This is a genomic window from Haloplanus vescus, from assembly GCF_900107665.1.
In the GTDB taxonomy this organism is placed as follows: domain Archaea; phylum Halobacteriota; class Halobacteria; order Halobacteriales; family Haloferacaceae; genus Haloplanus; species Haloplanus vescus.
This window is the reverse complement of the sequence record NZ_FNQT01000001.1, coordinates 45,742-156,177: the sequence shown is the minus strand read 5'-3', so window position 1 is coordinate 156,177 and position 110,436 is coordinate 45,742. Positions and strand designations below refer to the sequence as shown.

The following is a 110,436-nucleotide window of genomic DNA, read 5'->3' as shown; positions in this document are numbered from 1 at the left end:
GGACGGCTCTTCAGGAGGAGGTACTCCCGGTGGCCGCGGGTGTCGCGGAAGAGGATGGCTCCAGCGCTAGTCGCTTCGACCGTCATTACCGGCAGTAAACGGTCACAACGTATAAAGATTACAAGGAAGCGGGCGCGGCCGGACGGATGTGTTTTTGGGCATCGAGCGCGCAGAGGAGGGTAACGATGGCCTTCGTCACCAAACTCAGCTTCCAGAGCGGCGACCGGGACGCCCTCGAGTCCCTCGTGGGCGACATCAAGGACATGGTCGAACGCAAGGGCGCCGAATGCAAGGGACCCCACTCTTCCCAGCCCCAACGACTCACCGTTCCACAGTACCGCTCGCTCGCCCCCGGCGACCAGTTCCAGCCGTGGGATTACACCACCTACACGCGGCACATGGAGATTCACGGGAACGACGAGGTGGCGGGCCGGGTCGGCCACATGGAGTTCCCGGACCACGTCCACGTCGAAATCGAAGTCGACCGTAAGAAACCGCTCGGCCACCGACAGGAGTAGGGCCGCGCCGACGAGAATCGCTGCTACTCGCTTCTATCGAGGACGTCCAGCAGTTCTGCCTGCCCCGTCGCATCCGCGTCATCGAACTCGGTGACGCGAATCTTGACGAGCTGGTCGGTCAGTCCCGACTGCGCGTCGGGCAGCGTGATGACCGTGTCGCCGATGCGGACTCGCGCCACGCCCTCCGCGTAGCCCGTGACGAAGGCCGTGAGTTCGTCGCCAGCGTCGTAGGTGGGCTTGTTCGTCCGGAAGGTGAGTCCGGCGAAGAGTTTGCGGAAGTTCATACGCGAGCCACCTCCTCACTCTGCCGGTCCGGGACGTATTCGAGGCCGTAGCCGGTCCACGCCGCGAGCAGGAAGACGGCGACGAGGAACCAGCCGTGGAAGACGTACGGCCAGACGGCGGCGGGGTTGGCGAGCATCGCCTCGGTGAACCAGTCGAACTGCTGAGGGAGCTGGACCATGGCGGCGTAGCCCGCGAGCACGCCCCCGCCCCACGGGAAGATGTACCCGAGCGCGGAGGTGTTTGCGTCGAGGATGTTCGCGCGGCGGTAGCCGTTGATGTTGAACCGCTCACCGAGGGTGCGGATGAACGGTGCGATGGCGATTTCGGCCGCGGTGTTGATGGTGATGGTCGCGTTGACGAGGGCGGTGCCGATGACCATCGTCGTCTCCGCGCGGCGGACAGTCGTCGCGACGTTTGCCAAGAGCCACTCCTCGATGGCGGCGAAGCCACCGCCGGCGCGCATGACCTCCGCGGCGCCGACGATGAGCAAGACGAGGACGATGAGCGGGAAGAAGCCGAGCGCCCCGGTGTAGAGGCTCCCGCCGACCGTGCTGGTGGCGTCGGGCGCCACCTCGACGAGCGCGCCGAAGACGGGCAGGCCGTTGAGCGCCGCCGCGATGCCCGACTCGGACGTCGAGCGGAAGACGAGCATCGCCGACGCCGGGGCGAGACCGAGGACGAGGTTGAGCGCGATGGAGACCATCAGCCCCCACGAAATCGCCTCGATGATGTGTCGGCCCTGCACCGCGGTGCCGATGACGACCACGATGGAGAGCAGGTGCGCGAGGCCGAGGGGGCCGACGCCCGAGGTGGCCTGCGCGCCCACGTCGAGTGGTTCGCCCGCCATCGCCTGTCCGGCGACGACGTAGCTCGCGAGCGCGAAGATAGCGGCCACAAGGGCGTACTTGAACCGCGAGGCGACGACGCCGCCGATGTCGGCGTCCTGCGTCACGGCGCTGACGATGGTGGTGTCGGAGACGGGCGCGAGGTTGTCCCCGAAGACGGCGCCGGAGAGGATGGCGCCGAACAGGAGAACGGGGTCGGCGCCGAGGAGGACGCCCGCCGGGAAGACGAGGCTCGTGAAGGCGACGGCGGTGCCGTAGCCGGTGCCGATGCCCGTCGCGAGGAGGGCGGCGAAGATGAAGGTCAGTGCGGGGAAGAGCGCGGCGCCCACGTCGGCGGCGGCGGCAGCCCACACGAGGCCGTCGACGAAGCCACCGGCCTGAATCGTGTCGGCGAACATCCCGGCCCAGAGCCATGCCACGACTGCCGTGGCCGCCACCCGTTGGGTCATCCCGTCGAAGATGACGTCGGCGTAGGTCTTCCAGTTGCCCTTTACGAACAGCATGCCGACGATGAGGCCGACGAGCATGCCGATGACGAGACCGGACGTGTCGCCGATGCCGAGGAGGCCACTCTGGACGATGGCCCACACGATGAATATCGCGAGGGGCAGCGCACTCAGGCCTCGCCCACCGTAAAACTCGACACGCGACGTGTCGGCCGGTTCGTCGGGGAGGTCGTGTTCACTCATTTTCAGTCCCGTATCCCGTCCGAACCGAGTAAAAGGAACCGGAATATGCGGGCGACAACTTATGCCGACCGCGACGCGTGTCCGGAGCATGAGCGTCGCCGACGACTTGCTCGACCTTCGCCGTGACCTCCACCGCCACCCCGAACCCGCGTGGCGCGAGTTCTACACCACCGCACGCCTCGTCGACGAACTGGAAAAACGGCCGCTCGACGCCCTCTACGTCGGTCCCGAGGTGCTCGCCGACGAGCGACGGGGCGTCCCCGACGAGGACGAACTCGACGCGTGGCTGGCTCGCGCCCGCGACGCCGGGGCGCGCGAGGACGTACTCGACCGCCTCACGGGCGGCTACACCGGCCTCGTCGCCGTCCTCGAACAGGGCCCGGGACCGACCGTGGGCGTCCGCGTCGACATCGACGCCCTCCCCATCACGGAGGCCGACGACCCGTCACACCGCCCCGCCGCCGACGGCTTCCGCTCCGAGAACGAGGGGTTCATGCACGCCTGCGGGCACGACGCCCACGCCACCGTCGGCATCGGCGTCATCGACGCCATCCTCGAAAGCGACTTCTCGGGCACGCTCAAGGTGTTCTTCCAGCCCAGCGAGGAGACCGTCTCCGGCGGCGAACCCATGGCGAAAGGTGGCCACTTAGACGACGTAGACTACCTCCTCGCACTCCACGTCGGTCTCGACCACCCGACCGGCGAAGTCGTCGCCGGCGTCGACGGCTTCCTCGCGGTGCGCCACTTCCGGGCCGAGTTCTCGGGCGCGTCCGCCCACGCGGGCGGCCATCCGGAACGCGGCCGCAACGCCGTGCAGGCGATGGCGGCGGCGATTCAGAACCTCTACTCGATTCCCCGCAACCACGACGGCGCGACGCGCGTCAACGCCGGTCTCGTCGGCGGCGGCACCGCCTCGAATATCGTCCCCGAGGAGGCGTTCATCGAGGGCGAGGTGCGCGGCGAGACGACCGACCTCATGGAGTACATGGACGACCATGCCCAGCGAATCCTCCGGACCGCCGCGGACATGCACGACTGCGAGGTGTCGGTGACCGGCGGGGGGCGAGCGCCGAGCGGTGAGAGCGACGACGAACTCGCCGCAGTCGTCGGCGCCGTCGCCGAAGCGACGCCCGGCGTCGACAGCGTCCTCGACACCGACAGCCTCGGCGGAAGCGAGGACGCCACCTACCTGATGCGACACGTCCAAGAGCGGGGCGGCCTCGCCTCGTTCGTCTGCATCGGCACCGACCACCCCGGCGGCCACCACACCCCGACCTTCGACGTGGACGAGGAGACCATCCGCATCGCCATCGACGTGTTCGGAGAGACTATCGAGCGGTTGGGCCGAGAGGCAGTCTGAGACGGCAGACTCGGCTGTCTCGGTCGGAATCGTCGCGTCAGGCCGACGCGGACGGCGTCCCGGACTCGGCCATCTGCCAGACGGTGAGAGCGCCGACGACGCCGAGACCGGCCGCGAACACGAACAGGACGGCGTAGGTTCCGGTGATGCTGACCAATTCGCCGGCCACGACGGGCGCGACGAACGACCCCAGCCACCCGGCCACACTCGCGAGTGAGACGGCCGTCCCAGCGGCGGTAGGGTCGACGAACTCCTGAATGGACTGGTACATCAAGCCGATTTGGAGCTGGATGAACGCCCCCGCGAGGACGAGCATCGCGACCAACACCGCAATCGTCGCGCTGTAAAACATGGCGACGGCCAGCGCAGTCGCGCCGACGAACGAGGCGGCGAAGACGGGGCGCCGTCGCTGGGTGAACACCGTATCCGAGAGCCAGCCACCCGTGGGGCGGGCGAGAATCCCGACGGCGGGGAACAGGGCGACGAACGCGCCGCTCTCGGCCAGCGAGACGCCGAACCGGCGGGTGATGTACGTCGGCATCCACGAGTTGAACACCATGTACAGCGAGTAGCCGAGAATCGTGACAGCGACGACGGCCCACACGTTCCGGTTTCGCAACACCCGGCCGAACTCGGCGCGCGTCATGGGGTCCGTGGCCGTCTGGAAGCGCGAGACGCGGCCGACCACGACGTAGAACACGAGCGAGGTCAGCAACACCGCACCGCCGAACAGCGGAAACACGCCCGGCCAGCCGACGATGTCGGCGAGGCGCGGCGCCCCGAGCTGGCCGAGGGCGTACCCCGCCGGATACCCCGAGATGATGACCGACGTCGCCGTCGCGCGCCGGTCGGGAGGGAACGTGCTCGAAGCTACGTCGATACTGACCACCCACAGGACGAACATGCCGACGCCGGCGAGTAATCGGGTGGCGATGAGGAGGGAGACACGTCCGCCACTCGCGGCGAACCAGTCGCCGACGCTCCCGGCGAGGAGGATGGACGCCGCGGCCGGGACGGCCGCGCGGCTTTCGATACGGTCGAGATAGATGCCGACGGGAATGCCGATGACCGTCGCGGCGACCTGCGGCGTCGAGACGAGTGCGGCAGCGGTCGCCTCGGTGACGGCGAGGTCGGCCATCACGAGAGTCAGGACGCTGGCGGGGGTTATCAGGTAGGCACCGACGAACAGGAGCACCAGCCACCCGGTCGCGATGGTTACGACCTGCCACGTCGAACCGCCGAAGGGGGGTCGGCCGATGCTGAGGTTCAACACCTGCCCTTCCCAGATATCGGGAATAATTCTACCGGAACTGCAGGCGCCCGTGGCGGCGGCAATCAGTACTTCGGCTCGGCGCCGGTCGTCTCGTACACTCGCTCCATGACCGCGTCACGGTCGGCCTGCCACGAGTCGAGTGCCGACGGGTGGTCGGGGTAGGCGTCGTACTGGTCCATCAGTTCCTCGGCCAGTTGCTTCGTCCGGTAGAAGTCGAGGATGGTGCTCCAGTAGCCGAAGCTCTTGACCGCACTCTTCACCTTCAGCGCGAGGCCCATCGAGGTGGACCCGGAGTAGAGCGCTTCGGCGAGTTTCTCGCCGGGGAGCGCCGCCAAGAGTCCCATCAGGTCGTCGACGTCGACGGCCGTCGAGAGCACGTTGTACACGTCGAGGCCGGCGTAGCGCCCGCCGAAGTGGTCCATCACGCGCTCGTTGTACTCCCAGAGCGCGGCTTCGGTGGGGTCGTCGATGGCGTCGATGATGGCTTCGGCGGCGTAGGTACCGGCGTAGGCCGCGCCAGCGATGCCGCCGCCGGTGGTCGGGTTGACGTGCCCGGCGGCGTCGCCGACGGCGACGAATCCCGGCGCCACCGCGGAGTCGTAGGGGCGGCGAGTGGGGAGGGCGGCGCCGAGTTTGTCCTGCACCTCCGCGCCCGCGAACTCCGGTCGCTGTTCGAGGTCGCGACGGAGGTCTTGGACCAGTTTCATGGGTTCCTCGGTCATCTGGAAGCCGAGGCCGGCGTTGATGGTCGTCTCCGTCCGCGGGAAGTACCAGAGGTAGCCCGCGGCGCGTTCGGTGGGCTTGAACACGAGGGCGTCGTCCCACTCGACCGGGTCGGGCACCTCGACGATTTCGCGGTACGCCGAGCAGAACTGCGAGTACGAGACGTTGGTGTCGAAGGTGGTGTCGTCGAACTCCGTCTTGTCCTGCAGAATCGAGAGCGCGCCCGCCGCGTCCATGGTCACCTGCGCTTCGTAGGTGACGGGGTCGCCCTTCCGCGTCGCGCGGACGCCGGTCACTCGGTCGCCCTCTTGTCTCACGTCCTGCACGACGGTGTCGTAGTGGAAGTCGGCGCCCGCCTCGGACGCGCCGTCGATGATGCGTCGACCGTACTCCAGGCGGTCGATGACGGCGAGTTCGCCCGGGATGGGGATGTTCAGCACCGTGTCGTGCTGGGGGAGTTCGAAGCGGCCGTGGTCGACGCCCGTGTTCGTGAAGGCGTCCTGAATCTTCGACTTGGGGATGGCCTCGGGGAAGGCGTCGGCGCCTTTCAGTGCGTCGCCACACGCGATGTGACCGGCCTCCGCCTCGTCTTTCCGCTCGACGACGACGACGTCGAGGCCGGCGCGAGCGAGGGCCGCCGCCGCGTAACAGCCGGCGGTGCCCGCCCCGACGACGACGACGTCGTACTCGTGGGTGGTCATTGGTGCTGTGTCGCGCCCGCGGTGGGAAAACTCTTTATTCCCGTTTCGTCGGCGGCGAGTCGACGGAATACGGGGTTACGCCGTCGCCGCGTCGACCGCTCTGTCTATCGCCGCCCGCGCCGTGGCGACGAGTTCGTCCACGTCGTCGCTCTCGGCGTAGAGGCGGACGTACGCCTCGGTGCCGCTGGGTCGGACGAGGAGCCACGACCCGTCGGGGCGTTCGAGGCGGACGCCGTACTCGGTGTCGACGCTCGCCTCGGGGAACGTCTCGGGGAGTGTCGTCGCCAGTCGCTCCATGACTGCCGCCTTGGCGTCGTCGGGGCAGGCGACGCTCACCTTTCGATAGGGTCGTTCCGTGACGGGCGCGCGGAGGGCGTCCAAGCCCTCGCCGGCGACGTGGCGGGCGAACACCGCCGCGCTGGCGACGGCGTCTATCCACCCGCCGAACGCAGGGTGGACGTGCTTCCACGGTTCTGCCGCGAAGACGACGGTGCCCCCGTCGTCGCGGACGCGCGCGATGCCCTCGTGGAGGGCGCCGAGACGGACGCGTTCGACCCGCCCGCCCGCCGCCCGGACGCGTTCGTCGATGCGCGCCGAGGCGTTGGGCGTCGTCACCACCACCGGGTCGGCGGCGTCGCTCGCGCGGACGAATCGCTCGGCAAGGATAGCGAGGACGGTGTCCTCGTGGACGATGTCGCCCTCGCCGTCGACGACGACGATGCGGTCGGCGTCGCCGTCGTGACCGACCCCGAGTTCGGCGTCGCCGTCGGCGACGTAGCGGCGGAGCCCCGTCAGCGACTCGGGCGTCGGCTTGCTCTCGCGGCCGGGGAAGTGGCCGTCGACGTTCGCGTGGAGCGTCTCGACCGCTGCGCCGAGGGCGCGGAGGACCGCCGGGGTGGCGAGCGCGCCCATCCCGTTCCCGCAGTCGACGACGACCGACAGGCCGTCCAGCGGCGCGCCGAATTCACGGGCGTAGTCGACGACGGCCGCACGGTAGTCGTCGATGACGGCCGTTTCGCGAGCCTCTCCCCACGCGTCCCACACGACCGGCGGATCGTCTGCCGCCAGTCGACGCTCGATGGCTTCCTCGCGTTCCCGGTCGAACTCGACGCCGTCGACGAAGCACTTGATGCCGTTGTCGCCCGGCGGGTTGTGCGAGGCGGTGAGCATCACACCGTACCGGCCGCGAGAGGCGAAGGCCAGCGCTGGCGTCGGCACCACGCCGACTCGGTGGACCGTCGCGCCGCCCGAGAGCGCGCCGGCCTCGACGGCGGCAGCGAGCGCCTCACCCGTGGTCCGCCCGTCGCGACCGACGACCACCTCGGGGGCCTGCCCCGTCTCGTCGTGGGCGTGACGGGCGACCGCTCGCCCGACTGCCGTCGCGAGGGCGGGCGTCACGTCGGTCTGCACGCCGCCGCGGATGCCCGCGGTTCCGAAGTGTTCCATACCCGCCCTGTGTCCGCCTTCGGTTTGTATCGCTCGGTGGCGGTATCGAAAGGTTGACCGGGGGTCCGACGGATGCACCGGTATGTCCGCGGCCGACTCGTCCGAGGGTGCCGTCGACCGCGTCGTCGTCGCCCTCCTCGCTATCACCGTCCTCGCTCTCGCCGCGCGCTTTGTCAGCTTGGGTGCCCGCCCGTTCCACTGGGACGAAGCCCGCGTCGGCTACTGGAGCCTCCGATACCTCGACAGCGGTGCCTACGAGTACCGCCCCGTCGCCGGCGGCCCCTTCCTCTACATCGTCGAACGGTACGTGTTCGGCCTCGTCGGCGCCACCGACGCCACGGCCCGCGCCGTCGTCGCCGCCGTCGGCGGCCTGTCACCGCTCGTCGCCCTCCTCTTTCGCACCCGCCTGCGCGACTCCGAAACCGTCGCGCTCGGGGGCTTGCTCGCCGCCAGTCCCGTCCTCCTCTACTACGGGCGCTTCCTCCGGGGCGACCTCCCCCTCGCGGTGTTCTCGCTCGTCGTCGTCGGCTGTGCGATTCGACTCGTCGACGACCCACCGGAGCGAGCGCGGCGCTACCGCTATCTCGGCGCGGCAGCGCTCGGCCTCGCCGTCGCATCGTCCGCGTTCGTCGTCGCGACGCTGCTCTGCGTGCTGGTCGCCGCGATGCTGACGGTCGACCAGCGCCGCCTCGTCGGGGAAGGCGAGGGAACCGGCGACCGAATCGACGCCCTGCTGGGTCGCCTCCGCGGCTCGACACGCGACGCACTCGGCGCGCTGGGTGTCTTCCTCGCCGTCCACCTGTTCTTCTACGCCCCGCGCGTGAACGGGTCGATTCGCCCGACGCTCGGCACCGTCGAAGCGGCCTTCGTCGGCGCCGCGCGGTCGTTCGTCGGCGTGCGCGTCCTCGGGCGGCGACAGGGCGGCGAACACCAACTCCTCCCCTATCTGAGCGCGCACGTCGAGACGCTGCTCGCGGCGTCGGCTGTCGTCCTCGCACTCGCCGCCGTGGGTTTCCTCGTCGACCGGTACGGGACGGGCGAGACTCGTCCCGTCGTCGCCTTCCACGCCTACTGGGCCGGGGCGTCGCTGCTCGTCTTCCCCGTCGTCACCGAGGAGAGCGCAGCGTGGCTGACCGTCCACACCGTCGCCCCCGCCGTCGTCCCCGCGGCGGCGGCAGTCGGCCTCCTCGCGCGCTACGGGTCGCGGGGGCTCGCTCGGGAGGACGCCGTGCCCGTCGCCGTCGCGGCCCTCGTCGGCCTCGCACTCGCGGCCCAACTCGGTGCCGGCGTCGCGGCGACAGCCTACGGCCCGACGACGAGCGAGAATCCACTGGCCCACCACGCCCAACCGGCCGACGACCTCGACCCGTTCGTCTCCGACGTGAGCGCGGCCATCGAGGGCAACGACGGCGTCGACGTCCTCTTCTACGGGCCGACGTTCGTCCCGGCGTACGACGACGAACCCGCACGCCCGCCCGTGAGCGACACGTGGGGGAACCGACTCCCGCTCCCGTGGTATCTCGAACGGATGGGCGCCGAGACGGACGGCGTCCGTGACCTGCGGGGACTCGAGTCGCTTGACGAGCGACCACCGGTCGTCGTCGCACCCGCGAGCGAACAGTCCACGCTGTCGGCACGGCTCACGGACTACGAGTCGAGCACGTACCGACTGTCGCTCTGGAACCGAGAAGTCGCGGTGTTCGTCCGCCGCTAGCGGAAGCCCATCGCTTCGATTTGCTCTTGATACCGGTTTCGGATGGTGACTTCGGTCACCTGCGCCACGTCGGCCACCTCGCGCTGAGTCTTCTTCTCGTTACAGAGCAGGGAGGCCGCGTAGATGGCCGCGGCGGCGAAGCCAGTCGGGGACTTCCCCGAGAGCAGGCCCTGTTCGGCCGATACGTCGATTATCTCCGTCGCCTTCGCCTGCACTTCCTCGCTGAGTTCGAGCGCCGAAGCGAACCGCGGGACGAACTGCTTGGGGTCGACCGGCTTGAGTTCGAGCCCGAGTTCCTGCGAGATATAGCGGTATGTGCGCCCAATCTCCTTCTGCGGAACGCGTGAGACTTCGGCCACCTCGTCGAGTGAGCGGGGAATGCCCTCCTGTCGACAGGCGGCGTAGAGCGCGGCGGTGGCGACGCCCTCAATGGAGCGCCCGCGAATCAGGTCCTCGTTGAGCGCGCGCCGATAGATGACGGAGGCTACCTCCCGAACGGAGCGCGGCACGCCCAGCGCGGAGGCCATCCGGTCGATTTCGGAGAGCGCGAACTGCAGGTTGCGCTCGCCCGCGTCCTTGGTTCGAATCCGTTCCTGCCACTTTCGCAGGCGGTGCATCTGCGAGCGCTTCTCGGAGGAGAGCGACCGCCCATAGGCGTCCTTGTCCTTCCAGTCGATGGTCGTCGTCAGCCCGCGGTCGTGCATCGTTTCGGTAATCGGTGCACCGACGCGGGACTTGCTCTGTCGCTCGGAGTGATTGAACGCCCGCCACTCCGGACCGCGGTCGATCTGTTGATCGTCGATCACCAGCCCGCAGTCGTCACAGACGAGCTCGCCCTGGTCCGCGTCCGTAACGATGTTGTCGGAGTTACACTCGGGGCAGGCAACGGACTCGTCCGTGTCCTGTTCCGTCTCTTGGCTCCGCTGACGTTGGCGGCTGGGACGTTCCATTATAAGTGTCGTGGCGAACCTGTTATTTAAGCCTTTTGCCGGTCTGTCTCGCGGCAGGGTCGACACCGTCGCTGTCCCGGAGTTTGGCGGGGAAGTCGTGACTGGGGTGCGATAGCCGCGCCGTCGCTCCCGGTCGGCGGACCGAACGCGTCGACTGGGTCGCTCGCACAAAGGTATTAGTTCCAACCGCGTCTCGCGTGACGTATGCAAAACGCCGCCGAGTCACTCGTCGAGCGCTATCAGACGATTGCACCCAACGGCCTCCGGATGGCGGTGTGGTATGGCGGCGACGAGCGTGAACTCGTCTACACCCGGGACGACGTTCGCGAGATGTACTCGCCCGAGGAGTTCGACGAGAAGGTGAAACAGCTCGTCGTCGCGGGGCTGGGTAGTGGCGGCAACGACCAGTTTCGAATGCTCGGCGAGATGGACGCCGTCGTCCGGCACTTCGACCAGGCCGTCGTCGTCCACTTCCCGATAGACGAATTCACCGGCCTCGCCCTGACCTTCGACGGCGACGCGGTCCCCTCCATCGATTCGCTCGTCGACATCGGCCTTGACGCACTCGATGATTTCTCGACGAATCAGTAGGACTGCCAGCCCGCCGACCGCCCGCCGAGGCCACGGAGTCGGAGTTCACAGCCGTCGTCGGTCTCTCGGGTCTCGATGACGCCGTCGATCAACTGGCTCAGCATGTTGAGTTCGCGGTCCGTCGGGTAATCGACGACGAACACGCCGAGTGCGCCCGCGCTCTCTATCTGTCCGCTCAACACGTGGACCATCCGGTAGACTCGCTGGAGGTTGTGATACATGAGGAACGTCGACAGCGAGTGGACGCCGAACCGCATCGGGTCGCCGGACTGGTGGTAGTCCTGGAACAGTCCGGAGAGTTCGATGCTGAGACCCGTCATGTCCCGCGAGGAGGAGAGATACGAGGTCGTATCCGTCTCGCGCACCTGTCCGATGCCGCGCTCTTTCGTTACGCAGTCGACGACGTGGAGTCGGTCGGCGGGCCGGTCGCCGTTCCAGTCCCGAAACAGTTGGAGCAGCTTCCCGGCCCCCATCTTCGTCGTCACCATGACGGCGCCCTCGTCGCCGTCGTCACCGAGGAGGTCTATCATGAGTTCACGCTTGCGCGTGAGTGGCGGCCCGGCGACAAGAATCGATGTTCCCGGGGGGAACTCGTCGACCGGGACGACACCGGGTGTCGAGTATGCCATCAGTAGGACCCATTTCGAGGCCATATCTTTATTATTGGGGGCCAAATTGCACGGGGAGCGGAATCACGGCACACCGAGTCGTCGTCGGTGTGATACGGGCGCACGTTTAAGTGAGCGCCTCGCATACCGCCGACGAACGATGTCTGAGGACGCGGCGTCGAAAACCGACGGACCGTTCGGGAGCCTCGGGCGACGGCTCGTCCGGACGTACGAGATGCTCCGCGGGTCGACACTCGACGTGCGTCCCTTCCGCCCCGGAGAGGACGGCCCACTCTCTCACTTCGACTGCCCGCCGGGCCACGAGGAGCTCGACCGCTACTGGGTGAACGCCCCGTACGCGTACGTCGTCATCACGCGCGACACGGAGGAGAGCAAGAACGTCTATCACGCGGTCGAACCCGACCTCACGGACTTCGAGTCGCGGCTGCGCGACAGAGTGACGACCGACATCCGCGACCCGTTGCTCTACCGCGACGACACCGAGAACGCCGACGAGGAAGTGCTCGCGAGAGAGTTGGAGTCGCTGCTGGAGGAGTACGGCGTCGACGTGCACATGCACACCTTCTACAAGCTCCTCTACTACCTCGTTCGCGGGTTTCGGGGGTTCGGGCGCATCGACCCGCTGATGCACGACCCGCACATCGAGGACGTCTCGTGTGACGGCTACGGGCTCCCCATCTTCGTCTATCACGACCAGTACACCGACATCGAGACGAACATCGTCTTCGAGGAGTCGGAGGAACTCGACAACTACGTGGTGCAGTTGGCCCAGCAGTCGGGACGCCACATCAGCGTCGGGGACCCCATCGTGGGGACGACGCTCCCCGACGGCTCGCGAATCGAACTGGCGCTTGGCGAGGAGGTGACGCCGCGCGGGTCGGCGTTCACCATCCGCCAGTACGCCGACGAACCGTTCACGCCAATCGACCTCATCAACTACGGCACCTTCAACATCCAGCAGATGGCGTACCTGTGGCTCGCCATCGAGCACAACAAGTCGCTCATCTTCGCGGGCGGGACGGCCTCCGGGAAGACCACGTCGATGAACGCGGTGTCGATGTTCATCCCCCCGCGCTCGAAGGTGCTCTCCATCGAGGACACCCGCGAACTGTCGCTGTATCACGACAACTGGCTGTCGAGTGTCACACGCGAACGACTCCACGAGGGCGCGGACATCGACATGTACGACCTGCTTCGCTCGGCGCTTCGCCACCGCCCCGAGTACATCATCGTCGGCGAGGTGCGCGGCGACGAAGCGGTGACGCTCTTCCAGGCGATGAACACCGGGCACACGACGTTCTCGACGATGCACGCCGACAGCATCGAGACGGTCATCAACCGGCTGGAGAACGAACCCATCAACGTGCCGCGGGCGATGATTCAGTCACTCGACCTGCTCTCGGTGCAGCGTCTCACGCGCCTCGACGGCGAACGCGTCCGCCGGACCAACGCCATCAGCGAAATCGGCGGCATCGACCAGCGGACGGGCGAACTCGACTACTCCAACGCCTTCACCTGGGACGCCGACAACGACACGTTCCAGCGACAGGACAGCGCGCTCCTCGACGAGATTCAGGACGACCGCGGGTGGACGCGCAGTGAACTGCTCGAAGAGATGCAGAACCGACGCCAGTTCCTGCGCGTCCTCCAAGACCGCGGCATCACGGACTACCGGCAGTTCACGGCGCTGGTCAACGAGTACTACGACGACGCCGAACGCGTCCTCGAACGCATCGAAACCATCGAGGGCGGGACCGGACCGTGATTGGCGAACTCCTCCCGCTCGTCCTGGTCGTCGTCCTCGCGCTTCCCATCCTCCTATCGCCGGTCAGCGAGCGCGTGAGCCTGCTAGTCTCGCGGCTGGCCGTCCCCATCTTCGGCGACTACGTCGAACGCAGTTCGCGCCGCGACTGGCAGCAGGAACGCCTGCGCTCGACACACGTCGGCACCACGCACCGCGTGTTCGCCTCGCGCACGCTGTTTCTCAGCGGCCTCGCCGGCGCGGCCGGCGGCATCCTCGGCGTGTACGTCGCGACGTGGCTGGTCGACCTGTTTTCCATCAGCCGCGAGGCGATTTTCGCCGCCGTCCCGCCGGCGCTCTCCTTTCTGGCTGGCCTCACGCGCCTGCAAGACCTGACGCTGCTCGGTCTGTTCGTCCTCTTTCTCTTCTTCGGCGTGACGGTCGGCTCGGTGCTCGGCGCGCTTACCTACTGGGCGCGGTGGGCGTACCTCGACCAGCTGTCGAACGCCCGCGCCAGCGAAATCGAGGCGACGCTCCCGCGGACCATCGCATTCGTCTACGCCCTCTCTCGGAGCGGGATGCCGTTCCCGAAGGTGTTGCAGACGCTGTCGCGAAACGAGGACATCTACGGCGAGGCCGCCCGAGAGATGGGCGTCGCGGTGCGAGACATGAACACGTTCTCGACGGACATCTTGACGGCGATTCGCCGGACCGCCGACCGGACGCCGAGCGAGGGCTTGGCGGAGTTCTCCGACAACCTGGCGAGCGTGCTCGGGAGCGGGCGCAACCTCTCGGAGTTCCTCCGCGGGCAGTACGAGCGCTACCAGGAGGAAGCCGAGGCCCAACAGGAGCAGTATCTCGAACTCGTCTCGACGCTCGCCGAGATATACGTCACCGTCCTCGTCGCCGGGCCGCTCTTTTTCATCACCGTCCTCGTCGTCATCGGCCTGGTCATCGAGGACACGATTACCCTCGTCCGGTTCATCGGCTACGCGGGAATCCCGCTCGCGAGCGCGGGCTTCGTCGTCTACATCGACAGCCTGACCCAGCGCGACACGATGACGGACGTGAGCCGGGACGTGGCGTCGTCGATGGGCAGGGGAAGTGGCGCCCTGACGGCCTCGGACGGCGGCGTGGCGCTGGAGGGCGAGAACGCCGAACGACTCGCCGCGTACGACCAGTTGCGCGCGCTGCGCCAGTGGCTGAACCAACCGCTGCGGACCGTCCTCGAACAGCCGTGGGTGAGTTTCGTCGTGACCGCGCCCCTCGGCGTCGTCTGGGTGTTCTACCGCGCCACCCCGATTCCGCTCGGTCCGTCGGCGCTCCAGACGCTCGACGGCCCGGTCATCGAAGCCACCCTCTTCGCGATGGGCGTGTTCGCGCTCTTCCACGAGGTCCACAAGCGTCGGATTCGCGCCATCGAGCGCGCCGTCCCGGACTTCCTCGACCGCCTCGCGAGCGTCAACGAGGCGGGGATGAGCATCGTCGAGAGCCTGCGGCGCATCGCCGACACCGACCTCGGCGGACTGGAGGAGGAAGTCGACCGCACCTGGCAAGACGTTCGCTGGGGGGCCGACGTGAGCACCGCACTCCACCGGTTCGCCGCCCGGACGCGCGTCCGGATGGTCGCCCAGTCCGTCACGCTCATCACGAACGCCATGAGCGCGAGCGGTGACCTCGGTCCCGTGCTTCGCATCGCTGCCAACGAGGCCCAAGAGACCCAGCGACTCCGCCGCGAGCGACAACAGGAGATGCTCACCTACATCCTCGTCATCTACATCTCCGTGCTCGTCTTCCTCGGCATCATCGTCGCGCTGACCGTCGCGTTCATCCCCGCCGTCCAGCAGACGGCGGGCGGGGCGACCGGCGCAGTCGGTGGGAGTGCACCCGGCACGGGAACCGGCGGTAGCGGCGTCACCAGCGCGTTCAGTGGGTCGTCAGTGAACGCCGACGCGTACAACCTCCTCTTCTTCCACATGTCGGCGATTCAGGCCGTCTGTTCCGGCCTCGTTGCAGGGAAACTCGCCGAAGGCGGGGTCGCCGACGGCGTCAAACACGCCGCCGGGTTGCTCGCGCTGACGTTCGTCGTCTTCGCGTTCCTCCTCTGACCCCAGCAGTATATGCCCGTCCCGGCCCCACGGCCGGTATGACGCGACCGGACCCGCAGGCCACCTACGACCGCATCGCGGACCACTTCGCCGCGACCCGGGAGTATCCGTGGCCCGAGATAGAGGAATTCGTCGACGACGCTCCGACCGCCGACGTGGCGCTCGACGTGGGGTGTGGGAACGGGCGCCACGCCGAAGTGCTCGCCCAGAACGCTGACCGCGTCGTCGCCCTCGACGTGAGTCGCGGCCTCCTCCAGACGGCGCGCCGCCGTCAAGCGGCCAGCGGCTTCGACGCCCACCTCGTGCAGGGTAACGCCGCCGCGCTCCCGCTTCGGGACGGCGCCGTCTCGATCGCGGTGTACGTGGCGACGCTTCACCACCTCCGGCCGCGGGCGACCCGCGTCGACTCGCTAGACGAACTCGCGCGCGTCCTCGCCCCCGGCGGGCGAGCACTCATCGGCGTCTGGAGTACCGCCCACGACCGCTTCGACGCCGACGAGGGGTTCGACACCACCATCGACTGGACGCTCCCCGGCGGCGAGGCGGTGCCGCGATACTACCACGTCTACGACCCCGACGAGTTCGACCGTGACCTCGCGGCGAGTGCGCTCTCCGTCCACGAGCGGTTCGAATCCAGCGGGAACTGCTACGCGGTGGTCGGCGCGTGACGACTGGGCCGCCCGCACGCACAGACGTGCAGGACTTAACCCCCGGGCGGGAGTACAGGGACGTATGACCGACAGCGACACCGACTACGACGTAGCCATCGTCGGCGGCGGGCCCGCGGGCCTGACGGCCGCGCTCTACACCACCCGCCTCGGTCTCGACACACTCATCGTGAACCGCGGTGGCGGCCGCGCCGCGATGATGCAGGACACGCACAACGTCATCGGCGTCACCGAAGACACCTCAGGCGTCGAGTTCCTCCAGACCGCCCGCGAACAGGTCGAAGCCTACGGCGCCACCTACCGCCGCGGGTTCGTGAGCGACGTGGCGGACGTCGGCGACGCCTTCGCCCTCGACGTCGACGACGGCGAGGACACCGTCACCGTGCGTCAGGTCGTCCTCGCCACTGGATTCAGCGACGCGAAACCCGACCCGCCGCTCCCGCCGACGGGGCGTGGCCTCCACTACTGTCTCCACTGTGACGCCTACATGTTCGTCGACGAGTCCGTCTACGTGATGGGCCACGGCGACAGCGCCGCCTACGTCGCCATGATCATGCTCAACTTCACCGACGAGGTGGACCTGCTCACCCGCGGCGATGACCCGACGTGGAGCGAGGACACCGACCAGATGCTGCGAGCCCACCCCATCGACGTGATTCACGAGGAGATTTCGGGCATGACCCGGGGCGACGACGGCTGGCTGGAGAGTTTCGAGTTCGAGGACGGCACCGTCCGCGAGTACCGCGGTGGCTTCCCGATGTACGGCTCGGACTACAACAACGACCTCGCCGCTGCCCTCGGCTGTGACCTGACCGACGACGGCACCGTCGCCGTCGACGACCACGGGCGCACGAGCGTCGACGGCGTCTACGCCGTCGGTGACCTCGTCCCCGGCCACAACCAGATTCCGGTCGCGATGGGACAGGGAGCGAAAGCCGGCATCGCCATCCACATGGACCTCCGCCCGTTCCCCCGGAGCGTCGAGGACATCGACCGCGAGGGCCCGGTCGACGCCGACGAGGTGCCCGCCATCTCCGAGTCGCTCCGGGAGACGGCGCGCGCGTTCCGCGAGGGTGCCGTCGAATCGGCGGCCGACGACTAAGCGTAACTGCCTTATTCCACCATCCTGAATCGACGAGTGCGCGCCGGTGGTCTAGTGGTAGGACCTGAGCCTTCCAAGCTCATGGCCCGGGTTCAAATCCCGGCCGGCGCATTTTCCGAGTGAAGCGAGGAAAATCGCCCAGAGGGATTTGAATCAGGGAGTGAAGCGAACGGCGTGAGCGAAACGACCGTGGTTCAAATCCCGGCCGGCGCACTCACTTGGTTCGGGTGCCGACCGTAGTCCCCCTCGCTCACACTGTTCGCTCGCGGGACTCCCGGCCGGCGCATTCTGCGAGGAAGGGGATACCGGAGGATTGCACCGCCGAACGAACCGTCAAGACCAGCGAAGACGGCGACAGCGGAAACGACGACGCCTGAAAGCACTCGACCAGGGGTGTCAACACCGACATCGCTATTGAACGTACTGAGCGTACAAAACTCAGAAATCGACAGCCAGAAGTCGATTAGGCCACTCTTTTATCGGTTGAGCTTTGTTGCCAGTGAACGATGCCAGTGACAGACGAACTCCGAACAACAGAGTCGGTTCGAACCCGGTCGAGCGTCGCCGGGCAAACGGCCGTGGTGACCGGGGGGTCGAGCGGTATCGGTCGCGCCATCGCCGAGACGTTCGTCGCGGACGGCGCCGACGTGGTCATCTGTTCGCGCACGCAGGCCGACGTCGACGCCGTCGCCGAGGAGCTGAACGCGGCCGACCGACCGGGGTCGGTGCTCCCTGTCGAATGCGACGTGACAGATCGTGACTCCGTCGACGCGCTGGCCGAGGCAACGGTCGAGGAGTTCGGCGGTGTGGATATCTTAGTGAACAACGCGGGCGGTACCGGAGAGGGTGGTCCACTCCACGAAGTTGCCCCCGACGACTGGGACAGTGTCATCGAAGTGAACCTCACCGGGACGTACAACGTCACCCACGCGTTCGCCGACTCGCTCCGCGAGAACGGCGGCGCGGTCGTCAACACGGCCAGCATGGCCGGGCGCTACGGAGTCGCCGAAATGGGACCATATAGCGCTGCAAAGGCCGGCGTCAGCGCGCTTACGCGAACGCTCGCCGTCGAGTGGAGCGTCGATGATGTTCGAGTGAACGCGGTCGAACCTGGCTTCATCGCGACGCCGGCCGTTCGCGAGTGGTTCGGTCTCGACGAGATACCCGCACGTAGCGACGTCGACCGTGAGATCGGAAGTCCGCACGAGGTCGCGGACGCGGTGCGATTCCTTGCGAGCGACGCCGCCTCGTTTATCACGGGACAGACCATCTCGCCGACCGGACCGCCGAATACGTTCGAGCCACCGACAGGGTAACCCAATCAGATTGTCGCCCCGGCGCTATCAGTCGTCGCCGGGAATCTCGGCATCGCTAAGCGAGGCGTCGGGTTCGAAGACGATACTCGGGTCCAGATCGTCGAGCGGTTCGCCCGTTCGGACTCGGTTGGGCCAGTCGTGGTTGGCGAGCGCACCGGTCCCGATAGTGATCAGGTCGGAGCCGTCTGCCACCGCCGCTCGCGCATTCTCCGGCTCTCCGAGACTGCCGTTGGCAATCACGGCGACATCGTCCGCAGCGTGCTCGATAGCTAGTTCCGCAAGCGTGTGATCGGTTTCTGGCACCTCTGCAGCGGTTGCGTCGCCGCCGGTAACGTGGACGTAGTCGGCGCCAGCATCGGAGAGCGCGCCGAACAGTGCGGCGGCGGTCGCCTCGCCGTCGGGCCAGACTCGCTCCTCGTCAGTGACTGCCCCTTGGGAGGCACGGACGCCGACGACGAAGCTGTCAGGCGTGGCGTCGTCGATGGCGGCGGTGACCTCGGCGGGGAAGCGCGCGCGGTTAGCCGGCGAGCCACCGTACTCGTCGTCGCGGTCGTTGACCAGTGGGTCGACGAACTCGTGGAGGAGATAGCCGTTGGCCGCGTGGACCTCGATGCCGTCGAACCCGGCCTCGACCGCGCGCTCTGCGGCGGCGACGAAACTCTCTCTCACTTCGCTGAGCTCCTCGCCATCGAGCGGGTCCGCCTCGGGGAACTCTCCGGACCCGCCGTACAGCTCCGACATCTCGCCTGGTGGGCGGTACGACGAGGGGGCGACGGAGTCGTACCCATAGCGGTTGCCCTGTGCCTGTGCCCCAGCGTGCATCAACTGTGCGAAGATCGGACTGCCTGCCTCGTGAACGGCGTCGACCACCTGCTCCCACGCTGCCGCCTGTTCGTCGGTCGCGAGACCGGGCTGATTGGGGTAGCCTTGACTGTGGGCGGTGTCCGGGTGGAGACCCTCGGTGACGAGAAACGAGAAGCCACCGCGAGCGAAGGAGGCGTAGTAGCGGGCCATGCGGTCGGTCGCGTGTCCCTCGTCGGTCGCACTCGTGCGCGTCATCGGCGCGAGGCCGACGCGGTTGTCGAGAGTGTGCCCGTTCAGTTCGAATTCATCAAAGAGGGGGTCGTCGGTCATCGGAAGTTCGTACGACAGTCGGAGATATAAACTGACGGCGGATGTGCGCACCAGATCGCACAACAGGTGCGGTAGCACACCTCGTTGTCCGTGTGGTGTGCTGAACCCGGTGCGTTGTGTCCGCTCCTGTCGCTGTGCGTTTGAAGCTTGATTCGAACGATGATCTCGTCGTCGGATACGTAACCGACAAATCTCGATAGTGGTGAGTGATCGCCGTCTGTCTTAGTGAACATTGCCCACGATTTTACGCCCTGACGGAACGGCGTGCAAGACGTAGAGCACGTGTTCAGCAGTCTTGAGTCAGAGTATGAACGTGATAATCGCGAGCACGACGAAGATGATGACGAGCCACTTGGCGATATCCATACTTAGCCCGGCAACGCCACGGGCGCCCAAGACTCCCGCGACCACTGCGAGGATCAGGAAAAGGATTGCTAACTCGATGAGGCCCCCTCCGAACTGGAGGGGTACGAACAGATTTTCATCGAGGATTGTTCGAAGTAATATCACATCTAAATTTAATGTCTCTATTCACATAAAGGAGGGCCATCAGGAAACTGCGCTCGAGTACGGGTTGTTCGAGACAAACAGCCCACAGACGACTACTGTGAGCGAGAGTCCGTGTCGGGCAATCCGCTGAGGCTCGACATCGGCGATGCGCCGGCCATAATCGCGCTAGCGGACAGAATCGCGGCGGAGAGCACTACGAAATCCCCGGCCGGGGAATATCCGGCTAAGCCGGCACCGATCTGCACGATAAACACGGTGAAGAAGAAGCTGAGGATAGCGAACACGAGCATGACGATTGCGGCAATGATGCTACTGACTAACATCCCGAACGAATCGAGGAGTCCCATCTATTGAATCACGTCACACGTAACAACCACTTCATCCGGATATAGGTGTGCCACCTCGATACGCATACGTTCACGTTTTGGCAGGTTCAGTTAGGTAGCGTCGACTGTCTGCTCGAATTTCTGTATGGCGTCGTCGCTCCCCGCGACGAACACCTCGTCCGTTTGGCGAACCGTCGTCTCCTCGTCGGTGAGGATGTCGCCCGCTCGTGCGATACCGACCACCGTCCAGTCGCGAGTCAGGTCCTGACGAATCGTCGCCAACTGTTCACCCACGAACGACTCACCCGACGTGCGGACGAGCCGAATCTGATTCACGGGAGACATCACACGCTCGCCGTGGGCCTCGGCGGCGACCAATCTGGCACACACGCGCTGCACCGAGAGCGTGTAATCCGCGCCGGCCCGGACGGCGGCGCTCGCCTTCTCCGCAGCAGTGACTCGAGCCAGAATCTCGACATCCGACGACAGCGCTCGTGCCATCGCAACGGTCAGGAGGGACGTCGCATCGTCGCCGACGGTTACGATAAGTGCAGTCGCCGTCTCGATGCCCGCCTCGCGGAGCGTCTCCGGTTCGGTTGCGTCGCCGACGACATCGGGGGTCGCGTCCGGGTCCTGATCGATGGTGGTGACGGTCGTCGCCGCGGGGAGGGTCTCCTCGGCGGCGGACCCACCCTCCCCGACACCGGCGATGACGACGTCAGGCTGTGTCGTCCCACTCGGGTGCTGCACTCCGGCGACCTCTCTGGAGAGGTCCGCAATCTCCGATATCGGCCCGGCTACGAGGAGCACGGTGTTCGGTGTCAGTCGGTCCCCCGGTTCGGGGGATACACGTAGTTCTCCATCGAACCAACCGGCGACGAGCGTGAGAGCCGGGTGGTCGGCCATCGGGGAGTCGCTGACCCGGACGCCGTGTAACGGACTGTCGCGGCGAATCAGTACCTCGCGGATGCCTATTTCGTCGCTCTCGGCGTCCGACTCGACCGCGATGGGTGTGGTCGCCATCTCAGCCAACTGGTGCCCGATGAGAGCGTTAGGAGCGACGCATCTATCCACGCCAATCTCCATGAGCGCTGCCTTCCGCCGGGTAGAGGCGGTAAAGCTGACGACATCGAGGGCTTCGTTCGCTTCCAACGACGTGAGGACGATACTCGCGGTTTGGTCTCCCGCGTCGGTAATAAGCACCTTCGCACGCTCTATCGTGGCCCGACCGAGGTCCTCCCGGTCCTCGGGGTCGCCGTGGATGACTTGATACCCGTCGTCAGAGAGTCGCTTCGCCTCGGCCTCTTCCGACTCTATGAGGACGTACTGAACGCCGAGCTCTTCGAGTTCGTCGAGCATGACCTCCGTGTTGCGCTGGTACTCCGCGAGGACGATGTGGTCGTTCTTGGCGGACAGTCGGTCGTCGAGATCGAGCGGTGCGCGCTCGAACAGGGGAATGACGAGGACCCGTAACGTCACGAAGCCGATGCCGACCCCCGTGACCTGCATCGTGATCATCATGAGGTTCATGACGGGCGTCGACCACGGAGAATCGGACCCGTACCCGGTCGTCGTCATCGTCTCGACGACGATCTGGGCCGAGTGGAACACCGACTGCTGAGTCCCCTCGAAGTAGCGCATCCCCGCGTTGTACAGGAGCGTATAAGAGAGGATGACCGTGACGAGACCGACGACGTAGACGAGAAGGAGTCGCTGTCGGCGGGTGAAGCGCTTTGGGGGGAGTTTATCCACTAATTCATAGGGTCGCATGAACCGTTCGTCAGCTTGTCGAGAGCGATACTAAAAGGTAGACGGACAATGGCCACAACTCGTCTGCGTCATCGCCGCAGTCGACAGTGTCCGGACGAATCTGGTCGCACAGAGTGTGTTTCCCGTCGCTGCCGGGGTCGCCGCTGGGACCCTGATCGCGGTTGTCCTCCGGGAGATGGCGCCGTCGAGCCACGGCCACGGCTACGCAGATGCCGCGACCACAGCGTTCCTCGTCGGGAGCGTCCTGTCCGTGGTCGGTGATGCCGTCATCACGGTCTGAGACACGAATTTCCAGCGGAACTTCCAGAACGCCAGTTCGAGCCAACCCTATCGAGAGTCGACGGTGCGGACCGTTTACTCGGTCAGCGTCTCATCGGTGACCTCGGCGTCTGGGGCGTTCCGTACGACGCTCTGGAGTCCCTTCCGGGCGTTGTGTTTGCGAGTGTAGCTTTCGCCGCTGGTGGCGATAATATTCCCATTCCGATGTCGGAGCCGCCAGCGCCATTCGCCTCCTCGGTCGCGAAACACTTCGAATCGAGCAAGCGTCGCGGACGCATCGGCGGCACCAACGGGGAGTGTCGTTTCGGCGTCGTCCTCGGACGGTTTCTCGGTGGCGCCATCGCCCTCGACCGCCGGTTGCGACCACTCCATTTCGAGTTCGAGACTCAGGTCGCCTCCGTCGGTTTCGAATTCGATTTCGAGCGTGAGTTCGTCGGGGATATCGACGACGATGCTCTCGTCTTCGTCGCTGAGTTGCAGTGAGCCGGTAGTGATGCCATCGACGATGCCACAGAGGACAGCAGCGATATCTGCTCTCGAGGCTGCTATCTCGGATTCGTATTCTTCGGACACACACCGAGCCACGTCCACTACTGTGTTAAACTACCTCAATGGCAAATTCGTCGAACTGCAAGCGGGGACCAGTCCTTCGGGGCAGAGATGGTAACCACAGACAACGGTACGGTCGCTCCGGTGACCAGTCCGTGTCATCGGGGTTATCGTAACTGTCCATAGCGTCTCGCTGGACCGTGCCGGCGAGGCTCCCGATAATCTATCAGACGATTGTTCACACTCTGAGCGTTGAGCCTGCCGGAGCCACTCTCAGTAATTGTCACAGTAGACTAATGTGTGTGACTCTCGCACATCCGGACATGACAGAGAGACCCGAGCCGTCGGCGTGGCTCGCCGGGCAACCCGGATTGACCGCGCTCGCGCTGCTCAGCAGTCTCATCGCGTTGCTCGTCTTCCTGCCGTATCTCCAGTTCATCCTGTTCGGCGTGGTTCTCGCATACATCATGTTTCCCGTCCAGCAGTGGGCCGAGCGGTATGTTAGGTCCACTATCGCAGCACTCGCTGTCGTGATGGCGACGTTACTTCTCATACTCATTCCGCTCATCTATCTCTTTACCATCGCCGTCCAGCAGTCATTCAGAGTCGTGAACGCCGTCAGGAACGGCCAACTCGACATCGCGGCGGTCGAGGCACTACTCGAGACCGCTGGATACTCCGTCGACCTCGTCGCGCTGTACGAAGCGAATCAGGGTCGGATCGCGATGAGCCTCCGGCAGATCACGTCAGGGGCGATCGATCTCGTCGGGAGTTTGCCAGCGCTGGCTATCGGACTGACGATCACGCTGTTCGTTCTCTTCGCCCTGTTGCGCGACGGGGAACAGTTCGTGGCGTGGCTCCAGTCGGTGCTGCCGATCGACGAGGCGGTCCTGGACGAACTCCGTAGCGGACTGGACCAACTCATGTGGGCCTCGATCGTCGGGAACGTCGCCGTCGCGGCCATTCAGGCAGTCCTACTCGGCGTCGGGCTAGCGATTGCCGGTCTCCCCGCTGTGATTTTTCTCACCGTCGCGACGTTCGTGTTGACACTGCTCCCGCTCGTCGGCGCGTTCGGAATCTGGATTCCAGCTGCAGTCTATCTCGTCGCCGTCGGGCGTCCGATTGCCGGTGCGGCGATGGCCGTGTTCGGACTGTTCGTCACCCTATCGGATACGTACCTCCGGCCGGCGCTGATCGGTCGTACCGGTGCGTTCAACTCCGCCACCATCGTCATCGGCATCTTCGGCGGCCTCGTCGTGTTCGGTGCCGTCGGTCTGTTCATCGGTCCCGTCGTCCTCGGTGGAGCGAAACTCGTCCTCGATTGCTTTACTCGGGCGCACACCGACAGTTCGACTGCCTGAGCGAGGTTCCACGGGAGCGTGAGCGCGACGACGCCTGCAACTGCCACCAGTGGGTGGCGGAGTCGACGGTCCATAGCGCGGTCCAAAACAGCCTCGACAGTTATCTATTCGGGCGAAGCCTCTCGCACCGACCATAGGACTATCCGGCTGGAGAGACCATCTTTTCAGATGGGTGACGACAAGAGTGGCCGTGAGAAGCAAGCGCGTGACGCTGACAGACGCCAGCGAGAGCGCGACGTGGCCGACGAACTGGAGCGTGGGGACGAACCGGAGCCACCGGTCGATTCGACAGTCCTCGACGAGCTCGAATCGGAGCTCGACTCACTCGACTTCCCGGCGACGGGGGCGGATATCGTTTCGGTGGTCGGCAACCGAAATATCGAATCAAACGAGGCTAGCTACGCTGTCGAGGAACTCGTGCCCGCGATAGAGTCGGAGGCGTTCGACTCTCCGGCCGCCGTCCGAGTGCGAATCCAGCGACCCACCGTCGCTGCGGCGATGAAACGGGTCCTCGAAGCCGCCGACACGCTCCCGAACACAGACCTCAGCGAGTCACAGCGTGACGCCTACGAGAAGACGTTCCGAGAGCTCAAGGCAATCGACCCCGACGACGACGACGAGGGGATTCCGGCCGTCGCCGACTGGATCGTCGAGCGCATCCGCGAGAAGGAAACACTCCCAGGGTCCCGTGCGGTGCGCCGGCACGCGGCGACGTTCTGCCGGCAGAACGGGTACGAAATTCGGGACGACGAGTGGCTTGGGATATAACCGGCCGGCTATCGAGCAGTCCCGAGCGTCGCTAGCTGCGTCGGGGAACCGAGACGCTCGATATGTATTCTCCAATCCCAAACGACTAACAACACGGAGTCGGCACGGGAAAATATCGAAGGCTCGGTGTCGCTCGTCTCTCACACCGAGACGCTGGACGCTCGATGAGGCCACCTCGGCTGAGGGCGTGTCTCGTTGCTCGCGGCCGTCAGCGACGTATCGCTGAGCCGCGGGCCCCGTGCGAGCCATACGCGGGAGCAACCAACTCGGCAGTCCTTGCCGAGATGACTCCCCGGCCCGAACTTGCTTTTGCTCTTTCCACCTTCGACTGAGACTGCGACGAATAGTAATTCTCGGCCGACATGTTTCTTCAATTTGCGGAGTAGCAGACCACCTCGCCACGATATGCGAGTTTTAGGCCATGCGAAAAATTGTATAAATCTTGATAAGTTATAAGAGGGTGGACGCCGTTGGATATACTGTGATGAACACGCAGAAGTCCGTTCGGCAGGAGGCAGGCACGGTGGGCGAGAACCCGGTTCGACTTGACGAGGAGAAGACCGAGCAGATTATCGAGGCACTGAACACGGACCTCGCGGACGCGTACGTCCTCTATCACCAGCTCCACAAGCACCACTGGAACGTCGAGGGTGCGGAGTTCCGCGACATCCACGTCTTCCTGCAGGAGGCCTACGAGGCCGTCGAGGCGGCGGCGGACGAAATCGCAGAGCGCCTGCAGGCAATCGGCGGCGTCCCGCACGCGAGCATGCCGGCGCTCACCGAGGCGTCGACAGTCGAACCCGAAGACGAGGACGTGTACGACGTCCGCACGTCGCTCGCGAACGACCTCGAGATGTACGGCGACATCATCGAGAGCTACCGCGAGCACATCGAACTCGCCGAGGGACTCGGCGACCACGCCACCGCGCACATGCTCCGCGAGCAACTCATCGGTGTCGAGGAACACGCCCACCACCTCGAACACTACCTCGAAGACGACACGCTGGTCACCGACGCGGCGTAACTACCGTCAGTCGGATTCGAGCCACAGTTCGGTCGGTGCGGCGTCGGCGTCTTCGAGCAACGTTTCGGTGAGTCGGTCGATGACGACTGGGCTCACCGTCCCCGCGAGCGCTAGCGCCTCGTCTTCGTAGTTTTCTAGTTCGAGCACGTCACGGAAAAACCGGGTGAGTGTGACGTACGTCTGGTGCAGGTCACGCGCCGTGTCTTCTCCCTCGGCGGTCAGGGTCGCACCCTCGTAGGGTTCGTGGTCGACGATGCCGCGCTCGTCGAGTCGCTGTAACATCTCGGTCGTGGCCGCGGGCGACCGCTCGACGGCGTCGGCGACATCGCTGGGCGGCACGGGGTCGTCGTGGCCGCCGGTCAGGCGATACAGGGCGAGCAGGTAGCGGGTAGTCTCACTCATTGTAGCGGAGAGTCGTGGTATCAGCGTTGCTGGAGGGTGGACGGGTCATTCGGACACCTCGTCGGTCGCTGTCTCGGCGTCCGTTCGCTCGTCGGGTGCGCCGAACAGGCCGACGTAGACGCCGGCCCAAGCGCGGGCGCGGCGTCGACAAGGGAAGGGCCACACGGTGTCAGACCCTCCGAACGAGGTGGTCGCGGACGGTACGCTGGCAGGTCGCGCAGGCGTCGTCGAGGCGGGCGACGGTCGCCAACAGCGGGTGGTCGACCGGGAAGTCCGAGTACAGGTACGAGACGACCTGCCAGTGGCCGACCCCGGGCTCGGACCCTCGGCTCGTCGTCTCACGGAGGAACTGCTGGCGGCGACGCGCGACGGTCGAACACCGGTCGCGGTGGGCGTCGAGCGTCTCGTGCCGGTCGGCGAGCGCCTCGAACTCGAGGTTCAGGAGCGGCGTCTCGTCCGCGTCGGCAATCCAGCCGGTGATGTCGTCGATATCCTCGCGAGCGTCGTCGAGGTGGGCCAGCTCGCGGCCGAGCGCGCGGTCGAGGAGGTCGTTTTCGGCTTTCCGCGTCGCCACCTCGGAGAGGATGGCGCGCTTGAGCGTGGGCGAGAACGACGAGTCGGTCGTCGGCGCGAGGGCGACGGCGATGGTGTCGGAGAGTTCGGCGCGGATGGTCTCGAGGAGCGGTTCGGCGTCGTCGGCGTCGGCGACGCTGTGTGGTCGGACCGTCTCCGCGAAGGCCGTCCGGACTTGCCGACAGGCGTCACCGCTCGCCTGCCGTCGCGTGCCCGCCACAGCCGCGACGCCGACGGAGGTCGACGACGGCTCGGGGGAGAGCCCCTGCACGCGCTCGGCGAACGTTTCGAACGCGTCGCGTCGCCGCTCGACGGCCGCGCGCTCGGCGCGGACACGCTCTATCGCCTGCGCGACGTGTGTCGTCACCGTCATCAGGCGCTCGCTCCGATTGGGACGTTCACGAGGGCAGTCGGGTCGGCGGTGCGAGCGAGTACGACTGTCACCTCCCAGTCGTCGCCGTCGTCGACGACGCGGAGCGAGGCGGGCGGCCAGTCGGGGCGGCGTCGGTACAGGTCGAGGACGAGTGGGAGGACGGGCAGTCGGCCGCGGCGCGGCGTGAGCGCGTAGTCGGACAGCCGAACGACGACGGAGCGCGTCCCCGCCTCGTCGTCGACGGACCACGGCGACTGCGTGTAGTGACCGAGGAGGCCGTGGTCGCGGAGTGACGCGAGCGTCGCGGAGACGGGGCGCTCGGTCACGTCGTCCTGCCGGAGTCGCGTCGCGGCGGCGACGAGGACGTCTATCTGTGCCGCCGGGGAGAGTCGGGCGTCGAGTTCGGCCGCGAGGTGTTCGAGCAGTCGCAGGCAGAACGCGTCCGGGTCCACAACTGTCTCGGCGAGGTCGAAGTACGTGTCCATGACGGCCGCCTCCACGGCGTCGTGGCCGGCGTCGGACACCGCCTCGAAGACAGCGGCGGCGACGCGGTGACAGAACGCCACGAGCGTCTGGCGAGACTCACGGCGTCGGTCGAGGACGGGTTCCGAGAGCGACCACGGCTCGTCGGTCGCTGGTTCGTCGCCCTCGCAACCGGCCTCCTCGCAGACGATGACGTCGTAGTACGGGAAGCGGTCGTCGTACCGGCGGAGCGTCGCGCGGTACTGCTCGACCGCGCGGGCGGCCGCACAGGCCGTCGTTCGGTCGCCGAACCGCATCCCCACGGCGGGCACCGGTCGCTCGCCCAGCCGCCCGCAGGTGAGGTAGTACGACCCCTCGGGGTCGCTGAGGCGTTCGATGTACGCTCGGAGGTCCGCGAGCGTCGCCGTACTCATGCGCCACCTCCGACGATGGACGCGACGCGTCGGCGGTCGAACAGCCACTCGTCGTCCGGAATCTCGGGGTAGGGCGCGCCGTCCTCGTATTCGGGCCACTCGCCGAACTGCTCGGGGTAGAGCTGCTTGGCCCCCATCTCGAGTTGGAAGAGGTTCATCAGCGGCCCCTGGTAGCGCATGCCGCCGGGGTAGACGCGGTCGTTCTGGACCGCCGTCAGCTGACTGCCCACCTCGTGGGTGGCGAGGGAATCCCGGACCGACGCCATGCTGTAGTTCGGGGTGAGGCCCCAGAGGTGGAGGAACACGTCGGGGTCGGCCTCGAGCATCGTCTCGTAGTCGACGGTGCCCCAGAGGCCGTCCCACTCGCCGTCGCCGAAGGCGTCGACGGCGCCGAGCGGTCGGGTGTCGGCCAGCCAGTAGCCGGGGGCGTTCAGGTGGTACGTGTAGAAGGACTGGCCGTCGTTGGCGAGGGTCGCTCGGACGGCGGTCGGGCGCTCCGACTCGGGCGGCAAGTTCGACTGGATGGTCGAGAGCAAGTCAGCGTGAACGGCCGCGAGCGCCTCGTATCGCGCCTGCTCTCGGAACACGGCCGCGACCTTGCCGAACAGGTCCCACAGGGGGTAGTACTCGTAGCCGTCGTAGCCCTCGGGCGGCGTGGCTCGCGTTCCGCTGTAGAAGTTGCCGACCCACGGCCCGACCTGTGACGCGATTTCGTCGACGTCGGAGCGGTCCCACCCCGTCTGTGCCGACGCCCACGCCGGGTCCGCGAGGTGGACGTCGCTCCCGAGGCTGTACAGCTGCTCTTTCACCAGCCCGTCGGTGAGGGGGTCCTGCAGGCCCTCCCACTCGAAGGAGACACCGTCGAGGCGGCGGTAGTAGTGATTCATCGTCGTGCCGGACATCTCGGGGACGTAGACGGCGTTGACGGCGTCGCCGTGGCCGAGCGCGACGGCCATGTCCGCATACTGCGGGAAGACGGTGAACACCGTCTCCGGGACGGCGTCGAACTCGACGCGCCCGGCGGGCGACAACTGGACGCTGTGCGTGGCGGTGGTCGTCGTCTCCGCCGTTGACGACTGCTGCCCGGTACAGCCGGCGACGGCCCCGGTGATAGCGGCACCGACGGCAGCAATCGTCCGTCGGCGCGTCGTCCGTTCGCCGTCCGTATCAGTACCGCTCATATTTTTAGGCTAGCCTAAAAGAATAAAGCGCTTTCGGCCTATCGGTCGAAGCGCCCACGCCAGCTCCGATAGCCGATGATGGAGCCCGCGGCGACGACGCCCCCGGTCAGCAGCGGCACCGCGCCGAACGTGGCCGGTGCTGTCCCCGAACCCGGCGTCTCGGTGGTGGCCTGCGACGCCGACTCGGCGTCGGCCGTCTCGTTGGCGAATCGGACCGACTGGTCGGTCGAACCGGTCGTCGAGCCGACGTCGTACGTCGCGGATATCGTCGCGGGACCGGTCGGGCGCTCGTTCAGTTCGACCGTCGCCGTCTCGGTGGTCCCCGGTTCGACCGACTGGATGACCGTCGTCGGGAGGGCCGTGCCCACCGCGGCGCCCGAGACGACGACGTTCTCGATGGGAGCGTTCCCGTGATTGGCGACGTGATACCGCAGGTCGGTCGACCCGTTCTCGGTGACGGTCGTCGCGTGGACGACGGCCTCGCCGTTCAGCGACTGGACCGTGACGGACTCGTTCGTCGAGACCGACCCGTCGGCGTGGGTGAGCGTCGCGTCGAGCGAGTGCGTTCCCGCCTCGGGCGGCGTGACATCGAACGTGAACGTCGTCGAGTTGTGTGCGCCGAGTTCGGGCTGAATCCGCGTCTGGTTCTCCCCGAGTCCGGACAGTCGGAGCGAGAGGTCGGTCACCTGCTCGTCGTCACCGTTGGAGACGGTGACAGTCACGGTGGATTCAGAGCCGGCGACCAGGTCCTCGGTGTCGACGTTCAACTGTGGCGGCGTCTCCGTCTCCGTCGAGGGCTCTGAGACGGTCACGTACGTCGGATGCATGGTCGTCACCACGCCGAGTCGGTTGCCGTCGGCGTCGTACTGCATCCCCCGGACGTGGACGAGGAGTTTCGTCCGACCCGCGGTGTCGAACGTCGCGCTGAGCGGAACGTCGATGGTGTCACCGGCCCCGAGCGTCCCGAGTGAATCCGCCTCGGAGTACTGCGTCCCGCTCGCGTCTTCGAGCGTCACTTCGGTTACCTCGAACGTCCCGCTCCCCTCGCCCGAGAGGCGGACCGTCGGCGTGACGGTAATCGAATCCCCCGTCTCGGGTTCGTCGTCGGAGACGCTTACCGACGACACCGTGACCGCGGGCGGCGACGCTTCGACGACGCTCATTCCCCCGCCCACGACGAGCGCACACGCGAACAACACTGTGAGAACCGTTCGATTACGATGGAGTTTGTCTGGCAGCATCAGTTTTAGGCTAGCCTAAAGATTATAAATATCTGCTGATTTTTAGGTTAGCCTAAAACTTTGAAACAGTTGAACGTTGTTCGGCAGCCGATTCAGTCCGTCGGCTGTTCGAGGGTCGGCTGTCGTGCCGGCTCCTCGTCTGTCTCGTCGTGACGGGCGCGAAGCGGCGTGATTCGCGGCCCTCGCTCCGCCCACGTCACGTCTGCGTCGACGGCGAACACGTCCGCGAGAAGGTCCTGCGTGACGACCGACTCGGGCGACCCGCGGGCACGGATTTCGCCGTCTCTGAGCGCCACAACGTGGTCTGCCAGCCGCGCCGCCTGTTCGAGGTCGTGGAGGACGACGACGACCGTCACGTCGCTCTCGTCGCGCAGCGTCTCGATTATCTCCAGCACTTCCAGTTGGTGGTGGAGGTCGAGAAACGTCGTCGGTTCGTCGAGGAGGAGCACGTCCGTCTCCTGGGCGAGCGCCATCGCAATCCACGCCAACTGCTTCTGTCCGCCGCTGAGACTGCCCACCTCTCGGTCCCGGAGGTGGGCACACCCCGCAAGGTCGAGGGCGCGTTCGACCGCCCGCTGGTCGTCGTCGTTCGGAGGGTCGAAGAAGCCACGATGGGGGTAGCGGCCGTGGTACACGAGGTCCTCGACGGTGATCGACTCCGGCGACGTGCGCTCCTGTGAGAGGAGTCCGAGTCGCTGGGCGAGGGCCTTGGCGTCGTAGTCGCTCACCTCGCGCCCGTCGAGGAGCACCGACCCGGACCGGGGCGCGAGTTGGTCCGCGAGTCCCTTCAGGAGCGTGCTCTTCCCGGAGCCGTTCGGGCCGACGAGCGCGGTGACCGAGCCCGGGTCGACGGCGAGTGACTCCCCGTCGATGATACGGGTGTCGCCGTAGCCGAGCGTCAGTTGCTCGCCCGCGAGCATCGCGTCGTCGCGGGCGTCCGAGACGGCCGAGCGAAGCTGTGAGTCGTTCCCTGTCATCAAACGTCACCGAGGTTGTCCTGCCGGCGCATCAGATAGAGGAAGTACGGCCCGCCGACGAGGCCGGTCACGATACCGACCGGTATCTGCGAGCTGGCTCCCGTGAGCAGTTGCATGCCGAGGCGCGCGCCCACGTCGGCGACGACCATCAGCGCGGGGCCGGCGAACAGACAGCCGACGACCAGTCGCTTGTAGTCGCTGCCGACGACGGTGCGGACCATGTGCGGGACGATGAGGCCGACGAAGCCGACGATGCCCGCGACGGCAATGCTCGCCGCGGCGGCGAGGACGGCCACCCCGGAGAGGGCGAAGCGCACCGTCTCGACGCGCATCCCCAGCGACTTCGCCGTCCGCTCGCCGAGCAAGAGGACGTTCAACTGTCGCGAACTGACGAGCGCGAGGCCCATCGCGAGAACAGTCCACGGGAGCGCCAACCGGACCTGCTCCCAGTCGGTGCCCGTCAGCGACCCCGTCGTCCACGCGATGGCCGACTGGACGACGCCGATGTCGTCCGCGAAGAAGAACATAGCCGTCTGCAGGCTGTTGAACACGGTGCCGACGATGACGCCCGCGAGGACGAGGCGGACCGGCGACGTACCGTTCTGCCACGCGATGACGTAGACGATGAGGAAGGCGACCGAGCCGCCCACAGCGGCGATTATCGGCAGGAACGTCGACAGCCCCGAGAAGAGGACCAGCGTGAGCAGAATCATCAGTCCCGCGCCCGAGGAGACACCGAGGATGAACGGGCTGGCGAGCTCGTTGCGCGTGACCGCCTGGAAGATGGAACCGGAGACGGCGAGATTCATCCCCACGAGGACGGCTACGAACACGCGCGGCAGTCGGATGTTCCAGACGATGAGGCTCTGGTTGCCCATCTCGGGGAGTTGTCCCCCGAGCAGGAAGGCGCGCCACGCCTGCGGGTCGAAGAGGACCGTCGGGTCGAGGACGGCCTGCCACGCCTCCGCGATAGACATCGAGTACGCGCCGAAACTCACCTGAATCAACCCGCCGGCGACGATGACGGCGAGACTCCCGAGACAGAGCGCGACCAGCGAGGAGTCGAACCACGCCACCGAGCGAGTCGGCGCGGCCGTCCCCTCGCTCACCGACTCACTCGCCACGGAACGACACCCCCGTGCGAGCGGTGGCAGTCGGTCGACGATACGACTCGGTCGAGGTGTGTACTGTGTGTGTCATGCGTCGAACGACCCCGTGACGATGTCCGCGACGCGCTCCCGGTCGAACAGGTCGCTCTCGAAATCGTACAGGTGCCGGGCCGTGCGTTCAGTGAGGACGAGGTTCGTAATCGGCCCCTGATACAGGCTGCCGGCGCGGTAGACGTCGCCGTTCTCGACGGCGGTGAGTTGGCTCGCCGTGTCGTGGGCGTCGAGGAAGGAGACGACCGTGTCTTGGAACTCGCCCGTAGACATCGACTCGTAGCCGCGGAGCAACAGCACCTCGGGGTCGACTTCGAGGACGGTTTCGAGGTCGATTTCCGCACGACTGCCGTGGAAGTCCTTCACGTCCGTCGTCGCGAGGGCGTCGTCGACGCCGAGGTCACGCAGGTGTTTGAAGCCCGTCCCGCCGCCGATGACGTAGGGGTAGAACGACTCTGGCTGGTTGCCGACGCCCCACAGGACGGCGACTTCGGGGCTCTCGGACGGGATGGCGTCCGCGAGGTTGGTCTGGAACGACTCGTGGACGCCCTCGAACGCCTCGTAGCGGTCGGTGCGCTGGAACACCTGGGCGAGCTTTTCGAACGCCTCGAAGAGGGTGTAGTACCGGTAGTCCTCGTGCCACGGATAATGCTGGGCGTAGATGCAGTTGCCGAACATCGGGGCGACGTTGCGCTCGATTTCGTCCACGTCGGAGCGGTCCCAGCCACCGAAGCGATTCATGAGGAAGTTCGGGTCCATGACGTGGACGTCCGCCCCGAGCGCGTAGAATCGCTCCTTGCTCACGCCGTCCTGATAGAGCGCCACCATCCCGCTCTTGTCGACGGAGACGCCCGGAATCGAGTCGTAATACTGGGTGTGATAGCGGTCCGTGAGCCAGACTGCCTTCGGCGGTTCGAGGCCGAGGGCGATGCCCATGTCCGCCCAACTGCCGTTGTTCGCCACCCACGTCTCGGGCACCTCGTCGAAGGACACCGACCCCATCGGTTCGATAGACACGGAGTGCGACGACCCCGCGTCGCCGTCCGAGGACGCAGTCGTCGCCGCACCCGCACACCCCGCGAGCGCACCCCCCGAAGCGACGGCGCCACCGTACGTCAGAAACTCGCGCCGCGTCGGGAGTCGCCGCCCAGTCGTCTCTCTCGTCATAGTGTTTAGGCCAGCCTAAATAGTTAAATGGATTTCGAATTTTAGGCAGACCTAATAACACGCGCTTAGCCACCGCCGTCAAGTGGCTGCCGGCCGTCGACGACGACGAATGGTACCGGACGCGCGTGACCCTGACGGTCCGCCGAGGCCCGGATGACGGACCGTCTCGACGGGCGAGTGGCCCGCCGGAGCGTCCTCGCAACGCTCGCGGGGGCACTCGCTGGCTGTTCGAGCGACGACGACCCGCCGTCGGCGACGCCCGCGACGACGACCAGCGACGAGACGGCGTCGACGACGCCCACGTCTGCCGACACGCCCTCGTTCGTCGGCGGCGAGCGCGCGGCGTGGGAACGCGCCGCCGATCGTCGAATCGACGACCACCGCCGGGCCGACCTCGCTATCACCGTCTATCGAGACGGGTCGCCCGTGCCCGACGCGACTGTCGACCTCGTGCTCCGTGACCACGAGTTCGACTTCTCGACGGCCTACAACGTGCGCCGACACTTCGACGTGCCGTCGGGCCACCCCTACCGGACGTACGTCGGCGACCTGTTCAACGAGGTGGTCTTCGAGAACGCACACAAGTGGCGACGCTGGGTCCAACCCGGAACCCACGAACGCGCCGACACCATCGTCGAGTTCCTGCGCGACCGTGGGCTGAGAATCTCGGGCGCGCCCGTCATCTGGCAACACCCGGAAGCGGACGTGCTCCCCGACGACGTCTGGGCGGCGGTCGAGGCCGACGACGAGGCCCGACTCCGCGAACTCGTCCGCGACCACGTCCGGACAGTTCTGGGCCACTACGTCGACGACCACGGCGTCACGGAGTGGGTGTTCCTCAACGAACAGCTCGACCACAACGTCATCACGGACGCACTCTCGGACGCCGATCCGTGGGAGTCGCCGCCGCTCCGCGACTGGTTCGCCGTCGCGGGCGAGGTGGCGCCCGAGGCGACGCTCTCGGTCAACGAGTACGACATCCTCGCGCTCGACCGACCGCAGCACCGCGACCACTACGCCAGTCTCGTCGAGTACCTCCTCGCCGACGACGCTCCGCTCGACGAAATCGCGTTTCAGGGACACACGAGAGGCGAGAGCGAGCGAATCAGCGCCGACGAGCAGTGGCGACGGCTGGAGCGGTTCGCCGGCCTCGGCGATATCGACCTCGTCGTCTCGGAGTTCGACACGCCGGGCTTCGACTCCGATACGGCCGCCGGGGCCTACCTCTACCGTTTTCTCAAGATACTCTACAGCCATCCCGACGCCGCCGGCTTCCGACTCTGGGGGTTCTGGGACGAACAGCACTGGCGCAAGGACGCGCCGCTGTTCTACCCCGACTGGACGCCCAAACCCGGCTATCACGCCTACGTCACCCTCGTCTTCGACCAGTGGTTCACCGACGAGACGGGGACGACCGACGGCGACGGCGAGTATCGCACCCGCGCCGACCTCGGCACGTACGATATCACCGTCACCGTCGACGGCGACCAACGGCACGTCACGCGGTCGCTCACCGACGCCGATGGCGAGACGACGTGGACGATTCGGCTGTGACGTGCCGACAGACTCAACTTGCCGGCCGCGTGCGCTGCGATATGGTCCCCACGCGCCGACACCTCCTCCAGACCGCCGGGGCGACGGCACTCGCCGCCCTCGCTGGATGTGCGTCCGACAGCGATGAGTCCGCGACGGAGTACGCTCTCCACGTCGAATCGGTGGACGTCTCGCCCGTCGACCACGCCCTCTACACCCCCGACGACGACGCCCTGTTCGGCGACCCGGCCCGCACCGCTCTCGACGCCGTCCTCCCCACGGGGCGACACACGACCTACGGCTACCGCCCGCTCCCCGACGAGGCGTTCGTGACTCACGAGGGGTCGTACTACCAGATCGAACACGTCGTCACCGGGCGGCAAGCGATGCAGCGACGGGTCGTCCGCCTCGAACCACTCCCGGACGACGCACCCGACGACGCCGTCCTCGTCGACGACCTCGACCGACCGAGCGCGCGGACGGTGAAAATCCTGCACAGCTACGAACAGACGAACGGCGAGACGAGCACCGCCGACCTGCTCCGCGGCGACGCGTACGTCCTGCGCCGTCCGGCGGAACGCGAGAGCCGGGTGGGGACCGGTGAGTTGGACGGCCGAGTCGTGACGATGACCGATGACGGTGGGTGGCCGTATCGCGTCCGCGTCGCCCGAGAGCGCGTCGTCGAGACGGCACACACCGCCCTCGCCGTCGAGGTGGCGAGCGACCGCGAGGCGTTCCGGGACGTGGTGTTCGGCGCTCGCATCGACACCGTCCTGGAAGCCGGCGACCTCTCCGCGCCCGCGAGGGACGTGCTCGACGAGGCCATCGCGCGCGACGTATACACCGAGACGACGCCGCTTTCGGACGCCTTCGACGCCACCCTCGACGCCCTCGGCGTCGGCAACGTCGACGACGGCGTCAACGGGAAGTTGCTGTGGGACGCCGACGCGCTCTATCGGTACGGGCTCTACGTCTCGCCCGCCGAGTGAGCTCTCACGCCGAGACCCGCCGCTGAAGCCGTCGGCCGGCATACTCGACGCCGCCGGCGGCGAGGGCGATTCCCAAGAAGACGAACCACGCGCCGAAGTAGAGCGCGTGCGGGCTCTCGACGCCCGCCTGCAGTTCGGCCCGTGCGTCGAGCAAGACGAACGCCGCCAGTAGCGTTGCCGGCGCGAACAGGCGGTGGCGCGCGAGCAGGTAGAGCGGCACCGCGGCGAGGAGCCACTGTCCGACGAGGCCAAAGGGGTAGAGGAGCCAGTCGAACCCGCCGGTGAGCGTCACGCCGAGTCGGTGGGCGAACCACACCATCACGGCGGCGTGGAGCAGTCCGCCGACGGCGGCGACGGCCCGCGCCCGTCGCGGCGAGAGCGGGAGCGACGGCCACGACACCGACACCGGGGGGAGGCGATCCCACTCCGTCCGGGCGGCGTATTCGAGAGCGCCGAGAAACAGGAAGCCGACCGTCCACACCGTCGCGTCGGTCATATAATGGACTGCGTACAGACCGTTCTCGACGACGGTGATGCCCGTCGGTTCCGCGAGGCGTTCGAACTCGGCCACGTCGTGAAAGCTCGGTCCGGGCGGCGTGAGTTCTCGCCAGAGGACGTACCCAGTCGTCACCGCGAGGGCTGCGAGTGGCGTGAGGAGACGGGCGCGGAGCGCGAGCCACGCCGGCACCGCGGCGACGACGACGAGGCCACCGTATCGCCAGCCAGCACCGAGCACCGAGTAGTTCGACGGACCGACGTCGTAGCCGAGGTGGAGAGCGACCAACAGGACGAGGGTGGCGTGGAGGGCACCGACCGCGAGGCTCGCGGCTGCGAGGCGTCTGGAGGGCATACCAGCCGTTGCGTGCGCCGGCGGTATCTGTGTTGTCCCCGCTGACAGGACGACGCGCGACGGCTCGTCACACGAGCGGCGGCGCTACCGGCGTCGAGATACGTGGCGAGAATGGCGTTACTTCAGGACGTACTGGCAGGCGTCGTCCCGGCCGTTTTCGCAAAGTCGTTCGAGCGTGTTGCAGGCTCGTTCGTTTCCGCTTCCACACTCCTCTCGTAGGAGTACCATGTCTTCTTCTTTCATGCTTCTTCGTACCATGTTAACGGATACCAACCATATATACTTGTCGGTGTGAGGATCAGAATCACGGCTGGAACGACAGCGACACCGCTCGGCAGGAAAGTGACGGTATGAATGCGGACAACGGGATTGCCCGGCGTTCCGCTCCGGGGAGTCCCGGTCGCCTCCTCCACCCCGCGATCCGTCGAGCGACTGGCGTCCGGCGGTGGGCTGCTCGCTTCCGCGCCTGACCCAATGCCACCGACGAACCGCGACGGAGCGCCCCTGCGGACGCACGCCGCGGACCGCTGTCCCCGAAGGACGAGGCTTCCACGTTGGCTCCCGAGGCCCGAACCGGTCTGACCGGACGCCCCCGGGTTCGGTCCCCGCTCAAGACCGTAGTGCGGGAAGTACGAGCAGGGCCTAACTGCCCGACCTAGTCCACTTCTCCGTATGCCACTCCCTCTTAAGGGCCTTTCGACTCCCCGTCACACGACGGCCCGCGCGTAGACGGCCGCAGCGGCGGGAATCACCGCCGTCGCGACGACGACGTACCACCGGTGGTCCGTCATCCACGACGACGGGAGACCGAAGATGGGGTCGAGGGGCGCGGCGAACGCCCACGAGAGGGCGACGACGAGAGCGACGACCCCGAGTGGGAGCGCGATGCCCGCCGCAGTTGTCGGGTCCGCCTGTCCGCGCGCCCCGGCGAGGAAGACGACGGTGCCGACGAGGGCGAAGGCGAGGACGGCGCCGACGCCGAGCGGCCCACCGGTGTAGTAGGCGGCGAGTTCGGTCCCCCAGCTCGGAAAGAGGGCGAAGGGGAGCGCGAGGACGGCGACGACGGCGAGACAGCCGGCGATACCGACGGCGGGGGCGGCCTGCTCGATGCGCATACGCGACTCTGGCCGCGCCGACGTGTTAAATCGCTCGCGTCGTGGCGAGGGGTTACGAACGGGCTGTATCTGTCGCCGAGCGTCGTCAGAGGCAAGGAATTTAGTCGCGCACCGCCCAGAATGGGCAACGTGACCGAGATACATGACAACCAGCGCGTCGCGATACTCGCGGACGCGCAGAACCTCTATCACTCCGCGCAGAGCCTCTACTCCAGGAATATCGACTACTCCTCGCTCCTCTCGAAGGGCGTCTCCGACCGCGAACTCGTGCGGGCCATTGCCTACGTCATCCGCGCCGATTCGCCCGAGGAGGAGCGCTTCTTCGAGGCGCTTCAGGACATCGGCTTCGAGACCAAAATCAAGGACATCAAGACGTTCGGCGACGGAAGCAAGAAAGCCGACTGGGACGTGGGCATCAGTCTCGACGCCGTGACCCTCGCCAACCACGTCGACGTGGTGGTGCTCTGTACCGGTGACGGCGACTTCTCGCGGCTCTGCTCGCATCTCCGTCACGAGGGCGTCCGCGTCGAAGTGATGGCCTTCGGCTCCTCCACCGCCGACGAACTCGTCGACGCCGCCGACTCCTTCCTCGATTTGGCCGAACGCGAAGAGACGTTCCTGCTGTAGTCGCCGCCCGCGTTACTGCCGCCGCACCTCGACGATAGCGACGCACTCAACCCGGAGCGTCTCGTCGCCGAGGAGGCGCGCCACCGTCTGGAACGCGTAGGTGCCGTCTTCGAGCGACTCCACGATGTACGTGGTATCGGCCGGTTGCGGCGTGGGATGGGTCTGGAACGTGAGCGACCAGGTGTACCGCTCGCCGGGCCGAATCGTCTCCCGCGACTCGGTTGACGATTCCGAGGCAACGGGGCTCCAGCCAGCCGTCGTCCGCCGGTGGATACGCCAGTCGTCGGGCGTGACCTCGACCGGGTGGTCCGGATGCTGGTCGTGGAGGACGAATTCGAGTGACTCCACCACCGAGTCGTCCGGGTCGGGTTCGAAGACGGGTATCGAGGCGTTGAGGTAGACCCGACTCTCCAATCGGTCCTCGGTGGGCCAACAGACCGTCCGGTCCGGGTCCGACGCGAACGACGGACACTCGTGTCGGTCGCTCGCGGTGGTGGTCGAAGTCGAAGTCGCAGTCGTCGATTCCGACGGGGGAGTTTCGGGCGGCGCGACGCCGGCACAGCCGGCCGTGGCGGCCACGCCGAGCGTCGCGAGAAGCGTGCGGCGTTTCATACCCTCACGATTGCGCGGGGGCGGCATATGGCTCCCGAAGGGTCAGACAGTCGTGTGTGTCTACGCGTCGTCACCGAGCACGCGTTCCTCCACCGAGCGGGCGTTGCGCCGGTAGAACGCGGTTGCGTAGGTGTATCGGAAGGCGAAAAACAGCGTCGTCGCCACCGCGGAGACGAGGGCGAGCGCGGCGATTTCCGGCGTCGAGAGACCGAGCCCCCCGCTGGGCGTCGCGAGGATATCACCGGGCGACATCCCAGCACCCGACCCCCCGCCCATACCGCCGCTCATCCCGCCACCGATGGGGCCGGGCGTGGAGCCACCGGACGGCCCATTCATCAGGACGCGGTAGGCCGCGGCACCCAGCATCGGCAGAGAGGCGAGAAAGCCCAGTGCGAGCGTGACGAGCGTGTATCCGAGCGTGTCGAACACGTTGCTCCGCACGAACGAGACGCTCTGGGTCACGCTCTCGACGGCGTCGGCGTCGTCGACGACGACGATGACGGGGTAGAACTGGATGGCGAACAGGACGGCGATGTAGATGCCGACGAGTAGGAGAATGACGGCACCCCCGACCAGCGCGGCCGCCCCGCCGGCCCCGGAGATGACGGTGAGGACCAGCGCGAGCACGACGAAGACGACGCCGAACGCGACTTGGATGCCGAACTCGAGGAGGGTGGCGAGGAGGAGGTCGAGATACCGTGCCCGACCCGTCGCGGCGAGCGCGTCGAACGACGTGTCGCCGTCGAGGGCGTCGCGTGCCATCCCGACGACGCCCGCAACGACGAACGGCGTCACGACGAACGTCACCATCTGGAGGAGCAGCGGTGCGAACGGGACGCCGGCCAACTGGAGCGCACGCTGTGGGAGGAGCAGGGCGGCGTAGACGAGGCCACCGAGGAAGAGGACGGGATTCCGCGAGAGTGCGTCGACTGCCGTCCGGAGGGGCGTGACCACGGACATGCCCATGTCCGGGCGTAGCCAGCACATAAAGGTGGCGTGTCGACCGAAGGTATATGCCGGCGCTCGACCAGATATCGCCATGCGCGTCAGCGTTATCGGCGGTGGATCGGTCGACGAATCGACGGCGAACCTGGCCCGCGAGGTGGGCCGACGACTCGCCGCTCGCGACCACGTCGTGGTGTGTGGCGGCCTCGGCGGCGTCATGGCCGCGGCCTGTGAGGGTGCGAGCGCCGCCGGCGGCCGGAGCATTGGCATCCTCCCGACGACGGACCGGAGCGACGCCAACGACCACGTGGACACCGTCATCGCGACGGGACTGGGCCACGCGCGGAACCCGCTGGTCGTGATGAACGGCGACGCGGTCATCGCCGTCGACGGCGGGTCGGGGACGCTCTCGGAGCTCGGGTTCGCGGGCGTCTTCGACCGGCCTATCGCCGGCTTACAGACCCACGACGCTCCCGGCGTCGAACCCGTCGAGACGCCCGCCGAAGCCGTCGACTACGTGGAGTCGGCCGGCCAGCACTGATACTGATTTTGGAAGTCAGTACCGGTAGTTCGCCGGGTCGTCTCGGCGAACCACCGGAAAACAGTCACAAATCCGTACGAACGTCGACTGGCACCTTCAGGTCGAGCACCGGGCTATCGTCGGCCATGTCGACGCCGCGGACGTAGAGCCGTCCGGCGTCCGTGTCCACCTCGTCAACGCCACAGGTCGTGACACAGATCGGATTCGGGCGCGCGGGCGACCGAGACGTGAACACGCCGCGGGACTCGTCGCGGTCCAGCGTCAGCACGGAGCGGTCCGCCCGGTCGGCCCACCAGACGACGACCACGCGGTCACCGTCGAAGCCGTCGAGCCCCGCCCGGTACGCCGGGTCGAGTTCGACGACGCCCGTCGCCGCCTCGTGAATCCCCTGTTTCGGCGCCTCACCCGTCGTTTCGAAGGGCGTGTGGACCGTCCCGATGGGCTTGCAGTCCATGTGTATCCCTTCGACCAATCGGGCAAAAACACACCGCCGTCAGGGGTCGGCGTCCACCGACGAGGCCTCGACGCGCGCGACCGATCGGTGCTCGTCGTCGGCCGCGTCGTCGGCGAGTGTCACATCGCCAAAGACGATGCGCGTGCCGCCGTCGCGACCGGTTTCGATGCCGGTCGTCCAGCCGTGGGCCTGCGCGATGGCGTCGACGATGGTCAGTCCCAGTCCCGTCCCGCCACCCGTCGTGTACTCGTCGTCGAAGACGTGCTCACGGTGTTCCGGCGGGATGCCCACGCCATCGTCCTCGACGTAGAACCCGTCGTCGTGTCGGCCGAGGGTCACGGTAAGAGACGCCGAGGAGTCCGTCGAACCATGTTCAACGCTATTCCGAAACAGGTTCTCGAACACGTTCTGGAGTCGCGTGCGGTCCGCGTACACCGCGATGGTGGGCGCGATGTCGAGCGTGAGCGTGGCGTCGCCCGTGTCCGTGGTACGCCACGCGCTCTCGGCGACATCGACCAGCGAGACGCGCTGCCGGTCGTCGATGGTCCGCCCTTCGCGGGCGAGCGTGAGGAGGTCTTCGATGATTCGCTCGGCCCGGTCGAGGGCGTCGAGCGCCGTCTCCAGGTCCGACTCCTCACCCCCCATGCGCGCGAGCTCGATTCGACCGTAGGCGACGTTGAGCGGATTCCGGAGGTCGTGCGAGAGCGTGCTCGCGAAGCGTTCGAGCTGGGCCGTCTGCTGTTCGAGGTCACGGACGTGACGCTGGCGGTCAGTGATGTCCCGAATCAGGAGGACGTAGCCACGGACCGCGCCGCCGGCCTGGAGCGTCGACACGGTGAGCGTGTACTCGCGCGGCGTCCCGTCGTCGTCGCGGGTGAACGTCGAGACGAACGGGTGGTCGTCGGTCGCCGTCCCGCCGTCGGGCCGTGTCTCCGCGTCGGCGACGAGCGTCGGCAGCACCGATTCGAGCGACTCGCCCCGCCCGCTGACCAGTTCGGGGAACGTCGTCGCCGCGGTTTCGTTGTAATCGAGGAGTCGGTGCTCGTCGTCGACGACGATGACTCGCTCGTCGAGCGCGTCGAACGCCGCCTCGCGTGCGAGCGGCACCACGTCGAACAACTGGTGGCGGAGGACGGCCCAGCCAGCGAACGACGCCATCCACCCCGACCCGATGACGAACGCGCCGTTCAGCGGGCCGACGAGGACGCCGCCGAGCCACAGCGCCGTGACGGCGAACGGCGGAATGAAGCCGACAAAGAGGACGACCGTCTGCGTCCATCGGCCCTCACGGCGCGCGAGGAAGCGATAGCCGAGGATGCCGATGGCCGCGTAGTAGCCGATGAACACCGGCATCGTGAGCACGGTAAAGAACGAGGTCGGCGCGCCCGACAGGTGCGGAATCGTCGTCCCAACGACTTCGTAGCCGGTTCGCGCGACGCCGTGAATGGGATTGGTCACTTCCAGGCCGAACACGACGGCGACGTAGACGGCTGCCGACGCCAACAGGCGCCGTGAGACCACGCGGCGGTTGGTTGCGAAAGATATCGCGAACAGCGCGAATGCGACAGGGATCGCCGACCCCAGCCCGGTGTGGATGGTGTACATCAACACCGCGAGTTCTCGCGTCGGCGCGAGCAGTTCCGCGGCGACGAACACGCCGACCAGTGGGTGAATCGCGACAGTCAGGACGAACAGCTGCCCGGATATGTCGAGATCTTTGGACCACACCCACGCGGACACGGCAATAACGAAGCCGCTCGCTAGCAATACCCCCCCCACGTACAGCATCTCGGCGTTCATCCCCCTACCCGTGCGTACAGTGTGTCGGTCTCCGATATATATCTTGCCGGTAACAGAACCGATGGGCAGAAAAATGTCAGATAGTCAGGGATTTCACCACGTGCCGTGGAACGTGTCGAACGAGAGCGAATCGAGGGGTTCGTCGCCGACGGCGATGCGGTACTCGCCGGGCGTCAGCATCGGCTTGTGGAACTGCGGGCCGTCGTCGGTCGTGATGCGCGGACAGCCGGTGTTGACGAAAGCGTCCATGTCGAAGTTGCGCAGGCGGTCCGGCGTCACCTCGTCCATCGTGATGAGGTAGGCGTCGTCGTTGTCCGCAACTATCTGTTCGGCCATGTCCCAGCGCCCTTGTCCGATCTTCGTACAGAAGATGACGCCCCACTTCTCGGCGTCCATCGCCCGGTGGACCGCGCCGTAGCGCTGCTTCATGAACTTGTCCGTGTCAGCGACGGTGACGACGTTGTTGACGGGGTCCGCGATGACGACTTTCTTGTCCGGATGCTCCATCGCCAGTCCGAGCGGGTGGAACTTCCCGCCGCCGACGTAGAGCACTTGGTCCGCGTCGATGTCCGCAGAGGCGTAGTTACAGCCGAGCACCTGTCCCTCGTGGGTGAGGCGGTCGTCGCCCCGCCGCGTGTGGACGGTGTAGCCCTCGTCTTCCAACCACTCGCGCATCTCGTCGAAGAGATTCATGTGCTGGGCGGTGGTGACGAGGCCCACGTCTTCCTCGGGGAGTTCGTCGAGGGCGTCTTCCATCATCGGGAAGGGGTCGACGTTCGAGAACAGCGGGACGTAGATGATCTTGTCCGACTCCTTCATCGGCGAGTGGCCGAAGTGGACGAACACGTCCGTCCGGCGCATCAGATAGGTGTCGAGGTCACAGGCGCCGTAACAGGGCTGGCCGGAGAGCATGTACGTCACGTCGTCGTCGGTCCGCGCCCGCAGGTCGTCGGCGACTGCGGGCCCGCGCCGTTTCAGCCCCTCCGGGAACTGGAGGCCGACCTTCGTCGCGTTCCGCTCTTCGACCGCCTCGACGATGCGGTCGAGTTCGTAGTCCCACTCCCGGTCGTGTTTGAGCGACATCCCCGTATTCCGGAGGTCGCCGTCGGAGGACACGTCCTGACTCATTACCCCGTATTGCCGGCGTGGCCGTTTAACGTCCGCGCTTCGGGTCAGCCGTCGCTGTGGACGGTAGCGACAGAGAGTTTTGCGAGGGAAGAGCGCTCCGAGAGCGGTCTTCCGCATTTTCCGGTGTGAGCCGGGCAATGCGAGGGATGCGATTTGAACGCATGGACCTCTACAGGAGCGGATCTTGAGTCCGCCGCCGTTTCCAGGCTTGGCTACCCTCGCACGCGGTCTGCCAGTTCGCCATCACCCGAGTTTAACGCACCGGTTTCCGTCCGCGAGCTCCCGTCGCTCACTGCGCCTCGTCGACGAGCTGGAGCAACTCCTCGAACTCCGCGGGGTCGAGTGACTCCAACTCGTCGTGCGACGCCTCGTGGAGCCGCGAGAACTCGTCTTGGAGGCGCTGGTATCGCTCGTCGGCTTCGAGTTCGTCCGCGGCGTGACGCGAGTGGAGGGCGGCGAGTTTCGACCCGAGACTGAACAGCGCCTGCAACTCGCGGGCGTAGGTGGCACGCGTCGAGAGGTCCTCGACGGCGCCGACGAGTTCGTCGCGGTCGACTGGCTTCGTGAGGTACATGTCGAAGTCCATGTCGACGATGTCGAGGTCCGGGTCGACGGCCGTCATCATCGCGATGCGGGCCTCGCCGTCCTGTTCGCGCAGCTCGGACAGCGCCTCGTCGCCAGAGACGGTCGGCATGCGGCGGTCGAGCAACACCACGTCGACGTGCGGGCCGAACGCCTCGACGGCCTCGTCGCCGTCGTGCGCGAGAACCACGTCCCAGTCGGATTCGAGATAGAGGGCGACCGTCTCCGCGAAGGCTTCGTCGTCGTCCGCGACCAAGACGACTCCGTCGCGTTCGGTCGCGGTGCGGTCGTCGGACGCGCCGCCGACGCGGCGGGGAGCCGACGCCGCCGAATCCGCGTCGGCAGAACTGTGTCCCATCATTGATCTTTCGACGAAAGTGAGACGGATAAATAGCGAGCCTAACGCGCCGATTCGTCGGTCGGTGGCTGCAAGAATATCAGATCGAACACCGTCCCGCAGTCGCCGTCGGCGTCGCGGATGTCGACCGCGCCGCCGTAGGTGTCCATCATCTCCTTGACGAGATACAGGCCGAAGCCGTTGCCGGGCGCTTTCAGTTCGGAGACGCCCTTCTCGAGGACGGCCGCTTTCTGGTCGTCGGGGATGCCCGGACCGTTGTCGGCGACGTGGACGACCAGCGCCGACCGCTCCTCGACAGCCGTCTCCTCGTCGAGTTGCCGAACGGGGCGGTTCACGACTGGCTCACCGCTCTCGGCGCCGACAGGCACCTCGCGGGTCGTCGTCGACGTCCAGATTCCGACGCGGGGCGTCTCGGCATCGTTGTGGACGACGGCGTTCGAAATGACGTTCTCGAACACCTCGCCGAGGAGCGTGTCGGCGAGGACCGCCTCGCTCTCGTCGGGCAGGTCGTGCACGTCGAACTCGGCGTCGTACGACTGGCGAGCGAGCGCTATCTTCGCTTCGAGTTCCGGCCGAACCGCGAGCGCTTCCGTGTCGTGGTCCTCGGCGTCGAGGATGGCGTTCATGAACGACCGCATGGTGTCGATGAGGTCGGAGAGGTCGTCGACCCGCGTGCTGATGGTGTCGAGATGCGTCTGGGCGTCGGCATCGTCCGCGAACCGCGATTCGAGCAGTTCGGTGCGGGCGTTGATGAGGTTCAGGCCGTTCAGGATGTTGTGGCGGATGATGCGGTTCATGAACTCAAGGCGTTCGCGCTGGCGCTGGAGGGCGCGTTCGCGCTCTCGTTGCTCGGTCAGGTCCTCGACGATTTTCGTGTAGCCGATGTGCTCGCCGTCGTCGTCGTGGCGGGCGGCGATAGTCACGTCGGCCCAGAACCGGTCGCCGTCCCGGCGAACCCGCCACCCCTCGTGGCGGGCCTGTCCCGTCTCCCGCGCTTCCGCGAGCAGTCGTGACGGCAGGCCGTCCGCCACGTCGGCGTCGGGGTAGAACGTCTGGAAGTGCTCGCCGACGATTTCGTCGTGGGTGTAGCCCTTAATCTGTCTCGCGCCGTCGTTCCACGAGGTGACGTGTCCGTCGGCGTCGAGCGTGAAGATGGCGTAGTTGTCGACCGTCTCGACGATGTCCTCGAACTTCGACGCCTGGTCGTGGAGGCGCTTGCGTCGCTCCTCGCGCCGGTGTTCCTGTTCGAGTTCGTACCCCATCCAGTTGCTCATCAGTTCGACCATCGTCAGTTCCCAGTCGTCGAAGGCCGTCGCCGCGTCGCGATTGAGGAAGCAGAGCGACCCGTATATCTCGCCGTCGACGTAGACGGGTGTCCCGACGTACGTCTCGAACCCGCGGTCCGTCCCGTACGCCTTCTCGTCGACGTCGAAGGGGCGCGTCCCGAACTGGAGCGTCTTCGCCTGCTGGAGCATCCGCTCGCAGTGTGTCTCCGCGAGCGGAACGACGTCGCCCGTTTCGAGGTCGGCCTGCTCCGCGCGGAGCGTCTCGACTTCGTACGTGCCGGCGTCGGAGTCGACGCGAGCGAACGACCCGTAGTCGGCGTCGAACAGGTCGCGACCCACGTCGAGGAGGCCCTCGATCTGCTCGTGATACGAGCGCGAGGCGTCGGAGATGATGTCGCACATCTCGCGCAGACTCGCCTCGCGGCGGTCGAGTTCGCGTTCCCGTCGCTTGACGGGCGTGATGTCCGTGTAGTGTTCGACCCGCCCCCCCTCGTAGAGACCGCTATCGATTGGCTTGCTCCAGTGTTTGAGCCAACGCTCCGCACGGTCGAGGGTCGCGAGGACGTGACACTCGAACTCCTCGACGCCCGCGTTGCGGTCGAGGGCATCGAGGACGCGAGCGCGAAACGTCTCGGGGTCTTCGACGGCGTCGGCGAAGTCCTCTTCGGCGATGGTTCGCGCGTCGCGGTCCGCGATGGAGTCACGGTCGAGGCCGAAGTACGTCGCCGTCGCCTCGCTCGTCCAGACGATACTGTGCTCCGCGTCCGAGACGACCGTAGCGACTTCCGCGCTGTCGAGGGCGTCGTCGGTGAGGGTTCGGTACTCCTCGCGACTCCGTTCCAAGTCGTCCCGCGCCTTCTGTTGGGCGGCGTTGTAGGTGCCGACGCCGAAGGCGGTTACCGACCCGAAGAGGACGCCGTCGAGGGCCAGTATCCACGGCTTGAGTTCGTGCATCGCCCACAGCTGGAGCGAGATGACGAGCACGTAGAGCGCGCCGATACCCAGCGCGACGCCGAGGTTCCACTTCGTGACCGTCCACTTGTACTCCGGTTCCCAGTCCCGTTGCGAGAGCCACAGTCCGCCGTAGACGAGGCCCAGAGAGAGGACAATGAGCACGGAGTTTTCCAGCAGCGAGGTGGCGATGTCCCACGAGAGGTTGGCCGTGTCGTCCCAGATATCGTAGAGTGGCACCAGCAAGAGCAGGAAGCCGAGTAGCGAAACCCCGGTCCACGACCGGTCGAGTAACGTTGGAGACCACTGCGTCTGGTGCGCGCCCATACTAGCTCTCGACTCCGAGCCCTCTTCAATGGCGAAACTAACCACGTCGGTCGTGGTCGATAGTTCTGGGACTGCCTCCCGTCGTCGTGCCACGAGCAAGCGCCGAGGACGACGTCGAAGCCCGAATTCACGAGGTGCAGGCGCTCGCGTACGTTTATTAGGTAGGACCACAAGTTGTCAATCGGAAATGTCATCCGAATATACTGTTTCGGGGGTGGTGCGTGAGCCGACGGGGCGGCCGGCGGGGGGCGTGAACGTCCTCGTCGTGGACGTCGACTTGGGGGTCGACGATCCACTCGGTGTCGTCACCGCGGGACTCGACGGGCGGTTCGAACTGTCCGTGGACGCCGACGACATCGACGGCCCGTTCGAGGGGGAACCGGACCTCCGACTGTACGTGTTCGACGACGGCAAGCGACTGGTCGACCGTTCAATCGAGGCGAACGGCGGCGACGTGGAGGTGACCGTCGCCCGTGCCGACGCGGAGATGCCGACGATGGACGAAGTGATGTCGTCGATGGCAGAGATGCACCACGGCGTCGGGGGACAGCGAGGCATGACGAACACGCCACGGGCACCGTCACATCCGGGGCAGGGACGGTTCGGTCGACTCTTCCCGTACCTCGATGCGGCGAACCACGACGTGGCGTTCCTGCGGGAGCTGGGACTGCCGGGTGAAGCACTCGACGAAAGGAGCGCCGACCGCACCGTCGACAACGCCGAGCTACCGGCCGGCTTCGTCTTTTTCGGCCAGTTCATCGACCACGACATCACGCTCGATCCACTGTCGAGTCTCAGCCGACAGGCGGACCCGGACGCGATTCGGAACTTCCGAACGCCGCGACTCGACCTCGATTCCGTCTACGGGAGCGGGCCGGAGGTGAGTCGGTTCCTCTACGAATCGCCGTTCGCCGGCGGGACGCGGGACCGATTCTTGCTCGCGGCCGACCGTCCGGACCTCCCCCGAAATCGAGAGGGGACGGCACTCGTCGGCGACCCGCGGAACGACGAGAATCTGCTCCTCTCACAGTTCCAGTACGCGATGTTGAACTTCCACAACGCCATCTTCGAGTGGCTTCCCGAGGACACCGACAACCACTTCGAGCGTGCCCAGCAGTTCGCGCGGTGGCACTACCAGTGGCTCGTCCTCGAGGAGTTCCTCCCCGCCATCTGTGACGAGGACGTCGTCGACGCGGTGCGAGACGAGCGCCGGTACTACACGGTCGGCCGCGAGGACCAGTCGTACATGCCACTGGAGTTCGCGGGCGCGGCGTACCGCTTCGGACACAGCCAAGTGCGGTCGCGCTACCGCGTCAACGACGGGCGCGAGGGGAAACTGTTCGGCCACGGTCCCGACGCACTAAGTCCGGGGTTCCAGCCCACCCCCGAATCCAGTGCCGTCGACTGGCCGCACCTGTTCGAGATGGGGGAGGCGACGGACGCTCAGCGCGCTCGGAAGATCGACCCACTCCTCTCGCCAGACTTGCTCGACCTTCCCTTCATGACCGCCGACGAACCGTGGCGTCGCTCGCTCGCCTCTCGGAATCTCGTCCGGGGGCGGCGACTCGGCCTCCCGTCGGGGCAGGCCGTCGCCCGAGCGATGGGACTCGACCCGCTGTCGAACGCCGAACTCGGATTCGACGCGGTGCTGGACGAATACGGTCAGCCCAGCGACACCGAGATGCCGCTCTGGTACTACGTGCTCGCAGAGGCCAGCGAGCAGGCGAACGGCGAGCACCTCGGGGTGGTCGGGAGCCGCATCGTGGCCGAAGTCATCGTGGGCCTGATCGAATCCGATCCGCGGTCGTTCCTGACGGTGCAGCCGACGTGGACGCCGACGCTTCCGACGCCGTGTTCGGGCGCCGGCGACGACTTCACTACCGCGGACCTGCTGGCGTTTGCCGTCGGCGAGTGACACTGGCACGCGTGCGACACCGCAGCGGCGCCTGGGATGGGCGGAGAGCCGAGGGCTTATACTCGCCGTGTCCCAAGGAGGGCCATCATGTTCGACGACACGAGTCGACGTTCGTTCCTTCAGTTCGCCGGTGTCGGGGCGGCCGCTTCGATGGCCGGGTGTAGTTCGCTGGGCAATCACGAGGGCGGAAACGCGGAGCCAGCGACGGTCACGCTCGGCATCCAGCCCAGTCAGGAGTCGCTGCAGGAACTCCAGTCCGACATCCAGTCGCAGGTGCAGTCCGGCGAACTCAGCCGGATGGAGGCCCAGCAGCGATTCAGTCAGCGGCGGATGGAACTCACGCGCGAGGCGGTCGGCAGCTTCCGGAATCGGACCGGCAACGTCTCCGTGAGCGTCAACGACGCCGTCGAAGACGTTGGCGCCCTGCGCGTCTCGGGCGACCCGGCAGCGCTGATAGAGACGCTCTCGTTCGAAGAAGTGAGCGGCATGTTCCCCGCCTCGGTGTTCGACCAGGCCCAATCGCAGTCCGGAACGGGCACTCAGTCGTCCGCCACGCAGACGCCGACCGAGTAGTTACGACACCGACCCCACGTCGGCGACGGCCGTTTCGATACCCGCTCCCCACGCCAAGAGCGACTCGTCGGCGCCGAACGGCGCGACCACCTGTAGGCCAAGCGGGAGGCCGTCGACCTCTCCGGCGGGGACGGTGAGTGCCGGCACGCCCGCGTTGGTCCACGGCAGATTCATGATAGGGTCGCCAGTGTCGTCGATGCCCGAGGGCGCCGGGCCCGGCGCGCCGGGCGAGAGCAAGAGGTCCACGTCGCTCGACGCGACGACCTCCCCGATGCGACGGCGTACGTCGAATCGTGCGGCCCGGGCGTCGGAGAGTTCGTCCACGCCGACCTGCCGCCCCTCCTCGATCAACTCGACCGTCTCCGGCGCGTAGCGGTCGCCGTACTCCGTGTGCCACTCGGCGTGGGTGAGGGCGAATTCGGCGGCCGAAAGCGCCTGATGGCTCTCGTTGATGGCCTCGATATCGTCGAACACGTCGACGCGGCGAACGTCGTAGCCCGCGTCGTCGAGGGCGGCCGCGGCGGCGTCGATGCCTGCCCGCCCCGCCTCGGTCGCCTGTTCCAGATACGCGCCCTCGACGACGCCGAGCACCGGTTGCTCGCCGGGGTCGACGGGCGACCAGCCGTCACAGAGCACGCTGGCGGCGTGGGCCGCCCCCGCAACGTCGGCGGTGAAGGTTCCGAGATGGTCGACCGAGGGGGCGAACGGAATCACGCCGTCGAGTGGGATGCGCCCGTAACTCGGCTTGAAGCCGACGATGCCACAGAACGCCGCCGGGCGGACGACCGAGCCGATGGTCTGGCTCCCGATGGCGAGGGGCACGCTGCCGGCGGCGACGGCGGCCGCCGACCCGCTGGAGGAGCCACCGGGCGTGTGGTCGAGGTCACACGGGTTGCACGTCGCCGGCGGGTCGAAGTAGGCAAACTCCGTCGTGCGGGCCTTCCCGAGGTGGAGTGCCCCGGCCTCGCGGAGTCGGCTGACGACCGTCGCCTCCGGGCCGGTTATCGCCGACGGCGGTACCGACGACCCGGCTTCGGTCGTGTGGCCGTCGACGTGGATGATGTCCTTGATGGCGACGGGGACGCCGAACAGCGGCGGCCGGCTGGCGGGGTCGGCCTCGCGGGCGGCGAGGGCTGTCGCCTCGCGGCGCAGTCGCTCGCGGCGTCCGGGTTCGGAACGGAGTGCGTCGACGTCGGCCTCCGTCGCGTCGAGTCGGTCACAGAGGTCGTCGACGAGCGTGACGGGGCGACGGTCGCCGCGTCGGAGCGACCGAACGAGCGGCGCCAGCCGCTGGGGGTCGTAGTGCATACCCACCCACCGGGGGCGCCCGGCGTATAGTCCTTCGGGAGGTCGCTACTGCGTCGCCGGGCCCACGTCCGCTGGCGAGTCGGCGCCGGCCGCCGGGACGAGCGCACGGTACGCCCCCCACAGGCCGAGGATGGCCAGGCCGGCGAGCACGAGGCCAGTACGAATCACCGGGTCGACGCCCGGCTGGGCGACCACTTCGCCCGCCTCGTTCGTGACCGGCGCGGCGCCGTAGGGCGTCCCGTTCGCGATTTCGAGCGCACCGAGGACGACGACCCCCGTCAGTACGAGCGTGCTACTTACCGCCATCGCAACTGTGTCGAGTGTGTCGGTCATATCGGTGTCACCTCGTTAGCCGAGCAGGTACCGCAACCGCGGGTGGTTCTCGACCAGTGCCAGTCGTTCGAGCAGTTCGTCCAGCCCGTAGTACCGGCCGGCGCCGAAGACGACGAGGGTGCCGAACAGCAGCAACCCCATCAGGTCGCCGTTGACCAGGCCGTGGCCGAAGTCGGCGTTGCCGACCCAGAAGAACGCCATGAAGACGGCGCCGCCGGCGGCCGCCAGTCGGACAAGGGCGCCGACTATCAGCGCGAGTCCGATGAGCGTCTCCGCGAGTGGCACGGCGATCTCGATGACGCCCGGAATCGCCGTCCCCATCCACACCGCGAGCGGTCCGAGGGCGGTGTCCCCCATGCCCCGAAGGTACGCCGGGCCGTCGGCGAACTGCAGTCCCGCTGTCAGCAGTTTCGTCAGGCCGGCGTGGAGGAACCACCACCCGACGACGACGCGGAGGACTGCAATCCAGACTGGCGCGGCCGGGCCGGCACGCCCGAGGTCTAACTCCCCTGCCAACGGGTTGGAAACGTCGTAGGCCATCGTAGACACCTCACAGGTAGACCGATGGACTCCGACGCCATGTACACCCGTGCCGATTCCACGCGATTGAGAATCGGCGATGGGGTTGTGGGTTCGAAACGCCAAGTTCGTGATGGACGATGCTTTCGACTCCGAACTTCGGTCGTGCTGATACGTCGGGTTCCGAACCACAATCGAGTTGAACCGTCAAGCCGTAGTCACAAGCCATGGCTTCGAGACACCGCACCGCGTGGAGGTGGGTCGCGTGACCGTCACCGAGACGCTGGTCGAGGGACTGCGTCTCGCGGGCGAGATGGGCTGGGAGACGTGGTGGGCGCTCGTCCTCGGGTTCACCATCGCGGGCGCGGTGGAGACGTTCGTGAGCGAGGAGCGCATGTCCGCGGTGCTGGGCGGGGACGGGTGGCGAGCGCTCGGCCTCGGAACCGCCTTCGGTGCCGCGTCCTCCTCGTGTTCGTTCGGCGCCGTCGCGACGACGAAGTCGCTGTTCAAGAAGGGCGCGTCGCCCGTCGCCGCCCTCGCGGCCTTCCAGTTCGCCTCCACCAACCTCGTCATCGAACTCGGACTCGTGATGTGGATTCTGCTCGGCTGGCAGTTCGTCGTCGCGGACTACGTCGCGGGGTTGCTCCTCATCGGCCTCCTCGCTGGGATTTTCAAGTACGTCGTCCCCGAGGCGTGGTTCGAGACGGCCCGCGAGCACCTCCGGTCGTCGGAGGGGGTGCGCGACCCCTCCTGTGGGATGGAGGTAGACCCCACCGCTGACGACGTGGTGACGCTCGACACCGACGGCGGCACCGAGTACTTCTGCTCGGCGTCGTGTAAGTCGGCGTACGTCGAGTCACAGCAACAGTCGGACGCGACGTGGCGCGACCGCTTGCTGACCCGGGACGGGTGGCGTCTCGCCTCGAAGAACGCCCTCGGGGAGTGGGGGATGCTCTGGACGGATATCGTCGCTGGCTTCCTCATTGCTGGACTCATCGGCGCCTTCGTCCCCCGGGCGTGGTGGACGACGCTGTTCGGCGTCGGTGCCGAGGGGACGCTGGGTTGGGTGGTCGCGAGCGCCGTCATCGGCGTCGTCGTCGGCGTCGTGACCTTCGTCTGCTCGGTGGGGAACGTCCCCTTCGCCGTCATCCTCTGGTCGAACGGCATCGCCTTCGGCGGCGTCATGAGCTTCATCTTCGCGGACCTCATCGTCCCGACCATCGACGACGCCTACCGCCGGTACTACGGGCTTCGGATGGCACTCACGCTCTTCGTCAGCATCTTCGTCACCGCCGTCGTCGCCGGCGTCGCCATCCACTACCTCTGGTCGGGATTGGGCCTCATTCCGGCCAGCGGCGAGGTGGGCGGCACCGCGCCGGGCGGCTACACGACCTACCTCAACGCCGCCTTCACCCTCGTCTTCCTCGGGCAGGTGTACGTCGGGTACGTGAGCGACGCGGAGGGCGGCGAGACGGCGGAGTCCCACGCCAGCTAGCGGCTCCGACTGACGGGGAACGCCACGCGGTCGGGGGAGTCGTTGAACCGGTCGAGGATGGCGCGGTAGAGCGCGTTCCGCGTCCGCGTCCCGCGCCGCGGGTGGACGAGATAGCGCAGGCGAAGTTCCACCCACGACTCCTGCTGGACGACGTTGACCGTCGGTCCCTCGTTCACGTCGAGTTCGACCGGCGTCTCTTCGAGTCGCTCGCGGTAGGCGTCGATGCCCGCGGCCATCTCGTCGCCGAGGTAGTCCTCGGCCACCTCGACCATCACGCCGGTGGCGAACTCGATGTCGGTTTCGTAGGCCACCTGCACGGAGAGTTCGTTCCAGACGTAGGGGACACCCTCGCCGTAGAAGTTGACGACGTGGGAGGTGAGCACGACGCTGTTGGGGACGGTGACGATGCGGCCCGAGGGCTGGTTGGTCGAGACGAGTTCGCCGTCTATCTCCCACACCTCCGTCACGAAGAGGTCGATGGAGGCCACGTCGCCGCGGGTGTCCTCGATGGCGATGCGGTCCCCGACGGCGTAGGGTCGCTTGACGACGATGTAGAACCAGCCGATGAGCGACGCGAGCGCACCCTGTAGGGCGAAGGTGATGGCGAAGCCGACGACGCCGAACGAGAGCAGGACGCTCACCCACGCGCGAGTGACGACGCCGAAGCAGGCTATCAGCCCCAGCGCACCGAAGGCGAGACGGAGGACGTTCCGCACGTCGTGCCGGCGGCGCTTGCTCGCGGTGTGCGAGACGAGAAAGCCCACGACCAGTCGATAACTGCCGTACGCCGCCAGCACGACGGCGACCAGAGACACCACCAACAGCGCCGCGGGGGCGAGCGAGGTGCCGAACAGCGCCTCGCCGAACCCGTATCGGCGCACGAGGCGTCCCCCGGCGTAGAGAGCCACGGCGAGAGCGAGCGCAACCGACCCGACGTGTCGCATACCCACACACCGACGGGGAGGGTCGAAAAACCCCGGGTCCGCGGCGCCCGAGCAGCGACCACGCTGTCGGCGCACAGCAACGCGGCGGAAGACACATGGCGGAGAGTGTGCACGTCCCACTATGGTCGACCGCCCCTCCCTCCAGGCGATGCTAATCGGCGTCGGCGTCGTACTCCTCCTCGTCTCCTTCGCCCCGAGTGCCGGCGCCCCCGACACGGCGTACGCTCACCACGTCGCCCCCGCCGAGGACGGCACGCTGTCGTTCGGCCTCGAATACACGGATAGCGACGTGCGCGACTACGAGAACCTCTCGGCACGCGGGCAGACGGTGTTCGACCACGCCCGCACGGAGTCACCGTACGTCGTCGAGAACGAATCCGCGACCGCACCCGATTTCGACTATACCAGCGACCACGTCGCCGTCGGCGAGGGACTCTACCCGATACGCTACGACGGCGAGGTGTACGGTCTGCGCACCGAGCGAGGGAGTGATGGCTTCAACGCCGGCGCGTGGCTGCTCACGGTGACGACGCGCGTCGGCGGGGGGGCGCTCGTCGTCGCCGGCCTCGCGCTCGCTGGGATTCGCTGGTACTGCAACCGGTCAGTCGCCGGCGGCGAGTCCTGACTCGGCTCGCTCGCTCATTTCGCGGCGGTGCAGCCACAGCGCAGCGACGATGGCGACCACCGCAGCCACGGTGGCGATGCCGAACGCGACGCGGTAGCCGGTGACGGTGTAGACCCGAGCGCCGTTGATGACATCGCCCGTCCAGTAGGCGTCGAGGACGGCGCCCATGACCGTCGGTAGGATGGCGGCGCCGAAGTAGCCGAGGCTGTTGATGACGCCGGTGATGGTGCCGGCGACGGCGGGCGCGTGGCGCTCCTTGCCGATGGTGAACACGAGTGCGACGCCGCCGTTGGCGATGAGCGCGCAGAACAGCGCCAGTCCCACGACGGGGAGCGGCGGCACGAGGGTGAGCGTGGCGTACGCGAGCGTAAACAGGACGGCGGTGGCGACGACGAGTTCGGTCCGTCGGCCGGTCCGGTCGGAGAGCGTCCCGAAGGCTGGCGAGCCGAGGACGAACCCGACGTTGCCGAGGAGGACGTACGTCGACGCCTGAGCGACCGAGACGCCGTAGGTGTCGGCGACGAAGGGGACACCCCACAGGCCGAGGACGGTGAAGTTGACGCCGAGGACGATAAAGAGCAAGAGCCCCATCAGCCACGTTTCGACCTCCACGAGGACGGAGCGGGTGTTGGCGACGATGTCCGAGAGCGACGCCGGGCCGCCACCGCCGTTCGAGGGGACGATGTCGGCGTCCTGTTCCGGGCTGTCACGGACTATGCCGGCGACGGCGACGGCGAGGACGGCGGTGGTCGCGCCGGTGACGAGAATCGCGAATCGCCACCCGACGTGCTCGATGGCGATGGCCAGCGGCGTCGTCGCGAGGATGCCGCCCATGCCCGCCGCGGAGACGGTGTAGCCCGTCATCGTCGCGTACTCGTCGGGCCGGAACCAGTTGGCACAGAAACGCAGCGTGGCGATGTAGAGGACGCTCCCGCCGAAGCCGACGACGGCGCGCGAGAGGAAGGCGGCCACGAGCGTCTCGCTCCGGGCGAACCACGCCACGCCCACGCTCAATACGACGAGGCCGACGGCGCCCACTCGGCGCGAACCGTAGCGGTCGACCACCAGTCCCGCCGGGAGTTGGAGCGGGGCGTAGATGTAGAAAAACGACGCGTGGAGGAGGCCCAACTCCGAGCCGGTGGCGTCGAAGGTTCGAGCGAGCGAATCGGCGAGCACCGCCGTCGCCGTCCGGTGGAAGTTGACGAACAGGAACCCGGTCGCAAGCAGCGCCCAGAAGCCGGCGCGTCGCTGACGGACGGAGAGAGACATGGGGTACCGTCCGGGAAGCAGCGTCAATAGGATATTGGTTGCGCCTCACGACATCGGCGACGGAAAAACGCGGCAGGGGTGTGGGGAGTAGAGCGGCCGGGGCAGGGTCGCTCTGAAATCGCTGGATTGTCGCACGTCGTGCCGGTCACGAAGGGGGCGCCGACTCCGCAACCCGCATCCTATCACGACAGCCGGACGACATTAAAACGGGAGCCTAATTACAGCCCCGACGGGCGAGCGTCGCTACCCATTGCGAGTCGACCGTGCCTCGCGGACCGACGCGCCGTCGCGGAGCTTGTCCGGGCAGTGCGGGCAGACGCGCGGCGCCGCCTCGCTCGGCGGCGTGAAGACTTTCGCGTACTGTGCCGTGACGAACGATTCGCAGTTCTGGCAGGTCGGCATCGTCACGCCACCTCCCCGACGCGACGCGTGCGCAGTCGACCGTCGGTCGTGTCATGACACCGTCCAACCGAATCGCCGGTCAGTTGCATGCGTTGACGCATACCATACCAACGTGTGGGCGACCAGATAAGAGGGGAGCCTACATAGCGTCACTCAGCTACCCACCCGAGATACGCCATCGCCTCTTCGTCGGTCACCTGCCCGAAGGTGCGGTAGTGGGCGCCGACGGCGTTGAACGGTTGGGGTTCCGCGACGGCGACGACAGCGTCGGCCGCCGATTCGAGGTCACGCAGGGAGTCGGGCGGGCCGAGCGGTACCGCGAGCACGACCCGTTCCGCACCGGCGTTCCGGACCTGTCGGAGGCAGGCGCGGGCCGTCGCCCCCGTCGCCACGCCGTCGTCGACGACGACCACCGTCTTGCCGGCCATCTCGGGCGGGTCGCGGGCACCGCGATAGCGGTCGATTTTCTCCCGGGCCGTCTCGGCGGCCCGCGTTCGTTCTTGGTCGAGATACGACTCGTCGATATCGTGTCGGTCGATGATATCGTCGTTGAGCCACACGCTACCGTCGCTGGCGGCGGCGCCGATGGCGAACTCGGCGTTGCCCGGCATCCCCAGCTTCTTCGCGGCGACGATGTCCAGCGGTGCGTCGAGTCGGTCCGCCACGGGGCGAGCGACCGGGAGTCCGCCCCGCGGAATCGCGAGGACGAGGTCGGCCCCGATGTCGCGGTCCGCGAGCGTCGCCGCGAGTCGCTCGCCGGCCTCGGCTCGGTCCTCGAACATGGCCGAGAACGGGTCGCGCCGACGCAAAAAGTCGTTGCCTATCGGCCGTACACACCGCGAAAAGAACGATTTCACCGAGACTACGGCGGCGATTCGACCGTCAGCATGGGGCGGTGGACCGTCCGAATCGTCCGTTCGGTCGTACTCCCGAGCAGATATCGCTCCAGTCCGCTCCGACCGTGGGTCCCCATGACGACGAGGTCGACGTCGTGTGTCTCGGCGTAGTCGCCGATTTCCTCGGGCGCCGACCCCTCGACGACGACAGTTTCGGCGTGGAGACCGGCGTCCCGCACCGTCTCCGCGGCCGCCTCGACGACGTCTTCGCCTTCCTGCCAGAGTTCGTCGATGATGGTTTCGGGGACGCGACCGCCCATCATGCCCCGGTCCGGGTGTTCCACGGCGTGTACCAAGTGAACCGTGGCGTCGTCACCGCCCGCGATGCTACAGGCGTGTTCGACAGCGGCGTCACTCGGCTCACTTCCGTCGACGGGAACGAGTATCGACTCGTACATCTTCTGAGTCCTCCCTCCGGGAGAGTATAATAGTGCTACCTAATTATCACTTCGTGCGATAATCGGCGGTGATTGGCCGTCGAGAGCGGGCGAACGGGTGGCGAAGTCGAATGGCTGACAACACTTATGCCCGCACGAATCGTTGGTCTGAACGACTCGTCGTAAGTGGCTGCACCTCACTCGACGACCGTCGAGTGACGTTGCGAGGTCCCCCCACCGCGCATCGCCGCGGGCTCGCGTCCACGACACGCGAGACACCACCGATGTCCCCGAACCAAACACCCACCGACACGTCCGCGGACCGACACTCGTCGCAGACGGACACCGTCCTCGTCGCCGACGACGACGACGCGTTTCGCGAGACGCTGACGCTGTGGCTGGCGGATAGCCCGTGGCAGACGCGAACGGCGTCGAGCGGTTCCGAGGCGCTCTCGAAACTCGACGACAGCGTCGACGCGATGGTGCTCGACCGCCGAATGCCCGACCTCTCCGGCCCGGAGGTCATCGACCGCCTCGACGACACGCCCTTCGAGGGACCGGTCGTCGTCCTCAGCGCCTTCGAACCCGACGACCACTTGGACGACAGCGACGCGGCCGCGTATCTGACGAAACCCGTCGATAGCGACGACCTCGTCGAGACGCTGTCCGAAGTCCAGTAACTACTCGCGGAGGCTCGGACCGGGTGGCTGGGTGCGTTTGTGCGCCGACGACTGCCACCGGTCGACGAGGCGGTCGACTATCTCCCGGTCGATTCCCGTGGCTCGCGCGACCTGTGCCGGTGATTGGTCAGCGTCGACGACCCGGCGCAACACCGTGTCTATCGTCTCGTACTCCGCGCCGAGTTCCGACTCGTCGGTCTGTCCCTCCCAGAGCGCCGCCGTCGGCGTCTTCTCGACGAAGCGCTCGTCGACGCCGACGTGCCGGGCGACTTGGGGAACGTCCGACTTGTACAGGTCTTTCATCGGCTGGACGTCCACGGCGTCGTCGCCGTACTTCGTGACGTAGCCGAGCAAGCGCTCCGAGCGATTGCCCGCGCCGAGCACCAGCTGGTCGTGTTCGTTGGCCACCGCGTATTCGAGCACCATGCGCGTCCGCGCCCGGACGTTCCCGAGCGTGGGCGTCGCTGGCTCGAAGGGGAGTTGTGCCTCGGTGGCGTCGACGATTGGCTGGATGGACACGTCCTCGAACGCGACGCCGAGGTCACGGCAGAGCGCCCGCGCATCGGCCATGTTCGCCTCGCTATTCGGGCGGCCCGGCATGACGAGTCCCGTCACTGACTCCGGGCCGACGGCCCGCGCCGCGAGCGTCGTCGCGACGGCGGAGTCGAGGCCGCCGCTGACGCCGACGACGTAGCCCTCGGCGCCGGCGTCGGCCAGTTGCTCGGCGAGAAACGACTCCATGCGCTCGACCGCTCGCGCCACGTCGACCATACCGGGGCATCCGCCGCCGGCCTGAAATCGACACCGGTGATTAGGAGTCAGGTCGAAGGGGGTGGCGCTCCGAGGACCCGTATGAACGTCGGCTTGTTCGCGCCACACGAGCAGTACGCACCGGGTCGGCTGGCGGCGCTTGCGGCCCACGCCGACGCCGTCGGCTTCGACACCGTCTGGACGAGCGACCACTTCCACCCGTGGTGGCACTCGGGCGCCTCGTGTGGCGCGGCGTGGCCGTGGCTCGGCGCGGCGCTCGAACGCACCGAGAGCGTCCGGATGGGGACGGGCGTGACGGCACCCATCGCGCGGTATCACCCCGGACTGCTCGCACAGGGGGTCGCCACGCTGGAGTCGATGTACCCCGGTCGCACCCACCTCACGTTCGGGACGGGCGAGGCGCTCAACGAACGACCGCTCGGCTTCGAGTGGCCGTCGTATCCGGAGCGCCGGAAGCGCCTCGTCGACGCCTGCGAAATCGTCGACCGCCTCTGGGAGGGCGGCTTCCACGACTACGACGGCCACCACTGGACGCTCGACGGCGCGAAACTGTACACGCGCCCGGAGCCGCGACCGCCGCTGTACGTCGCCGGCAACGGTCCGCAGACGGCGACGGTGGCGGGGCGGTACGCCGACGGCTTCCTGACGCTCGTCGATATCGACACCTACCGAGAGACGCTGGTGCCGGCGCTCCGCGAGGGGGCCGACGCCGCCGGCCGCGACGCCGACGACATCGACCGCATCAAGCAGGCCACCGTCGCCTACGCCGACACCGAGGACGCCGCGCTGGACGCGGCGCAGTTCTGGACGGGGACCCTCGCCATCGACTTCGACGACGACGTGTCCGACCCGCGGGAAATCGAGCGCCGGGCGCGGGACCTGCCGCGCGAACGCTGGCGCGACTGGGGCCTCGTCACGACCGACCTCGACGAGGTTCGGGACCTGATCGCGCGCCACGAGGCGGCGGGCTTCGACGAGGTGGAACTGCTCGTCTCGACGCCGGACATGGAGCGGTTCGTCGACGAGATGGGGGCGTCGGTGCTGCCCGCGTTCGACTAACTGGTCGCGACGGGCAGGTCGAGTTCGAAGACGGTGCCGCGTGGCTCGTTGTCCCGTACCCGAACCTCGCCGCCGTAGTTCTCGACGGCGTCCTTGACGAGATAGAGGCCGAAGCCGCTCCCGCTACTCTCCGTGCCGTGTTCGCCCTGTTCGAAGATGTCCTCGCGCTGACTCGGCTGGATTCCGGGGCCGTTGTCCGCGACGGTCACCCGAACCACGCCGTCGACAAGTTCGGCGTCGACGGTGACCTCGGGCGTCTCGGCGTCGTTGTGTTCGACGGCGTTCCGGAACAGGTTGGCGAACACGTGGTCGAGCAAGTCATCGGCTTGGACGGCAACCTCGGGAATCGACGAGCGCTCGACCACCGCGTCGGGGTGTTCCTCGCGGATGTCTTCGAGTTCGGCGTCGATGACGGGACAGAGCGCCGTCGCTTCGAGCGTGTGGTCGTCGGCGAGGAGCGCCTGCATGTACGTCCGCATCGTCCGGATGAACTCGTGCATGTCGTCGACGCGGTCCAGCGATACCTCGACGTGGTCGGCGTGCGTGGGGTTCTCGAAGGCGACGTTGCGGTCGATGAGCCGAAGTCGCGCCTCGATGAGCGAGAGGTCGCCCAGCAGGTCGTGCCGGAGCGTCCGATTGACGAACTCGAGGATGTCCCGCTCCTCGCGCAGTCGCGTCTCGCGCTCGATGCGCCGGACCGCCTCGTTGAGGTGCGTCCCGAACAGCTCCGCGGTGGCCACGTCGTGGCCGTCGAAGTCGTCGCCCCAGAGTCCAATCCATCCGCGCTCGCCGATGGGAACCCGCTCGGCTGGCTGGGCGCTGGGCGGCGCTTCGGCGGTGTCGACGACCACCGTCTCGTCGACGACGACCCGGACGGGCGTCGCGCCGAAGATGTCGGTGAGTCTGGCGTCGGTTATCTCGTAGACATCCTCGTGTGTCGTCGCGCTCTCCAGGTCGTTGGCGAGTCGATAGAGCAGTTCGAGCGACTCCCGTTGGGTGCGTTCCTCGTCCGCCGCCGACCGGTACGCGGTCGCCTGCGTCGAGGCGACGCTGACGCCGAAGGAGGTGACGGCGCCGATGATGACGCCGTTCATCGCGAGGACGTAGGGCTTGAGCGCGCCCATCACCTGCAACTGGAGTCCGGCGGCCCACGCGATGAGGGCGCCGAAGGCGACAGTCGCGAGGACGGTCCGACGCGCTACCCTCGTGACGTGGTCGGTCGCCCAGTCGCTTCGGACGAGCCACACCCCGCCGACGACCAACCCTCCGGCGAGGGCGAGAAAGAGCGCGTTCTCCGCAATCGTGGTCAGAATCCCCCACGAGAGGTTCGTGGCGTCGTCCCAGATGTCGAACAGTGGAACACCGAGCAACAGACAGCCGAGAAGGCTGATGCTCCCGCCAGCGAGAAGTCGTCGAGACCGGATACCTGCCGGTCCGTTCATTACGTGAAACTCGATGCTAGCGACCAAAAAAGCCTGCCCTAACCGCCCATCAGAGGCGCCGACTGGCGGCTGTGGCGACTGGTCGCCGCGTCCCCGCCGAAGACGATAGGCCAGCGAACCAAGAGGTCGGCGAGTATCAATCTAGACGCGGGTGGGGAGGACTCCACTCGCAGCACTCGTGCGGGCGCCCCGCGGACGCCTGCCCCCCGTCGTCGACCCCCCCTATTCGCCGCGCCGGTTCGGCGCGGCGGCCCCCCTTTCGAACTGCCCGCGAGACGCAGTGACGGTGCTCGACACGCCAGCAGCGCGACGAGTGATTTTTATCACTCTGACTGGAATAAGGAGGGTAGTCGATAGCGCAGTGACCCGTATCGGACGACGTAGACGGGTCGTGCGGCGCCATCGATGCAGTGGCCCGCGACGGGGGGTATCAGCAATATGTCAGGAATTCACGACAGCAGAGACGAAGTGTTCGAACGCGTCGACGACGCTTTCTTCGCACTCGACGACGCGTGGCGATTTACGTATTTGAACGACCGGGCGGAGGAGGTGCTGGACGTCGACCAGAGCGTCGTCGGCGAGAGCGTCTGGGACGAGTTCGAGGCGGCCGTCGACACCACGTTCCAGTACGAGTACGAACGGGCGATGGAGACCCAGGAGTCGGTGTCGTTCGAGGAGTACTACCCGCCGCTAGACAGTTGGTTCGAGGTGACGGCCTACCCCTCCGAGACGGGGCTGTCCGTCTACTTCCGCGACGTGACGGAGCGACGCGAGCGCGAACGCGAACTCGAACGCTACGAGACCATCGTCGAGACGGTCCACGAGGGCATCTACGTCGTCGACGAGGACGGCACGTTCGCGATGGTCAACGAGGCGTATGCCGAGATGCTCGGCTACGACCGGACGGAACTCCTCGACGCGTCGGTGTCGACCGTCGTCAGCGAGGAGACGGTACAACGGGCGGCGGCGCTCTACGACGAACTCGTCGAGACGGAGCGAGAGACGGCGACGATGACGGCGACGCTCACCCGGAAAGACGGGGGGACGCTGGTCGCCGAGGCGACGTTCTCGCTCCTGCCGACGGGCGAACGCGTCGGCATCGTTCGCGACATCACGGAAGAGCAGGCGCGCGAACAGAAACTCGAACTGTTCGAGCGCATCGTCGAGACGGTCGAAGACGGCGTCTACGCCATCAGCGACGACGACCGCTTCATCGTCGTCAACGAGGCGCTCTGTGAGATGACGGGCTACGACCGCGAGGAACTCCTCGGGAAGAAGCCATCGCACATCAGAGACGAGTGGATCGGCGAACGGGCCGAGGAACTCGTCGCCGAAGTGCTCGACGGCGAACGCGAAGAGGGCGCCATCGAGTTCGACCTCAATACCAAAGGCGGCGAGCACCTCTCGGTCGAGGCCCGCGTGACGCCGTTCTCTATCACGCAGGGTACCGGGCGCTGTGGCGTCGTCCGCGATATCTCAGAGCGGAAGGAGCGAGAGCGCGAACTGCGTGACCGCATCCGGCAACAGCAGGTCGTGACGGAGCTCGGCAAGCAGGCGCTCGAGACCCAGGACATCGACCACCTGATGGACGAGGCGGCGAGGCTGGTCGCGGAGACGCTCGACACCGACTACGCGAAGGTGCTCGAACTGACGGATGCGGGCGACGAACTCCTGCTTCGGCAGGGCGTCGGCTGGGACGAGGGCATCGTCGGCGAGGCGACCGTCTCGGCGGTCGACCGGGACTCACAGGCGGCGCACACTCTCGACGCTACTCACCCAATCGTCGTCGACGACCTCACGACCGAGACGCGATTCAGCGGCCCCGACCTCCTGACCGACCACGACGTGCGGAGCGGTATCAGCACCATCGTCGGTCCAACCGGCGACCCGTGGGGCGTCCTCGGAACCCACGACACGGCACGCCGGGAGTTCTCCCAGCACGAGGTCAGCTTCGTCCAGTCGGTCGCGAACATCCTCGGCGCGGCCATCGACCGCCATCAGGGACAGGAGGAACTTCGCCGCCAGCACGAGCGACTGTCGGCTATCAGCGACATCGACTCGCTCGTGCATGGCCTCTCGGAGTCGATGTTCGGTCTGTCGACACAGGAGGACATTCGAGAGCTAATCTGTGAGCGCCTCGCGGACTCGGACTCCTACGAGTTCGCGTGGATAGGCACCGTCGAGGACGGCGACGTCGTCGTCGACGCCGAAGCGGGCGTCGAGGACTATCTCGACGACGTGACGCTCTCGATGGACGACCCGCCCGGGGAGCAGGGACCGGCCGTCCGTGCACACGCGACCGGGGAGATGCACGCCGTCCCAGACGTGGAGACCGACCCGAGATACGAGGAGTGGCGCGAGCACGCCCGCGAGTACGGCTACCGCGCGGCGGCGTCGATTCCGCTCCTTGACGACGGTGAGATGTGCGGCTCCCTGAACCTCTACTCGGCACGAAGCGAGGCGTTCAGCGACGAAGAACGCGAAGCCCTCCAGCGACTCGGCTCCATCATCGCCTACGCCTTCTCGTCGGTCGAGCGGGACCGGGAACTCCAGCGCGAGCGCAACCGACTGGAGTTTATGAATCGCCTGCTCCGACACAACCTGCTCAACAGCCTCAACGTGGTCGAGGCGCGTCTGGAGATGCTCGACGGCCGCGTCGACTTCGAAGTGGCGACCCACCTCGACACCGCGCTCGGGCGTACCCGCGAGATGATAGACTTCGTCGAGACGATTCGAAAGATTACGAAGGTCATCGGCGAGAACGATGGCGTCGACCAGGAACTCGGACCCATCGACATCCAGGAGGCCGTCGAGACGCGCGTCGAGCACGCGAGCGACCGCCACCCCGAAGCCGAGTTCGACGTGGCCGACCTTCCGTCCGTCGACGTAGTGGCCGACGACCTGCTCAGCGAAGTCCTCGACAACGTCCTCGTCAATGCGGCCCAGCACAACCCACACTCCGACCCGACTGTCTGGGTTGACGTGACCGCCACCGACGACGAGGTGGTGGTGTCGGTGGCCGACGACGGCCCGGGCATCCCCGACGAACAGAAGGCGGACATCTTCCGGCGCGAGGCGAAGACGTTCGACGACCCGGGCTCCGGGTTCGGCCTCTATCTCGTCAGGGAGATTATGGACTCCTACGGCGGCGAGATTACGGTCGAGGACAACGACCCCGAGGGCGCGCGCTTCCGCCTGACATTCCAGCGTGCCTGAGACGCTCGGCGACCCTGACGACCCGGGCCGACGTGTCTCTGCGTCGGCGCGCGAGCCACCTACTGCTGCAGGGTCAGGAACGCCGAATCGAAGTCGTCGAGGTCCGAGAACCGGTCGTCGATGCGCGCCCGAATCTGGGTGGCGTCGCGCCGGAGTTCGGTGAGGGCCTCGTTGGACCCGTCGGCATCGCTCTGTTCGAGGGCGACGATTTTCGACGTGAGCGCGAAGTGTCGCTGGAGGTCGTCGTCGAGTTGCGACCGAATCTGGAGTTCCTGAACCGTCTCGCGGACCGTCGCCTCCGAGACGGGTTTCGTGACGTACTCGTCACAGGGTAGGTCCGCGAGTTCGCGGCCGGGTTCGACGGCGGTGAGCATCGCCTTCTGGTCGTCGATGTCGCGTTTCGACATGGTTCGGAGCACCTCGATGCCCGACAGGTCGGGGATTCGTCGGTCGAGCAACACGACGTCGACCGACTGGTCGTACCACGCGAGGCCGTCGGCGCCGGTGTAGGCCGTTCGCACCTCGTATTCGGGTTCGAGCCACAGGCGGTACGTGTCCGCGAGGTCTCTGTCGTCCTCTACGACGAGTATGGTCGGCGAGTCGCTGTGCTGTGTCTGGTCCATTGTGGTGGTGGGGGGACGGGGTCGGCGTTCGTCGTCACGGTGGGCTTCGTACCCATCTGTTCGCACAGGGACAGTTGAATGGGCGGCCAAGTATCCAAGCGAGAGCGAGCGAGGCGGCCGGTTAGGGCGGCCGGTTATTCGTCCGGACACGAACAGACGAGCATGTACGAGGACCGGACCACGGCGGGACGGGCGCTCGTCGACCGACTGGCCGAGCGGTCGCTGCGTCCTGACGTCGTCTTCGCCCTCCCGACGGCGGGACGACCGGTCGCACGACCGATTGCCGACCAGTTCGATGCGACTCTCGGCGTGATGGCCGCGGCGCCGATTCGCTCGCGCGACGACCCGTCCCTCCCCGTCGGCGCCGTGACCGACACGGGGCACGCGTGGGTCGACGACCGACTGGTCGAGGCGTTCGGCGTCGACGACGACCGACTCGACGCCGAGACGCAGCGAGCGTTTCGCGAGGCACGAACCGAACGCGACGGCGTCGAGTCGACCCCGACGCCGGCGGGGACCGTCGCTCTCGTCGCGGACGGCCTCGTAAACGGGATGGCAATGAAAGCCTGCGCGTCCGCACTGGGTCGCGTCGATGGCTGTGACGTGGTCAGTGCGGCCCCCGTCGGACTGCCGGAGACGGTCGCCGAGCTACACGCGCTAGCCGACGACGTCGTGGTCGCCCAGCGAACGCGCCGCGAGAACCTCCTCGAACCGATGTACGCAGCGTCGGACGCTGAATGAGTCACGGGCTTCGAACTGGCGGCCCAGACCGTTCCATGGTAACACTTCCGAGCGTTTTTTCAGCGCGAGCGCCGAGACTCGACCCGAGATGCACGGGACGCGCGACGACACCGTGAGGGGATGATGCTCGGTCACGCTCTCGCGCTCCTCGGCGGCCTCGCAATCCTCCTGTTCGGCGCCGACCGCGTCGTCTCCTCGGTCGTCGCCATCGCCGAGGCCTTCGGCGTCCCCACACTCCTCGTCGGCGGAACGCTCGTCGCCATCGGCAGCTCGATTCCGGAGGTGACGACTGCCGTCTACGCCGGAATCTACGGCGCAGGCGACTTCGTCGTCGGCCACATCATCGGCTCCGCCACCTCCCAGATCACCCTCGGCGTCGGCGTGGTCGCCCTCCTCTCGCCGCTCCGACTGTCCCGCGAGAAGGTGACGGTGTACGGCGTGGGGATGATCGCCGCGATGGCGCTCATGCTCCTCGGTCTCCGGTCGGGGACGCTCACCCGAGTCGAGGGCGCGGGCCTCGTCGCCGCGTATCTCGTCTTCGTCGCCGTGCGCCTTCGAGACGGCGAACACGCCGGCGCCATCGAACGCCACCGCGACCCCGACCGGTCGCTCGCCCGCGCCGGACTCTGGCTCGTCGTCGGGTTCGCCCTCGTCGTCGTCGGCGGCCACCTACTGGTGGTCAACAGTCGCGCGCTGGCGGTGGCGCTCGCCGTCCCCGAGTACCTCGTCGGCCTCGTGACGGGACTCGGGACCACCGCCCCGGAAATCGTCATCGCCGCGTTGGCCGTCGGGCGCGACGAGGGCGACATCGCCATCGGCACGCTGTTCGGGAGCAACGTGACCGACCCGCTGTTCTCGCTCGGCCTCGGCGCCCTCGTCGACGGCTACGCCATCGAGCAGGTGGGGGCGACGATGGCCTCGGGCACCTATATGCTCGCCGTCGCGACGCTCGTCGTCCTTGTCTTCTACGTCAACGGCGGCATCAGCAGGAAGGCGGCGGTGGGCTGTATCGCCCTCTATGCGCCGACCTACGTGCTGTGAGCGGTCACTCGTCGTCGCGCAGACGCTCGTTCTCGAACTCGCCCGTCTCCTCGAAGAATGCCTCGATGAGTTCGATTTTCGCGCCGCGGAGATGCTCGTGGAGGGTCGGCGGCGCCAAGTCCAGCGAGTCGGCGATTTCCTTCGCCGTCGACTCGCGGGGCCACGCGAAGTAGCCCGCGGCGTAGGCGGCTTCGAGCACCGAGTACTGGCGGTCGGTGAGGCGGTTCTCGAGCGACTGGCGGAAGTCCGCCGTCGACTGGAAGTCGCGTTCCACCTCGCGTTTGGCGACGAGGTCCACGTCGTCGAACGACTCCTGAATCGTCTCGGCGACCGTCCGGACGTCCGTCTCGGGCGCGACTGTCGCGGTGACGTGGCCCTGTCCCTCGTCGACGCGCATCGACTCCACGTTCGCGCCGGCGTCGATGAGCGAGAGAACGACCGTCGACTCGGAGACGCGACACTCGTAGAGGCCGCCCTCGCTCGACTCGCCGACCCCCCGGACTTTCTCGATTTCCGGCATCTCCGTCGCCGCGTCGAGAAACGCCGACGTCGAGGCGCCGGTGACTTCGACGTAGCTCGTGAGCTCGCCGTCGGCGGCGGGGACGAAACTCTTCAGCTCGATGCGCGACCCTGTCTCCGTCGAGAGCGAGATGAAGACGTCGGACTGGTCCTCGACGTCGAACTCGAGTTCGACGACGGTGTCCGAGAGCATCAGGCGCTTGCTCTCGACGGAGTTGATGGCGTTCGCGATGCTGTCGCCCAGCTCCGAGAGAACGGATATCTCGCGCTCGTCGAAGATGTCCCGGTCGTCGGTACAGACGTTCAAGACGCCGTAGACGGTGTCGCGATATATCAGCGGGACGACAGCCCCGGCGGCGTATCCGGGGTCGTCGTCGGCGAACTCGAGTGGGTCGAGCATCTCTTGCCCTCGCTCCGAGGAGAGGTCGTTGACCACCTGCACCTCGCCGGAGGAGACGGCTTTGGAGGCCGGGCCGCCGCCGCCGTCGGCGACGGGGTGGTCGTCGAGAGAGGCGTCGTCCGCGCCGGCGACGACGTTCGGCCTCACCTGGTCGAAACTGAGCGTGTAGTCGCCAATCCACGCCAACCCGTAGGGGTCGGACTCGACGAGGCGCTCACAGACCGTCCGCTCGATTTCCTCGCGACTCGTCGCCACCACGAGCTGCTTGTCGATATCGCGGATGACGGAGGTGATGCGCTGGAGGCGTTCGAGCCGCTCTTTCATCTCGCGAATCTGCTCGGCGTCGCCCGCTGCCGCCGTCTCGGCTTCGAAGGCGGCCGCAGCGTCCGGGTCGCGGAGGTTCTCCTCGTCGCGCGTATCGAGGGCTTTCGCCGTCGATTCCATCGCGAAATAGTCCTGCGCCTCGGTGTCGAACCCCTGTCGCAAGAGCAGGTCGTCGATGGCCTCCCGGAGTTCGGCCTGCGTCACCGGCTTGACGAGGTACTCGTCGAACGGCAGGTCGATGATGTCCGTGTCCGGTTCGACGGCGGTGAGCATGGCCACCTGACAGCCGAGTTCTTGCTCGCGAATGTCTTCGAGCACCTGATCGCCCGGGATGCCCGGCATCCGCCGGTCGAGCAAGACCAAATCGAGGCCGTCGTGAATCTGCTTGCGCGCTTGCACCCCGCCGTAAGCAGTCTCCACCTCGAAGTCGTCGGAGAGCCACACGCTGTACGTATCCGCGAGGTCCTTGTCGTCGTCGACGATGAGTATCGTCGGCGCCTCGCCGTCGGCGTCGTGTAACTCGACCCCCTCGTCCGCGTCGTCGGCCTCCGTCGTCCGACTCACGAGTTACCCCCCACGTCGACTACCCCCCTTGGGATGTCGTCCCGACGGATTGCCCCGAATGCTCGAACCATACTGACCATCACTATTCGTCGGTATAAACTCATCCCGGCCTAATAACTTCGGCCCAACCCAAAACGTGTTGGGATTTCAACTAGTCGGGGGCGAGAGTTCGCGGGCGATTTCGGCTCTCTCGCGGACGCCCTCGGCGAAAATCGAGCGTCAGACCCAGAGCAGGACAAGTACCTTGGGCCGTCGCTGAGGTAGCTTCACTCACACTAGCCACTATGTACGACACGATCATCCACCCGACCGACGGCAGTGCGTGCGCGGACCAGGCGCTCGAACACGCGATAGAGCTCGCCACGATGTACGACGCGTCGCTCCACCTGGTCTACGTGGTCAGAGAGCCAGTTACGGCGCCGTCGCCCTCGCTCGGAACCATCATCTCGGAACTCGAAGAGACGGGCCAAGAGATTCTCGACAGCCGTCGCGCGACGGTCGAAGACGCGGGCGTCGAGTCGGTGACGACACACGTCCTCGACGGGAGCATCGAGGCGGAACTCGAAGCCCTCATCGCGGAGACGGGCGCGGACCTCGTGGTGATGGGCACCCACGGCCGGTCGGGGCTGAACCGCTATCTCGTCGGCAGCGTCGCCGAACGCGTCCTCCGGACGAGTTCCGTCTCCGTGCTGGCCGTCGGTCCCGACGAGAGCGACGACTGACCCGTCAGGAGGCGTCGCCCCGCAGTAGCGGCCCACCGCGTGCGGGGTCGACTGTCGCGGTGAGGTCACGCTCCGGATATCGGTCGCCCCGGTCGGGGAACGGAATCGCGACGGCGTCGTCGGCGGGAGGTCAACATCGAGTTCGAGGAGGGGCGTCTCGCCCACTGCCGACGGATTGGCACCGCGCATACGGCGTCCGTCAGTGGCCACGGGGAAAGGCGATGGCCCAAATCCCGAAAAAGAGGCGTCGCAGCGGCGCAGTCGGGTCAGTTCCGCCGAGCCAGCAAGAGCGCCGCACCGAGTGCGGCGACGACGGCGAGGGTGATGCCGAAGCCGGGCGCCGAGGAACTCGTCTCGGTGCCGGCCGGCGTCGCCGTTGCGTCCACCGCCTGCTGACTGTCGGCGGCCGTCGCCGTCTGCTGGCTAGCCGGTTCGTTCGACGACGAGTCGGGCGTCGCAGTGTCTTGCTCGTCGGCGTCACTCGCTGTCTGGGTCATCTCGGCCGAGGTGACCGCGAACAGCGACGTCTCCCCGGTGGTCGCTTGCACCGTCACCGTCTCGGAACTGGTGTCGGCGACGGTTGTGTCGAGTTCGACCCACTCGTCGCTCTGGTCGTCGTAGCGCAGGAGCGTGAGTGCGTCCGAACTGCTGCCGTAGGCGTCGTCCTCGACGGACACGGAGACGGTCGTCGACTGGTCTTCGACCTCGTCGGGCCGAGTGATGTTCAGCACCGTCACCACGGGCCGGGAGAGGTCGGCGGCCGCGTTCGGCCGGTCCTCCGGGACGGCCACGTTGACCACGCCGGACCCATCGTGGCCGGCCGTGAGCGCGACCGAATCGAGAGCCTGTGACTGGCTCAGGTCGACCGACACGCGTTCGTCGTCGGGCGTGAGGACCGTCGACGCGAACGCGGCGGTGGCGTCCCCCGCACGGACGTCAAGCGAGAGGTCGGTCTCGACCGAACTGTCGCCCGCGGTGCCGAGGGTGAGCGACGTGTCGTACTCGCCCGCGTCTTCGGGGTTCGTGACGGGGCGGACCCGCACGACCACGCGGTCACCCGCTTCGAGCGTGGGGATGCGCGAACTGTCCACGTCGGCGAGGTTCAGGGAGACGGTGCCGTCGTCGGTGTTCACCGTCACGGCGTCGGTCCCGCCCATCCGCGACTCGACCGTGCCGTCCGCGTCGACGACGGTCAGGGCCGCGACGTTCTGGTCGTCGCTCACGGAACTGACGCTTCCACCCGCATCGAGGAAGGCGTCGCTGTATCCGAGTTCGACGCTCCGGAGCGTCTCGCCTGCGACGCTCGAATCCTCGTCGACCGTCGCGGCGAGCGTATGGCTGCTCTCGCTGTCGTCGGGCCACGGGGGCGCAGCGGCTGCGCTCCCCTCGTCAGAACTGGGGCCGACGGTGAGCGTGGCCGTCGCGTCGGGCGTGGCTTTCATCCCGTCGCCAACGGCGGATTCGACCGTCGCCTCGAACGTGCCCGAGGTTCCCGTCGTCACGTCCGCCGTGTACACGTACATCTCGTCCTGCCGGGAGAGTTCGAAGTCGCGGCGCTGGACCGTCTCGTCGACCGGGCCGCTGACGGCCACGGTCATTCGGTCGAGGGATTCGTCGGAGGTCACGACGAGGTCGACGTCCTCGCCGTCTGCGACCAGGTCGACGTCGTCGACTATCACCTCGTCGCCAGCCGGGACCAGCGTATCACCGTCGTCGCCGCTCTCGGTGCTGTCGCCGTCGTCGGTGGTGCCGCCGGAAGTGCCGCCGTCCGTGCTCTCGCCACTCGCCGAAATCGAGGTGACGCCCGTTCGCGTCACCACCTCGCCGTCGCTGTCGACAGTCCGCACGTCGATGGCGTAGGTGTCGTTGGTCGAGGGGTACGTGACGCTGACGTCGGTCGAGAGCGTCGCGTCGATGTCGCCACCGCCGTCACCGCTGGTGGCGAATTTGACGGTGTCGTCGGTGCCGTCGCCGTCGAAGCCGTCGACCAGATTCGCGCTGGACGTGATGCTCGTCGCGTTCGAGTCGGCGGAGTTGACCGAGAGCCCCGACGCGAGTGCGTCCGGGAACTCGACGTAATGAACGTCGGTGTCACCGTCCTGACTGAGGTTGGTGACGGTGTAGGAGACGTTCTGGTTGTCGACGGTCGTTCCGGGCTGGACCTCGGCGGGCGACGCCGACCCGTCGGTGATGTTGAGCGTGTCGGAGACGCTGACCGTCTTCGGACCGAGCTCCTCGATGCCCACGTCGTACGCGCCCGTGGAATCGAAGTCGGTCACGAACGCCGTGGTCGTGCTCTCACCGGCGGTGAGCGTTCCTTCGTTGGACGCCGTCGTCGTGCCGTCGACGGTCAGGGAGGCGTTGTACGTCCCTGACTCGCCGCCGGTGTTCTGCACCGTGGCCGAGACGCGAACGTCGTCACCGGTGTCGACGGACGTGTCGTTGACCGTCAGGTCGTCGTAGACGATGTTCGCCGCATCGGTAATGACGACGTCGTCCTGGAACTCCTGGAACTGGGCGTCACCGGAGTCGTGCAGCGTCGCGTTCGCGGTGAAGTTACTGCTCGGGTTCGTCACGTCGGCGAGGGCGACTTCGACGTGGTCACCGTCGCTGAGACTTTCCGAATCCGATAATTTGAACTCGACCGTGCCGTTCGACGCGCTGAACTCCGTGATACCGCCCGAGTACTGGTTGCCGTCGACGAACACCGTCACGTCATCGGCGCCAACGGCGCTGACGTTCGCCGGGCCGAGGTGGACGTCGGCGTATTGGAGCGTGTCTTGGTTACCGAGTTGGACGTTACCTTCTGCGGTGTACGTTACGTTCGTCGCGTCGACTGTCGCGTCGTCTGGCTTGATCGAAACGTTCGTCGCGGCCGTCGCGGCACCGCTGAACGCGACGGACCCCACGACGACCGAGAGGATCAGCAACAGACTGAGCGACACCGCGCGGAAACGAGTATTGGTCATGAGTGGTGGGTGGAATCAGCGATGCACCGGACCGTGCCGGATGCAGCGCCGACTGTGATATTAGATACCAACTCCCACTCCGTGAGAAGCGTCCCTACGTGCTTAGCGGCGATTTATCGCGCCGAAGGGCGGGGCCTACGAGCTTAGGCGACCGGGAGGAAACGGCTTGACGCGGCGTCGCGAAGGTGTCACCCGACAAACGCGTTGCGGCGCCGAGATGCACCGGAACGTCACCGCTCACACGGAAAGATAGTACAGTATAACGTGGATAAAAGCCGAGCCTAAGCCGAGCCGATCAGTGGAACGTTCGGCTCGTCTCGGTTTCCGCACCGACCTCGGGTTCGTCGTTGGTGAAGCGCTGTTCGATTTCGGCGTAGCGCTCGCGCGTCTCCTCGGTGACGCTCGCGGTCACTTCGCCGAGTGCCTGCTCGAAGTGGTCCATCGTGATGCGGACGTTGCCGAGGGACTCGCCGATTTCGTCGGGCGAGACGCTGTTGATGAGCTCGCGGCTGGCGGCCATCGACGCCTCGCGGCAGACGGCCTCGATGTCGGCGCCGACGTAGTTCTCCGTCCGGCGTGCGAGACTGTCGAGGTCGACGTCGTCCGCGAGCGGTTTGTCGCGGGTGTGGACCTCGAAGATGGCGCGCCGTGCAACCTCGTCGGGAACGGGCACGTGGACGTGACGGTCCAAGCGACCGGGGCGCAGGAGCGCCGAGTCGATGAGGTCCGGGCGGTTGGAGGTGGCAATCACGACCACGTCCTCTAGCGTCTCCAGCCCGTCGAGTTCGGTGAGCAGCTGCGAGACGACGCGCTCCGAGACGCCGGAGTCACCGGAGTTGCGACCCCGTTCGGTCGCGATGGCGTCGATTTCGTCGAAGAAGATCACCGTCGGAGCGTTCTCGCGAGCCTTGCTGAATATCTCGCGGACGCCCTTCTCCGACTCGCCGACGTACTTGTCGAGGAGTTCCGGCCCCTTCACCGAGATGAAGTTGGACTCGGCCTCGTTGGCGACGGCCTTGGCGAGGAGGGTCTTCCCCGTCCCCGGCGGGCCGTACATGAGAACGCCCTTCGCGGACTCCATGTCCATGGCCTCGAACACCTCGGGGTAGTCGAGGGGCCACTGGATGGTCTCGCGGAGGCGCTCTTTCGTGTCCTCAAGTCCGCCCACGTCCTCCCACGTGACGTCGGGCACTTCGACGAAGACTTCGCGCAGCGCGGAGGGTTCGATGCCCTTCAGCGCCTCCTGGAAGTCGTCCTCGTCGACTTCGAGCGATTCGAGGATTTCGGCGTCGATTTCCTCGGCGTCGAGGTCGATGTCGGGCCGGATGCGACGGAGCGCGCTCATCGCGGCTTCCTTCGCGAGGCTCTCGAGGTCCGCACCCACGTAACCGTGCGTGGACTCAGCGAAGGCGTCGATGTCGACGTCCTCGGCGAGGGGCATGTTGCGGGTGTGGACCTGCAGGATTTCGCGGCGCCCGTCGCGGTCGGGGACGCCGATTTCGATTTCGCGGTCGAAGCGACCGCCACGGCGGAGCGCGGGGTCGATGGCGTCGACGCGGTTGGTCGCGCCGATGACGACGACTTCGCCTCGCTCTTCGAGGCCATCCATCAGCGAGAGCAGCTGGGCGACGACGCGGCGTTCCACGTCGCCACCGGCTTCACCGCGCTTGGGCGCGATGGAGTCGATTTCGTCGATGAAGACGATGGCCGGAGCGTTCTCCTCGGCCTCCTCGAAGACCTCGCGGAGCTGCTCCTCGCTCTCGCCGTAGTACTTCGACATGATCTCCGGGCCGGAGATGTTGTGGAAGGAGGCGTCGATTTCGTTGGCGACGGCCTTGGCGATGAGCGTCTTCCCGGTTCCCGGCGGGCCGTGCAGGAGCACGCCCTTCGGCGGGTCGATGCCCAGCCGACGGAACAGTTCGGGGTGGCGCATCGGCAGCTCGATCATCTCGCGAACCTGTTCGAGTTCGCGGTCGAGGCCACCGATGTCCTCGTAGGTCACGTCCGGCGTGTCGGCGTGTTCCTCGCCCTCGGCCGTCTCGCGAATCTGTTCGGCGGGCTGTTCGCTGATGACGATCTCCGTCGAGTCGGTGACGACGACCGTCCCCGAGGGGTCGGTGTCGGCCACCTTCAGCGGGAGCGCCTGACTCTGGCGACCGCTCATGAAGCCGAAGCCGAAGGGGACGCGGAGCGTCTGGCCCTTCGTGATCGGTTTGTCGGTCAGCTTGTCACGCAGGTAGTGACCGATGTCCCCGCGGATACCGATCTGCTGGGGCAGGGCGACCGTCACCTGTTCGGCCGGCTTCACCTCGGCCTTCTCGACCTCGACGCGGTCGTCGATGCCGACGTTGGCCTGCTGGCGAAGCTGACCGTCGATGCGGATGATGCCCGCGCCCTGGTCCTCGGGGTGGCCGGGCCAGACGCGTGCGATGGCCGTGCCCTCGCTCCCCTCGATACGAATGTAGTCCCCGACTTCGAGACCCATGTCGGCGACGGCCGCGCGGTCGATGGCAGCGAGGCCACGACCGGCGTCCTTCTGTTTCAGTGGTTTGACGACGAGTTTCATAGGCTTCCCCTCACGACGAGTACGCCGTTGTTCGTGTCAACACTTTCGGCACTTCCGGGAACGTCGAACTCGAGTTGGGTTTCCCCGTCGACGAGCACGATGGCCGTCTCTCCGGCCACGTCCACGTCCACGTGGTCCCCGTTCACACCGATGTCCGCCGCGACGACCCACTCCTCGCCGTACTCGTACCGGCGAACGAATTGCTCGTTCTCACCGGTGTATTGTTGGTTTACCATGTTGATTCCTAACTACACGTTAGGCATCTAAGTATATAAGGCTTTCTGCGGTTAATCGACGGACGGCAAGTGGGTAGACGAATTGGCATCGAATTGCGGTTCACACTTGGACTGGGTCGGCGCGCGGGTTTATCCCTCTCCCTGCGCTACACGGATTCATGGAAACGGTTACACACCACGGCCGGGAGACGGCGTATCGCCGGTACGAGCGCGGCGGCGTCGGCGACCCCATCCTGTGTGTCCACGGGAGCGGCGGTTCACACGAGGTCTGGGCGACACAGGGACGCCTCGACGCCGACCGGCCACTGGTCGCCCTCGATTTGAGCGGCCACGGCGAGAGCCGAGACGTGACCGCCGAGGCGGGGTACGAGGCGCTCTCGGCGTACGTCGACGACACCGTCGCCGTCGCGGAGGCCACCGACGCGAGCGCCCTCTGTGGGCACTCCCTCGGCGGCGCCGTCGTCCTCCACCTCCTCCTCGAACGCGACTACGACGTGTCCGCGGCCGTCCTCGCCGGCACGGGCGCGCGCCTGGCCGTCATGGACGACCTCCTACGATGGCTGGAGGACGACTTCGAGCGAGCCATCGAATTCCTCACCGGCCCGGACCGCCTCTTTCACGACCCCGCGGACGCCCTGACCGACGCCGCGACCGAGGGCCTCCGAGCGGCCGGCCGCGCCGTCACCGAACGCGACTTCCGCACCTGCCACGAGTTCGACGTCCGGGGTCGCCTGGACGAGATTTCGACGCCCGCGCTCGCCGTCGTCGGCGAATACGACGCACTCACGCCGCCGTGGTACCACGAGGCGCTGGCCGAGCGACTCCCGAACGGCGAGTGGACGACCGTCGACGACGCGGCGCATCTCGCCATGCTCGAACGCTCCGAGGCGTTCCACGCCGCCGTGACCGACTTCCTCGACGACTGAGAGTTACCAGTTCTGCAGCCCGGCCTCGAAACCGACCACGACGACGCGGTTCGCCACGACGAGGCTCGCGTACGCGAGCGCCGGCGGGACCAGCGAGTCGGTGCGGCGGAACGTCTCGGCGGCGACGGCGAACGTACCCACCTGCGCGAACGCGAAGCAAGCGCCGGCGACCGAGCGCACCGAGACGAGCGCCGCGAGGCCGAGCAGAACCAAGACGAGCGTGAACGGGACGGGACTCAGTCGGCGCACCGTCCGTCGCTCGCTCCGTGACGCGTAGTCCCAGCAGAGCAGCGACCCCGCGACCAGCGCGAGACCGACGAGTTTCCCGGCGTCCGGCGCCGGCGTCACCGACCCCGCGGTGCCAACCAGCGCGAACGACGCGACCAGTGTCGTCGCCACGACGGCCCAAGCGTCGCCGCCCGAGCGCTCGAACCCCCGCTGGACGACGACCTGACACACTAGCGCGAGCGCGGGCACGCGAATCGACAGCGTCAGCCCCGCGAGCAGGGCCACCGGCCCGAGCGGCGGGTCGGCGGCGACAGCCGTCTTCGTCAGGGCGTTGTACGGGACGCCGGTGGCGACGCCCACGAGTTTGGTGAGTGCGACGAACGCCGGTGGCACGACGGCCGCCGCGACGACGGCGCGCCACGCCGAGGGCGACGGCAGTCGCACGCCAGCGTCGATATCCCGGGCCGTGGCGTACGCGACAGTCCCCACGCCGAGTCCGGCGAGAAAGAGCGCGGCGAAGCCGACGCCGGAGACGAGCAGCGACGACCGCCCGCCGACGGCGGCGAGGGCGGCGCCACAGAGCCGGTACCAGAGGGCGACGGCGACGAGAACCCCCGTGACGAGCCCGAACTCGACGACGAACGGGTGCCACGGGCGGCGGGTGTCGGGCGCGGGGAACACGCCACGCCCATCGGCGGCGAGGAACTTATACTGCCGGCCATGTGGTGAACCGTCACACCTTACTCGGTCGCCAATCTACGGGTGGGCGTGCCACACCGCGTCAAGCGCACCGACCCCGATGGCGTCGACTTCGGCTGGGTGATGCAGGTGACGTTCGTCACGACCATCGTTGTCGGTGCCCCCCTCGTCGCACTCCTCTCGACGACGACGACGCTCCCCACGTGGGGCGCCCGCGCCGCCTTCGCCGTCCGCGTCGGTGCCGTCGTCTGGTTCGTCACCGCGCTCCTCGCGTACGCCTACGCCCGCAGAGCCGAGGACTGACGGAGCCGGAAAGTCTTTGCCGTCTACACGACACCTTCCGATATGATAGACGAGACTATCGAGGAGATTCAGCGGATGCAGACGCACAGCTCGTCGGTGGTCGCTGTCAGGGCCACCGTCGCGCTCGGCGAACTCCTCGACCGGGACTACCGGAACGTGGATGACTACGAGCGCGACCTCGAACGCAACGCGGGCGCGCTCCGCCGAGCCAACCCCTCCCACGCCTCGCTCCACAAGGCGATGGTCGAGGTGGTCGACCACGTCCTCGGTGAGACGGAGTCGGTCGAAGACGCGAAAGCGCGGACCCGCGAGGAGATCGACCGCATCGTCGAGGCAATTGAGACCGGCAAGAGCCACGCCGCCGACAACGCCGCCGAGACGTTCGAAGACGGCGAGACGTTCCTCACGCACGACTACTCCTCGACGGTGCTACAGGCAATCGAAACCGCGGCCGCCGAGGGCGCCCACCTCACCGGCTACGTCACCGAAGCGCGCCCGCGCTACCTAGGGCGCAAGACCGCCCGTCGCCTCGCCGAGATGGACCGCGTCGACCCGCACCTCCTCGTCGACAGCGCCGCCGGCTACGTGCTCGACCGGTGTGACCGCGTCGTCGTCGGGATGGACTGCATCGTCGAGGACACGCTTTACAACCGCGTCGGCACCTTCCCGCTGGCCGCGGCGGCGAACGTCGTCGGCGTCCCCGTCACCGTCGTCGGCTCCGAGTCGAAGATTATCGAGGACGACTTCGTCTTCGAGAACGAGGAGCGCGAACCCGCGGAGATTATCCGCGAACCCGTCGAAGGCGTCGAAATCGAGAACCCGGCCTACGACGCGACGCCGATGCATCTCGTCGACGAAGTGGTCACCGACAAGGGCACCCACGAGTTCTAGCGCCGAATCAACTCGGAGAGCCGGTCACGAAGTCGCTCGTCCGGCCCGAGTCGGAGGTAGTACGCGTCGCCGTCGTCCTCGTAGTAGCGCTCGATACGGCGCTTGATTTCGAAGCCGATGGATTCGTAGAAGTCGAGTGCGGGGTCGTTCGTCGCTCGTGCGTGACAGGTGACGGTGCGGTGGTCCTCGGCTACCTCCGCGACGAGGCGGCGTCCGAACCCCTCGCCCCGTCGCTCGGGCGCGACGGCGAGAAAGAGGATGTAGCCGTCGCGGCGCGCGGTGGCGAAGCCGACCAAGTCGTCGTCGAGATAGAGGAGATGTGTCGTCGCGCGACGATAGGCGTCCATAAAGAACCGCTTGCGTTGCTTGAGGACGCCCTCATTGCGCCGGATGCGCTCTTTGAGCTCCCAGGCCTCGTCGGCGTGGTCGGTCGTGCCAGGCCCATCGACACGTTTCTCGACGGTGACGCTCACTACCGCACTTCTAGCGGGGCCGGATAATATAACTTCGTCGTCGCCGACCATCGTCGCCGGCTCTGCGGTGAGAATCGTTTTGACCCTCCCCCGACAGGGGCGGGTATGAGCTACGAACTCCGTCCCCACACCGCCGACGTGGCCGTGGCGGCGACGGGTGCGACCCTCGGGGAGACGTTCGCCGCCGCCGGCGACGGCCTCGCGGCAGCCACCTGTGACGACATCCCCGAGACTGGCGAGCGATTCTCGCTCACCGTCCGCGCCGAGGGACTGGAGGCGCTGCTGTTCGACTATCTCGACCAGCTCATCTACGAGCGCGACGTTCGGGGCGTCCTCCCCGTCGCCAACGAGGCGACGGTCCGCGAGGCGGGCGCCGAATGGATGATAGAAGCCAGCGCCCGCGGGGTGCCGTTCGCCGACATCAGCGCGCGCGACGTGAAGGCCGTCACCTACTCCGAAATGCGAATCGAGGAGACGGGATCGGGGTGGGACGCCTACGTCGTGCTCGACGTGTAGTAACGTATTCCCGCGTCGGTCACGTCGGCCCGACCATGACCACCCGCGAAATCGACGGCATCCGGCTGGAACAGGTCCGGGAGTACGTCTGGGAGATTCCACAGGAGGGTGAGATGCGCGTCCCCGCTCGCGTCCTCGCCAGCGAGGCGCTCCTCGACGAGATTGGCGACGACAAGACGCTTCAGCAACTCAAAAACGCCACGCACCTGCCCGGCATGACGGACCACGCCATCTGCATGCCCGACGGCCACCAAGGCTACGGCTTCCCGGTCGGCGGCGTCGGCGCCACGGACGCCGAGAACGGCTGTATCTCGCCTGGCGCGGTCGGCTACGACATCAACTGCGGCGTCCGGATGATGCGGACGAACCTCACCTACGACGACGTGCAGGGTCGCGAGGAGGAACTCGTCGAGGCCCTGTTCGCGAACGTCCCCTCGGGCCTCGGTGGCGGCGGCGTCGTCGACGGCGACAAGGAGACGATAGAGGGCGTCCTCGAACGCGGTGTCGACTGGGCGCTCGAGGCCGGATGGGCCGTCCCCGCCGACCTAGAACACTGCGAGGACGAGGGCCGGCGCCCGGACGCAGACCCTAGCGCCGTCTCCCAGAAGGCCAAAGACCGCGGGAAGAACCAACTCGGCAGCCTCGGCAGCGGGAACCACTTCCTCGAAATCCAGCGCGTGACCGACACCTATCGCGACGACGTTGCGGATGCGTACGGACTGGAACCGGACCAAATCGTCGTCCTCATCCACTGCGGGAGCCGGGGGCTCGGCCACCAGACCTGCACCGACTACCTCCGAAAAATCGAGAAAGAGCACGGCGACCTGCTCGACAGTCTCCCCGATAAGGAACTCGCGGCGGCGCCGGCGGGGTCGGAGCTCGCCGAGGCGTACTACGGCGCGATGTGTGCCTGCATCAACTTCGCGTGGGTGAACCGCCAACTCATCATGCACCGCGTCCGGCAGGTGTTCGCGCGCGTGTTCGACCGCTCGTGGGAGTCGATGGACATGCACCTGCTGTACGACGTGGCTCACAACATCGCGAAAAAGGAGGTTCACGAAGTTGGGGTCGACCCGGAGGGTCGACCGATTGGAGGCGGTGACGCCGCCGACCGCGAAGAGCGCGAACTGTACGTCCACCGCAAGGGCGCGACGCGGGCGTTCCCCGCCGGGCACCCGGAGGTGCCGGCCGCCTACCGCGACGTGGGGCAGCCAATCATCATCCCCGGCAGCATGGGCGCAGGGAGTTACGTCCTCCGCGGGGGCGAATCGTCGCTCGACCTCACCTTCGGCTCGACGGCCCACGGCGCCGGCCGACTCATGAGTCGGACGCAGGCCAAACAGGAGTTCTGGGGCGAGACGGTGCAGGACGAACTCCGCGAGCAGAACCAAGTGTACGTCAAGGCCCAGAGCGGCGCGACGGTGGCGGAGGAGGCGCCCGGCGTCTACAAGGACGTGGACGAGGTGGTCCGCGTCTCGGACGCCCTCGACATCGGCGACAAGGTGGCTCGCACCTACCCGGTCTGTAACATCAAGGGATAACGGCTCAGCGGCCGATTCTGACGTACTCGCTCTCGGGACGCGCCTCGATTTCCTCGCCGTCCTCGTACCGGACGTAACTCAGGTAGAACGGTTCGCCACACCCGGCGGCGTCGTCGTCCTTCAGCGTGCCGTCATCGCCGCAGACGAACCGAACGCCATCGGCGGCTTCAACGTCCCCGTCGGCGTCGACGTACTCCCACCCGGCGAGCGGATACGGCGTCACCGACTTGTCGGCGAGATACCCCTCGCGGTCGAGTTCGACGATGGCCTCGCAGTGCGGACAGTAGTAGGTGACGGGATAGCTCACACCCCCTGTAGGGCCGAGACGAACTTATACCGTCGGCCCGCGCGATTTACGCTATCGTATACTGCCGATAGCGCCGAACGGCGTAGCGATACGACCCCAGCGACACGAGTGCGGTGAAGAGGGCGTAGCCGCCCGCGACGCCGAGCGCGACCGGTGTGAGGACGAGTCCGCCCGAGAGAGCAAACCACGTCGCTGCCAGACAGACGAGCGACCCGACGCCGACGACGAGGAGGTACGTTATCAGCACGAGCGTCGACGGGACGACGGTCTCAGTCCCCCAGAACTTCCGTGCGTCGTAGATGGGGTAGACGCTGCCAAGGCCGACGGCGAACAGCGCGGCCGCGAAACAGGTTCCGATGCCGAGCGCGGCCAAGGCGACGGCGGAGCGAGGGGCTGCACCGAACGGGATGGACGCGAGCGGAACGCCCACCGCGACTGGGAGGCCAACTGCGAGGCCAGCGACGACACGACCCCGAACGAGCGTTTGCGGCGACCGCTCGGTGAGCAGAAGGAAGGGGAGTGTCGGCCGGTCGTCACCGAGCGGGTTCAGTCCGAAGGTGGCGCCAGCGAGATACGTCCCCAGTCCGACGCCCGTCGCGGCGACGAGCGATGCGAGCGCGTCGCCCGACGACTGCGCCAGCGTCGTCCCGACGGGGCCGAGGAAAAACAGTATCATGACGAGATGGGCGAACTCTTGGGGCCGGCGGGCGGCGCGGACGAGATGCCCCCACGCGATGCGGCCCGCCGGCCGCCACGCGAAGGGGCGCGGCGCCGCGAACCAGCCCGACGACGAGGCGTGCGTGGTGTCGCGAGTCGGGGCGTCGGTGAACCAGAGCCGAGACGCCTGCCGAGTCGCGGCCGCGAGTCCGAGCGGCGTGAGCGCGAGACAGGCGATACCGACGGCGAGGGCGGACGCGGTGGGCGGTCGGCCGAGCGGCGTGGGGAAGAACGCGAGCGCAACGTAGTCGGCCACCGGAGCGGCGGTGAACCGCGAGGCGAGCGTCGAGAGCGACGAACCGTACTCGACGATGAACTGCCCGGCGAACTGCGACCCGACGATGACGGCGAGCATCGCAAGAACGCCCACGGCCTTCGCGAGACGGCGGACGTTTGGGAGTCGCCGAAAGGCGGACAGCAGACCGAGTCCGAGGGCGTATCCGCAGGTGGCCGCAGCACAGACGAGCGGCAGGGCAACGAGCGGTGCCGAGACGAGGAGGGCGGGCGCGCCGAGTCCGAGTGCAAAGGCGGCGACGACGGCCAGCACCGGCACGCCGAACCACGCCGCGAGCCGAGCGAGTTCGCTGCCGACGAGGCCGAAGACGACGACCCGTGGATGGACGGTCAGCAAGACGAGGGGTGCGGCGTCGATACGGCTGATTCGCTCCATCGTCCGAAGAACGGCGAGTCCGAGGAGGAAGACGGGTATCGCCGTCGCCACGGGGCCAAACAGCGGAATCGCGTCGAGAGAGCGGGCCGTCAGCCCGGTAGCGTAGGCCGAGGGCAGGGCGAAGAGCAGATAGCCGCCGAAAAACAGGATGGCGAATCCAACACCGACGAGGCGACGTGTATTCTGCGCGTAGCGACGGATGCTCCGCCAGAACTCGGCGCGAGCGATGCGACGGCCGTGGCGGAGGTCACGTCGCAGGCTCATGCGCCCTGTGTCGCGTCCGATTCGGGGCGCTCGGCGTCACCGGTGACGGCGAGAAAGGCGTCTTCGAGCGACGCACTCGCACCCGTCTCGGCGCGGGCCCGTACCTCGTCTGCCGTCCCTTCGGCGACCAATCGGCCGTCGAACAGCACCGCAACCTCGTCGGCGACGGCTTCGACGACGGAGAGAATGTGGGTCGACAGGAAGACTGTCGCGCCCGCGTCGGCGAAGTCGACGACCGACTCGCGGATGCGACGGGCGGCGCGCGGGTCGAGTCCCGAGGTGGGTTCGTCGAGAAAGAGCACGTCGGGGTCGTGCAGGACGCTTTGGATGAACGCCGTCTTCTGTCGCATGCCCTTCGAGTACGTTCCGAGACGGCGGTCGGCGTCGGCCGCGAGGTCGAACTCTTCGAGGTAGGTTTCGATGCGGTCACGGGCGTCGTCGGTCGGGATATCTCGCAGGTCGGCGACGTAATCGAGTTGTTCGCGAGCGCTGAACTCGTCGTACAGCGGCGGCGTCTCGGGGAGATAACCGATTCGCGGGGCAAGCGAGCGTCGGTCAGTGGCGGAGACGCCACAGACGCGAACGGAGCCGGAATCGGGCGTCGACAACCCAGTCAGGAGGCGCATGGTCGTCGTCTTCCCGGCACCGTTCGGGCCGAGGAACCCGTACACTGTCCCGGCGGGAATCGAGAGCGAGAGGCCGTCGAGCGCGACTTCGTCGCCGTAGCGCTTCCGCAGGTCGACGGCTTCGACTGCGGGGGTCGTGGAGGGCATGACATGTGTCAGTTTCACACGGCTGCGCCTAATCGTTACGCTCTGTCGCGGATTCGAGCGGGCAGCCGCGTAACGACCTTCGGTACGTTTATTATTCCCACCCGCTGCCTTTGTTGCCATGAGCGGACGACCCCTCGACGTGCTGGAGGCCTCGCTCGACGAGGAAGTAACAGTGCATCTCAAAGACGGGCGGGCCTATCACGGCGTGCTCGGTGGCTACGACCAACACATGAACGTCGTCCTCGATCCGGCCGACGAAGTCGGGGAGAGAATCCTCGGCGAACCGGAGATCGAGTCGGTCGACAACACAACCATTATACGCGGCGACAACGTCGTGACGATAAGTACATGACGGGAGCAGGCACGCCGAGTCAGGGAAAGAAGAACAAGACGACCCACGTCAAATGTCGACGCTGCGGTGAGAAATCGTACCACGTTCGCAAGAAAGTCTGCTCGTCGTGTGGCTTTGGCGACTCGGCCAAACGCCGCGGCTACGAGTGGCAGAGCAAATCCGGCGAGTAATCGAACGGACTTTCTCGCTTTCTGCTGTCTTCCGACGTTCGAGTGGCTGAACCACCGATTCGATTTCCGGCAAAATCCTCCGAGCCAGCCCTAATAGCGTGGCTTTTTACCCCGCGATACACAACCAACACCCATGGCACACGGGCGGGAACAGCGTTCCCCGGACGGGATGACCGAGAAGTGTGGCGTCGTCGGGGTCTCTCTGGCAGACCGCGACGCCGCCCGGCCCCTGTATTACTCTCTGTACGCGTTACAGCATCGGGGACAGGAGTCGGCAGGTATCGTAACACACGACGGCTTCCAGCAACACAGTCACGTCGAGATGGGCCTCGTCGGCGACGCGTTCGACGCCGACGACCTCGACCAGTTGAACGGGACGGCGGGCATCGGCCACGTTCGCTACCCCACGTCGGGCGGCGTCAACGCCAGTTGCGCCCAGCCCTTCTCCGTCTCGTTCAAGTCCGGGTCGCTCGGCCTCGCACACAACGGCAACCTCGTCAACGCCGGCGAGATTCGGTCGGAACTCGAGGGACTGGGTCACGCCTTCACCTCCAACGGCGACACCGAGGTCATCGCCCACGACCTGGCGCGCAACCTCCTCGAAGAGGACCTGGTGCGCGCGGTCAAGCGAACCATGGGCCGCATTCACGGCTCGTACGCGCTGACTATCATGCACGACGAGTCGGTGCTCGGGGTGCGCGACCCCGAAGGGAATCGCCCCCTCTGTATCGGGAAACTCGAAGATGGCTACGTCCTCGCCTCGGAGTCGGCCGCCATCGACACGCTCGACGGCGAACTCGTCCGCGACGTGAATCCGGGCGAGCTCATCGTCCTCGAACCCGACGGCAGCGGCTTCGACTCGTATCAACTCGTCGACCGCGACGACACCGCGCACTGCTTTTTCGAACACGTCTACTTCGCTCGCCCGGACTCCATCATCGACGACGAACTCGTCTACGACGCGCGGCGCAAACTCGGAAGCGAACTCTGGGACGAGAGCGGCATCGAGACGGACGTGGTGATGCCCGTCCCCGACTCGGGACGCTCGTTCGCCTCGGGATACGCGGAGGCGGCGAACGAGGACGGCGCCGACGTGGAGTTCGCGGAGGGCCTGATGAAGAACCGCTACGTCGGGCGGACGTTCATCATGCCGACACAGGACGAACGTGAGCGCGCAGTCCGACTGAAACTCAACCCCATTCGGAGCACCGTCGAAGACAAGACGGTCACCATCATCGACGACAGCATCGTTCGGGGAACTACCTCGACGCAGCTCGTCGACTTGGTGCGTGACGCCGGCGCGAAGGAAGTCCACGTCCGCATCGGCGCCCCGCCCATCGTCGCCCCCTGCTACATGGGTATCGACATGGCGAGTCGAGACGAACTCATCGCCGCGGACAAGAGCGTCGACGACATCCGGGAGATAATCGGCGCCGACAGCCTCTCCTATCTCTCCATCGACGCCATCGCGTCCGTCTTCGGGCGGACGAAAGGTGACCTCTGTCTCGGCTGTGTGACCGGCGAGTACCCCTACGACATCGAGGGCGAACAGACGGACCGCGACGTGACGCGGCCCGCCGTCGGCGGCGAATCTGCGCCCGCAGACGACTGACCGACCGGTCGAAAATCGGGGGTTCGGAGCCGGAATCCGAAACCGGCAATATTTTTGAGGGGTCCCGTCTACGGGAAAGCGACCATGAGCGAGGAACGCGACGCTCGGCTGGGACGGCGAGGGCTGCTACGGGCGGGTGCCGGCACCGTCGGAGCCGGACTCGTCGGTGCAGGCGTGACTGGAACCGCAGCAGCACAGTCCGGTCCGTTCGGTGGCTGGATGAGTGACGTGGGCAACTACGACGGCGTCCACGACATGACTGGCAGCGGCGAAGTGACCGTCGACGTCGGCGTCCAGGCGAACGGCGCCGCGTACGGGTTCGGCCCCGCGGCGATTCAGGTCGACCCCGGAACGACAGTCGTCTGGGAATGGACGGGTAACGGCGGCGTCCACAACGTCGCCGCGGAGTCCGGCGGCGACTACTCCAGCGAACTGGTCCAAGAGGAGGGCCACACGTTCAGCCACACCTTCGAGTCCGGTGGTGTCTCGAAATACTACTGCCAGCCCCACCAGTCACTGGGCATGAAAGGCGTCGTCGTCGTCGGCGACAACGTCCCGTCCGGCGCCGAAGTCGTCAGCGGTGGTGGCGGCGGTGGCGGGAGCGGCGGAAGCGGCGGAAGCGGCGGTGAGGGCGGCAGCGGTGGCGGCGGGAGCGGCATGGATCAGAACGGCTTCAACATGTCCCTGATGATCGGCGGATCGCTCGTCGCAGCCTTCCTCTCGCCCATCGTCTTCGGGCTCATACTGATGCTCCGCGATGCGGGCGGGCGTCCACCCGAAGACGGCGCGAGCCACGGCGGCCACTCCCACGAGGACTAGTCCTCGACGAAAGCGCGGATAATCGCGCTCTCGACTCGGTGGAGTCGTTCGCTCGCCGTCGATTTGGCGATATCGAGGTGGTCGGCGAGCTCCGTCAGCGTGCAGGTCCGCGGAACGTCGTAATACCCCTTTTGGACGGCCGTCTCTACCAGCCGTCGCTGTTCGTCACTCACGACCGACTCGGAGTCGATAGTCGTCCGGACGGACTGAACATCGAACTCGAGGCCGAGCGCCCGGAACTGGTCGGCGAGCGACGACAGTCGGTCGCGGGGGGCCGTAATCTCGAGGTTGGCCATCCCGTCGGCGATGGTCACCGGTGGCTCGAAGGGAGCGCGCGAGTTGCGAACCGACATGAGAAGCAGCGGATCATCCGTCTCGAACTGGACGAGCGCTCGGTCCTCACCTCGATAGAGGGTTTCGAAGACTCGGACGCCGTCGGTGTCGTTCAGCCGCGAGAGCACCGTCCCGACGTCGTCGGCAGTGATTTCGACGAGTCCGACGCCGGTGTTGTCGTCGTCCGGAAGCGCCGCGAGGACGCGAAAGGTAGCGTCGGGAAAGCGTGTCGAGAGGTCGGCAATCCAGATGTCGGCCGGAAGCGTGACCGCGAGCGTCGCCGTTGGCATGTCGCAACGCTCGGCCGCCGCGACTATATACCGTCCGCTGTCGCCGCGTCGAACGGCGGGCGACGACCGCTCGTCAGCAACAGAAGATGAACGGGTAGACGAAGCTCACGCGGTCGTCGTCTTCGAGTTTCGTGTCGAAGCCGTCGAGCACTTCGTTGAACTTCCCGTTGACGAGGACGCGCGCGAACGGCCGGGTCTGTTCGCCCTCGGGATTCTTGTGCCACGTTCCGGGGAGGTTCTCGGGCGGGACCGCCCACCCGTCCGTGGACGCCTCCGCCTCCGTCTCGGCGATGAGCATGTCCGCGAGGTCCGGTCGCTCGTCGAAGAACTGCTCCAACAGGTCACGGAGCGTGTCACCCTCGAAGGTGTACACCTGATGGGACTGTTCCATCGCGTCGCGGACGTGGCCCGTCGCGCGGAGGTGGACCGTCGTCGTCTCTTGTTTCGCCGTACTCTCGGAATCGGTGGTCGTGCTCATGACAACTATTGATACGCATTGATACTACGAAAGGTTGTACGCGAACATGTTCGGCGGGGTCCGACAGTATAAGTGACTGCCATGGTGAGAGAAGAGCATGGTGCGCGATCCGCAGTCGGGCGCGGAGACTCCCGCTTTGCAGTCGGTCCTCGACGCACTCGACGACGCCGACTGCCGGACCATCGTCAAGCACCTCGACGAACCGATGACGGCGAACGAAATCTCGGACGTGTGTGATATCCCCATGTCGACGACGTATCGAAAACTCGACCTGCTGACGGAGGCGTCGCTGCTCGCGGAGAGCACGGAAATCCGGGCTGACGGCCACCACACGACGCGGTATCGAATCGATTTCGAAGCGGTCGAAATCGGGCTGGACGAGGACCGGACCCTCGAAATCTCCGTCGCGCGGCCGGCACAGAGTGCGGACGAACGACTCGCGTCCCTGTGGTCGGAGGTGCGAGAGGAGACGTGAGCCACCTCGATATCATCCTCGCGGGCGTCAAGACGGGGACGCTCCTCCTGGGCGGGCTAATCACGTACTTCTCGCTGAAAGCCTACCGGCGAACCGGGGCCGAGGCGCTCCGAGCGCTCGCCATCGGCTTCTCTCTCGTGACGGTGGGGGCGCTCCTCGCGGGCGTCGGCCACCAGTTCACGTCGCTCGAACTCGCACACTCCGTCGTCATCGAGAGCACGCTCACCTTCCTCGGCTTCGCGGTCATCGTCTACTCGCTGTACGTGGACTAGTACAGCAGGTACAGCAGCGCGTAGACGACGTCACCGAGGAAGAAGGAGACGAGCCACAGACTCGCGGCGACGCGGCCCACGCGGGCGTGGGCGGTGTCTCGTAACGCACCAACCGGACGGGTGGTCGCCAACAGCAGGACGTAGTACAAAAGCGGGATACAGACGACGGCGAGGAGGATGTGGATTGCGAGGATGGGGAGATACACCTGCCGATAGACGGCGTCCGGTCCCGGGAACGTCGCCGGGCCCTCGAGGACGACTTTGTAGAGATAGAGGACGAGGAAGAGCGCGAACAGTACGGCCGAGAGCACCATTGCGGCGCGGTGCCGGCCGAACTCCCCGCGACGAGCGAAGGCGACGCCGCTGGCGATGGTGCCGATGGCGACGGTGCTGACGACGGCGTTGACGTGCGGAATCGCGGCGACGACGCCGGCCGGCGCGTGAGGGATGACCGCGCGCGGAACGGCACCGAGAACGGCGCCGAACACCAGCGCCAGCGACGCAATCGAGAGGACGGCGGTGAGTTCGGGGACGCGGTCGCGTGCATTCATGCGTCGTTCTCGGGGGGCGACCCACAAAACGGCGACGAGTCGGCGGTCGTCGCCCCGCGGCAAAGGTGTCGGTCGCGTGACCGACGGCAGGCAAAAGGAAAGCCATTTCAAATACCCCGGTCAACGAATAGATGCGTACGACAGAACCCATGCGAGCGTGGGTAGCCAAGCTAGGCCAACGGCGCAGCGTTGAGGGCGCTGTCCTGTAGAGGTCCGCCGGTTCAAATCCGGTCCCACGCATCGCACAGACGGGCCACACCCGTCACTCGCGGCACACCGCCGCGCGATGCAGGTGATGCCTATCCAGGACATCACCCACGCACAACTTCTCCCGACACTACCGCCGAGTAGCCCCGGATGCAAGCGTTGAGGTGGGCGCGTGCCGAACGGCCGCTATGGTCGTCGCGCTCCACGCCGCCGTCTCTCCGGGCGTACTCGTCGTCGTGAGCGTCGCCGGACTCGGAACGTCGATACTGCTCGGACTGGCCATCGCCGCCTTCGTCCGCCGGCGCTCGCGCCCCTACCTCCTCATCGTGGCCGCGTTCGCGGCGCTCCTCGGCCGGTCGGCAGTCGTCGGCTTCAGTCTCGTCGGCGTCCTCACCCCCACGCAACACCACCTGCTCGAACACGGCCTCGACGTGGTGATGGTCGCGCTAGTCGTCGCGGCGGTGTACTACGCGCGGACGGTCCGACGCGAGGTGTCGGCGTCGTGAGCCACCATCGCGACAGAATCGTCAGCCACGTCGACACCCACCCCGGAGTCCACTTCAACGAACTCGGCCGCGAACTCGACTTGGCGACTGGACAGCTCCAGTACCACCTCGGCGAGCTCCGCCGGGCAGACCGGGTCGTCGCGGAGTCGCTGTACGGCCGCACCCACTACTACACGCCGGAGTACGACGAGTGGGAGCGAACCGCCGTGGCCGTGGTCCGCCGGGAGACGGCTCGGGACGTGGTACTCTACCTCGTCGAATCGGGGCCGAGTTCCCCCACCGCGGTGGCCGACGCCCTCGATATTGCCCGGAGCACGCTGGAGTGGCACGTCGGCCACCTGCACGAACAGGCGCTGGTCGAAAAGCGCCGCGACGAGCGCGGGCGGGTGACGCTCGCGCTCGCGGCGCCCGAGGAGACGGCGGCGTTGCTTCGACTCGTCGAACCGTCGGTACCGGACCGGTTGCTCGACCGCTTCACACGCTTGGTCGACAACCTCGTGAGCGAGTGATTCGAGAACCGAACCACAATCCGCTTTGGCGCGCGCGCCCGACATCCGGTGAATGCGACTGCCAGACGTGTCCCGCCGCGAAGCGCTCCGGACCGCCGTCGCGCTCGGAAGCGCGAGCGCGCTCAGCGCGTGTCTCGACCGCGAGTCGTCCGAGCCGGTTCCGACGGGCGACCCCGACGCCAAGCCGGCGCGCCAGCACGCGTGGCGAGCGCACGTCCGCCACGACGACCACGGCAACACCCAACTCCCCCGGCACCAGATTCTGCTGTATCTGACGCTCGACGGCGACGGACCGCCGTCGGCGACGGACCGGGACGCACTCGCCGCGACGCTCGACGCCCTCGACAGCGCGTACGCTTGGAGCCACGAGGGCCTGCTCCACTCGATTGCCTACTCGCCCGCGTACTTCGACCGCTTCGAGGACGCCCTGCCCGAGGATATCGACCTCCCCGAACCGACCGCGCTCTCGCCGTTCGAATCGCCCACCTTCGACCGACAGGACGCGGTGCTCCACCTCGCGAGCGACCGCTCCGACGCGCTCCTCGAAGCGGACCGCGCGCTGCGGGGCGAGCGTGAGACGGCCAACGGCGTCTCGATACCGCCACTGACCGACGCCCTGCGCGTCGACTCCCGGCGGACTGGCTTCGTCGGCGCCGGCCTCCCCGCGCAGCATCAGGACGCGGAGGGGATTCCCGAGTCCCGACCCGTCCCCGAGGCGTCGCCGCTGTTCATGGGCTTCGAAGCCGGGTTTCGACGGAATCAGGCGACCGAGGACTACGTCACGCTCGAATCGGGACCGTTCGCCGGCGGGACGACGAAGGTCATCGCCAACCTCCGACAGCGACTCGACGACTGGTACGACGAGCAGACTCAGGAAGAGCGCGTGATGGAGATGTTCAGCCCCGGCCACGCGGCCGAGGGGTTGGTCGAGGGGGTCGGCGACAACCTCGGCGACGACAGCCAAATAGACCGCTTCGTGGACGACATCGCCGACCACGCCGCGGAGTACGGCCGCGTGGGCCACGCCCAGAAGGCCGCGCGGGCGAACCGCGACGACGACGGAGACGTGCGCTTGCTCCGCCGCCACTTCGAATCGACCGACGACATCGGCTCGGACCAGCAGGTGGCGAGCCTCCACTTCCCGTCGCTCCAGCGGCGCGTCTCGGCGTTCGAGTCCGTCCGCCGCGCGATGAACGGGACGGACGTGACCGAACAGACCCCCGCCGTGCGCCAACGCGTCAACAACGGCATCCTCGAATACATCTTCGTCCGTCGCCGCGGATACTTCCTCGTGCCGCCGCGTCGCCACCGCGTCTTCCCGACGCCGCGCCCCGAATGAGCGTCTTCGACGCGCGGACCAGAATGGGTTTGAGCGCCGACCCCCGAGGAGGACCATGAACCGCCGCGAACTGTTGGGCGGGACGCTCGCCCTCGCCGGGGTGTCCCTGTCGGGGTGTGCCGGCCTGGTCGAGACGCGCACGGCCGGCGTGCCGCCAGTGCTGGAGGACCGGCCGGACGGCGTGTACTACCCCAGCCACGTCGAGGGGATGTCCGCCGTCGGGACGCAGACGAGCGGCGACTACGCCGTCGGCCTGTTCTACAGCTACCCGCACCGGTTCTGGAACGTCAACGGCGACAGCGTCTCCTTGACCGAAATCGACCGCGACGACGCGGTTCACCTGATGGCGAGCGTCTGGGACCCCGAGACGGGGATGGTCCTGCCCGAGACGGGGCTGTCGCTCGAAATCGTGCAGGACGGGAGTCTAGTCTCACAGGAAACCATCTATCCGATGCTCTCACAGCCCATGGGCTTTCACTACGGAGCGAACTTCGGCCTCGACGGCGACGGCACGTACACTGTCCGCGTAAGCGTGGGCGCGGTAGCGACGCGGAAGACGGGCGCGTTCGCCGACCGCTTTACCGACCCTCAGACCGTCGAGTTCCCCTTCGAGTACAGCGAGGCGGCGAAAAACGACATCTCGTTCCAGCAAGTCGACGAGCGAGCGGGCACGTCCGGCGCGGTCGAACCCATGGAGATGGACGCCCTCCCGGACGCGACGGCGCCCGCGCCCGACGCACTTCCCGGCCGGTCGCTCGGAGAGACAATGAGCAACGACGCCCGATTGGTGGCGACAGTCCTCGACTCGCCGCCCGAGGGCGTCGACGGCGAAGGTCCGTATCTCGCCGTCTCCGCGCGGACGCGATACAACCGGATGGTGATTCCGGCGATGGGGTTGTCTGGGCGGTTGAGTCGCGACGACGAGACGGTCTTCGAAGGGGAGTTGGCGCGGACGCTCGACCCGACGCTCGGCTACCACTACGGCGCCGTCGTCGACGACGTGGCGACTGGGGATGGTCTCACGCTCTCGGTCGACGTCCAGCCACAGACCGCCCGACACGAGGGGTACGAGACGGCATTCGGCGGACTCCTCGGCGGGATGCCCGACGTGACGATGCAGGTGCCCTGAACGACAAGGGATATATCGCTGGGTGCCGTTCCGTCGCGTATGGCTGGCCCACTCACCGACGCCCTCGCCTGGGCTGTCGTCGGCCTCTTTCTGCTCGGCGTGCTCCTCCGCTGGCGCGAGAGCGACTACGCCCGAGCGGCCACCGTCGGCGCGTGGGGCGTCTTCGCCGTCTTCTGGGCGGCGCTCGTCCCCCACTTCGCGTTCGTCCAGAAGAGCTTCGTCGAGGGCTTCCTCTCGCTCGCGGCCGTCCCCGCCTCGCTCTACGTCGGCTACCTCCTCTACGACGGCCGGGACTCGCTGTTCGTCCTCTCGCGTGCCGTCGCGGTGATGGGCGTCGTCTACCTCCCCTTCGAGACGATTCCGGCGCTCACGCTGTGGGGCGTCTCGCTCCCCTCGCCGCGGTACGTCCTCATCTCTCACACCACGGGACAGACCCAGTGGGCGATGGAACTGCTCGGCTACTCGCCGACGCTCGTCGAGGGCGACCAAGGCTATCTCAACACGTTCAAATTCGTCACCGAGGGCGGGCACATCATCCTCTTCTCGATTATCCTCGCGTGTACGGGGCTGGGTAGCATCGCCATCTTCGTCGGCCTCATCGCCGCCGTCGAGGCACCGCTGAGCCGGAAGGTCCGGGCGCTCGCCATCGCCGTCCCCGTCATCTACGTCCTCAACATCGCGCGGACGACGTTCATCGGCCTGATGTTCGGCAAGCAGTACATGCAGTGGTTCGTCGACGAGATACTCTTCCTGTTCGGCGGCACCGACCCCTACAAGGTCTCGTTCTACATCTCGGACCGCATCATCAGTCAGGTGCTCGCCGTCGTCGCCCTCGTCGGCGTCACGTATCTCGTAGTCCGGGAACTTCCCGAGCTCCTGACCATCGTCGAGGACGTGCTCTACGTCGTCACGCGCGAGGAGTACGACCTCCGGGAAGCGCTCGACCTGCCGGAGCAGAGCGACGTGGGTCCGGGCGCCGACTAACCCGACGCGTCGTCGAGCAACTCGGCCGGCGCGCCACCGAGGGTTTCCAACGCGTCGACTTCGACGTGATGCAGGTCACCGGGGATGACCAGCATGTGAAGCGGGTCGCCGAAATCGCGCGTGGCGAGCGCCGAGAGTCGGTCGGCGTCGACGACGGGATTGGGACTGCCGGCCCGTGCGACGGCGACGGCGAGTCTGTCGGGCCACTCCTCGGCGAGCAAGCCGGCGGCCACGTCGGCGGTCATGAACGTCTCGCCCGCGTCCGTGCCGCGCCCGTCATCCACCTTGATGTCGAGGTAGACCAGCGTGTGCAGGCCGCGTTCGCGGTTGGCGTCGACGCTCTCGACGACCGAGGCGGGTACGCCGTCGGCGCCGTGGGCGCGAGGGAACGGGAGCGTGACCGCCTTGCCGAAGCGGTAGTTCTGGAGGCCGGTGAGGCCGCTCGCCGCCGACGAGGCGGAGACGCCGTGGACGACCCGCGTGTCGATGCCGCGCTCCATGGCGCGAAGGCGGAGGTCGACGTGGGTCGTCGATATCATCGAGTCGCCCGCGGTGAGAAAGACCACGTCCTCGCTCTCGGCGGCGTCGAGGATGGGTTCGGGGTGCTGTTCGACGCCCGCCCGGTCGCGGACCTCGATGTCGACGTCGTGGTGGGCTTCGAGCGATTCGACGCTGGTGCCGACGAGACGGCTGGTGTAGAACTCGGCGAAAGCGCGGTCGGCGGCCCGGAGGGCGTCGCGGCCCTCGACCGTTATCGACCGCTCGTCGTAGAGACCGAGGCCGACGAAGGTGAGCATGGCCATCCTACCGGAGCGACGAGTAAAAGCGAGGCGGTCGGTCCGGCGACGATGAGGTGGGTCGCTTTTTGCGTTGGCCCCGCTGGATGGGGTATGCACACTCGACGGGGAGTCGTCACGCTCGCTGCGGGCGCGCTCGCGACGACAGCTGGGTGCGGATTCATCACGGGAGAGGGAGCGCTGGAGTTCACGGCGTCGCCGGCGACTGTCGCCGATTCGACGGTCGAGGAATCGCCGTACGAGGAGACCAACGTCACCGACCAGACGGTCGAACGGGAGTTCTCCGCCGCTGGACAGACCCGCACGGTCACCATCGTGAACCAACTCGCGCAGTACGAACGGCAGGTCGACATGGGACCGCTCGGCTCCGAGCGAGCCGCCGTCTTCGTCACCTACACCAGCCCGCAGGTCGAGATCGCGGGCAAGACGTTCAACCCTATCGAGGACATGTCCGAGACGGCCGTCCTCCAGCAGTTCGAGTCGCAGTACGACGGCGTCACCGTCGGCGAGCAAGTGGACCAGCAGAGCGTCGCAACGCTCGGCCAGTCGACCAGCGTGTCGAAGTTCGAGGGGACGGCGTCGCTCGCGGGGTCACAGATGGACGTCTATCTGCACGCGACGAAATTCCAGCACGGGAGCGACTTCGTCGTCGCGGTGGCTATCTACCCGCAGCAGCTCTCGAACGAGTCGGAACAGGTCGTCTCGCTGCTCCAGGGACTGGAGCACGCCACCGAGTAACGGTCAGGTGCGTCTCGCCCGCGCCTGTCGGACGTCCGCGCCGTCGCGAACGAGGTCCTCGCAGTTCGGGCAGACGCGCGGTTCTGACATGCCGTTCGGGGCGAACACTCGGACGTAGTCGTCCGTGACGAACGACCCACAGTTCTGACAGCTCGGCATACGTCAACACGACTACCTGCGACTGATATGTACGTTACGGCCGGTTCGGCGGCGCGTTTGAAGTGTCCCCGGGGCTTACCCCGAAGCATGTACGACTCGATACTCGTCCCGACGGACGGGAGCGAGGGTGTCGACCGAACGCTCGAACACGCGCTGGAGATGGCGCGCAACCACGACGCGACGATTCACGCGCTGTACGTGGTCGACCGCCGATTCGAACTCGCGGCCGACGAGGACCGCGAGGACCTGATTGCGGAGTTGACCGAGCGCGGGGAGGAGGCCGTCGCCGCCGTCGCGGCCGCCGCGGGCGAGGCCGGCGTGGACGCCGTCACCGCCGTCCGCGAGGGCATCCCGTACAAGGCCATCCTCGGCTACGCCGACGAGGCCGACATCGACGTCATCACCATGGGAACGCACGGCCGGACGGGGCGTGACCGCCTCGCTCACCTCGGGAGTGTCACCGAACGTGTCGTCGAGAACGCCACTGTCCCGGTGTTCGTCGTCAACATCGGCGACGACGACTGATACTGTCGGCTGTAAGTCAATACAGAGGTTCGGCACCCGGAGTGCCGAATGTTTTGAATCAGTTACAGCCAACAGTATGACCGGAACGCTACGCGTCGCGCTCTTGGGCGTCGACGACGGCCACGCCCGCGAGGTTGACGATGTCGTTCACTTCGTCACCGCGCTGGAGGACGTGGACCGGCTTGTCCATCCCGACCAGCATCGGGCCGATGGCGTCGGCGCCCCCGAGTCGCTGGAGAAGCTTGTAACCGATGTTGCCCGCTTCGAGGTTCGGGAAGATGAGCACGTTCGCCGGGTCGTCAAGGTCGGCGAAGTCGTACGTCCCTTCGAGGATGTCCTCGACGACGGCGGTGTCGGCCTGCATTTCGCCGTCGACGGGGAAGTCCACCGTAGGGTCGTCGCGGAGGGTCTGGGCCGCCTCTCGGGGCTTTCGCGTCCCCTCGTTGTCCACGCTCCCGAAGTCCGAGTACGAGAGGAACGCGGCCCGTGGCTCGACGTTGAACCGGCGGGCCAGCTCGCCCGTGTGCCGGCCGATTTCGGCCAGCTCCTCGGCGCCCGGGTCTTGGTTCACCGTCGTGTCGGCGACGAAGACGACCCGGTTGCGGAAGGTGAGCATGTACACGCCCGCCACGTAGTCGGCGTCGTCCGCGGTGCCGATAATCTGAAGCGGTGGCCGCAGCGCCGAGGGGTAGTGGTGCGTGAGGCCCGTGAGGAGGGCGTCGGCGTCGCCCATTTCGACCATCACGCTCCCGAAGTAGTCGGTGTCGGTGCGGACGAGCTCTTCGGCCTCGACGCGCGTGATGCCCTTTCGCTGCCGTTCCTCGTAGAGGTGGTCGGCGTAGGCGTCGACGTCGGCCTCGGTGGGGTCGACGATTTCGGGTTCGAAGTCCAGACCGAGTTCGGCCACCCGGCGCTCGATGGTCTGCCGGTCCCCGAGGAGGACGGGCGTCGCGATGCCCTCCTCGACGATTTGGGAGGCTGCGCGGATGGTCTTCTCGTTCGTCCCCTCCGCGAGCGCGACCCGCTTGGGGTCCGTTTTGGCCTTGTTGAGGACGATACGCATCATCTCGCGGTCCTTCCCGAGGCGGGCTTCGAGCTCCTCGACGTAGGCGTCGAGGTCACGGTCCAGTCGAGCAACGCCGGTTTCGACGGCCGCCTCGGCGACGGCGGGCGCCACCTCGAAGAGCACGCGCGGGTCGAGCGCCTTCGGGATGAGATACTCGGGGCCGAACTGAAGCGGGTCGTCGCCGTAGGCTTTCGCCACCGCGTCGGGCACGTCCTTGCGCGCCAGCTGGGCGAGCGCGCGGGCGGCGGCGACTTTCATCGTCTCGTTGATTTCGGTGGCGCGTACGTCCAGCGCCCCGCGGAACATGAAGGGGAAACAGAGGACGTTGTTCACCTGATTCGGGAAGTCGGAGCGCCCGGTGGCGGCGATGACGGTGTCGTCGCGGGCCTCGCGCGCCTCGTGATACCCGATTTCGGGTTCGGGGTTGGCCATCGCGAAGACGATGGGGTCCTCGGCCATCGACCGCACCATGTCTTGGTCGACGAGGTCGCCGACGGCGAGGCCGACGAACACGTCGACGCCCTCCATCGCGCCGGCGAGGTCACCGGCCGGGCGGTCCTGCGCGAACGCGGCCTTGTAGTCGTTGACCTCGCCCGCCTCGGCGCGGTCGGTGGTGACGATGCCCTCAGAGTCGACGAGCGTGATGTTCTCGCGGGGGACGCCGAGGGAGACGTAGAAGTCGGCGGTGGCGATTGCGCTCGCCCCCGCGCCGGCGAAGGCCACCTCCAGATTCTCGATGTCCTTGTCGACGAGTTCGGCGCCGTTGATGAGGGCAGCGCCCGAGACGATGGCGGTGCCGTGCTGGTCGTCGTGGTAGACGGGGATGTCCATTCGCTCGCGGAGGCGCTCCTCGATTTCGAAGCATTCGGGCGCCTTGATGTCCTCGACGTGGATGCCGCCGAAGGAGGGTTCGGTGAGCGAGACGGCCTCGACGATGGCGTCGGGGTCGTCCGTGTCGAGTTCGAAATCGAAGACGTCGATGTCGGCGAAGCGCTTGAGCAGGACGCCCTTCCCCTCGATGACGGGTTTGGACGCTTGCGCGCCGATGTCGCCGAGGCCGAGCACCGCCGACCCGTTCGACACCATGCCGACGAGGTTGCCCTTCGAGGTGTAGGTGTAGGCGTCGGTGGGGTCCTCCGCGATGGCCCGGCAGGGCGCGGCGACGCCGGGCGAGTAGGCGAGACTCAGGTCTCGCTGGGTGCTGGTCGGTTTCGTCGTCTCGATGGCGACTTTGCCCGGCGGGTCACGCCGGTGGTAGTCGAGTGCGTCTTCGTCGAGTCCCATACCCGCGTCTCGGCACGTCGCCTGATAAAAGGTGCCCGCGTCGGCAGAACTCGTACGGCTTCACTCACTCCCCGGCGAGCCACGTCCCCTTCAGGTCTGCCGCCGGGTCGCGGCGACGCTCCCACGGCACGTCGGAGGGAAGCGCGGCGACGACGGCCGACCCGGCGCGGAGCCGGTACGCGTAAATCGTCGTGTCGGCGGCGTCGTAGAAGACGCGCTCCCACTCCTGTCCTGCGAGAGTGGTCGTTCCCTCCGTCCCGATGTCGTCGTCGACGGCGGCTTGGGCGGCGTCGACGCTCTCGAACGTCTCGACGTAGACGGGCGTCGAGTCGAAGTTCGGACCGATGGTGCCCAGAAAGAGCGTGAGCGCCGTCGCCGGGTTCTCGGATTTAAGCGGGGCGAACAGCCCGGTGAACGCGGGCTGGAAGTCGTCAAGGCGCTCCCGCCACGACGCCGCGTCTTCGAGAATCGCCACGTCGCCGTCGCCGTAGGCGTAGAGCTCGTTCAGCGGCGGTTCGTTCGTGTGGTCGCGAAGCGAGTGCCCCGTCCGATGGTCGTGGGCGTGCGTGTACACGCGGTATCCGCTCGGGAACTCGTGGGTGTGCTGAGCGACGCCGTCGTCGCTGGTGGATTCGGTCTTGTCGGGGTGGGCCCACGTCACGAACTCGTCGCCGACGAGCGCCACGATGTGGTCACCGGCACCGCTGGGAACCAGCATATCGTACAGGGAGTCGTGGACCGGGCGGCGTGAGAGTTCATTGGCGACGTAACCGCTGGAACGGACGCGCTGGTAGTACGACTTCGCACGGGAGAGGACGGAATCCTGCAGTTGCTGGTCGTCGCGAGAGACCGCTCGCTCGAAGTCCCGGACGTACACGTTGTCCCCGATACGAAGCGCCGCGTCGACGTCGAAATGCGGTTGGAGCGTCGACTGGACGAACGAGGCGAGGTCGGTCGATGCCTCGCGAAACGCCGTCACGTCCGCCTCGGTTCGCTCCGAGGCGGACTGAATCTCCGAGAGCGTGTCGTAGACGGACCCGACGGCGACGCGGAACTGCGTCAGTGCGCTGTCGTAGTCGTCCCGGAACCACGCGTACTCGTCGACGATGGCCGTCGTCGCCGCGGCGAGTTCGGCGTCAGCGACGGGCGTCGCCGTCGGCGTCGCAGAGGGGGACTGCGTGGCCGTGGCCGTCGCCGTCCCCGTCGCCGACTGCTCGTCGGTCGGGCCGCTGTCGGTCGGTGTCGTCTCGGTGTCGCCGCCACCGCCGAAACACCCGCTGAGGGCAGTCGCTTGGGCGAGCGCGGCCGCAGCGAGGACATTCCGTCGCGTGAAGGGCATTCGATGGGAGACTGACGGGGCGAACGGTTATCTCTGTTGGCCCCGAGAAGCGCCACAGTCTTGAAGGATGCCGTTGTAGGGCGGCGCATGAACCTTCCATCCAGCACCACACCCGAAGGACTGTTCGACTACCTGATGATCTTCCTCCTCCTCGCGGCCGTCCTCGCGTACGCGGTCCTCTACTTCGGCGGGTAACGTCCTCGAACCGCGTCGCCTACGCCTCCAGCACCTCGACTAGGTTCCCCTCCGGGTCGCGAACGAAGCAGATGCGCGTCCCGCTTTCGGTCGTCTGGGGTTCGCTCAGCGTCGTGACGCTCGAATCGAGGTCGGCGTAGAAGGCGTCGAGGTCGTCGACCGCGAGGCCGAGATGTTTCGCACCGGGCTGGTTCACCGCCGACCCGGTCGCGTCGTCGCCTGCGGGGTCGTACTCGACGAGTTCGATGCGAGCACCGTCGAGCGTGAAGTGGGCGAACCGCCCGGTCGCGCCGTCAACGTCGACGGCCTCGGAGAAGGCCTCGCCGGCAACGCTGAAACGCTCGGGGTCGCCGAGGTCGAAGGTGTCGCGGTAGAAGTCGACGGCACGGTCCAAGTCGGCGACGGTCACGCCGAAGTGGTGCGCGGCGAGTCGAGTCATATCAGGCCGGCGGCGGGCCGTCGACAAAGCCGCTTCGGTCCGAGAGCTTACTACCCACGGCACCCTCGGTACGGTATGACGTTCGTCGTTCCGTTCGACGGCTCGGACCTCGCCGAGACGGCACTGGTGCGGGCGGTGGAGTTCGGTACAGTACTGGACGAGCAGATAGTCTCCGTGAGCGTAATCCCCGAGGAGAACGCCTCCTACGCCCGCGAGCGCGGGTGGCTCGACGCAGGGGAGCAATTCGACTTGGAGACGGTCGCGGGGCGTCTCCACGAGGCCGTGACGACACACGCCCCGAGCGCGGAGTTCCGATACGACACCGTCGGTCGTCGGGCGACACCGGGGACGATAGCCAGTCGTCTTCGCGAACAGGCCCGCGACGCGGACGCGTCGATGGTGTTCGTCGGGAGCGAGAACGCGGGGCGACTCGTCTCCTCGCTGAGTAGCGTCGGTGAGACAGTCGCTGCCGACGACGCGTACGACGTGGTCATCGTCCGCCACCGAGAGCCGTCGAAGATTCAGCGCGTCGACGAGGCGTCGCCGTTCCACGACTCGAAATCGGACTTCTACTGAGGCGTCACACGTCCGCCGGACGGTCGTCTGACGGGCCTATTTGTAGACCGCTCGCGTGCCACACCACCATGGACGAGGGAGACGGACTGGCGGAGATGGAGTCTGTGACCGTCGAGTTGGACGCCGAAACGCTGGCCGAGGTGGACGACATCGCCTTCACCGACCATCGCGACAACCGCGACGCGGCGATTCGGACGCTTCTCGACGAGTGGCTCAAAGCGCGAGACGAGTAACGCCGACCACCCGGACGGCCTTCAGGCCGCCTCTTCGTCGTCGGTTTCGATGACTTCGATGACCGAGAGCGGTACGTCACGGAGGGCGCCCCCGACTTCGCTTTTCGCGATGCGGGTGGCGTGGTTCTCGCCGTCGGCGTTGAACACCTCGATTTCGAGGAGGAGGCCGACGAGCGCGGTGTCGGCGGCGATGAAGGCCGAGTCGAAGGGTTCGCCACAGGCGGGACAGGGCGTGACGCCAACCTCCACCTCGACGTACTCCTTGTCCTGGTCGTTGAGGCGCTTGCCCGCCTCGCTCACTGCGACGCCGATGGCGTCGTCTACGTCTTCGACGTCGCGAACCAACCAAGCCGCCTCCATGGCGACGAGATAATTGCTCATACACTCCACAGGGCGTCGACTACCTCGTGTCTTGTGGTTCGCATCGCGTATCAACGCAGATAATTCGGCCCAGAAGCTTAATACGTTGCTGCGAGGCGTACCAAGCACAGAACGAGTGATGAGCAGCCAAGGGGGGAAATCGGTGGAACGGGGCGGAAACACGTCGGTCGAGTCGAACGGCCGAATGGAGACGGCCGACCGAGACGACCCGACCGAACAGGAGGTGTTCGACGTCCTGTCGAACCGCCGTCGCCGATACGCGCTGTACGCGTTACTGAACGACGGCGAGACGACCATCGGGTCGCTGGCCGACCGGATTGCCGCCTGGGAGAACGACTGCGCGGTGGCGGACGTGACCCCCGCGGAGCGAAAGCGGGTCTACACGGCGCTCCAGCAGTCGCACGTCCCCAAACTCGAACGCCTCGGCTTGGTCGATTTCGACGCCGACAGCGGTCGCATCTCGCCGACGGACGTCACCGCCGACGTAGACGCCTATCTCGACGTCGTCGACGAGCCACGCCAGTCGTGGACGCGATTCTGCGTGGGCGTGTCCGCGCTGTCGGTCGGTCTCGCCGCCGCCGTCTGGTTGGATCTCCCCTTGGTCGGAGCTGTGGACCCGCGCCTCTGGTTGACGCTCGTGGCTGGCCTCGTCACCACGGCAACGGTCACCCGCACCTACCGCTCGTCGAACCGCGACCTCGAGAGCGAACCACCGGACGTGAACCGCCCCTAACGCGGGTCATTGAGGTCGTCTGCGGCCAGCGTTATCGTGTAGCCAGCGACGGCCTCGGCGGCGTCCCAGTCGTCGCTGTCGGCCCGGGCGTCGAGTGCTTCGAGGCCGTCTTCGAGACACGCCTCTGTCTCCGCGCGCAGGTCGCGAAAGAGGTCGGCGCGGTCGGCCGCGCCACGTTCGTCGAAGAAGTCGATAAGCCGTGCGTGAGTGCGGAGGCTGACGAGTGTCCGCCCGACCATCCCGCCGGCGACGCGCTGAATCGGGTCGGTCCGACCCCGGAGATAGGCGTGCATTGGCCCAGCGCCCTCGGGGGGCGTGGCGTCGTCGGGGAGATGGGCGCGAACGCGGCGAAAGTGCTCGTCCTCTTGTTCGACGACGGCGTTGAACGTCTCACGGAGCGTCGGGTCGGCGGTGTCGGCGACCCACTGGCGAAACGTCTCGCGGGCGGCGTGTTCGCTGTCCGCGGCGGCGGCGAGCAGGGCTGTCGGGTCGGGGTCGCCACCGGAGAGGGCTTGGAGGAGGGCGGGCGAGCCGAGTCGGTCGAGTTCGTCGGCGTAGTCGGTTTCGAGTGCGGTGCGGAGCGCGTCGGCGTCCATCGCGTCAGTCGTCGTCCGCGGCCGCCGCGTCCATCGTGTCGGCGTCTTCGATGCTCGGCGGGTACTTGCCGCGGTCGAGTTTGAGGTCGGACTTCGGTCGAGCCATGCAGGTCAGGGCGTACGATTCGGCCTCTTCCTCGGTGAGGGCGTGGGCGGCGGGCTGAACCACCTCACCGTCGAGAATTTTCGCGGAGCAGGCGAGACACATCCCGACGCGGCAGGAGTACTCTTGGGCGATGCCGGCGTCGATACAGGCCGAGAGGATGGTCCGCTTCTCGGGTACCTGAATCGTCTCGCCGGTGCCGACGAACTCGACAGTGTACTCGGTCATGGAGCGCCGTACGCACGACCCCGGCAAAACTCTTTATTCCGCCGTCTCTCGATGGTCGGCCAGCCGACATGGGTGTCTCGCCCGTGTGTGGGCCGTTAACCCGGTCGAACGGGGATGTCAGACTCTCGTCTGACACAAGATATATACCGATAGCGGCCACCCTTTCGTAACGAGACGCAGACCGTCGGGGGCAGTTGGTAGGGGTACTTTCGGTCCCCGAGTGTCTGCGGGAGGTATTTTATCGACCGTCGAACCGCGAGCGACGCGACTACCGGCAGTTGCAGCACCGAGAAAAACCGCGAGTCGTTACTCGCCCCAGTCCTCTTCGAGTTCGGGGGCGGCGTCCAGTTCGACGGGGTCGACGCCGATGACTTCGAGTTCGGCGCCGCAGGTCCCACAGTCGACGATCTCTCCCACTTCCAGATCCTCGTGCAGGGTCACGTCGGCCCCGCATTCGACGCACTCGGGCATGTGTCGGCCAATCGTTGGAGGTGGGGGGACTTGAAGGATGCCTTTCGCCGATGACGGACCGTTCAGTCCTCGCCGGCGAGCGGTTCGCCCTGCCGGTCGATGCGCGTGGCGGGGAGTCCGGCGCGGTCGGCGTGTTCGCGCACCGCGTCCTCGCTCTCGGCCTGATAGTGACAGAAGGTCCCGGTCACGTCGCCGTCGTCGTTGGTCAGCACCTCGGAGTCGACCCAGCGGATGTCGACGCCTTCGTCGCGGAGGGCTTCGAGCGCCTCGCCGGACTTCTCGGCGGCGGCGTCAAGGTCGGCACGGCTGATGGGTTCGTCGAGTTCGCGGAGGATGAGGTAGTCCTGCATGGTCGATATGCAACGACAGGCTATCGGAGGTTAAAACCCGGGGTCGATTCGGTCGAGTAGTAAGTCCTAAAGCCGCCAGCGGCGAATCGCGGGTATCAGCATGCCGATCGAGTTGGTGTGGGGAACGGGGACGGCGACGACGGAACTCGGCGCGTTCGACGCCGCCCTGAGCGGTGCGAACGTGCACAACTACAATCTGGTCGAACTCTCCTCTATCGTCCCCGAAGGAGCGACGGTCGACCGCGTCGGCGAACTCGAACCCGGTCGGTGGACGACCGGTGACCTCGTCGCGACGGTGCTCGCGTCGAACACGTCCGCGACGCCCGGCGAGCGAATCGCCGCCGGTCTCGGCTGGGAGCTGGCCGACGAGGGCGGCGTCTTCATGGAGAACGAGGCGCCCACCGCCGACGCCTGCGAGCAGTTACTCGACGCGAACCTCGACGACGCCCACAGGGTCCGCGACTGGAACTGGACCGGCGAGCGCGAGACGAAAGTGGTCGAACGCGTCGTCGACGAGGACCCCGGTGCGGCTGGCGTCGTCGTCGCCGCCGTCTTCCACCCCGTCTCGGCCGGGCACCGAGACGACGACCGTTAGAAGCGCGCGTAGCGCGTCAGCCCCCATGCCGCGATGGCGACGCCGACGATGAACGCGCCGAGTGCGGCGAGGAGTGGTCGGGGCGCGAGGGTTGCTCCGTCGAGGAACGGGCCGCGAACGATGAGATACCCCGCGCCGAGAGCGACAGCGAGGCCGACACCGCCAACCGCGCCGACGACGCGTTTGACGAGCGAAGTCACCGGCCGGGAGTCATCGGCGGATTTCGAACGCCGACTCGCCCTCTGGTTCCTCGTAGCGCACGTCGACGTCGTCGACGGTGGCGGCCGGACTGCCGGTGTGACACCACTCAATCATCTCCTCGACGGCGGATTCGGACCCCTCGAAGACGGCTTCGACACGGCCGTCGGCCAGATTCCGAACCCATCCGTTGACGTCTCTCGCGCGCGCTGCGTCGCGCGTGTTCGCTCGGTAGTAGACGCCCTGAACTCGCCCGGAGACGAAGACTCGGGCGCGCGTGCGGTCGCTCATAGACGACAATTACCGTCCAGCGGTTAAAAACCCGAAGCCCGCTACAGCCACGGGGCGCGCTGGTCGTCCTCGACGGGGAACGGCGAGGGTTGCGCGTCGTCGGCGTCGGGACCGGGCGACTCGTCGTCCGCCTCGGCTTCTTCCTCGGCGTCGGTATCGTCCTCGGCGTCGGCCGCCGCGTCGTCGCCCTTCGTGGCCGGGTCGAACGAGAACACCGCGGTCACACAGAGGACGCCGAGTGCGACGGGGGCGTCGGTGGGCATCAGTCCGAGGACCGAGAGCGCGAGCATCCCGAGGGCGACGGCGCTCCCGAAGCGGAACAGGTCAAGGTCGACCGACTCCTGTAGGACCGGACCGAGCGCCGCGACGAGCATCGCGAAGCCGACGCCGACCCCCGCGGCGGCGACGCCACGGAGGACGAGGCCGGTGTCGGCGACGAAGGTGACGGTGGCTCCGGCGGGCTGGAGGCTGGCGACGAGGCCGAGGCCGATGATGATGGCCGGGCGCGGGAGGTACTCGCCGACGCGGGCGCTCGCCGTCTTGGCCGCGACGGTCAGGATGACGAGGCCGGCGAACCGGTGGAAGACGGCCATGTCGATGAGGCTCTCGACGGTGGGCGCAAGCGCCGCCTCGACGGCGGCGGCGGGGAGCAACACCACGCCGACGAGCGCGATGGTGCGCATCCGCTCGCGCGGCGAACCGTCCATCTCCGCTAAGACGACGGCGACGGTGGCCGACCCGCCGAAGATGAGCAGGCCGGTTTCGAGGATGCCGAAGGGGAAGGTGAGTGCGCCCGCGAGGATGAGCGCCGGGAATATCCCGTCGAGTAGCGGGAGCAGCATCACCGTGGCGAGCAGTTTGGTCGCACCGCCTACCTGTTGCTCGAGGCGAAGTGCGACCGGGTGCTGTGAAACGCTCATCCCACGCTAGCGGCCGTACCCATCGGCCGAACGGTGGTGTAACGCCCTCGACCTGCCAGCGTCGACGGCGTTCGGTCCGAAGCGTTTGTCGATAGCCCGCGCTGTAAAGGAAATGCCGGAGTCCGAGACGGAGCTCGTCCGAGCGGCAGTGCGCGTGGCGATGGAACGCTTCGAAGCCATGGCTGTATTTTGGGTCACAGAACTATTAAGCGTTGTGTGGGAGACGAACACACGACGCCGCAGACGGTCGAATGAGTGTTGTCACCACGGCTCTCAGTGCCGGAGACACCCCGTCTCGGAACGTTTTTCCGAGCGGCGAGACGACGGCTTACATGGCGAACGACGTTCCCGATACTGGACCCTTCTCGGAGAAGCTGCGTGTACCGGAGGCACTGACGTTCGACGACGTTCTGCTGCGACCCATGGAGAGCCACGTCGAACCCGACGAGGCCGACGTGTCGACCCAGGTGTCGACGAACGTCAGTCTCAACATCCCCATCCTCTCGGCGGCGATGGACACCGTCACCGAGAGCGACCTCGCTATCGCGATGGCCCGCAACGGCGGCATCGGCGTCCTCCACCGGAACATGAACGACGAGGAGATGGCCGTCGAAATCGAGCGCGTCAAGCGCGCCGACGAGCTGGTGATTCGACGCGACGACGTGGTGACGGCGAACCCGGACCAGACCGTCCGCGAAGTGGACGAGATGATGGAACACGAGGGCGTCAGCGGCGCCCCCGTCGTCGACGACGACGACACCGTACTCGGCATCATCTCCGGGACCGACATCCGGCCGTACCTCGAAGTCGGCGAGTCCGACGAGGTGCGAAAGGCGATGACCGACGAGGTCATCACCGCCGGGGAGAGCGTCACCGCCCGGGAAGCGCTCGAACTCATGTACGACCACAAGATAGAACGCGTCCCCATCGTCGACGAGGACGACCACCTCGTCGGACTGGTGACGATGCAGGGCATCCTCCAGCGCCGCGAACACGAGAACGCCGCGCGTGACGAGGACGGGGCGCTTCGAGTCGGCGCCGCCGTCGGGCCGTTCGAGGACGACCGAGCACAGGTCGCCGACGAGGCCGGGGCGGACGTGCTCTTCATCGACTGCGCGCACGCCCACAACCGAAACGTCATCGACAGCGCCCGCGAAATCAGCGAGCTGGTGGACGCTGACGTGGTCGTCGGCAACATCGGGACCCGCGAGGCCGCGGAAGCCGTCGTCGACTTCGCGGACGGCGTGAAGGTCGGCATCGGTCCGGGCTCCATCTGTACGACTCGCGTCGTCACGGGGGCGGGCATGCCCCAGATTACGGCGGTGTCCGAAGTGGCCGACGTGGCCAGCCGACACGACGTGCCGGTTATCGCCGACGGCGGCATTCGCTACTCGGGCGACGCCATCAAGGCCATCGCGGCCGGCGCCGACGCGGTCATGCTCGGCTCCTACTTCGCGGGCACGGACGAAGCGCCGGGGCGCGTCATCACCATGAACGGCAAGAAGTACAAGCAGTACCGCGGCATGGGCTCGGTCGGTGCGATGCGCTCCGGCGGCGGTGAGCGCTACCTCAAAGACGAGGACGAAGACGAGGGATTCGTCCCCGAGGGCGTCGAGGCAGCCACGCCGTACAAGGGCACGCTGGCCTCGGAACTCCACCAGCTCGTCGGCGGGATGAAATCGGGCATGGGCTACGTCGGTGCGGAGACCATCCCCGAGTTCAAGGAGCGCTCCCGATTCGTCCGGGTGTCGGCCGCCGGCCAGACCGAGGGTCACCCCCACGACGTGATGATTACGGACGAGGCGCCGAACTACAGCCCACAGGAGTAACGCAGTCAGTCGATTCGACGCACCTCTTCGCAAGGGGTATTTTGATATAGGCTCGTGACACATAGGCCACCGTGAGTGGTCGCACGCCGCCCCACGGGCACACATGACCGACGATCTCCCTCTCGTTCTCGTCGTCGAGGACGAACGTGACCTGTCCGAACTGTATCAGATGTGGCTCAAGGAATCGTATCGAGTTCGGACAGCAGCCGACGGCAGAGCGGCACTCGACAGCCTCGACGAGGAGGTCGACATCGTGCTTCTCGACCGTCGAATGCCCGATATCTCGGGTGACGAAGTGCTCGAGCGCATCCGGGAGCGAAACCTCGACTGTCGGGTCGCGATGGTGACGGCCGTCGAACCCGACACCGACATCGTCGATATGCCCTTCGACGACTACCTCGTCAAACCTGTCTCGGAGAGCGACCTCATCGAGATGGTCGAGAACCTCCGCATCCGTGACGAGTACGACGACGGCATCAGAGAACTCTTCTCGCTAGCCTCGAAGAAGGCCCTGCTCGAAACCGAGAAGGACGCCTCAACGCTCGAAAACGACGAGAACTACCAGCAACTCGTTTCCGATCTCAACACCCTCCGCGAGGACCTCGACGACCAACTCGCGCGCCTCAGCGACACCGACGCCCTCACCCTGATCTACCGCGACCTCGACCGCGAACAACGCGACGACGAGTAGCAGTCTCCCGCTAATCAGTCCCCCGCTCGCAACTGTTCGTCTGCCTATGTTTATGTCAGTGTGCAGTTGCTTTAATTGATTATATTAACTATCAGATATTCTCGAAAAATTATAATTTCTCGTCGCGTGACGGTTCGAGTGCAATGTCCGAACGTGACAGCGAAACGGTGGAAACGCAGACGAACGCAGCGGCTGGGAACGGCGGCGCTGTTTCAGGCCCCTATACTGCAGACGGCAACGGTGGGGCGGTCTCCGGTCCATTCACTGCTGACGGTAACGGTGGAGCAGTCTCTGGTCCCTACACGGCTGACGGTAACGGTGGCGCCGTCTCCGGTCCCTACACTGCCGATGGCAACGGTGGCGCAGTCTCCGGTCCCTACACGGCTGA

117 protein-coding genes, 3 tRNA genes, 1 other RNA gene and 1 pseudogene (1 of these 122 only partly in view) are annotated in these 110,436 nt (G+C 66.8%); 54 read left to right on the top strand and 68 right to left on the bottom strand.

Annotated features, from left to right (window positions below):
• On the bottom strand, positions 1–86 hold the start of the coding sequence (locus BLU18_RS00850) for a bis(5'-nucleosyl)-tetraphosphatase (RefSeq protein WP_092630010.1). 379 nt of this gene lie to the left of the window's left edge; the window shows 86 of its 465 coding nt (coding positions 1–86); the start codon lies at positions 84–86; its stop codon lies beyond the left edge, outside the window.
• A 99-nt stretch (positions 87–185) separates the two neighbouring features.
• Between BLU18_RS00850 and BLU18_RS00845 the strand changes: the two genes are divergently transcribed.
• Positions 186–518, top strand: a complete 333-nt coding sequence (locus BLU18_RS00845; protein WP_092630007.1) for an uS10/mL48 family ribosomal protein — start codon at positions 186–188, stop codon at positions 516–518.
• Positions 519–541: 23 nt separating this feature from the next.
• Here BLU18_RS00845 and BLU18_RS00840 read toward each other — a convergent pair whose 3' ends face one another.
• Together BLU18_RS00840 and BLU18_RS00835 are read right to left on the bottom strand one after the other, a co-directional pair.
• Positions 542–802, bottom strand: a complete 261-nt coding sequence (locus BLU18_RS00840) for a DUF7513 family protein (protein ID WP_092630004.1) — start codon at positions 800–802, stop codon at positions 542–544.
• Positions 799–2,337 carry a Na+/H+ antiporter NhaC family protein gene (locus tag BLU18_RS00835; protein ID WP_092630001.1) on the bottom strand — a complete coding sequence of 513 codons (1,539 nt, stop codon included), beginning with the start codon at positions 2,335–2,337 and terminating at the stop codon, positions 799–801. Before BLU18_RS00835 ends, BLU18_RS00840 begins: the two co-directional genes overlap by 4 nt.
• Before the next feature lie 88 nt (positions 2,338–2,425).
• Between BLU18_RS00835 and BLU18_RS00830 the strand changes: the two genes are divergently transcribed.
• The gene (locus tag BLU18_RS00830) at positions 2,426–3,697 is read left to right on the top strand and encodes an amidohydrolase (protein WP_092633546.1); all 1,272 of its coding nucleotides are present in this window, start codon (positions 2,426–2,428) and stop codon (positions 3,695–3,697) included.
• A 37-nt stretch (positions 3,698–3,734) separates the two neighbouring features.
• Here BLU18_RS00830 and BLU18_RS00825 read toward each other — a convergent pair whose 3' ends face one another.
• The 3 genes from BLU18_RS00825 to BLU18_RS00815 form a co-directional block, all read right to left on the bottom strand.
• Entirely contained in the window at positions 3,735–4,967 is a 1,233-nt protein-coding gene (locus tag BLU18_RS00825; RefSeq protein ID WP_092633544.1) for an MFS transporter, read from the bottom strand.
• 65 nt (positions 4,968–5,032) lie between these two features.
• The gene (locus BLU18_RS00820; RefSeq protein WP_092629998.1) at positions 5,033–6,394 is read right to left on the bottom strand and encodes a geranylgeranyl reductase family protein; all 1,362 of its coding nucleotides are present in this window, start codon (positions 6,392–6,394) and stop codon (positions 5,033–5,035) included.
• Between the two features lie 75 nt (positions 6,395–6,469).
• On the bottom strand, positions 6,470–7,840 hold the full coding sequence (locus tag BLU18_RS00815; protein ID WP_092633542.1) for a phosphohexomutase domain-containing protein: 1,371 nt from the start codon (positions 7,838–7,840) through the stop codon (positions 6,470–6,472).
• A gap of 82 nt (positions 7,841–7,922) precedes the next feature.
• Here BLU18_RS00815 and BLU18_RS00810 point away from each other — a divergent pair, with 82 nt between their 5' ends.
• Positions 7,923–9,554: a flippase activity-associated protein Agl23 gene (locus tag BLU18_RS00810; RefSeq protein ID WP_176791152.1), complete on the top strand. Its 1,632-nt coding sequence runs from the start codon at positions 7,923–7,925 to the stop codon at positions 9,552–9,554.
• Here the strand turns inward: BLU18_RS00810 and BLU18_RS00805 are convergent.
• Positions 9,551–10,504 carry a transcription initiation factor IIB gene (locus BLU18_RS00805; protein ID WP_092629992.1) on the bottom strand — a complete coding sequence of 318 codons (954 nt, stop codon included), beginning with the start codon at positions 10,502–10,504 and terminating at the stop codon, positions 9,551–9,553. The two genes, BLU18_RS00810 and BLU18_RS00805, sit on opposite strands and share 4 nt — an antisense overlap.
• A gap of 204 nt (positions 10,505–10,708) precedes the next feature.
• Between BLU18_RS00805 and BLU18_RS00800 the strand changes: the two genes are divergently transcribed.
• Positions 10,709–11,095, top strand: a complete 387-nt coding sequence (locus BLU18_RS00800) for a DUF7522 family protein (RefSeq protein ID WP_092629989.1) — start codon at positions 10,709–10,711, stop codon at positions 11,093–11,095.
• Here BLU18_RS00800 and BLU18_RS00795 read toward each other — a convergent pair.
• Entirely contained in the window at positions 11,089–11,724 is a 636-nt protein-coding gene (locus BLU18_RS00795; protein ID WP_092629986.1) for an RAD55 family ATPase, read from the bottom strand. The two genes, BLU18_RS00800 and BLU18_RS00795, sit on opposite strands and share 7 nt — an antisense overlap.
• 139 nt (positions 11,725–11,863) lie before the next feature.
• Between BLU18_RS00795 and BLU18_RS00790 the strand changes: the two genes are divergently transcribed.
• From BLU18_RS00790 to BLU18_RS00765, 6 genes are all read left to right on the top strand, one after another.
• Complete coding sequence (locus tag BLU18_RS00790; protein WP_092629983.1) at positions 11,864–13,489, top strand: type II/IV secretion system ATPase subunit; 1,626 nt, start codon at positions 11,864–11,866, stop codon at positions 13,487–13,489.
• Positions 13,486–15,573 carry a type II secretion system F family protein gene (locus BLU18_RS00785; RefSeq protein ID WP_245697841.1) on the top strand — a complete coding sequence of 696 codons (2,088 nt, stop codon included), beginning with the start codon at positions 13,486–13,488 and terminating at the stop codon, positions 15,571–15,573. Before BLU18_RS00790 ends, BLU18_RS00785 begins: the two co-directional genes overlap by 4 nt.
• Before the next feature lie 38 nt (positions 15,574–15,611).
• Positions 15,612–16,241 carry a class I SAM-dependent methyltransferase gene (locus BLU18_RS00780; protein WP_092629980.1) on the top strand — a complete coding sequence of 210 codons (630 nt, stop codon included), beginning with the start codon at positions 15,612–15,614 and terminating at the stop codon, positions 16,239–16,241.
• A 64-nt stretch (positions 16,242–16,305) separates the two neighbouring features.
• Positions 16,306–17,343, top strand: coding sequence for an NAD(P)/FAD-dependent oxidoreductase (locus BLU18_RS00775; protein ID WP_092629977.1), 1,038 nt, complete (start codon positions 16,306–16,308; stop codon positions 17,341–17,343).
• 40 nt (positions 17,344–17,383) lie between these two features.
• Positions 17,384–17,454, top strand: a tRNA-Gly gene (locus BLU18_RS00770).
• 395 nt (positions 17,455–17,849) lie between these two features.
• A complete protein-coding gene (locus tag BLU18_RS00765; RefSeq protein WP_092629974.1) occupies positions 17,850–18,659 on the top strand; it encodes an SDR family NAD(P)-dependent oxidoreductase in 810 nt (269 codons plus the stop codon).
• 27 nt (positions 18,660–18,686) lie between these two features.
• Here the strand turns inward: BLU18_RS00765 and BLU18_RS00760 are convergent, their stop codons facing one another.
• From BLU18_RS00760 to BLU18_RS00745, 4 genes are all read right to left on the bottom strand, one after another.
• Positions 18,687–19,793, bottom strand: coding sequence for an oxidoreductase (locus BLU18_RS00760; RefSeq protein WP_092629971.1), 1,107 nt, complete (start codon positions 19,791–19,793; stop codon positions 18,687–18,689).
• A 300-nt stretch (positions 19,794–20,093) separates the two neighbouring features.
• Positions 20,094–20,303 (bottom strand): DUF1328 domain-containing protein, encoded by a 210-nt coding sequence (locus tag BLU18_RS00755; RefSeq protein WP_092629968.1) that lies wholly within the window; start codon positions 20,301–20,303, stop codon positions 20,094–20,096.
• A gap of 92 nt (positions 20,304–20,395) precedes the next feature.
• Positions 20,396–20,650: a hypothetical protein gene (locus BLU18_RS00750; protein WP_092629965.1), complete on the bottom strand. Its 255-nt coding sequence runs from the start codon at positions 20,648–20,650 to the stop codon at positions 20,396–20,398.
• Between the two features lie 90 nt (positions 20,651–20,740).
• A complete protein-coding gene (locus tag BLU18_RS00745) occupies positions 20,741–22,399 on the bottom strand; it encodes a potassium channel family protein (protein ID WP_092629962.1) in 1,659 nt (552 codons plus the stop codon).
• A gap of 115 nt (positions 22,400–22,514) precedes the next feature.
• Between BLU18_RS00745 and BLU18_RS00740 the strand changes: the two genes are divergently transcribed.
• Entirely contained in the window at positions 22,515–22,679 is a 165-nt protein-coding gene (locus tag BLU18_RS00740) for a hypothetical protein (RefSeq protein WP_176791151.1), read from the top strand.
• Positions 22,680–22,753: 74 nt separating this feature from the next.
• Here the strand turns inward: BLU18_RS00740 and BLU18_RS00735 are convergent, their stop codons facing one another.
• Positions 22,754–23,251, bottom strand: a complete 498-nt coding sequence (locus BLU18_RS00735; RefSeq protein ID WP_092629959.1) for an HVO_2922 family protein — start codon at positions 23,249–23,251, stop codon at positions 22,754–22,756.
• A gap of 299 nt (positions 23,252–23,550) precedes the next feature.
• Here BLU18_RS00735 and BLU18_RS00730 point away from each other — a divergent pair, with 299 nt between their 5' ends.
• From BLU18_RS00730 to dpsA, 3 genes are all read left to right on the top strand, one after another.
• Positions 23,551–24,588, top strand: coding sequence for an AI-2E family transporter (locus tag BLU18_RS00730; protein ID WP_092629956.1), 1,038 nt, complete (start codon positions 23,551–23,553; stop codon positions 24,586–24,588).
• Between the two features lie 168 nt (positions 24,589–24,756).
• Positions 24,757–25,356 carry a DUF5789 family protein gene (locus BLU18_RS00725; RefSeq protein WP_092629953.1) on the top strand — a complete coding sequence of 200 codons (600 nt, stop codon included), beginning with the start codon at positions 24,757–24,759 and terminating at the stop codon, positions 25,354–25,356.
• A 484-nt stretch (positions 25,357–25,840) separates the two neighbouring features.
• Complete coding sequence (gene dpsA, locus BLU18_RS00720; protein WP_092629950.1) at positions 25,841–26,380, top strand: DNA starvation/stationary phase protection protein DpsA; 540 nt, start codon at positions 25,841–25,843, stop codon at positions 26,378–26,380.
• Positions 26,381–26,386: 6 nt separating this feature from the next.
• On the opposite strand, the gene BLU18_RS00715 is transcribed toward dpsA, so the two are convergent.
• The 8 genes from BLU18_RS00715 to BLU18_RS00680 form a co-directional block, all read right to left on the bottom strand.
• Positions 26,387–26,782, bottom strand: a complete 396-nt coding sequence (locus tag BLU18_RS00715; protein WP_092629946.1) for a metal-dependent transcriptional regulator — start codon at positions 26,780–26,782, stop codon at positions 26,387–26,389.
• Positions 26,783–26,951: 169 nt separating this feature from the next.
• Positions 26,952–27,728, bottom strand: coding sequence for a DUF7260 family protein (locus BLU18_RS00710; RefSeq protein ID WP_092629943.1), 777 nt, complete (start codon positions 27,726–27,728; stop codon positions 26,952–26,954).
• On the bottom strand, positions 27,728–28,624 hold the full coding sequence (locus BLU18_RS00705; RefSeq protein WP_092629940.1) for a DUF7551 domain-containing protein: 897 nt from the start codon (positions 28,622–28,624) through the stop codon (positions 27,728–27,730). The genes BLU18_RS00710 and BLU18_RS00705 overlap by 1 nt, the downstream gene beginning before the upstream one ends.
• Positions 28,621–29,805 carry an ABC transporter substrate-binding protein gene (locus tag BLU18_RS00700; RefSeq protein WP_092629937.1) on the bottom strand — a complete coding sequence of 395 codons (1,185 nt, stop codon included), beginning with the start codon at positions 29,803–29,805 and terminating at the stop codon, positions 28,621–28,623. Before BLU18_RS00700 ends, BLU18_RS00705 begins: the two co-directional genes overlap by 4 nt.
• A 38-nt stretch (positions 29,806–29,843) precedes the next feature.
• Positions 29,844–30,968 (bottom strand): CARDB domain-containing protein, encoded by a 1,125-nt coding sequence (locus tag BLU18_RS00695; protein ID WP_143025205.1) that lies wholly within the window; start codon positions 30,966–30,968, stop codon positions 29,844–29,846.
• A 170-nt stretch (positions 30,969–31,138) separates the two neighbouring features.
• A complete protein-coding gene (locus tag BLU18_RS00690) occupies positions 31,139–31,966 on the bottom strand; it encodes an ABC transporter ATP-binding protein (protein ID WP_245697904.1) in 828 nt (275 codons plus the stop codon).
• A gap of 56 nt (positions 31,967–32,022) precedes the next feature.
• Positions 32,023–33,147: a FecCD family ABC transporter permease gene (locus BLU18_RS00685; RefSeq protein WP_092629928.1), complete on the bottom strand. Its 1,125-nt coding sequence runs from the start codon at positions 33,145–33,147 to the stop codon at positions 32,023–32,025.
• A 72-nt stretch (positions 33,148–33,219) separates the two neighbouring features.
• Positions 33,220–34,350, bottom strand: coding sequence for an ABC transporter substrate-binding protein (locus BLU18_RS00680; RefSeq protein ID WP_092629925.1), 1,131 nt, complete (start codon positions 34,348–34,350; stop codon positions 33,220–33,222).
• A 153-nt stretch (positions 34,351–34,503) separates the two neighbouring features.
• Between BLU18_RS00680 and BLU18_RS00675 the strand changes: the two genes are divergently transcribed.
• Together BLU18_RS00675 and BLU18_RS15075 are read left to right on the top strand one after the other, a co-directional pair.
• Positions 34,504–35,904, top strand: a complete 1,401-nt coding sequence (locus BLU18_RS00675; protein ID WP_092629922.1) for an endo-1,4-beta-xylanase — start codon at positions 34,504–34,506, stop codon at positions 35,902–35,904.
• Between the two features lie 41 nt (positions 35,905–35,945).
• Positions 35,946–36,872: a hypothetical protein gene (locus BLU18_RS15075; RefSeq protein WP_245697837.1), complete on the top strand. Its 927-nt coding sequence runs from the start codon at positions 35,946–35,948 to the stop codon at positions 36,870–36,872.
• Between the two features lie 4 nt (positions 36,873–36,876).
• Here the strand turns inward: BLU18_RS15075 and BLU18_RS00665 are convergent, their stop codons facing one another.
• The 3 genes from BLU18_RS00665 to BLU18_RS00655 all read right to left on the bottom strand — a co-directional run bounded on the left by BLU18_RS00665 (position 36,877) and on the right by BLU18_RS00655 (position 38,837).
• Positions 36,877–37,722, bottom strand: coding sequence for a hypothetical protein (locus BLU18_RS00665; RefSeq protein WP_092629919.1), 846 nt, complete (start codon positions 37,720–37,722; stop codon positions 36,877–36,879).
• Between the two features lie 354 nt (positions 37,723–38,076).
• Positions 38,077–38,388: signal recognition particle sRNA (gene ffs / locus BLU18_RS00660), an RNA gene on the bottom strand.
• A gap of 41 nt (positions 38,389–38,429) precedes the next feature.
• Positions 38,430–38,837 carry a DUF7548 family protein gene (locus BLU18_RS00655; protein ID WP_092629916.1) on the bottom strand — a complete coding sequence of 136 codons (408 nt, stop codon included), beginning with the start codon at positions 38,835–38,837 and terminating at the stop codon, positions 38,430–38,432.
• A 129-nt stretch (positions 38,838–38,966) separates the two neighbouring features.
• Between BLU18_RS00655 and BLU18_RS00650 the strand changes: the two genes are divergently transcribed.
• Positions 38,967–39,464: a LabA-like NYN domain-containing protein gene (locus tag BLU18_RS00650; protein ID WP_092633536.1), complete on the top strand. Its 498-nt coding sequence runs from the start codon at positions 38,967–38,969 to the stop codon at positions 39,462–39,464.
• A gap of 12 nt (positions 39,465–39,476) precedes the next feature.
• On the opposite strand, the gene BLU18_RS00645 is transcribed toward BLU18_RS00650, so the two are convergent.
• Positions 39,477–40,076: a hypothetical protein gene (locus BLU18_RS00645; RefSeq protein WP_092629913.1), complete on the bottom strand. Its 600-nt coding sequence runs from the start codon at positions 40,074–40,076 to the stop codon at positions 39,477–39,479.
• A gap of 60 nt (positions 40,077–40,136) precedes the next feature.
• On the bottom strand, positions 40,137–41,036 hold the full coding sequence (locus tag BLU18_RS00640; RefSeq protein ID WP_092629910.1) for a DUF7847 domain-containing protein: 900 nt from the start codon (positions 41,034–41,036) through the stop codon (positions 40,137–40,139).
• Positions 41,037–41,115: 79 nt separating this feature from the next.
• Here BLU18_RS00640 and BLU18_RS00635 point away from each other — a divergent pair, with 79 nt between their 5' ends.
• Positions 41,116–41,562, top strand: coding sequence for a TIGR00725 family protein (locus BLU18_RS00635; protein ID WP_092629907.1), 447 nt, complete (start codon positions 41,116–41,118; stop codon positions 41,560–41,562).
• A gap of 64 nt (positions 41,563–41,626) precedes the next feature.
• Here the strand turns inward: BLU18_RS00635 and BLU18_RS00630 are convergent, their stop codons facing one another.
• The 6 genes from BLU18_RS00630 to BLU18_RS00605 form a co-directional block, all read right to left on the bottom strand.
• Positions 41,627–42,016: a TrmO family methyltransferase domain-containing protein gene (locus BLU18_RS00630; protein ID WP_092629904.1), complete on the bottom strand. Its 390-nt coding sequence runs from the start codon at positions 42,014–42,016 to the stop codon at positions 41,627–41,629.
• Between the two features lie 39 nt (positions 42,017–42,055).
• Complete coding sequence (locus BLU18_RS00625; protein WP_281241032.1) at positions 42,056–43,804, bottom strand: sensor histidine kinase; 1,749 nt, start codon at positions 43,802–43,804, stop codon at positions 42,056–42,058.
• 105 nt (positions 43,805–43,909) lie between these two features.
• Positions 43,910–44,944 carry a diphthamide biosynthesis enzyme Dph2 gene (gene dph2, locus BLU18_RS00620; RefSeq protein WP_092629898.1) on the bottom strand — a complete coding sequence of 345 codons (1,035 nt, stop codon included), beginning with the start codon at positions 44,942–44,944 and terminating at the stop codon, positions 43,910–43,912.
• A gap of 138 nt (positions 44,945–45,082) precedes the next feature.
• A tRNA-Leu gene (locus BLU18_RS00615) sits at positions 45,083–45,166 on the bottom strand.
• A gap of 67 nt (positions 45,167–45,233) precedes the next feature.
• Positions 45,234–45,887 carry a response regulator gene (locus BLU18_RS00610; protein WP_092629895.1) on the bottom strand — a complete coding sequence of 218 codons (654 nt, stop codon included), beginning with the start codon at positions 45,885–45,887 and terminating at the stop codon, positions 45,234–45,236.
• A 38-nt stretch (positions 45,888–45,925) separates the two neighbouring features.
• Positions 45,926–48,448, bottom strand: a complete 2,523-nt coding sequence (locus BLU18_RS00605; protein ID WP_092629892.1) for a PAS domain S-box protein — start codon at positions 48,446–48,448, stop codon at positions 45,926–45,928.
• Positions 48,449–48,635: 187 nt separating this feature from the next.
• Here BLU18_RS00605 and BLU18_RS00600 point away from each other — a divergent pair, with 187 nt between their 5' ends.
• Positions 48,636–50,363 carry a peroxidase family protein gene (locus tag BLU18_RS00600; protein WP_143025204.1) on the top strand — a complete coding sequence of 576 codons (1,728 nt, stop codon included), beginning with the start codon at positions 48,636–48,638 and terminating at the stop codon, positions 50,361–50,363.
• Between the two features lie 87 nt (positions 50,364–50,450).
• Entirely contained in the window at positions 50,451–50,936 is a 486-nt protein-coding gene (locus BLU18_RS00595) for a twin-arginine translocation signal domain-containing protein (RefSeq protein ID WP_092629886.1), read from the top strand.
• Here the strand turns inward: BLU18_RS00595 and BLU18_RS00590 are convergent, their stop codons facing one another.
• From BLU18_RS00590 to BLU18_RS00580, 3 genes are read right to left on the bottom strand one after another with little or no spacing between them, the layout of a single operon-like run.
• A complete protein-coding gene (locus tag BLU18_RS00590; protein ID WP_092629883.1) occupies positions 50,937–52,244 on the bottom strand; it encodes an amidase in 1,308 nt (435 codons plus the stop codon). It abuts the gene before it with no gap.
• Positions 52,245–52,289: 45 nt separating this feature from the next.
• The gene (locus tag BLU18_RS00585) at positions 52,290–52,577 is read right to left on the bottom strand and encodes a hypothetical protein (protein ID WP_092629880.1); all 288 of its coding nucleotides are present in this window, start codon (positions 52,575–52,577) and stop codon (positions 52,290–52,292) included.
• Positions 52,578–52,592: 15 nt separating this feature from the next.
• On the bottom strand, positions 52,593–53,117 hold the full coding sequence (locus BLU18_RS00580) for a DoxX family protein (RefSeq protein ID WP_092629877.1): 525 nt from the start codon (positions 53,115–53,117) through the stop codon (positions 52,593–52,595).
• Positions 53,118–53,361: 244 nt separating this feature from the next.
• On the opposite strand from BLU18_RS00580, the gene BLU18_RS00575 reads away from it, so the two are divergent.
• Positions 53,362–54,591, top strand: a complete 1,230-nt coding sequence (locus BLU18_RS00575) for a permease (protein ID WP_092633534.1) — start codon at positions 53,362–53,364, stop codon at positions 54,589–54,591.
• On the opposite strand, the gene BLU18_RS00570 is transcribed toward BLU18_RS00575, so the two are convergent.
• On the bottom strand, positions 54,588–55,535 hold the full coding sequence (locus tag BLU18_RS00570; RefSeq protein ID WP_092629874.1) for a mechanosensitive ion channel family protein: 948 nt from the start codon (positions 55,533–55,535) through the stop codon (positions 54,588–54,590). The genes BLU18_RS00575 and BLU18_RS00570 overlap by 4 nt on opposite strands.
• A 121-nt stretch (positions 55,536–55,656) precedes the next feature.
• On the opposite strand from BLU18_RS00570, the gene BLU18_RS00565 reads away from it, so the two are divergent.
• A complete protein-coding gene (locus tag BLU18_RS00565) occupies positions 55,657–56,160 on the top strand; it encodes a DUF7979 domain-containing protein (protein ID WP_092629871.1) in 504 nt (167 codons plus the stop codon).
• On the opposite strand, the gene BLU18_RS00560 is transcribed toward BLU18_RS00565, so the two are convergent.
• The 4 genes from BLU18_RS00560 to BLU18_RS00550 form a co-directional block, all read right to left on the bottom strand.
• Positions 56,137–57,429, bottom strand: coding sequence for an MFS transporter (locus BLU18_RS00560; RefSeq protein ID WP_092629868.1), 1,293 nt, complete (start codon positions 57,427–57,429; stop codon positions 56,137–56,139). The two genes, BLU18_RS00565 and BLU18_RS00560, sit on opposite strands and share 24 nt — an antisense overlap.
• Before the next feature lie 243 nt (positions 57,430–57,672).
• A complete protein-coding gene (locus BLU18_RS14685; RefSeq protein WP_176791149.1) occupies positions 57,673–57,831 on the bottom strand; it encodes a DUF7563 family protein in 159 nt (52 codons plus the stop codon).
• Between the two features lie 149 nt (positions 57,832–57,980).
• On the bottom strand, positions 57,981–58,613 hold the full coding sequence (locus tag BLU18_RS00555; RefSeq protein WP_092629865.1) for a phosphoribosyltransferase: 633 nt from the start codon (positions 58,611–58,613) through the stop codon (positions 57,981–57,983).
• Positions 58,614–58,693: 80 nt separating this feature from the next.
• A complete protein-coding gene (locus BLU18_RS00550) occupies positions 58,694–59,125 on the bottom strand; it encodes a universal stress protein (protein ID WP_092629862.1) in 432 nt (143 codons plus the stop codon).
• A gap of 263 nt (positions 59,126–59,388) precedes the next feature.
• Here BLU18_RS00550 and BLU18_RS00545 point away from each other — a divergent pair, with 263 nt between their 5' ends.
• Positions 59,389–59,784 (top strand): response regulator, encoded by a 396-nt coding sequence (locus BLU18_RS00545; protein ID WP_176791148.1) that lies wholly within the window; start codon positions 59,389–59,391, stop codon positions 59,782–59,784.
• On the opposite strand, the gene BLU18_RS00540 is transcribed toward BLU18_RS00545, so the two are convergent.
• The gene (locus BLU18_RS00540) at positions 59,785–60,555 is read right to left on the bottom strand and encodes an NAD+ synthase (RefSeq protein ID WP_092629856.1); all 771 of its coding nucleotides are present in this window, start codon (positions 60,553–60,555) and stop codon (positions 59,785–59,787) included.
• An 81-nt stretch (positions 60,556–60,636) separates the two neighbouring features.
• Here BLU18_RS00540 and BLU18_RS00535 point away from each other — a divergent pair, with 81 nt between their 5' ends.
• On the top strand, positions 60,637–61,614 hold the full coding sequence (locus BLU18_RS00535; RefSeq protein WP_092629853.1) for a TIGR03557 family F420-dependent LLM class oxidoreductase: 978 nt from the start codon (positions 60,637–60,639) through the stop codon (positions 61,612–61,614).
• Here the strand turns inward: BLU18_RS00535 and BLU18_RS00530 are convergent.
• Positions 61,611–63,056 (bottom strand): sensor histidine kinase, encoded by a 1,446-nt coding sequence (locus BLU18_RS00530; protein ID WP_092629850.1) that lies wholly within the window; start codon positions 63,054–63,056, stop codon positions 61,611–61,613. The genes BLU18_RS00535 and BLU18_RS00530 overlap by 4 nt on opposite strands.
• 438 nt (positions 63,057–63,494) lie before the next feature.
• Here BLU18_RS00530 and BLU18_RS00525 point away from each other — a divergent pair, with 438 nt between their 5' ends.
• Complete coding sequence (locus BLU18_RS00525; protein ID WP_176791147.1) at positions 63,495–66,272, top strand: PAS domain S-box protein; 2,778 nt, start codon at positions 63,495–63,497, stop codon at positions 66,270–66,272.
• 59 nt (positions 66,273–66,331) lie between these two features.
• Here BLU18_RS00525 and BLU18_RS00520 read toward each other — a convergent pair whose 3' ends face one another.
• On the bottom strand, positions 66,332–66,895 hold the full coding sequence (locus BLU18_RS00520; RefSeq protein WP_092629844.1) for a response regulator: 564 nt from the start codon (positions 66,893–66,895) through the stop codon (positions 66,332–66,334).
• 162 nt (positions 66,896–67,057) lie between these two features.
• On the opposite strand from BLU18_RS00520, the gene BLU18_RS00515 reads away from it, so the two are divergent.
• Together BLU18_RS00515 and BLU18_RS00510 are read left to right on the top strand one after the other, a co-directional pair.
• Entirely contained in the window at positions 67,058–67,636 is a 579-nt protein-coding gene (locus BLU18_RS00515) for a phosphoribosyltransferase family protein (protein ID WP_092629841.1), read from the top strand.
• A gap of 120 nt (positions 67,637–67,756) precedes the next feature.
• Positions 67,757–68,677, top strand: a complete 921-nt coding sequence (locus BLU18_RS00510; RefSeq protein ID WP_092629838.1) for a sodium:calcium antiporter — start codon at positions 67,757–67,759, stop codon at positions 68,675–68,677.
• Between the two features lie 4 nt (positions 68,678–68,681).
• On the opposite strand, the gene BLU18_RS00505 is transcribed toward BLU18_RS00510, so the two are convergent.
• Positions 68,682–70,484, bottom strand: coding sequence for a bacterio-opsin activator domain-containing protein (locus BLU18_RS00505; RefSeq protein WP_092629835.1), 1,803 nt, complete (start codon positions 70,482–70,484; stop codon positions 68,682–68,684).
• 284 nt (positions 70,485–70,768) lie between these two features.
• On the opposite strand from BLU18_RS00505, the gene BLU18_RS00500 reads away from it, so the two are divergent.
• Positions 70,769–71,206 carry a universal stress protein gene (locus BLU18_RS00500; protein WP_092629832.1) on the top strand — a complete coding sequence of 146 codons (438 nt, stop codon included), beginning with the start codon at positions 70,769–70,771 and terminating at the stop codon, positions 71,204–71,206.
• Between the two features lie 266 nt (positions 71,207–71,472).
• On the opposite strand, the gene BLU18_RS00495 is transcribed toward BLU18_RS00500, so the two are convergent.
• The 3 genes from BLU18_RS00495 to BLU18_RS00485 all read right to left on the bottom strand — a co-directional run bounded on the left by BLU18_RS00495 (position 71,473) and on the right by BLU18_RS00485 (position 76,977).
• The gene (locus tag BLU18_RS00495) at positions 71,473–74,175 is read right to left on the bottom strand and encodes a beta strand repeat-containing protein (RefSeq protein WP_092629829.1); all 2,703 of its coding nucleotides are present in this window, start codon (positions 74,173–74,175) and stop codon (positions 71,473–71,475) included.
• A gap of 295 nt (positions 74,176–74,470) precedes the next feature.
• On the bottom strand, positions 74,471–76,741 hold the full coding sequence (locus BLU18_RS00490; RefSeq protein WP_092629826.1) for a CDC48 family AAA ATPase: 2,271 nt from the start codon (positions 76,739–76,741) through the stop codon (positions 74,471–74,473).
• Entirely contained in the window at positions 76,738–76,977 is a 240-nt protein-coding gene (locus BLU18_RS00485; protein ID WP_092629822.1) for a DUF7127 family protein, read from the bottom strand. Before BLU18_RS00485 ends, BLU18_RS00490 begins: the two co-directional genes overlap by 4 nt.
• 158 nt (positions 76,978–77,135) lie before the next feature.
• On the opposite strand from BLU18_RS00485, the gene BLU18_RS00480 reads away from it, so the two are divergent.
• Positions 77,136–77,903: an alpha/beta fold hydrolase gene (locus tag BLU18_RS00480; RefSeq protein WP_092629819.1), complete on the top strand. Its 768-nt coding sequence runs from the start codon at positions 77,136–77,138 to the stop codon at positions 77,901–77,903.
• 3 nt (positions 77,904–77,906) lie between these two features.
• Here BLU18_RS00480 and BLU18_RS00475 read toward each other — a convergent pair whose 3' ends face one another.
• Complete coding sequence (locus BLU18_RS00475) at positions 77,907–78,812, bottom strand: hypothetical protein (RefSeq protein WP_092629816.1); 906 nt, start codon at positions 78,810–78,812, stop codon at positions 77,907–77,909.
• An 87-nt stretch (positions 78,813–78,899) separates the two neighbouring features.
• Between BLU18_RS00475 and BLU18_RS00470 the strand changes: the two genes are divergently transcribed.
• Both BLU18_RS00470 and BLU18_RS00465 read left to right on the top strand, forming a co-directional pair.
• The gene (locus tag BLU18_RS00470; protein WP_092633531.1) at positions 78,900–79,133 is read left to right on the top strand and encodes a DUF5822 domain-containing protein; all 234 of its coding nucleotides are present in this window, start codon (positions 78,900–78,902) and stop codon (positions 79,131–79,133) included.
• A 42-nt stretch (positions 79,134–79,175) separates the two neighbouring features.
• Positions 79,176–80,024: an eIF2B alpha/beta/delta subunit family protein gene (locus BLU18_RS00465; protein ID WP_092629813.1), complete on the top strand. Its 849-nt coding sequence runs from the start codon at positions 79,176–79,178 to the stop codon at positions 80,022–80,024.
• Here BLU18_RS00465 and BLU18_RS00460 read toward each other — a convergent pair.
• Positions 80,021–80,497, bottom strand: a complete 477-nt coding sequence (locus tag BLU18_RS00460) for a GNAT family N-acetyltransferase (RefSeq protein ID WP_092629810.1) — start codon at positions 80,495–80,497, stop codon at positions 80,021–80,023. The genes BLU18_RS00465 and BLU18_RS00460 overlap by 4 nt on opposite strands.
• A 105-nt stretch (positions 80,498–80,602) precedes the next feature.
• Here BLU18_RS00460 and BLU18_RS00455 point away from each other — a divergent pair, with 105 nt between their 5' ends.
• Both BLU18_RS00455 and BLU18_RS00450 read left to right on the top strand, forming a co-directional pair.
• A complete protein-coding gene (locus BLU18_RS00455) occupies positions 80,603–81,013 on the top strand; it encodes an archease (RefSeq protein WP_092629807.1) in 411 nt (136 codons plus the stop codon).
• Between the two features lie 35 nt (positions 81,014–81,048).
• Positions 81,049–82,554, top strand: a complete 1,506-nt coding sequence (locus BLU18_RS00450) for an RtcB family protein (RefSeq protein ID WP_092629804.1) — start codon at positions 81,049–81,051, stop codon at positions 82,552–82,554.
• Between the two features lie 4 nt (positions 82,555–82,558).
• Here the strand turns inward: BLU18_RS00450 and BLU18_RS00445 are convergent, their stop codons facing one another.
• Genes BLU18_RS00445 through BLU18_RS00435 form a run of 3 tightly spaced genes read right to left on the bottom strand, consistent with a single transcriptional unit; the run spans position 82,559 to position 85,285 of the window.
• Positions 82,559–82,861 carry a DUF7969 family protein gene (locus BLU18_RS00445; protein ID WP_092629802.1) on the bottom strand — a complete coding sequence of 101 codons (303 nt, stop codon included), beginning with the start codon at positions 82,859–82,861 and terminating at the stop codon, positions 82,559–82,561.
• A 46-nt stretch (positions 82,862–82,907) separates the two neighbouring features.
• Positions 82,908–84,512, bottom strand: a complete 1,605-nt coding sequence (locus BLU18_RS00440; protein ID WP_092629799.1) for a hypothetical protein — start codon at positions 84,510–84,512, stop codon at positions 82,908–82,910.
• Positions 84,509–85,285 (bottom strand): ABC transporter ATP-binding protein, encoded by a 777-nt coding sequence (locus BLU18_RS00435; RefSeq protein WP_092629797.1) that lies wholly within the window; start codon positions 85,283–85,285, stop codon positions 84,509–84,511. Before BLU18_RS00435 ends, BLU18_RS00440 begins: the two co-directional genes overlap by 4 nt.
• A gap of 118 nt (positions 85,286–85,403) precedes the next feature.
• On the opposite strand from BLU18_RS00435, the gene BLU18_RS00430 reads away from it, so the two are divergent.
• The 4 genes from BLU18_RS00430 to BLU18_RS00415 all read left to right on the top strand — a co-directional run bounded on the left by BLU18_RS00430 (position 85,404) and on the right by BLU18_RS00415 (position 88,238).
• Positions 85,404–85,637: an LSM domain-containing protein gene (locus tag BLU18_RS00430; protein ID WP_092629794.1), complete on the top strand. Its 234-nt coding sequence runs from the start codon at positions 85,404–85,406 to the stop codon at positions 85,635–85,637.
• Positions 85,634–85,807: a 50S ribosomal protein L37e gene (locus BLU18_RS00425; RefSeq protein WP_092629792.1), complete on the top strand. Its 174-nt coding sequence runs from the start codon at positions 85,634–85,636 to the stop codon at positions 85,805–85,807. The genes BLU18_RS00430 and BLU18_RS00425 overlap by 4 nt, the downstream gene beginning before the upstream one ends.
• Before the next feature lie 169 nt (positions 85,808–85,976).
• On the top strand, positions 85,977–87,419 hold the full coding sequence (gene purF, locus BLU18_RS00420) for an amidophosphoribosyltransferase (protein WP_092633529.1): 1,443 nt from the start codon (positions 85,977–85,979) through the stop codon (positions 87,417–87,419).
• Between the two features lie 84 nt (positions 87,420–87,503).
• On the top strand, positions 87,504–88,238 hold the full coding sequence (locus BLU18_RS00415) for a halocyanin domain-containing protein (RefSeq protein WP_092629779.1): 735 nt from the start codon (positions 87,504–87,506) through the stop codon (positions 88,236–88,238).
• Here the strand turns inward: BLU18_RS00415 and BLU18_RS00410 are convergent.
• Together BLU18_RS00410 and BLU18_RS00405 are read right to left on the bottom strand one after the other, a co-directional pair.
• Positions 88,235–88,861: a helix-turn-helix domain-containing protein gene (locus BLU18_RS00410; protein WP_092629776.1), complete on the bottom strand. Its 627-nt coding sequence runs from the start codon at positions 88,859–88,861 to the stop codon at positions 88,235–88,237. The two genes, BLU18_RS00415 and BLU18_RS00410, sit on opposite strands and share 4 nt — an antisense overlap.
• Before the next feature lie 73 nt (positions 88,862–88,934).
• Positions 88,935–89,339, bottom strand: a complete 405-nt coding sequence (locus BLU18_RS00405; RefSeq protein ID WP_092629774.1) for a MoaD/ThiS family protein — start codon at positions 89,337–89,339, stop codon at positions 88,935–88,937.
• A gap of 97 nt (positions 89,340–89,436) precedes the next feature.
• Between BLU18_RS00405 and BLU18_RS00400 the strand changes: the two genes are divergently transcribed.
• A complete protein-coding gene (locus BLU18_RS00400; protein WP_092629771.1) occupies positions 89,437–89,814 on the top strand; it encodes a transcriptional regulator in 378 nt (125 codons plus the stop codon).
• Positions 89,811–90,086 carry a DUF7521 family protein gene (locus tag BLU18_RS00395; protein WP_449272125.1) on the top strand — a complete coding sequence of 92 codons (276 nt, stop codon included), beginning with the start codon at positions 89,811–89,813 and terminating at the stop codon, positions 90,084–90,086. Before BLU18_RS00400 ends, BLU18_RS00395 begins: the two co-directional genes overlap by 4 nt.
• On the opposite strand, the gene BLU18_RS00390 is transcribed toward BLU18_RS00395, so the two are convergent.
• Positions 90,083–90,637 carry a DUF420 domain-containing protein gene (locus BLU18_RS00390; protein WP_092629769.1) on the bottom strand — a complete coding sequence of 185 codons (555 nt, stop codon included), beginning with the start codon at positions 90,635–90,637 and terminating at the stop codon, positions 90,083–90,085. The two genes, BLU18_RS00395 and BLU18_RS00390, sit on opposite strands and share 4 nt — an antisense overlap.
• A gap of 155 nt (positions 90,638–90,792) precedes the next feature.
• Between BLU18_RS00390 and BLU18_RS00385 the strand changes: the two genes are divergently transcribed.
• The 6 genes from BLU18_RS00385 (at position 90,793) to artA (ending at position 95,311) form a co-directional block, all read left to right on the top strand.
• Positions 90,793–90,877: transfer RNA gene (locus tag BLU18_RS00385), tRNA-Leu, on the top strand.
• Between the two features lie 155 nt (positions 90,878–91,032).
• Positions 91,033–91,350, top strand: a complete 318-nt coding sequence (locus BLU18_RS00380) for a DUF7471 family protein (RefSeq protein ID WP_092629766.1) — start codon at positions 91,033–91,035, stop codon at positions 91,348–91,350.
• On the top strand, positions 91,347–91,859 hold the full coding sequence (locus tag BLU18_RS00375; RefSeq protein WP_092629763.1) for a winged helix-turn-helix transcriptional regulator: 513 nt from the start codon (positions 91,347–91,349) through the stop codon (positions 91,857–91,859). Before BLU18_RS00380 ends, BLU18_RS00375 begins: the two co-directional genes overlap by 4 nt.
• 52 nt (positions 91,860–91,911) lie before the next feature.
• Complete coding sequence (locus BLU18_RS00370) at positions 91,912–93,198, top strand: DUF7405 family protein (protein ID WP_092629760.1); 1,287 nt, start codon at positions 91,912–91,914, stop codon at positions 93,196–93,198.
• A gap of 55 nt (positions 93,199–93,253) precedes the next feature.
• On the top strand, positions 93,254–94,327 hold the full coding sequence (locus BLU18_RS00365; RefSeq protein ID WP_092629757.1) for an iron transporter: 1,074 nt from the start codon (positions 93,254–93,256) through the stop codon (positions 94,325–94,327).
• Positions 94,328–94,366: 39 nt separating this feature from the next.
• A complete protein-coding gene (gene artA, locus BLU18_RS00360) occupies positions 94,367–95,311 on the top strand; it encodes an archaeosortase A (protein WP_092629755.1) in 945 nt (314 codons plus the stop codon).
• On the opposite strand, the gene dph5 is transcribed toward artA, so the two are convergent.
• On the bottom strand, positions 95,308–96,108 hold the full coding sequence (dph5, locus tag BLU18_RS00355) for a diphthine synthase (RefSeq protein ID WP_092629751.1): 801 nt from the start codon (positions 96,106–96,108) through the stop codon (positions 95,308–95,310). The two genes, artA and dph5, sit on opposite strands and share 4 nt — an antisense overlap.
• Positions 96,109–96,201: 93 nt before the next feature.
• Here dph5 and BLU18_RS00350 point away from each other — a divergent pair, with 93 nt between their 5' ends.
• The gene (locus BLU18_RS00350; RefSeq protein ID WP_092629748.1) at positions 96,202–96,846 is read left to right on the top strand and encodes a DUF6517 family protein; all 645 of its coding nucleotides are present in this window, start codon (positions 96,202–96,204) and stop codon (positions 96,844–96,846) included.
• A gap of 3 nt (positions 96,847–96,849) precedes the next feature.
• Here BLU18_RS00350 and BLU18_RS14680 read toward each other — a convergent pair whose 3' ends face one another.
• Positions 96,850–97,005: a DUF7563 family protein gene (locus BLU18_RS14680; protein ID WP_176791145.1), complete on the bottom strand. Its 156-nt coding sequence runs from the start codon at positions 97,003–97,005 to the stop codon at positions 96,850–96,852.
• A gap of 87 nt (positions 97,006–97,092) precedes the next feature.
• On the opposite strand from BLU18_RS14680, the gene BLU18_RS00345 reads away from it, so the two are divergent.
• Positions 97,093–97,530: a universal stress protein gene (locus BLU18_RS00345; RefSeq protein ID WP_092629745.1), complete on the top strand. Its 438-nt coding sequence runs from the start codon at positions 97,093–97,095 to the stop codon at positions 97,528–97,530.
• 88 nt (positions 97,531–97,618) lie between these two features.
• On the opposite strand, the gene BLU18_RS00340 is transcribed toward BLU18_RS00345, so the two are convergent.
• The 3 genes from BLU18_RS00340 to BLU18_RS00330 form a co-directional block, all read right to left on the bottom strand.
• A complete protein-coding gene (locus tag BLU18_RS00340; RefSeq protein WP_092629741.1) occupies positions 97,619–99,880 on the bottom strand; it encodes an NADP-dependent malic enzyme in 2,262 nt (753 codons plus the stop codon).
• 64 nt (positions 99,881–99,944) lie between these two features.
• Positions 99,945–101,219 carry a hypothetical protein gene (locus tag BLU18_RS00335; protein WP_092629739.1) on the bottom strand — a complete coding sequence of 425 codons (1,275 nt, stop codon included), beginning with the start codon at positions 101,217–101,219 and terminating at the stop codon, positions 99,945–99,947.
• A 214-nt stretch (positions 101,220–101,433) separates the two neighbouring features.
• Complete coding sequence (locus BLU18_RS00330) at positions 101,434–101,853, bottom strand: VOC family protein (protein ID WP_092629736.1); 420 nt, start codon at positions 101,851–101,853, stop codon at positions 101,434–101,436.
• Positions 101,854–101,928: 75 nt separating this feature from the next.
• Between BLU18_RS00330 and BLU18_RS00325 the strand changes: the two genes are divergently transcribed.
• Together BLU18_RS00325 and BLU18_RS00320 are read left to right on the top strand one after the other, a co-directional pair.
• A complete protein-coding gene (locus BLU18_RS00325) occupies positions 101,929–102,429 on the top strand; it encodes a universal stress protein (RefSeq protein ID WP_092629733.1) in 501 nt (166 codons plus the stop codon).
• A gap of 68 nt (positions 102,430–102,497) precedes the next feature.
• Positions 102,498–102,662, top strand: a complete 165-nt coding sequence (locus BLU18_RS00320) for a ribbon-helix-helix protein, CopG family (RefSeq protein WP_092629730.1) — start codon at positions 102,498–102,500, stop codon at positions 102,660–102,662.
• A gap of 21 nt (positions 102,663–102,683) precedes the next feature.
• Here BLU18_RS00320 and BLU18_RS00315 read toward each other — a convergent pair whose 3' ends face one another.
• Complete coding sequence (locus tag BLU18_RS00315; protein ID WP_092629727.1) at positions 102,684–103,043, bottom strand: DUF555 domain-containing protein; 360 nt, start codon at positions 103,041–103,043, stop codon at positions 102,684–102,686.
• 118 nt (positions 103,044–103,161) lie between these two features.
• On the opposite strand from BLU18_RS00315, the gene BLU18_RS00310 reads away from it, so the two are divergent.
• Positions 103,162–103,776, top strand: a complete 615-nt coding sequence (locus BLU18_RS00310) for a DUF7344 domain-containing protein (protein ID WP_143025202.1) — start codon at positions 103,162–103,164, stop codon at positions 103,774–103,776.
• On the opposite strand, the gene BLU18_RS00305 is transcribed toward BLU18_RS00310, so the two are convergent.
• The 4 genes from BLU18_RS00305 to BLU18_RS00290 form a co-directional block, all read right to left on the bottom strand.
• Positions 103,773–104,372, bottom strand: coding sequence for a hypothetical protein (locus tag BLU18_RS00305; RefSeq protein WP_092629721.1), 600 nt, complete (start codon positions 104,370–104,372; stop codon positions 103,773–103,775). The two genes, BLU18_RS00310 and BLU18_RS00305, sit on opposite strands and share 4 nt — an antisense overlap.
• A 4-nt stretch (positions 104,373–104,376) precedes the next feature.
• Positions 104,377–104,703, bottom strand: coding sequence for a 2Fe-2S iron-sulfur cluster-binding protein (locus BLU18_RS00300; protein WP_092629719.1), 327 nt, complete (start codon positions 104,701–104,703; stop codon positions 104,377–104,379).
• 306 nt (positions 104,704–105,009) lie between these two features.
• The gene (gene lysW, locus BLU18_RS00295; protein ID WP_092629716.1) at positions 105,010–105,174 is read right to left on the bottom strand and encodes a lysine biosynthesis protein LysW; all 165 of its coding nucleotides are present in this window, start codon (positions 105,172–105,174) and stop codon (positions 105,010–105,012) included.
• Between the two features lie 62 nt (positions 105,175–105,236).
• Positions 105,237–105,524 carry a DUF4242 domain-containing protein gene (locus tag BLU18_RS00290; RefSeq protein WP_092629713.1) on the bottom strand — a complete coding sequence of 96 codons (288 nt, stop codon included), beginning with the start codon at positions 105,522–105,524 and terminating at the stop codon, positions 105,237–105,239.
• A 100-nt stretch (positions 105,525–105,624) separates the two neighbouring features.
• On the opposite strand from BLU18_RS00290, the gene BLU18_RS00285 reads away from it, so the two are divergent.
• Complete coding sequence (locus BLU18_RS00285; protein ID WP_092629710.1) at positions 105,625–106,119, top strand: pyruvoyl-dependent arginine decarboxylase; 495 nt, start codon at positions 105,625–105,627, stop codon at positions 106,117–106,119.
• Here the strand turns inward: BLU18_RS00285 and BLU18_RS00280 are convergent.
• The 3 genes from BLU18_RS00280 to BLU18_RS00270 are packed head-to-tail and all read right to left on the bottom strand — an operon-like array spanning position 106,116 to position 107,528.
• The gene (locus BLU18_RS00280; RefSeq protein WP_092629706.1) at positions 106,116–106,319 is read right to left on the bottom strand and encodes a DUF8132 family protein; all 204 of its coding nucleotides are present in this window, start codon (positions 106,317–106,319) and stop codon (positions 106,116–106,118) included. The genes BLU18_RS00285 and BLU18_RS00280 overlap by 4 nt on opposite strands.
• A 10-nt stretch (positions 106,320–106,329) precedes the next feature.
• The gene (locus BLU18_RS00275) at positions 106,330–106,608 is read right to left on the bottom strand and encodes an acylphosphatase (protein WP_092629704.1); all 279 of its coding nucleotides are present in this window, start codon (positions 106,606–106,608) and stop codon (positions 106,330–106,332) included.
• 41 nt (positions 106,609–106,649) lie between these two features.
• Positions 106,650–107,528, bottom strand: coding sequence for a DUF5794 domain-containing protein (locus tag BLU18_RS00270; RefSeq protein ID WP_092629701.1), 879 nt, complete (start codon positions 107,526–107,528; stop codon positions 106,650–106,652).
• 332 nt (positions 107,529–107,860) lie between these two features.
• On the opposite strand from BLU18_RS00270, the gene guaB reads away from it, so the two are divergent.
• The 3 genes and pseudogenes from guaB to BLU18_RS15005 all read left to right on the top strand — a co-directional run.
• On the top strand, positions 107,861–109,357 hold the full coding sequence (guaB, locus tag BLU18_RS00265; RefSeq protein ID WP_092629698.1) for an IMP dehydrogenase: 1,497 nt from the start codon (positions 107,861–107,863) through the stop codon (positions 109,355–109,357).
• A gap of 103 nt (positions 109,358–109,460) precedes the next feature.
• Entirely contained in the window at positions 109,461–110,048 is a 588-nt protein-coding gene (locus tag BLU18_RS00260; RefSeq protein ID WP_092629696.1) for a response regulator, read from the top strand.
• Positions 110,049–110,191: 143 nt separating this feature from the next.
• A pseudogene (locus BLU18_RS15005) lies at positions 110,192–110,436 on the top strand (hypothetical protein); the annotation flags it as partial.

Coding starts and splice junctions, on each gene's coding strand:
- BLU18_RS00845 (WP_092630007.1), top strand. CDS start 186: ATGGCCTTCGTCACCAAACTCAGCTTCCAGAGCGGCGACCGGGACGCC.
- BLU18_RS00840 (WP_092630004.1), bottom strand. CDS start 802: ATGAACTTCCGCAAACTCTTCGCCGGACTCACCTTCCGGACGAACAAG.
- BLU18_RS00835 (WP_092630001.1), bottom strand. CDS start 2,337: ATGAGTGAACACGACCTCCCCGACGAACCGGCCGACACGTCGCGTGTC.
- BLU18_RS00830 (WP_092633546.1), top strand. CDS start 2,426: ATGAGCGTCGCCGACGACTTGCTCGACCTTCGCCGTGACCTCCACCGC.
- BLU18_RS00820 (WP_092629998.1), bottom strand. CDS start 6,394: ATGACCACCCACGAGTACGACGTCGTCGTCGTCGGGGCGGGCACCGCC.
- BLU18_RS00815 (WP_092633542.1), bottom strand. CDS start 7,840: ATGGAACACTTCGGAACCGCGGGCATCCGCGGCGGCGTGCAGACCGAC.
- BLU18_RS00810 (WP_176791152.1), top strand. CDS start 7,923: ATGTCCGCGGCCGACTCGTCCGAGGGTGCCGTCGACCGCGTCGTCGTC.
- BLU18_RS00805 (WP_092629992.1), bottom strand. CDS start 10,504: ATGGAACGTCCCAGCCGCCAACGTCAGCGGAGCCAAGAGACGGAACAG.
- BLU18_RS00800 (WP_092629989.1), top strand. CDS start 10,709: ATGCAAAACGCCGCCGAGTCACTCGTCGAGCGCTATCAGACGATTGCA.
- BLU18_RS00795 (WP_092629986.1), bottom strand. CDS start 11,724: ATGGCATACTCGACACCCGGTGTCGTCCCGGTCGACGAGTTCCCCCCG.
- BLU18_RS00790 (WP_092629983.1), top strand. CDS start 11,864: ATGTCTGAGGACGCGGCGTCGAAAACCGACGGACCGTTCGGGAGCCTC.
- BLU18_RS00780 (WP_092629980.1), top strand. CDS start 15,612: ATGACGCGACCGGACCCGCAGGCCACCTACGACCGCATCGCGGACCAC.
- BLU18_RS00775 (WP_092629977.1), top strand. CDS start 16,306: ATGACCGACAGCGACACCGACTACGACGTAGCCATCGTCGGCGGCGGG.
- BLU18_RS00765 (WP_092629974.1), top strand. CDS start 17,850: ATGCCAGTGACAGACGAACTCCGAACAACAGAGTCGGTTCGAACCCGG.
- BLU18_RS00760 (WP_092629971.1), bottom strand. CDS start 19,793: ATGACCGACGACCCCCTCTTTGATGAATTCGAACTGAACGGGCACACT.
- BLU18_RS00750 (WP_092629965.1), bottom strand. CDS start 20,650: ATGGGACTCCTCGATTCGTTCGGGATGTTAGTCAGTAGCATCATTGCC.
- BLU18_RS00745 (WP_092629962.1), bottom strand. CDS start 22,399: ATGCGACCCTATGAATTAGTGGATAAACTCCCCCCAAAGCGCTTCACC.
- BLU18_RS00730 (WP_092629956.1), top strand. CDS start 23,551: ATGACAGAGAGACCCGAGCCGTCGGCGTGGCTCGCCGGGCAACCCGGA.
- BLU18_RS00725 (WP_092629953.1), top strand. CDS start 24,757: ATGGGTGACGACAAGAGTGGCCGTGAGAAGCAAGCGCGTGACGCTGAC.
- dpsA (WP_092629950.1), top strand. CDS start 25,841: ATGAACACGCAGAAGTCCGTTCGGCAGGAGGCAGGCACGGTGGGCGAG.
- BLU18_RS00715 (WP_092629946.1), bottom strand. CDS start 26,782: ATGAGTGAGACTACCCGCTACCTGCTCGCCCTGTATCGCCTGACCGGC.
- BLU18_RS00710 (WP_092629943.1), bottom strand. CDS start 27,728: ATGACGGTGACGACACACGTCGCGCAGGCGATAGAGCGTGTCCGCGCC.
- BLU18_RS00705 (WP_092629940.1), bottom strand. CDS start 28,624: ATGAGTACGGCGACGCTCGCGGACCTCCGAGCGTACATCGAACGCCTC.
- BLU18_RS00700 (WP_092629937.1), bottom strand. CDS start 29,805: ATGAGCGGTACTGATACGGACGGCGAACGGACGACGCGCCGACGGACG.
- BLU18_RS00695 (WP_143025205.1), bottom strand. CDS start 30,968: ATGAGCGTCGTCGAAGCGTCGCCGCCCGCGGTCACGGTGTCGTCGGTA.
- BLU18_RS00690 (WP_245697904.1), bottom strand. CDS start 31,966: ATGCTCGCGGGCGAGCAACTGACGCTCGGCTACGGCGACACCCGTATC.
- BLU18_RS00680 (WP_092629925.1), bottom strand. CDS start 34,350: ATGACGAGAGAGACGACTGGGCGGCGACTCCCGACGCGGCGCGAGTTT.
- BLU18_RS00675 (WP_092629922.1), top strand. CDS start 34,504: ATGACGGACCGTCTCGACGGGCGAGTGGCCCGCCGGAGCGTCCTCGCA.
- BLU18_RS15075 (WP_245697837.1), top strand. CDS start 35,946: ATGGTCCCCACGCGCCGACACCTCCTCCAGACCGCCGGGGCGACGGCA.
- BLU18_RS00665 (WP_092629919.1), bottom strand. CDS start 37,722: ATGCCCTCCAGACGCCTCGCAGCCGCGAGCCTCGCGGTCGGTGCCCTC.
- BLU18_RS00655 (WP_092629916.1), bottom strand. CDS start 38,837: ATGCGCATCGAGCAGGCCGCCCCCGCCGTCGGTATCGCCGGCTGTCTC.
- BLU18_RS00645 (WP_092629913.1), bottom strand. CDS start 40,076: ATGAAACGCCGCACGCTTCTCGCGACGCTCGGCGTGGCCGCCACGGCC.
- BLU18_RS00640 (WP_092629910.1), bottom strand. CDS start 41,036: ATGTCCGTGGTCACGCCCCTCCGGACGGCAGTCGACGCACTCTCGCGG.
- BLU18_RS00635 (WP_092629907.1), top strand. CDS start 41,116: ATGCGCGTCAGCGTTATCGGCGGTGGATCGGTCGACGAATCGACGGCG.
- BLU18_RS00630 (WP_092629904.1), bottom strand. CDS start 42,016: ATGGACTGCAAGCCCATCGGGACGGTCCACACGCCCTTCGAAACGACG.
- BLU18_RS00625 (WP_281241032.1), bottom strand. CDS start 43,804: ATGCTGTACGTGGGGGGGGTATTGCTAGCGAGCGGCTTCGTTATTGCC.
- dph2 (WP_092629898.1), bottom strand. CDS start 44,944: ATGAGTCAGGACGTGTCCTCCGACGGCGACCTCCGGAATACGGGGATG.
- BLU18_RS00610 (WP_092629895.1), bottom strand. CDS start 45,887: ATGATGGGACACAGTTCTGCCGACGCGGATTCGGCGGCGTCGGCTCCC.
- BLU18_RS00605 (WP_092629892.1), bottom strand. CDS start 48,448: ATGGGCGCGCACCAGACGCAGTGGTCTCCAACGTTACTCGACCGGTCG.
- BLU18_RS00600 (WP_143025204.1), top strand. CDS start 48,636: ATGTCATCCGAATATACTGTTTCGGGGGTGGTGCGTGAGCCGACGGGG.
- BLU18_RS00595 (WP_092629886.1), top strand. CDS start 50,451: ATGTTCGACGACACGAGTCGACGTTCGTTCCTTCAGTTCGCCGGTGTC.
- BLU18_RS00590 (WP_092629883.1), bottom strand. CDS start 52,244: ATGCACTACGACCCCCAGCGGCTGGCGCCGCTCGTTCGGTCGCTCCGA.
- BLU18_RS00585 (WP_092629880.1), bottom strand. CDS start 52,577: ATGACCGACACACTCGACACAGTTGCGATGGCGGTAAGTAGCACGCTC.
- BLU18_RS00580 (WP_092629877.1), bottom strand. CDS start 53,117: ATGGCCTACGACGTTTCCAACCCGTTGGCAGGGGAGTTAGACCTCGGG.
- BLU18_RS00570 (WP_092629874.1), bottom strand. CDS start 55,535: ATGCGACACGTCGGGTCGGTTGCGCTCGCTCTCGCCGTGGCTCTCTAC.
- BLU18_RS00565 (WP_092629871.1), top strand. CDS start 55,657: ATGGTCGACCGCCCCTCCCTCCAGGCGATGCTAATCGGCGTCGGCGTC.
- BLU18_RS00560 (WP_092629868.1), bottom strand. CDS start 57,429: ATGTCTCTCTCCGTCCGTCAGCGACGCGCCGGCTTCTGGGCGCTGCTT.
- BLU18_RS14685 (WP_176791149.1), bottom strand. CDS start 57,831: ATGCCGACCTGCCAGAACTGCGAATCGTTCGTCACGGCACAGTACGCG.
- BLU18_RS00555 (WP_092629865.1), bottom strand. CDS start 58,613: ATGTTCGAGGACCGAGCCGAGGCCGGCGAGCGACTCGCGGCGACGCTC.
- BLU18_RS00550 (WP_092629862.1), bottom strand. CDS start 59,125: ATGTACGAGTCGATACTCGTTCCCGTCGACGGAAGTGAGCCGAGTGAC.
- BLU18_RS00545 (WP_176791148.1), top strand. CDS start 59,389: ATGTCCCCGAACCAAACACCCACCGACACGTCCGCGGACCGACACTCG.
- BLU18_RS00540 (WP_092629856.1), bottom strand. CDS start 60,555: ATGGTCGACGTGGCGCGAGCGGTCGAGCGCATGGAGTCGTTTCTCGCC.
- BLU18_RS00535 (WP_092629853.1), top strand. CDS start 60,637: ATGAACGTCGGCTTGTTCGCGCCACACGAGCAGTACGCACCGGGTCGG.
- BLU18_RS00530 (WP_092629850.1), bottom strand. CDS start 63,056: ATGAACGGACCGGCAGGTATCCGGTCTCGACGACTTCTCGCTGGCGGG.
- BLU18_RS00525 (WP_176791147.1), top strand. CDS start 63,495: ATGTCAGGAATTCACGACAGCAGAGACGAAGTGTTCGAACGCGTCGAC.
- BLU18_RS00520 (WP_092629844.1), bottom strand. CDS start 66,895: ATGGACCAGACACAGCACAGCGACTCGCCGACCATACTCGTCGTAGAG.
- BLU18_RS00515 (WP_092629841.1), top strand. CDS start 67,058: ATGTACGAGGACCGGACCACGGCGGGACGGGCGCTCGTCGACCGACTG.
- BLU18_RS00510 (WP_092629838.1), top strand. CDS start 67,757: ATGATGCTCGGTCACGCTCTCGCGCTCCTCGGCGGCCTCGCAATCCTC.
- BLU18_RS00500 (WP_092629832.1), top strand. CDS start 70,769: ATGTACGACACGATCATCCACCCGACCGACGGCAGTGCGTGCGCGGAC.
- BLU18_RS00495 (WP_092629829.1), bottom strand. CDS start 74,175: ATGACCAATACTCGTTTCCGCGCGGTGTCGCTCAGTCTGTTGCTGATC.
- BLU18_RS00490 (WP_092629826.1), bottom strand. CDS start 76,741: ATGAAACTCGTCGTCAAACCACTGAAACAGAAGGACGCCGGTCGTGGC.
- BLU18_RS00485 (WP_092629822.1), bottom strand. CDS start 76,977: ATGGTAAACCAACAATACACCGGTGAGAACGAGCAATTCGTTCGCCGG.
- BLU18_RS00480 (WP_092629819.1), top strand. CDS start 77,136: ATGGAAACGGTTACACACCACGGCCGGGAGACGGCGTATCGCCGGTAC.
- BLU18_RS00465 (WP_092629813.1), top strand. CDS start 79,176: ATGATAGACGAGACTATCGAGGAGATTCAGCGGATGCAGACGCACAGC.
- BLU18_RS00455 (WP_092629807.1), top strand. CDS start 80,603: ATGAGCTACGAACTCCGTCCCCACACCGCCGACGTGGCCGTGGCGGCG.
- BLU18_RS00450 (WP_092629804.1), top strand. CDS start 81,049: ATGACCACCCGCGAAATCGACGGCATCCGGCTGGAACAGGTCCGGGAG.
- BLU18_RS00440 (WP_092629799.1), bottom strand. CDS start 84,512: ATGAGCCTGCGACGTGACCTCCGCCACGGCCGTCGCATCGCTCGCGCC.
- BLU18_RS00435 (WP_092629797.1), bottom strand. CDS start 85,285: ATGCCCTCCACGACCCCCGCAGTCGAAGCCGTCGACCTGCGGAAGCGC.
- BLU18_RS00430 (WP_092629794.1), top strand. CDS start 85,404: ATGAGCGGACGACCCCTCGACGTGCTGGAGGCCTCGCTCGACGAGGAA.
- BLU18_RS00425 (WP_092629792.1), top strand. CDS start 85,634: ATGACGGGAGCAGGCACGCCGAGTCAGGGAAAGAAGAACAAGACGACC.
- purF (WP_092633529.1), top strand. CDS start 85,977: ATGACCGAGAAGTGTGGCGTCGTCGGGGTCTCTCTGGCAGACCGCGAC.
- BLU18_RS00415 (WP_092629779.1), top strand. CDS start 87,504: ATGAGCGAGGAACGCGACGCTCGGCTGGGACGGCGAGGGCTGCTACGG.
- BLU18_RS00410 (WP_092629776.1), bottom strand. CDS start 88,861: ATGCCAACGGCGACGCTCGCGGTCACGCTTCCGGCCGACATCTGGATT.
- BLU18_RS00405 (WP_092629774.1), bottom strand. CDS start 89,339: ATGAGCACGACCACCGATTCCGAGAGTACGGCGAAACAAGAGACGACG.
- BLU18_RS00400 (WP_092629771.1), top strand. CDS start 89,437: ATGGTGCGCGATCCGCAGTCGGGCGCGGAGACTCCCGCTTTGCAGTCG.
- BLU18_RS00390 (WP_092629769.1), bottom strand. CDS start 90,637: ATGAATGCACGCGACCGCGTCCCCGAACTCACCGCCGTCCTCTCGATT.
- BLU18_RS00380 (WP_092629766.1), top strand. CDS start 91,033: ATGGTCGTCGCGCTCCACGCCGCCGTCTCTCCGGGCGTACTCGTCGTC.
- BLU18_RS00370 (WP_092629760.1), top strand. CDS start 91,912: ATGCGACTGCCAGACGTGTCCCGCCGCGAAGCGCTCCGGACCGCCGTC.
- BLU18_RS00365 (WP_092629757.1), top strand. CDS start 93,254: ATGAACCGCCGCGAACTGTTGGGCGGGACGCTCGCCCTCGCCGGGGTG.
- artA (WP_092629755.1), top strand. CDS start 94,367: ATGGCTGGCCCACTCACCGACGCCCTCGCCTGGGCTGTCGTCGGCCTC.
- dph5 (WP_092629751.1), bottom strand. CDS start 96,108: ATGCTCACCTTCGTCGGCCTCGGTCTCTACGACGAGCGGTCGATAACG.
- BLU18_RS00350 (WP_092629748.1), top strand. CDS start 96,202: ATGCACACTCGACGGGGAGTCGTCACGCTCGCTGCGGGCGCGCTCGCG.
- BLU18_RS14680 (WP_176791145.1), bottom strand. CDS start 97,005: ATGCCGAGCTGTCAGAACTGTGGGTCGTTCGTCACGGACGACTACGTC.
- BLU18_RS00345 (WP_092629745.1), top strand. CDS start 97,093: ATGTACGACTCGATACTCGTCCCGACGGACGGGAGCGAGGGTGTCGAC.
- BLU18_RS00340 (WP_092629741.1), bottom strand. CDS start 99,880: ATGGGACTCGACGAAGACGCACTCGACTACCACCGGCGTGACCCGCCG.
- BLU18_RS00335 (WP_092629739.1), bottom strand. CDS start 101,219: ATGCCCTTCACGCGACGGAATGTCCTCGCTGCGGCCGCGCTCGCCCAA.
- BLU18_RS00330 (WP_092629736.1), bottom strand. CDS start 101,853: ATGACTCGACTCGCCGCGCACCACTTCGGCGTGACCGTCGCCGACTTG.
- BLU18_RS00325 (WP_092629733.1), top strand. CDS start 101,929: ATGACGTTCGTCGTTCCGTTCGACGGCTCGGACCTCGCCGAGACGGCA.
- BLU18_RS00320 (WP_092629730.1), top strand. CDS start 102,498: ATGGACGAGGGAGACGGACTGGCGGAGATGGAGTCTGTGACCGTCGAG.
- BLU18_RS00315 (WP_092629727.1), bottom strand. CDS start 103,043: ATGAGCAATTATCTCGTCGCCATGGAGGCGGCTTGGTTGGTTCGCGAC.
- BLU18_RS00310 (WP_143025202.1), top strand. CDS start 103,162: ATGAGCAGCCAAGGGGGGAAATCGGTGGAACGGGGCGGAAACACGTCG.
- BLU18_RS00305 (WP_092629721.1), bottom strand. CDS start 104,372: ATGGACGCCGACGCGCTCCGCACCGCACTCGAAACCGACTACGCCGAC.
- BLU18_RS00300 (WP_092629719.1), bottom strand. CDS start 104,703: ATGACCGAGTACACTGTCGAGTTCGTCGGCACCGGCGAGACGATTCAG.
- lysW (WP_092629716.1), bottom strand. CDS start 105,174: ATGCCCGAGTGCGTCGAATGCGGGGCCGACGTGACCCTGCACGAGGAT.
- BLU18_RS00290 (WP_092629713.1), bottom strand. CDS start 105,524: ATGCAGGACTACCTCATCCTCCGCGAACTCGACGAACCCATCAGCCGT.
- BLU18_RS00285 (WP_092629710.1), top strand. CDS start 105,625: ATGCCGATCGAGTTGGTGTGGGGAACGGGGACGGCGACGACGGAACTC.
- BLU18_RS00275 (WP_092629704.1), bottom strand. CDS start 106,608: ATGAGCGACCGCACGCGCGCCCGAGTCTTCGTCTCCGGGCGAGTTCAG.
- BLU18_RS00270 (WP_092629701.1), bottom strand. CDS start 107,528: ATGAGCGTTTCACAGCACCCGGTCGCACTTCGCCTCGAGCAACAGGTA.
- guaB (WP_092629698.1), top strand. CDS start 107,861: ATGGCGAACGACGTTCCCGATACTGGACCCTTCTCGGAGAAGCTGCGT.
- BLU18_RS00260 (WP_092629696.1), top strand. CDS start 109,461: ATGACCGACGATCTCCCTCTCGTTCTCGTCGTCGAGGACGAACGTGAC.